Genomic DNA, 115343 nt, shown 5'->3' on the forward strand with positions numbered 1-115343 from the left:
ATGATGATGCAACAAGTATATAAGGTTCAATGGGATGATTTTTCTCAAGCAACCCCGGCATTTTTTACTATTTTAATGATGACACTATCATCATCAATATCAACAGGTATAGCTTGTGGTATATTAGTTTGGTTTATTGTTTCAGTATTTTGTAATAAAAAAGAGCTAAATCTAACAGCTAGTATAATAACAGTATTCTGCCTTATAATGTTCTTACATGCTTTAAACTCTTTTTAGGTCTCGACCTTAGTTTTAAACTTCCATTTTTTTAGGAAGAATAAAAGCTAATGGGAGACAAGAAAGTAAAATAATGATAATTATGCTTAGAGAATATTGATAATCAACAATTGTATTATACCCATCATCAAGATGGGCTGTAAATAAAGTCAAAGCATAACCAATAAGTGGCAGTAAAATTACTGCGGCAAGATTATTAACCATATTTACACCAGCAGTACTAGAACCTGATGTCCCTGCAGGAGAAAGAACTTTTGCAATTGTGAAAGTAACTGCCTGAGGGCCTGCCATTGCACCTAAAAGCAAATAAAGGACTATAAATAAGTTCTTTTCAAGCGTAACAAATAGCAATATTGCTAATAATAATGCTGATGATGATAAGCTTAAAATAAGCAGCAATCTAAACTTATTAGTAAAAGCAGATAAAACACCAAAAAAACCAAAACCTATAGCCGCTCCCATAAATAAAAAACCGTTTAAATGTGATGCTTCGGCTTGACTAAGTCCTAATTTTATTTGTATAAAACTAACACCCCAGAGCGAACCAAGTACATTGATAGGAATAAAAATACTTGCACCGATAAGACTCGCAGCCCAAAACTTAGGATTTTTAAATATTATCATTACTTTTCTTATGGTTTCTTTAAAACTTATTTGATTATAGTGATCAAATTTTTGGACATGCTTAGGATTATCTCTTATGAAAATAAATACAAGTATTAAAAGTGCTAAACCGATATATGTGAAAACTTCATTAGCATGTATCCAGCCTAATGTATCTACAAGGTTTGCTAAAACTACATCTGTAATAAGTCCTCCTAATATACCTACAATTGTTGCAATACCAATGAAAGTTGAGAAAAACCTCTGAGGTAACCACATACCAGCCATTTTAGCAGCACCTACAAAGCCAAATGCCGAACCTATACCCATTAAGATTCTTCCAAGAAATGCTACTTCATAATAACTTGTTGCTGAAAATAAGTAATTCCCTAGAACACATAGAGCAGTCGCAACACCTATAACTATTTTTCTATTATATTTATCAATGATGACACCAGCTGGAATCTGCATAACAGTATAAGCTATAAAATAGGCCGAAGATAGCCATCCAATATTAGTAGCATTTATTTTAAAGGCAATTTTTAACTCTTCTGTCATAGCTCCAGGAGCTGCGCGAATAAAGAAATCATAACTATAATTTAAAGTTGCAACAATGCAAATAAACCAGGCTGTAGCGATTAATATTTTGGTTTTAGGCAGATGTGATTCTGGCATTTTTCAGTTCTATAATATTTTGTATCAAATGATTCTAACAGACAGCTAGCTTAGCCTCAATAATTAAAAATGCTTTAATACTACTGAACTTTTTATCCTTCATAAATCATTTTAACTAAAAAACTTCACACCTGAAGCAATTAATAGATACAATATTTATAACAAGATATCTCCTTAACATCAAAATGACTAAGCAACTAACTCGTAAAGAACGCTATAAAACTATAGCTATAATAAACTTAGGAGCTGTTTTAGAATGGTTTGAATTTTGTTTATATGGTTACTTAGCCACATATCTTACTGTTTTATTTTTCCCCAAAGAAGATCAGACTGTAGCATTAATTTCGGTATTTGGGATATTTGCTGCTAGCTATATTATGAGGCCTCTAGGAGGTTTCTTTTTTGGATCAATTGGCGATAGATTGGGTAGAAGTTATGCTATCAAACTTAGTATGATGCTAATGTGCTTACCAATGCTAATTATGGCACTAATGCCAACTTATAGCTCCGCAGGTATCTGGGCGATTGTTATTCTAGTTTTTGCAAGAATGCTACAAGGATTTTCTGTTGGTGGTGAGTATACCGGGATATTAGTAGCATTAGCAGAAAGTGCTTCTCCCAAGCATAAAGGTTTTACTACGGCCATAGCTGGCTTAGCATCACAAGCTGGTGTCATATTAAGCTCACTAACCGTTGGCTTATTAGCAAGTATACTTACAAATGAACAAATGCTACATTACGGCTGGAGAATAGCTTTTGGTACTGGATTTATCTTGGCAATAGTATCTACAATCTTACAAAAAAAAGCTCATGAATCACCAGCATTTGAGGAATTAAAGGAGAATAATGTTATTTCAAAATCTCCTTTAAAAGATGCTTTAAAAGGTGCAAAACTACCGCTTATATGGACATTTACTCTAACAGGATACGTCGGTATAGCTTACTATATGATGGCTACTTATTTACCAAACATATTAATTTCAAATCGAGGCTTTGATGCTTCATATATTATGTATATTACTGCTATGGTATCTATAGCTTATGCCGTTGTATCTCCAATTTTTGGTTGGATGTCAGATATATGGGGAAGAAAACCTTTATTATATATACCTATTTTCACACTACTAGTACTATGCTACCCACTCTTTTTCATATTTATACATGGTGGGTTACAAGCTATCTTAATTGCTCAAATAGTTATGGCTATAATTATTTCAGCAATGACTGCGGCCTTTCAAATTACTGTTAGTGAATTATTTCCTACTGCTCATAGATATAGTGGAATGTCTGCAGCATATAACCTTGGCAATGCTATATTTGCTGGTACTACCCCGATGATTGCAGTATGGCTAACCCAGTCATCAGGGTCTGAATACGGTGCCTGCATATATCTTGCTGTCTCATCAATTATAACACTATTATTAATTAACAAAATGCCAGAGACCAGATCATCAAAGGATCTCTCTTAAATCTTTATTGCAATAAACACCGTATATCAATAAAATACCATATAAATATTATCAATTATACCTATACATGGCCAAACAAATATATAATATCCGTGGATACGCATGGATAATCATTCTCCTTAGTTCATTCTTACTTTTTGATAAGTATATTATGCAAGTTTTTCCTAGTTTAATTACTGATGATATGATGATCAGCTTTAAAACAAATGCTACACAAACAGGTGCTTTGGGATCTGCATTTTTTTGGTCAATTATAGTTTGCCAGCTTTTCATAGCTGGCCCGATTATAGATAAATATGGTTTTCGCTTAATAAGTCCTGTATCTATAACTATATCAACTGCTGGTGTGATTCTTTTTGTAGTCGCTGCAAACATGGGAAGTCTAACTCTAGCCTATATTGCTAGAATAATTACTGGAATGGGTGTTTCATTTGCTACGATATCATACTTAAAAGCTGTATCTGTATGGTTTGAACCAAGACAGTTTGCTTTTGCAGCAAGTTTTTTAGCTACAGCCGCAATGATTGGCGCTTTGTGTGCTCAGGCTCCGCTAGCATACATTATAAGCTTATGTGGTGATTGGAAAGCAGCTATGCTTTTAATATGCGTTCTTAGCTTATTTATGGCTGTAGTTTACTATATAGTAGTTAGAGACTTTAACCCTGAGCAACCAGAAGCTAGTAATAGTAGTGATAAACTTACAACTATGATGTCATTAAAAGAAGTTATTAAAAATAAGGATAACTGGCTATTAACACTCTATGTTGGATTAAGTTTTACTGCTGTTGACGCATTTGCAGGATTTTGGGGGAACGCATACTTTAGAGAAGCTTATGGAGTTTCAAAAGAAAGTGCTGCTAGCATTATTTCAATGATATTTATAGGTATGGCTGTTGGCTCACCTATTCTTGGTAAAATATCTGAAATATTAGATAGTCGTAAAGGTGTAATGATAGTTTTCCATATTATCGGGACCATTGCTTTAAGTATAGTTCTTTTAACGAAAACTTCTGCAACAATGTCTGCTATATTGCTATTTATATTTGGTTTATGTCTAGGTATATATATGCTTTCTTTTGCTATCGGCAATAGAATTAATCCTATAATCTTAACTGCTACAGTAGCTGCATTTATAAACACTGGTGAACCAATCTTAGGTGCAATCTTTGACCCACTAATTGGCTACTTTCTTGATTGGTCTTGGACAGGTAAATTTATAACATCTACTGGTGCTGTCGTTTCTCAGCAAATAATGCCTACAGACATAAAATACTTTGAACTTAGTTCATACCACTTTGCATTTACAACTCTCGTAATAAGCATGATTTTATCACTAATTGTTCTTTTATTTATTAACGATAAAAAAAATAATAACTAATCACTCTCTAAGTTTGATTCTACTAAGCCTTCTAAATAATAAATATCTTTAATATCATTATCAGCTTTACTCACATTACCAATATCTACACCTAGGTATACATTGCCTTCAGATTTCATTGCATAAAATGTTACTTGCTCTTTATACTTTTCGGAGAATGTCCAAACGACAGATCTTTCAGGATTAGGATCATTAGCCTTAAGCTTAAACTCTTTAGGATTATCTTTAACAGTTTTCATAATTGCTTTATGTAGTTGAGGAACAGTTACACCTTTCTCCATTTCCAAACTATGGATACCTTGATTTGATTCTATGACATAATCACTACCTAAAATAGGTACGCAACTACCAAGACCTAAACTCGCGAATACTCCTAACACTAGTTTTGTTTTTTTCACTTATATACTCCCATAACCAAATAAAAACCCAATACAACTGCTAATATAGAAACTAATACACTTGCGATAATATAGCCTAGAGCTATAAAGACTTCTCCTCTTTGAAGCAAGTTTAAAACATCTAGACTAAAACTAGAAAATGTCGTAAAACCACCTAAAAATCCTGTCACAACTAAAGAGCGGGTATATGCTGAGATTTCCTCATTAAATAAATTAGTTTTAATTAAAAAAGCTGCAATTAAGCCTATTGTTAATGAACCAATAATGTTGCATAGGAATACTCCGAAAGGTATTTCAGAAGAAAAACTGCTGGTTGCCTGCATTACTAAAAACCTGGAAATAGCCCCTAGTCCACCACCAATACCAACTAATAAAATCATTAAGCTCATTTACTGCTCCAATATTTCTCTTGCTCCTAGAGAAATCATCTCTTGAGCTAATTTTACACCAACGTTAACAGGATCATTACCTTGCTCTTGCCTCTCTAAGATAATTTGGCCATCACTACTTGCAACTCTAGCCTTTAAAGTAATCTCATCATTTTTCAGGGTAGCAAAAGCTGCTATCGCAACATGACAACCACCCTTAAGCTCTTGGTTGAAAGCCCTTTCAGCTAAACTTGTTTGATAGCTCTGCTTATCATTTAGTTTTTCTAATACGTTCAAAACTTTACTATCTTTTTCTAGGACTTCAATAGCCACAACACCTTGACCAACTGCAGGCAATGATATCTCTACAGGAATAAGCTGAGCTATCCTAGCTTGTAGTTCAAGCCTAATCAAACCAGCTCCAGCTAGTATAATAGCATCATAATCACCTCTATCTAGCTTTGCTAAACGAGTTTGAACATTTCCGCGTAAATCTTTTATAACTAAATCTTTACGATAACTTAGAAGCTGTGCTTTACGTCGTAAGCTAGAAGTACCTACTATTGCACCTTGCGGTAGCTCATTAATATTTCTGAATTTATTTGATACAAAAGCATCTCTTGGATCTTCTCTAGGCATAAAACTGGCTATAGTGAACCCTTCTGGAAGCTCGTAAGGAATATCTTTAAGAGAATGTACTGCAATATCAGCTTTACCGTTTTGCATTGCAACCTCTAACTCTTTCATAAACAACGCTTTACCACCAATTTTACTTAAAGGTTTATCAAGTATAATGTCACCTTGTGTTTTCATTGTGATAACTTCACAATCAATACCCAACTCTTGTTCAATTCGTAATTTGACAAAATTTGTCTGCCAAAGAGCAAGCTTACTATCTCTGCTTGCTATAGTTATTTTTTTCATTTAATAATTCCTTGTAAGAAACTAGAAATATCTTTTATTTCTTCAGGGCAAACACTATGCTCCATTCCTAGATAACTTTTATAATTATTTTTAAAACCATTTTCATTAAGCTTATCAGATAAATTTTTACCTAAAACCTCTGGTAAAACCTGATCATTTGTACCATGGCAAACTATTATTGGTGTATCTGTATTAGTATCTGTTATTTGATCTTCAAAGTCGCTCCAAGCTGGAAGATATGTTGATAAAGCCATTAAACCACCTAATTTCCTAGATGAAGTCAGCATTGTATATGTAGCAATAACCCCGCCTTGTGAGAAACCAGCTAGAACTACATTTTCACTTGAAATACCTTCGCTAATCTGAACATCAATAAGCTTATTTAATTGTATTATGGAGTTATTAATACCTTCAACATCTACGACTCTATTAAGACTATTAGCATCTAAAGATTTGATGTCGTACCATGCTCGCATTTGCATCCCCATATTTATGGTGACAGGCATCACATCAGCATGTGGAAAAATAAATCTCACATGATCTAAAGAGATATTTAGATGTCCAACGATATCAACAAAATCATGCCCATCAGCACCAAGTCCGTGAAGCCAAATAATGCAGTACTTAGTATCTAATTTTGACTCTACTATTTCATAATTCATATTATTTTCAAAGTTATAACTTTATACCTCAAATGATACATGAATTTGTCATAAATTTAACTATCAAATAAATATCTTTGTGTATAAAAGCTTTATATTTTAAAGCTTTGAACAAAAAGCAAGAAAAAAATTATCAAATCAATACTCGCTGTGGATAACTCTGTTTACAGTAGTGTTTATTTTTTGTTGTAAATTTTTTAACAACACTATATTAAGTTTCATTAATTTACGAAGAACCCTCAAAATAAAGGCTTTGAAGATTAGAGTTATATGCTAAAAATGTGTCAAGGATTAAATAAATAAATTGTGGATAACAATGTGTATGTATTGTGACTTTAAGGTGGATAGCTTAGCTTTATTTGAAGTAAGCCTCTTGATTTATAAGGTTTACCGAGGTGTTTAATAACTCAATAGTATCATTTAGATTATTTTTTTCACCAGTTGATAATTTCTTTGTCATTGCTAGCTCATTAATTGAAACCATAACTCTACCTCTATCTAAAAGTTCAACAACTGTAGCTGTTGTTTTCAAATCAGCATTTTGCATTAAGTAAACTAATTTCCAATGCTGATTTGAATATCTTTCTGTTTGACGATTAGCTTTGATAGGAATATCTGCTTGAGAGATTATTTCACTTACTTTTGTCTCATTGATCAACTCTTTTCCCTCTATATGATTTCTAAGCTGATAATGCACGACTAAATCAAGATACCTTCTCAATGGACTTGTAACCTGAACATAGTTTTCTAAACCCATTCCACCATGTATGCTAGGTTGAGTAGAGTGGCAACCTCTTTGAAGTTTTTTACGCACTGCAAACATCTCTGCAGGTGTGTTTAAGTTTTCTAAACTTTCAGGAGTTAGCTCATGTGCAGGCTGAGTTGAATACGGTACAGGTATTTGGTTCGCTTGACAATATTGACCCACTGCAACCCCAGCCATTAGCATTGTATCTCTTACTAAAGTTCTTGAAGCTAACTTCTCAAGATTTGAAATTTTTACTTTTTTATCAATATCTAAAGATATTTTCACCTCAGGAAACTCTAACTCTACTGCTCCATTTTGAAGACGTTTTTGGCTAAAATTCTTAGCAAACTCAGAAATAAGACCCAAGTCCAAATTTGAAAGATTTTCTTGAGCATACTCATAGCTTAATCTAGTAACTTTTATTTTACTAAAGCAAATTTCTATGTCTGTGATTTCGCCACTTTCTAAAACTTTAAAGCCTATAGATAATGCAGGTGAAACTTCATTAAGCCCAAGTCCTAGTACATCGGTAGCATTTGTAGGTAACATCGAAATTATATGCTCCGGCACATACAGGTTTGACCCTCTAGCTCTAGCCTCGACATCAACTTCATCATCAAAAATTATGCTTGAAGAAGGATCTGCAACATGCACCCACATTTTGTCATTTGACTCATCCCAACTAATAGCATCATCAGGATCGTTACTACCCTCATCATCTATTGCATAAGCTGTTAAATGTGTTAAATCTACACGATTAAGATCTGAACCATTGTTATAGGTAAACTCAGCAGGGTTACTCTCAAGCTCTGCACCATAGCGATATAAGTGAGGATTTACGAACTCATCCCAAAAACCAACCTCCAATAAAAGCTTGTGTGAACTGTTTTCAGATTCTTCTAACTTTAAGTGCTTAAATAATCTACAATTTTGGCTTTTGAGAGTGGCTAATGATTCTATTTCTTTAAGAAACTTCTCATCTTCTGGCAAGTAAGTTTTTTGATGAATACGCGACACAAAATCTTTTAGTTCTTGCTCTTTTTTGAGCCTCTCTTCTCTATCAGCAATAATTTTATCTTTTTGCTCTTCAGAGTGAATAATCACATCAAAATCATCATTAAAGCTAAAGTACTCTCCTGCATTTGCAAGCTTCCAAACTGTATATGCCTCATTAAGTCCTTCTTTTTCAAATAAAAGTTCACTAAGCTCAGCTAAGGTTGTGTTATCTTGCTCTTGAAGTAGCTCCCAAGTCATCTCAAGCTCTGGAATTTCTAGTTCTTGAATATCTTCAAGCTCAAAATCTTTTGTAGCTGTGAAAAGTAAATCGACATTTTTAGGTGGCAGTTTAATTTTTTTACCATCTATAGTTTCAATGTCAACTTTTTTATCTAATACATCGACAACTTTTGCTAATTTTGATTTAAATATTATTAGGCTATTTTTTTGCATCGGTAATAAGGAGGTTATATATGTTATAAAATTATTATTCTAAACTATAAAGAATACACTAGATTTTACAAGTGATACTACTGATAAAAGCAGATAAGTTTTTTATTTTTCTGCCAAATAGAAATCAAATTTTTTATATTGGGTGTTATATTTGTCTATTATCTTCACCTCTTCACAGCTTTTCTTTAAAAGTTTATAGCCATAAACAGTGACATCAATAGTATTATCACAACCAGGATAAGCCAACAATAAAACACCTGGCTTTTCTTTGTTTTGCCAAATCCTGTAGTAGTGAGGTTTTGATTGCATAAACACACTTAAATAGAAGCCATATTCCCAGTTTCCAGAAGCAAAATTTGGCTGTGGAAGATTATTTTCTGTTAAAAAATTTTCGGCACTTAATGCTACACTATCCCCGATATTATTATGCTCTATATTATTGTTAAAAAACGTATTTAAATTAAAGGAAACAAAGTAAACCAAATTAACGACTAAAATAAATGCTACGAGCTTATGTAGACTTATGTTCATATCTACTAACTTTAAATTCAGTAGCGCATAAATTGCTGGCAACAAAAATACTGTTGTACAAACAAGCCACTCTGTAGGTAACATTCCATTTAAAGATTCTAAAAAAACAAATATAATATAAGGAACTAATCCAAGTATGATCAATATTTTTTTATCATATAAATATTCTTTTTTACATCTAACTACTCTTTTCTTGAAAAAAAGATATATAAAAACAATTATTGCAATTGAAAGGTTTAGAAGCTGAAAAACACTATCAAAAGCTGCATACAAAAAACCATGTAGAAAACTTGAATCTGGCTCGCTAACACGAGCTGTAACATAGTCTAGTGTCTCAAAATCAATACTGTAAAGAGATATAAAACCTGGTAATAAAAATATTGTACCAACTAAAATAGCTATACAAATATTTACTAAATATTTCTTATCAAACTTCATAACAATACATATAAGCATCGCAATTGCGATTAAACCAATCTGGAATTTCGCATACACTCCAAGAGCTGTAAATATCGCTAATAAAACCCAGTCTAATCTTTTATTATCTGTGATTGCCTTAACAAAATAATATGTACTAGCACTCCAAAATGGCAATAAAATAATATTTTGGTTATATTGAATGAAAAATTCGCCCATATAGAAAAAGCTTGCTACTGATAAAAGAAACAACATTATTGCCTCTTTTATTGGGTAAAAAAGTTTAATTGTTCGATACAGATAAAACCAAGTGACAAATATACAAACACTAACTGCTAGAAGATCTGCTAAAAGAGGATTAAATAAATAAGTGAATGGGATAAGAAATAAGGGGCCTAAACCAGGATGTTTATCATAAACCAAATGAGCTTTCATTCCCCACATCATGTTTTCCACAGTATCAGGAGAAATACTTGATGGTGAGTGTATCAAAAGAGTGAAACCCACCCATATAACTAGAAAGCCAAATAAAAAGAGAACTAAAGGGTTATTTTTTTTAAACATTAAAAAGTTATTTATAAAAAATGTTTACATATTGTAACATAGCTTTTTGAGATTTTAAGAACTGATTAGAACTACAAGTAAGTAGATTTATTTAGTGTCAGGAGTGTCAGTTGACGCTTCATCTTCCGTCATAGTGTGATCTAAAGGTAGATCTTTAGCTTTAACAGTACTTCCACTAGCTGCTGAATCGTTATCTACAATGGTTGAACCACTTGGCTCCATCATAATATTATTTGTGACAATATCACTTTCAAGCTTTGCAACTTTTCGTGATAAAACTTCTTTAGGGTGGCCATTTGGCTTTTCTTCCTCATCAACAACCTTCTTAAGATAGTTATCCAATTCTTTTGTAACATCCTTTTGATTCTTCATAACATCTTTTTGCATAAATCTCGCTTCATGGACTGAATCAATAGTCATGTGTGTATACATATACTCTGGATCTACAACAAACGGTCTTAATTTTGCATTGTATTTTTTAACAATTCTAGGGAAATCTACAGTATAAGCAACTTTTATACGTTTTTTACCATTATCTCCATTTGTTACCATTGCAACAAGATTTGCATCTATCTTAAATTTCTCTCTAACCAAATGGTATTGTTGCTTTCTATCTAGCACGATCTGCCTAATAGGTGTAGCAAATACATTATCGATCTTGATTGGCTTATTAACCGTTGTAATACCCGCCTTTGAAAGCTCTTTTATTGCATAATCACCATAAGCATCTTTAGTTAATCTAAGGTCTATATCTATCATTTTAGATAATACTTTCTCTCTAAACTCACGAGCTTCTTTAAGTGTGAAAGCCATACATGTTCCAGTATCATCTTTTTGGAAACAACCATTTCGCTTATCTACAAATAAAAATAATTTACGTGTTTTATCATAATAAAGCTGATAATCAGGAGTATCTTCTCCATGACCAAGATATACAAACTTATCTCCAGTTAACATTCCACATGAAGCAACAGCCAACAGTAAAAAAGTAAGAGATACTAATTTAACAATTTTGCGCATATTCTATTATTTCCAATATTTTATAATTCAACAACAATTTTTGCCTAGCTTACAGAAAAAGTAAAGGGTTTGCAGCTAATTTAACTTAAAAGTTTAAGCCATTGCATTTTCTTTCATAAGCTTTTTATATTTTTTCTCAATCATCTGGCGTTTAATAGCTCCTAAATGGTCAAAAAAAGTAATCCCATTTAGATGGTCAATCTCATGCTGAATACAACGAGCAAGATAACCTTCTTTTTCCACCTCAATTTCTTCACCAAACTCATTGAGGCCTTTAACTTTTACAGTTTCAGCTCGTTTAACCTTAGCGTTAACACCAGGAAAAGATAGACAACCTTCTTCATCATTTATCTCTCCTTTTTCTTCAACTATTTCTGGGTTAATAATAGTTATAACATTATGTTCATCACTATTAAGACTCTCAATCATAATAAAAAATCTTTTTTTAATACCTACCTGAATAGCCGCTAACCCAACACCATTAGCTTCATTCATAAGTCCAGCCATTTCTTCAAGAGTTGCTCTAAAATCATCATTAATTTCATCTTTTGAAACTTCTTTAGCTACTTCTTTTAATACTGGATGTGGATACTGCAAAATTTGTAAAGGCATTTTATGCTCCGTTATTCTCTATTTCTTTTTTCAAATTAGCCATAGTTAAAGCAGCTTGGACACAGTATTTACCTTTATGTCCTTTTTTACCGCCAACTCTTTCTAAGGCTTGCTCTTTATTATGTGTGGTTAATATACCAAAAATTACAGGTAAATTATATTGATGCATTACTTTTTGTGTTCCTTCACTGACCTGATTACAAACAAAATCATAGTGATCTGTCTCACCACGGATTACACAACCAAGTAAAACAATAGCATCAACTTGCTTAGTTTCAGCAAATAATTTTGCAGCATAAGGTAACTCTACAGCACCAGGAACTTTTTTTATAACAATCTGCTCATCTGTTAAGCCTTGATCATAAGCTTCTTGCACAGCACCCTCAAGCATCTTATTTGTTATTAAATCATTAAATTCTGCAACAACTATAGCAATTTTTCTCATTTTTAGCCTCTTTTATATACCTTTTATTGAATGGTTCATTTTGTCTTTTTTTGTTTTCAAATAACCTTGATTATGAGAATTAACAAAAGCTTCACAGCTTATTGTTTCGACTTCTATGCCTACAGTTTCCAAAGCATTAATCTTCTTGGGATTATTTGAGATTAATTTACATTTCGATATTTGATTATATTTTAGCACCTGTATTGCAAGGTCATACTTCCTAGAATCTACTGGTAAACCTAAAGCTTCATTTGCTTCAATGGTATCCATGTTTTCATTCATCTGTAAGTTGTATGCTTTTAGTTTATTTACTAAGCCAATACCTCTACCTTCTTGATTTAGGTATATAAGATAGCCACCATCTTGGTTAACCATCTGCATTGCTTTATGTAATTGAGATTGGCAATCGCATCTCAATGAACCAAATAAATCACCTGTTATGCAAGATGAATGCATTCTCACTAATGGATTATCACCACTATAGTCTTTAGATAAGACCACAACTTCATCACCACTAAAAACATCTTTATAAACAGTCATTTCAAGCTCACCAACACCTTCAAATGGCATTTTTGAACTTGCCTGTTTCTCTACAAAAACTTCTGTTGCTAAACGGTATTGATATAAATCAGCAATTGTAAGTACGGGAAGATCATACTTTTTAGCAAATTGTTCTAGTTGGTCACCATTCATCATAGTACCATCTTTATTCATCAGCTCACATAAAACACCAGCACTATTAAAACCTGATAATTTCATCAAATCAACTGTTGCTTCAGTATGACCATTACGCCCAAGCACACCTTTATCATTAGCTATCAATGGAAATATATGCCCAGGTCTAGCTAGCTCGGAAGCTTTAGCTGTGGTTTTTGAAGCTACCTGTATAGTTTGAGCGCGATCTTTAGCAGAAACCCCTGTTGTCACACCCTCTTTTGCTTCTATTGTCACAGTAAATGGCGTTTCAAAAGTACTGTTATTTTTATCAGCGGCAACCATTGGAGCAAGACTTAGTTTATTTGCTTGAGTGCTATCCATTGCTAAGCAAACTATACCACTCGTATACTGTAACATAAACGCAATATTTTCTTGTGTTGCCATTTCACCAGGTAATATCAGATCACCTTCATTTTCACGATCATAATCATCAATTACAACCACAGCTTTACCACTTTTAAGTGCTTGTATGGCATTGTTGACATTTTGTTTTATTTGCTCAAACATTCTTAAATCCTTGCATGTATTTATAAATATATTTACCCGTAGCATCTGCTTCTAGGTTTACTTTAGTCCCTACGATATAGTTTCTTGCTATAGTTGAATCCATAGTATGTGGAATCAAAGTTACACTAAAACCACTTTCTAAAACCTCAACAACTGTAATACTCATACCGTCAATAGTTACAAAACCCTTATCAACCAAATACCTAATAAAATCCTTCGTTGCGGATATTTCAATTAACCAAGCACCTCCAACATCTTTGATACTGTTAATAGTTCCTTGCTCATCAACATGACCCTGTACACTATGTCCACCAACAAAATCACCATAACGAATTGCTAGCTCTGTATTTACAATGTTACCTTCTACAAGACTATCAAGATTAGTTTTCTGTAGTGTTTCTGGAACCACATCAAAACTTGCAATAGTCTGTTCAGCATTAATTGTTGTTACCGTCAAACATGTACCATTGATTGCTACACTATCACCAATGTTACACTTACTACAATTATCAAAAGCTATGTAAAAAGTCTTAACATTATTTAGTATTGATATTTTCTTAACTATACCTAACTGCTGTACTATACCACTAAACATTTTTATCTCCCGCAAATGACGCATTGATAAGTAAATCATTACTTAGCAATCTAGTATTATTAAATTTGAGTTTCTTTTTTGGATTGGTTTTTGCAATTGCAACAGGGCTAACTGAGACAATAAACTCATTGATTAATTCTTGTGTAATAAAACTTTCCAATATCTTTTGCCCACCTTCAACTAAAATGCTAGTAATACCTATTTCACCTAATCTATGAAGTAAACTATCTAAATTAAGATTATTATCTCTGGTAGGAACAATCCAACATTCTACCCCTAAATTATCAAGCTTTTCCTTTGCACCCTGGTCAATAGATGTGCATACAAGTATAGTTTTAGCAGCTCTTTGATCCAAAACCTTCCAAGATTCATTTATATCTTCAATTTCATTAAAAACAACTATTCTAGTTGGGTTAATTTTTCTATTTAAGTTTATACGCACATCTAGCTCAGGGTTATCATCAATCAGCGTATTTTTACCAACCAATATTGCATCGCAGATATTTCTAGTCTGATGAGTATTTATAAATACTTCTTTTGAACTGATTTTTTTACTATCGTAAGAATTAACTTTGATTTTACCATCTAAAGACATTGCCCATTTTGCAAATACAAACGGCTTTTTATATTTTTGATAATGGAAAAATATTTTATTAAGGTCTTGAGCTTTATCTTCTAAAAGTCCAACCTCAGCCTCAATACCTGAACCTAAAAGAATATCTATTCCTTTGCCTGCCATTTTAGGATTAGGATCTAAGGTGGCTACAACAACTCTTGATACTTTCGCTTCAATTAAAGCTTTTGTGCATGGAGGAGTTTTACCGAAATGACAACATGGTTCTAGAGTGACATAAACTGTTGCACCCTGTGTATTTGAACCAGCTTTTTCAAGAGCATACTTTTCCGCATGAGCTTTTCCAGCCTGGGCATGATAGCCCTCACCAACAATCAAACCATCTTTAACAATAATGCAGCCAACCATTGGGTTCGGTGACACACTAAATCGACCTCTATTTGCTAGAGTTAGTGCTTGTTGCATATAGTATTGATCTATGTGTTTCATACTGCCGCTTTTAGGTTGTCAATAACATTAAGGGCAGGAATAAAAAAATCTCAAGAATATACTTAAATATTTTTCTCATATATTAAATAAATCAAGTAATTAACATCACTGTCAATCATTTAACTTACTTGAGTTTCAATCATCTTCTTTCATCCAGACTTTAACTGTCGGCTTTGGAGTCTCACCAAATCTGCTGACCTTTTTGAAAATTCAAAAAGCGCTCGCGGGCTTCTAAAGATAGTTACCGCCGGTAGGGAATTACGCCCTGCCCTGAAGATTTTTTAAATTATAGCATATTAAAATATACTAAAAATCAATTATTTAGGATAAATGCCTATTCCACGGTGTTGATAGTCTCTTGAAGCTCGCCAGACTCTTTCATTTCCATGATTATATCACAACCACCAACAAGCTCTCCTTTTACCCATAATTGTGGAAATGTAGGCCATTCAGCAACTTTTGGTAGTATTGCTCGAATATCTGGGTTTTCAAGAATATTAACAAATGCAAAAGGCTTACCACATGCTCTAACAGCAGTAGATGCATGAGCAGAAAAACCACATTGTGGCATATTTGGAGTACCTTTCATATATAAAATTATATCGTTTTCTGTGATTTGTTTTTGTATCTTATCAACGACTTGTTGTTCTTCTGCTGTGTACATAACTATATCCTTACTGGTTAAATTAATCTAATAAGCTTACTAAGCTTAGAAATTTCTCTAAAAAAATGATAGCATATTATACTAAATACAGTTAAATATTAAACGATTAAATTAATCAAAAGGAGTTAACTATGAAATTTGAACTACCAAAATTACCTTATGCGGAAGATGCTCTAGAGCCTGTAATCTCTAAAGAGACTATCCAATACCATTATGGGAAGCATCATCAAACTTATGTAACTAACTTAAATAAGTTAGTTGAAGGCACTGAACATGATGGCCAAAACCTTGAAGAAGTTATTAAAACTACTAGTGGCGGTATGTTTAACAATGCTGCTCAAGTTTATAACCATACTTTCTACTGGAACTGCTTATCCCCAAAGAAGACTGAAGCATCTAGTGCTTTAAAGGCGGCTATAATTGAAACTTTTGGCTCTATTGATGAGTTTAAAGCACAATTCTCAAATGCTGCAGTTACTACATTTGGTTCTGGTTGGGCATGGTTAGTTAAGAACTCTCATGGCAAATTAGAAATTACTACTACAAGTAATGCTGGTTGCCCACTTACAGACAACAAAAAGCCTCTACTAACTTTTGATGTATGGGAGCATGCTTACTATGTAGACTACCGTAATGCTAGACCTAAGTATGTTGAGTCTCTATGGGATATAGTAAACTGGGAATTTGTTTCTGAGCAATTCGCTAAATAAATATTTCTAATAAATTCTATCGTTATTTCAAACTTCTACTTTATTAAGATTCATTCTCAATAAGGCCAGAGATTTTATAAACTTCTTTTGTTGGTTCAAACTTAAACTTTTTAGGTATTCCATCATAATACATAGTTACCTCACAAGTAAACTCATTGTATCTATTCTCCTGACAGGCACTAGGAGTATCTTTTTCAGAATTATATATTGTTACACTTTTATTTGATTTTATTTCTTTTTTCACCCCAGCAAACTTGATCTCAAATCTAGAATTCATTGCGCCCATATCATTTTTAATTTTTACTTTTTCAATAAGAGGAGGCTCTTCGTTTGAATTCTCGGAACCATATAGTGAAAAAAAAGCTAAAGATAATAAGAGTGTAATGGTAGTTTTTTTCATGAACTATCAGTGTAGTTTTATATGGTGAGGCTTAATTTAACTTATATTTATGGAAAAATCAAACTAATTAGAAACCTAAAAAATTATCTACTCATCAAACCTATAATCTGCTTAGCGAGTCTTCGACCTTTGATAGGGTTAAACATAATTGAACTAAGAGCTAAGTGGTCTGCTCCAATTTCTAAGTATTTTTTCGCATCTTCTAGGGTATAGATCCCCCCACCGCCTACAATAGTTATACTATCGCCAAATTCCTCTCTAGCCTTTTTGATAGCTGGAAAAGTATATTGATGCAACGGGTAACCAGATACACCACCTTTTGGTGTAGGGATAGTATTACAAAGATGAAAAGATGTTATACCCACTTTGATAAACTCTCTAATTTTAGCATTAATATCAATTGTTGGCGGTACTTTAACTATTATGTTTTTATCTGCAAATAATGGTGCTAATTCTATCGGAAAATCGACTATAGCAGCATTTGGACAACCTATATTTATTTCTATATTTTTATGAGTAGAAAATTTGGGGCTTTTTAGCGTCTCTGCAAAACTATGCCAATCAGCCACCTCTAAAGCAGCTAAAGAAATAATATCTTGAGCTCGTTTAGGTGGATTTATATTTGCTAAACCTGGGTTACGCAAACCAATTTTATTACGCCAAGCATTTTTTTCTACTTTACGAATAGTTTTAATAGCCTGTTTGATAAGCCCCCAACGCCTATTTACAGTAAAAGAACCATATACATTTGAGCTTTCTTTAAATTTGATGTACTTCCCAAAAGGTGGTGAAATAATTACATTTTTAAGATTTTGATTTTTCATATTTCTTAATACTCAAATTCTTTTAACTTTTCTGAAATATTTTCTGCACGCAATAACGGTCTACCAACAATAATGTATTCAACCCCCAACTCTTTAGCTTTTTGAGGAGTTAACGCGTTAAAATGGTCATCCGTTAAATCACTTTCAAGCCTTACACCAGGGACATATAACTTTATTTTATCGCCAAATTTAGCTTTAACATCAGCAACTAAATGAGGATGACAAATAAAATCTGTAACTCCAAGTTTCACACACCTTTCAAATTTAGCTATACTATCTGCTTTATCAAAATTAGCATCACTACTTAACGTGATAACAGCTAAAGGTATCGCCATTGTTTCTGCTGTTAATGCAGCTTTTACCATCTCATCGCTTGCTGTACCATGGAATGTGAAATACTTAAAGTTTGGAATAGCTTTTGAATAATTTTCAATAGCCGTTTTGACAGTATTTGGTATATCATGAAGTTTAAAGTCCAAGAATATATCCTTGTCACCAACAAGCTCGTTAATCTCTTTAAAAGATAATGTAGAACATAATATATGACCTATTTTGACACAATCTACGAGTTTTGAAATTGTTGTTGTTTTTTCTAAATCACTTTTAGATATACCATCTGCTGAGAACATTATTTTCATAAGGAAATTTCACTATTAAAAGAACATCAATATTGAAACTATATAATAGTTGAATCTAAGCTTAGAGTAAATAGTGTTTATAAAGCTATTAAACTATAATAATAACTTTATTCTTACAAAACCTTACAAAACTTTAATCACCTAGTGCTTTTCTAGAGACTATAATAGTAGTACAAAATAGACATTAAAGGTTGAGCATTATGTTAAAAAAAATATCTGCATTAGGATTATCTATCGCCTTATCATCATGTAGTGTAGTTGTTATAAACTCTACTCCTCAAGCAAAATATCAAGACATTAAAAAAGAAGATAATTTTTCAGTAAGAGTTTATGAGCCGGTAGTCGAAGCACAAATGACTGTTGAAGGTAAAGACTATAAATCAGCAGTAAACAAAGGTTTTAGAGAGCTATTTAAATATATTACTGGCTCAAATATTGCTAAACAAAAAATTTCAATGACAGCTCCTGTTCTTATAAAAGATAATGAACAAGATATCGAGATGACAGCTCCAGTTCTTATAAATAACAACAAACAGGATAATTCTTGGACAATAGCTTTTGTAATGCCTGCTGAAATGACACTAAAAAATGCTCCTAAACCTACAGGTGAACAGGTTAAACTAGTTGAAAAACCTAAAACAAAAGTAGCTGTTATTGAGTTTAATGGCTACATGGATAAGCAGTCGATAGAGGCAAATACAGAAAAACTAAAAAAATGGATAGCTTCAAATAATCTTGAAATTATAGGTGCGCCTCAAGCAGCTGGATATAACCCACCGTGGACAATACCTTTCCTACGCAAGAATGAAGTTATAATCCCTGTAAAATAGTTTTTCTAAGAGCTATCACAATAAAACTTCTATAAAATAAACTCTTTCACAATTACGCTAATATTAGATGTTTTCTTGATATTATCTTGTAGCTCTTCAGAAACTACATCTGATTTAGTTTTTATCACAAAATTCAAATCACGAGATCTATTATACAAACGATTTATAATACTTCTCTTACAATTATTTTCTAGTAAAGTTACTTCGAAACCTATTTTATCTTCTAAGTTATCCCAACAATTAATCACATATGATTTTATATTTTCATCATCAATACGATTTGCTACACAATTTTTATTTACTTCTTGAAGAGCATTTTTATTGTCTGATATGTAGTTAGATTTAATTACTGACAACAAAAGCCTCATTTCATTATTTGCGACTAAAATACTTTTTCTAAACATAAGACACTTCCTTTTTATTAAAAGCGGAACTAAATATTCCGATTAACTACAAATATAATATACAAATAGCCACTTTACAACTAAAAATTCCGCTTTATGAGTTTAAGAATAAAAATAATAATATATAATTACATATTATAACAATCAACTATAGTTGTAAGATGTTTGATTATACAACCGAGTTAAAGCCCAAACTTAAATCTATCGGGATGACACAAAAAGCATTAGCTGAAAGGCTAAATATAAGCACTAAAGCTATACGCAACTGGATAGCTGGTATTTCAAGCCCTACTATGAGTAGACATGAGCAAGTAATGAGTATTTTGGGTCAGATAAATCTTACGAAAAGCGTAATCCAAGAATCAACCACGCCAATTATACAAGTTCCAATTTTAGACTATGTTCAAGCAGGTGAATTTACAGAATCTTCCACAGATACAGATCCTATAGGACATATGGAGCTACCTGCAAATATAATTCCCAAAAATGGTTATTTACTCGAAATTACAGGCAAAAGTATGACTTTTGATCACTCAGATAGACAAATACTTACAGACAAATACCTTAAGTATTCACTACAAGAAGGCGAATCTATAATAGTCGATCCAAACCAAATTGACATAAATAGTCTAATCGGTAAAGTTGTAGTTGCGCAAAATTCTGAAGGAGCAACCGTCAAATTACTATACAAAAATGATGGTAAACTTTGTCTAATGCCACTCAACTCAAACTTCCAGGATAAAGAAAATATAAAACATCCTTCTAGTGCTGTAATACTTGGTAGAGCGGTAAAAGTTATAAAATTTGATGATCTATAAAATAATTATTTTTGAAAATATTCAGCTTTAAGCTATTTCAAAATCCATACAGGGAATTTTCTACCCTTAATCTTACCATTAGAAAGTTTTTTATGAACTGAATCAATTAAAGATCGATCAATAGCTACATAGCTTTGTCTATCGTAAATATCTATTTTACCAATAGCTTTTCCTGCAATTCCAACATCACCAGTCAAAGCACCTAATATATCTCCTGCTCGGAGCTTATCTTTTTTACCAGCTTCAATTACAAGAGTTTTATATATCGGCTTCATCGCAAAGTCAGGAATAGTTTCTAAAGTACTTGAGTCTTCATATCTACGTGTTTCATTTTGATAATTAAGAGCTTTAAAAGATCTATTTGAATTATAGATAGATATAGCCACACCCTCTTCACCAGCTCTAGCTGTTCTACCTATTCTGTGAGTATAAGTTTCTTCATTGTAAGGAATATCATAGTTTATAACCATTGCTAGCTCTTTGATATCTAATCCACGAGCAGCAACATCTGTAGCAATAAGCACACGACAGCTTTTATTAGCAAATTGCACAAGCACATCATTTCTTTCATACTGCTCAAGGTCACCATGTGTTGCTAAAGCGTCTATATTGTGGCTTTTTAAGCTTTGTGCTAGCTCATTTGCTTCTACTTTAGTATTTGTAAATATGATCACATTTTCTGGCTGATAAGTACTAAGTACATTAATTAAAGTTTTGAGTTTGCTAGCAGTCTTTACTTCATAAAATACTTCAGTAACTTTATTGGCAACTTCTGTATCTGTAGTTTTCACACTTATAGCATTGTTTTGAACTTTATCGCTTATAGCAATGATTTCATCAGTATAAGTTGCTGAGAAAAGTAGGGTTTGTCTATTTTTAGGAGTGTATGTTAAAACTTTCTCAATATCATCAATAAAGCCCATATCTAACATTCTATCAGCTTCATCAAAAACCAAAGTATCGACATCTTTTAAGTTTAGAGTGTTTTTATCAAGGTGTTTTAGCACTCGCCCTGGTGTACCCACTATTATGTGAGCTTCATGACGTAAAGATTCTTCTTGTGGACGAAAAGCCACACCACCACAAAGCGTTAGAATTTTGATATTATGCGTAAATCTAGCTAAGGCACGCAGTTCTTTAGCTACCTGATCAGCAAGCTCTCTTGTTGGACATAAAACTAGTGTTTGTACACGGTACTTTTTAACTTGTAGTTTAGCCAAAAGCCCAATACCAAAAGCAGCTGTTTTACCACTACCAGTTTTTGCTTGAGCAATAACATCACGACCTTTTAATATATGTGGTAGTGTGCTTGCTTGTACTGAAGTCATTTGCTTATAGCCAATTTCATTAATATTATGAAGCATTTCTTTCGATAAAGAAAGATCTGAAAAATTTGTTTTGCTCATGGGGAATAGTCCTTGTATGTGATGAAATTACATACTTATTTGAATAATTTTTGGTGGAGGCGGCGGGACTTGAACCCGCGTCCATAAACTCTTCATCCTCGGATCTACATGCTTAGACCAACTCATTTAGTATTTAGCTTGGCTTTTCCCCAGTTAGTCAGGGTAAAAGTTAGCGAGTCTGATTAGTACAGTCATTTACTTCCAGACTTAAAGCAAATGACCATCTTATGTAAAAGATGAACGGATGTATAGACAGCCTCATAAGAAAGCCCATCATATCCGTGCGTTTCTAGGTTATTAAGCTAGACTAGGCAGCTTTAGCAACAGCTGCAAAGCTGTTGTCGTTAGCCGCTACGCGGTTTGCTTTTTTGTTGCCAGTTATATAGGCATTGTACTGTTATTAGCGAGGTACTGTACTTCCTCGGCATGCACCTAAGACTTTGACATTCATGTCGAAACCATATTCGCCCCCATTTGGGTTAGTGTAATGTATATCTTATTTCACTAAAAGTCAAATCTAGTCAACACATAATTAGTTAATTAATTAAATTACTTCTTACCCTCTATGATTTAATAATATATAATTTAATTTAACAGCTTCCTTACATAATTTAATTTAACTAAGGTCTAACAGTAATGCCTAAGAAGAGTTTAGATAACATAAATTTAACTTCGTCGCATGAAAACCTTGACAATGTCCTTAGCATAGTTAATGACAGCATTATTATTTTTGATAATGAAGGCACTATAAAATATATAAATCCAGCAGCTATTGAACTTTTCCAATATACTCCTGATGAAATAATTGGTAAAAAAATTGGAAAATTAATTCCTGATAAACATATCAAAGAAAAGAAAAATAAAGTTTCAAGCAACTACAATAAAACTTTTAGAGAAATCCTAGGTACTAGTGGGTTCACAAAAGGCTTGAAAAAAAATGGAGAAACCATTTCAATCAAACTAAATTCAAACGATATTATCTTCAAAGGAAATTTGTGTTTTGTAGCCGCAGTCAAAGACTATAGTAAGCAATCAAAAAAAGAAAATACGGCAGAACTTATATCTCAAGTACAAAACATGTATATAAACAAAATCCCTTTACCTGAGATTTTTGAAGCTATTCTTAACTTTATGATTCGCATCACAGGAAGTAAATATGGGTTTATAGGCCCTACCTATAAAGATACTAAAGGCTCATTTTTAAAAAGCTATGCTATATCAAACATTAATTCTGATAAGCAATCTAAGCATTTTTTTGAAAAAAGTATTGAGCATGGTTTAATCCTTAGGAATTTAGATGTGCTTTTCGGTCATATTTTAGAAAATGAAGACTTTTCTCTAAATAATATTCAAAGTAGTTCAAATGATGATAAAACACAAAAAAAAGAGTTACATTTTGGCTCATATCTTGCTCTACCGATTAAAAATTCAAATAACTTAACTATCGGTATGTTTTACTTATCTGATAAAGATACTGACTATAACCAAACTGATGTAGATGATTTATCAAGTCTTCTTTGTGTTATAGCATCTATCTTAGAATCTTCTAGAAATGTTTCGATGGTTGAGGATATGGCAAATATTGATCCGCTATCGAAAGCATATAACAGAAACTATCTAAACAAATATCTTGCTGACAAGATCAATAATATCTACATTAATAATGCAACTTCTGACTTTGCTGTAATTATGATCGATTGTAACGATTTTAAAAAAATAAATGATTTTTATGGTCATGATTATGGCGATCATGTACTTATAGAATTGGTTAAAAGAATCAAGCGATTAATAAAAGAAACAGATATCGTTGCTAGACTTGGTGGTGATGAATTCATTATCGTAGCAAATAATATCAAAAGTATCCGTGACATAGAATCCATTGCTGAAAGAATCAATAATATCTGTAATCAAAATTATATCTTTAAAGGTAAAGCATTCCATTCTGGAGTAAGTATTGGTATAGCCCCTTACTCAAGTGGCATGAAAATAAATACTCTGCTAAAGCAAGCTGACTTAGCTCTATATAAATCAAAAAGTAGTAAAACAAATTATTCATTTTTTTCAGAGGATTTGGAAAAGATCTTCATTTCAGAACAAGAGTTAGAAAAATATATTCTAAAAGCATTTTCTAAAGATTTATTTTTCTTTCACTACCAGCCCCAAATTGATTTAACTACCAATAACATAAGTGGTTTTGAAGCACTTCTTAGATTTGATTTACCCGATAATATCGATGCAACCACTCAAGACCTTGTTAATCATGTTAGAAAGATAGGGTTGTCTGAAAAACTCAATCTTTACGCGGTAAAAAAAGTTATAGAAGAAGTTGAAAGTGCAGGTTTAAAAGATAAGCGTATTTCTATAAATATATCTCCATATGTAAAAGATTTTTTAAAGCATATAGTTGAAGTAGTAAAAATTATAGATGAAAGTGATTTACCAAACAATATGTTTGAACTCGAACTTATAGAAGATGCTTTTGGTCGCATTATGAGTCTAAAGAAAAATAATCATATTTCAGACCTATTAAAGGAAAAATGTATAAGTCTAACGATTGATGATTTTGGTGTCGAGTACTCTTCAATTAATCGTTTAATAGACCATAATGTCGATGCACTCAAAATAGACCAGACATTTATTAGAACACTTCATAAAGATGACAGAAAACAAATCATAGTTAAGGCGATAATAGGTATTGCAAAATCTTTAGGTATTAAATCAGTCGCAGAAGGGGTTGAGTATCAAATCCATGAAGATATACTAAAAGAGCTTGGCTGCGACTATGTACAAGGTTATCTTTACTCTAAACCTTTGGCTCTTAAGGAAGCTATGCAACTGATTTCCAAACCTATAACCAAACACATAAAAGAACTCCAAAATCTCAAAGAGCATGATTAAACTAATCATAAAAATATTTGCTAAACCCACAAAATAAGAGTATTATCTGCTCGTTTTATAAACCAAATAAGGCAACCAAGTTATGCTTTGGAATATAATTTTCGGTAATCCCATTTCAAAAAAAAATATGGATGAATATACTTTACCAAAAAGATTTGCTCTACCTATATTATCTTCTGATGCATTATCATCTGTTGCATATGCTACTGGAGAAATACTAGCTACACTAGCAGTAGCAGGTGTTGCAGCACTTAGTTTTTCATTCCATATATCATTATTCATTTTAGCCTTAATTGTAATTGTGGGAATCTCTTATGTTCAAACAATCAACGCCTACCCTAAGGGTGGGGGCGCATATATGGTGGCTAAAGAGAACTTAGGAGTTCCATTAGGTCTAATTGCTGCTGGAGCTTTATTGATTGATTATGTTTTAACCGTCGCTGTAAGTGTTTCTGCTGGAATCTTAGCAATTACATCTGCAATCCCCTCACTCATAGACTACAGAGTTGAAATGGCAGTAATTGCTATAATGGTAATGATGTGGATAAACCTAAGAGGAATAAAAGACACGGCAACAATTTTGGTTTGGCCAACTTATGCCTTTGTTGGGATTATTTTAACATTATTAGTGATAGGAGCATATCATCTGATTATTGGAGATATTCAACCTATTGATTATTCAAATACAACCAGTCATTTAGTGGTGGTAAACCAAGCTTTAACTCTAACATTAATTTTGAGAGCATTTTCTTCAGGATGTTCAGCCATGACTGGGATAGAAGCAATAGCAAACGGTGTGTCTTTATTCCGCCCTGATAGAAAACGTAATGCCATACTCACTCTCATGGCTCTTATTGTTGTATTAATAGTTATGTTTACTGGTATTGGATACCTTTCTTATAAAATTGATATAAGACCTCTTGTCGATCAAAGTGCTTTATCTCAGCTGGGGCATTATATTTTTGGTGGTGGCATAGCTTATTATTTTTTACAGCTAGCTACTTGTCTTATACTTATAATTGCAGCAAACACATCTTTCTCAGCATTTCCAATTTTAGCTTCTATATTGAGTAAAGATGGTTTCTTACCAGCACAATTTAAAAATAAAGATGAAAGACTTGCCTTTAGAAATGGTATTATGATTTTAGCTATCTTCGCAATGGCTTTAATTTTACTTTTTGATGCAGATACAAGCGCCCTGATACCCCTTTATTCTATTGGAGTTTTTCTAGCGTTTACTCTATGTCAAAGTGGTCTACTAGTCTTTTGGTTTAAAAAGCGTGATAAAGTTCCCAAATGGTACTTAAAAGCTGGTATTAATCTAATTGGCTGTATAGCTACTTTTGTTACTGTTTTGATTATTGCTGAATCAAAATTCAATGAAGGTGCATGGATTGTTGTTGTTGCTATTCCGCTAATAGTGCTAATGTTTTATCGCATAAATGCACATTATAACTCAGTTAAAAAGAGACTTGAACTTGAAACTATTAAACCTATAAGTGTAAATCTAGAAGCTCAAAATAGTATCAAGATTATTGTCCCAATATCAACACTTCATAAAGGAACAGTAAAAGCTATAGAATTTGCCAAATCAATTTCAAACAATGTTGATATAGTAACTATAAACATGGATCAGACTGAAACAGAAAAACTTAAAGATAATTGGCAAAAACTAAACATAAAAGAAGATCTTACGGTCATAGAACCTAAGATAGAATCTTTTGTTTATTATTTTGTTAAATACATCAAAACTTCTGATAATAATAACCATGAGCTATCAACGATAGTGCTCCCTAAAGTTCAAAATAGAAAACTTTGGCATAGTATGTTACACAATCAAAGAGTATTTCTTATAAAATGGGCTTTAAAAAACTTAAGTCAAGAAGGAGATACTAGAGTAATAATCGAAGTGCCGTATCAAATATAAAAGTCTCCTTTTCACTTAAAATAACATATAAATAGCTGATGAAAGAGCAATACCCCCTACTGCTAATATAAAGATATCTGCCAACGGTTTCTTATATTCTTGAAGGTTCTTGATTTTGTAAATACTATATATAGGCATAATAAATAATATAACTGCTAACACAAGTCCGCCAATACTTGAAATCATACTTAAAATATTTGGGTTTATATATGCAGTAAACCAACACATCAGAAAGACAACAGTAAGAGTAATTGGTCGAACCGAGCTTTCTTTTATGCTGTTCTTAGCTATCTTACATACAATGCCATCAATGCCCTCCTTCGAGCCTAAATAATGCCCAAAGAAGGATTTTCCCATAGCAACTAAAGCAACCATTGGAGCCAAGTATTCTAGTGTATGATTTTCAAAATGGTTTGCTAAATACGAGAGAATTGAAACGTTTTCTTCTTTAGCAGACATAAGGTCTTGCGGTGTTAAAACAAGCATCGAACTAACCACAAACAGCACTACTGTAATAATCATAAGAATATTGCTGAACGCTATAATTTTTGAAGCTTCTTTATCAGCATCTTGTTCATATTTGTTTTTGGCATAGACAGCTAAAGATGAAATTATAGGTGAATGATTAAAAGAAAAAATTAGTATTGGCATAATTAGCCAAATAGCTATAATCACACCTGAAACTGAACTTGTTTGCTTAAAACTTTCGTGAAAAATATCAAGACTCCAATGTGGAACCATCCATAGCGAAAGAATTATTAATGAAAATATAAATGGAAATACCAAAAAACTCATTGCCCGAATAATAAATTTCTGTCCAAAATTAATTATAAAAACTAAAAAAGCTATTGTACAAAAGCTTAATATAAATCGATTTTGTAATTCATATCCTAACTGATTATGAATAAAACTCTGTAAAGTATTTGTAATCGCTACACTATAAACCAAAAGTATTGGAAATATTGCGAGTAAATACAGAATATTAAAGAATATTCCACCCATCTTACCAAAATAATCATCGGCAACGTGTGTAATGTCATGATTCCCTTTTGGATTGGAAATTACAAATCTACATAGTGCTCGATGCGATAAAAAAACCATTGGAAATATAAACAACAGTATTATCGCAACAGGTATAATGCCTGAAATGCCTGTTTGAATAGGTAAAAATAAAACCCCAGCCCCTATAGCAGTACCATAAAGGCTAAGAGACCACATTATATTTTCTTTTTTGTTCACTTTTATGAGTCTTTTAAGAATTAAACAAACAGTATAACAAAGCCATTCTTATAGGTACACTTAGTTTTACCTGATCAAAATATTTAGCACACTTGAGATCATCAATAGATTTATCCATCTCATCAACTCTTGGGAGCGGATGCAAGATTATAAAATCACTTATAGCTGATATATGCTCCCTTTCTAAGTAACACAAATCTTTGTTTTCAAGATATATTTGCTCACTTGGGAACCTTTCTTTTTGTACTCTTGTTACATAAAGCACATCCAAATCATCAAGTATCTCTGATTCTACCTTTTGATGTTCTTCAAATGAGTTTCCATTTTGATTTATAAACTCTCTGAGAGTGTTCGGAATACGCAAATAATCAGAAGATATAAATTTAAATGAACAACCAAACTTTGCAAGTATCTTAACTAAAGAGTGCACCGTCCGCCCATACTTTAAATCGCCGATAAAACCTACCTTGAGATTTTTCAATGTACCTTTTTCAGAGTGTATCGTATATAAATCTACTAATGACTGGGTTGGGTGTTCATTATCACCATCCCCAGCATTGATAACTGGTGAGCTAACATTCGTACTAAACTTCTCAACACTATGAGCTTGTGGATGTCTCATTACGATTATATCAGCATATTGATCCATTACTTGCCCTGTATCCTCAAGTGTTTCTCCTTTTGCTACCGAGCTTGAATCTCTACCCTCTAATGAAATCACACTTCCACCAAGTCGATTCATAGCAGATTCAAAAGAAAACCTAGTTCGAGTACTTGGCTCAAAAAAAAGTGATGCCATAATTTTACTCTGCATATCAGTTATAGGCTGACTATCTTCTAATTTTTCTTTATAGCTATCAGCTTGTTTAAAAAGAGTCGTTAAGTCGCCTTGGCTGATTTGTTCAGCCTTTAGAAGCTTTTGAAATGAAAGCATTTTTTCTCCTGAAAGTTAACACTAGATAAATTATCAAAAAACTTAATCACATGGTCGACTCATTTCTCTATCACGATCTTGCTGATTTTTTCTTTCCTCTTCAAGATCATGAATATCAATTTCTACTAAAAGCCTACGCATTTTACTTCCATTAATTTTTTCAAGAACAACAAAAAATAATACAGGTAAAAAACTAGTCAGCATAATTATCAAGCCATCTTTATCAAACCCATAAGCATATTCTGGATAGCTATATTTCCCAAGATAGCTATAAACAGTTGATGCTGTTGAACCATAACTTCCTTGAAGAGCAGTTTGTCCACAAAAAATCACCACTGAATTTAGTAAAAAGACCAAAAATACTAGTAGACAAATATTGCCTAACCACTTATACAAGTGAAATCTAAACTTATATTTTTTAGCATTTTTTCTACATTTTTCAATATTTTCCACTAACACTCACCCTATAGTTTTACGCTTTATTTGTTTTAGTGACTGGATTAACCATTAATCCATTCATTTACAGTTTTTACACTATAGTTGTTATCAATCTTACCCATCTCATCAACAGCTATTGCAAATGCTTCAAATGCTCCTGAAGTTGTAAGGTATGGCACACGATTCATAATAGCGGATCTTCTTAGTGCTAAGCTTATATTTAACTCTTCACGCATCGAAGTATTTACAAGTATATCAATCTTTCCAGCTTCTATAGCTTCTACCGTACTTGTCGCTGATGAGTTTTGGATATTATCCGAAGCTTTATCAAAATGCACACAATCAATACCATTCTCTTTCAAAAATGTTTCCGTACCACTCGTTGCATATATATTAAAGCCTTTTGCAACTAAACTACGAATTGGCTCTAACACTTTTGGTTTATCTTGATTACTCACTGAGATGAGAATACTTCCACTTAATGGTAGTGTATTAAATGCCATCTCTTGAGCTTTATAAAAAGCTACACCAAACGATTTATCTATACCCATAGCCTCACCAGTAGACTTCATTTCAGGACCTAAATAGCAGTCAACCTCAGCAAACCTACCGAATGGAAATACCGCTTCTTTTACTGAGAAATGGCTTGGGATTGGGTTATTTAGCGTAAAGTCTCTCAACTTATGCCCTATCATCAATTTAGTAGCAATGTTTGCAATACTATTACCAGTTGATTTAGCCACAAATGGTACAGTTCTTGAAGCTCTTGGATTTACCTCGATTACAAAAAGCTCACCGTTTTGGTAAGCAAACTGAACATTCATTAATCCAACTACATTTAGCTCTTTTGCTAGCTTAATAGTGCTTTCCATAACTTCTATGATTTGTGCTTCTGTCAGTGAACGCGTAGGAATAGAGCAAGCGGAATCACCTGAGTGAATGCCCGCTTCTTCTATATGCTCCATTATACCTGCAACAAAAACCTCGTCCCCATCAGCAAGAGCATCAACATCAAGCTCGACAGCATCTGTCAAGAATTTATCAATTAAGATAGGTCCTTCTAAGATACATTTACCATTTACCTTTATGTAATTATCTAGCTCTTCTTTAGAGTGAATAATTTCCATGGCTCTACCACCTAAAACATTAGATGGACGCACAACGATTGGATAACCTACTTTCTCTATACTTTTTGTAAGCTCATTGATACTGTAGGCGATGTCATTTTTTGGTTGTTTTAAACCAATTTTATCAAGTAGCTCTTTAAACCTCTCTCTATCCTCAGCTAAATCAATCATATCTGGATTAGTACCAAGAATTGGAATATTATTTTCAAAAAGTGCTGAAACTAGCTTCAATGGAGTTTGTCCACCAAATTGAACTATTACACCTAGAACTTCACCTTTTCTCATCTCATTTTTAATGATATTTAATACATTTTCCGCCATTAATGGTTCAAAATAAAGCTTATCAGAAGTATCATAATCCGTTGAAACTGTCTCAGGATTACAGTTAATCATAATAGTTTCGATACTCTCTTCAGCTAAAGATTTTGAAGCATGCACACAAGCATAATCAAACTCTATACCCTGACCAATACGATTTGGGCCACCGCCAAGTATTATTACTTTTTTGTTATCAGTAATATCAGATTCACAATCTCTTATGATCTCTTCATGAGAAAAATGCTCATAAGTTGAGTACATATATGAAGATGAAGAATCAAACTCAGCTGCACAAGTATCAACCTTCTTATATGTTGGATAAATCTCTTTACCATAACGATAGTTACGTACATATTTTTCTGTTCTGCCAACTAACTTTGCAATTCTTGCATCAGAAAAACCAATATTTTTATAGATTGAGAAATCCTCTTTATCATTTGGCAAACCTGTTTCTTTGAGTTTTTGCTCAGCATGGACAATATTTGCAATCTGCTCAATAAACCATGGATCTATTCGGCAAGTATCAAATATTTCTTCCTCTGAAATCCCAAACCTTATTGCTTCTGCTACACGCAAAATCCTCATTGGAGAAAGCTCCTGTAGTGATTTTAGTATCGCAGCTTGATTATCAGCTAAAGACCCTTCACGATCAACTCCTGCTATCTCTACAGGATCTAAACCAGTAAGCCCAACCTCTAATGAAACTAATGCTTTTTGCAAACTCTCAGAGAATGATCTACCTATAGACATCACCTCACCAACTGACTTCATTTGTGAAGAAAGTCTATCGTCCGTTGTTGGGAACTTCTCAAAAGTAAACCTTGGAATTTTAGTAACGATATAGTCAATAGTCGGCTCAAACGATGCTGGTGTAACCTGTGTTATGTCATTATCAATTTCATCAAGTGTATAACCAACTGCTAATCTTGCAGCAACTTTTGCGATAGGATAACCTGTAGCTTTTGATGCTAAAGCAGATGACCTTGAAACTCTAGGGTTCATCTCAATCACAACTAACTTACCTGTATCAGGGTTTACAGCAAACTGTACATTTGAACCACCTGTCTCTACACCTATCTCACGTAATACAGCAATAGATGCATCACGCATGATTTGATATTCTTTATCTGTAAGAGTCAAAGCAGGAGCAACTGTTATACTATCTCCTGTGTGAATACCCATTGGATCAATATTTTCTATCGCACAAACGATAATAGAATTATCGGCTTTGTCACGAACAACTTCCATTTCATACTCTTTCCAACCTAGGATAGACTCATCAATAAGTACTTCATTAGTTGGTGAAAGTCTTAGGCCATTTTTTACAATTGCCACAAATTCTTCTTTTGTGTAAGCAATACCGCCACCACTACCTCCAAGGGTAAATGATGGGCGAACAATTGCAGGTAGTCCGATATCTTCAAGAGCAATCATAGCTTGCTCCATAGTTTGCACTACTACATTTCTAGGTACGGCTAAGCCTATCTTTGCCATCGCTTTATTAAATCTTTCACGATTTTCAGCTTTATCAATAGAATCTGCTTTTGCTCCAAGCATTTCTACACCATACTTTGCTAATATGCCATCAGCATCTAATGCTAACGCGCAGTTTAGAGCTGTTTGTCCACCTACTGTTGGTAAGATTGCATCAGGTCTTTCTCTTTCTATAATTTTACCTACACTTTCACTGGTAATTGGCTCAATAAAAATCTTATCAGCAGTAGTAGGATCTGTCATGATAGTTGCTGGGTTTGAGTTTACTAAATAAACTTCATAGCCATCTTCTTTAAGCACTTTACATGCCTGAGTACCAGAGTAGTCGAACTCACATGCTTGACCAATTACAATTGGACCAGCACCTAAAACTAAAATACTTTTTATATCGGTTCTTTTTGGCATTTTCTATTTGCTCCCTTTTTTAGCTTCAGCAATCATTTCAGCAAATTCATTAAATAAATATTTACAATCATGTGGTCCTGGCGAAGCCTCTGGATGGTATTGTACGGCAAACGCTGGTCTATCTTTAAACCTTATACCCTCTACAGTTCCATCAAAAAGTGAGCTTACACTTATTTCCATATTATCAGGTACTTTTTCATCACAAACCACAAAACCATGGTTTTGACTTGTTATATATACTTTTTTAGTCTGGTTATCCTGAACTGGTTGGTTTGCACCACGATGACCTTTATGCATTTTCTCAGTGTTTAACCCGCCTGCTAATGCTAAAAGCTGATTACCAAGACATATACCAAATATCGGCATTTTATCTTTCAATAACTGCTTAATCACCCCTGCTGCATAACTTGATGTAGCAAATGGATCACCAGGGCCATTTGATAAAAATACACCATCAGGATTATGCTTTAGAATATCTTCATAAGTACTATCTGCAGGCACTACTATCACTCTAAATCCAGCATCTACTAAGTTTCTCAAGATATTATACTTCACACCATAATCTATAACGACAACTGTATATCTATAATCTTCTTGTTTTTTATATACTTGCTGGCCTAGCTGATAAGTATGCTCATTCCATTCATACTCTCTATTTGTAGTAACTGAAATTGCTAAATCTCTACCACCAAGAGTTGATTTATTTTTGATTCTGATTCTAGCGTAGTTTGCATCAAGAAACTCACCAGGTTTCACAGAAAGAATTGCAACCCTTACAGCACCTTCTTTTCTTATTTTACGCGTAATAGCACGAGTATCTACACCACTTATGCCGACTATATGTCTATTTTTAAGCCATGTATCTATACTCTTATTTGCTCTAAAGTTTGAAGGACTTGTGACATCTTCTCGCACGACCAAACCTTTAGCGAATACACCTAGAGACTCGTTATCTTCATTATTAATCCCTACATTACCAATATGTGGAAATGTAAATGTAATAATTTGTCCTGCATATGATGGATCTGTAAGTGTTTCTTGGTAGCCTGTCATACCTGTATTGAAACAAATCTCACCATCTGTCCAACCACGAACACCAACCGATCTACCTAAGTAGTATGTACCGTCTGGAAATACTAATAATGCATTAGTCATATCATTTGCTAATATCATAAAATAACCTTTTTAGAGTGAAAATATACTTTGAATGAAACTTTAGAGATAATTTTTCTTATCATTTTACTTATGTAAAGTTGATGGATAAATTAAAAGTATTGTATGGAGTGAAGTTACATCTGTAAAGAGCCAATGCGATCTTTTTTTTTATTTCTTTTTTTAGACTAGTTTTAAGGCTGTTTTTATAATAAAATTATCCTTTCAGCGCTTAATTCTTTAAGTATAAATATATATTGTAATGAAAAAAACACTCCTTATTATAACTCTTTTATTATCGCTTATCCCTGTTGCATACTCTGAGGGTAAGCTAGTTTTTGTTTCACTCATAACTCGGCATGGTGATAGAGCTCCATTTGCAAATATAGTCAATGCTGACTACAAATGGGGAACATCTCTTTCTGAGCTTACACCTATAGGTATGAATCAAGAATACAACCTAGGAAAAAGACTTAGAGAGAGATATATAAACCAATTTAAACTCCTAAGCAATAACTATGAAAATCAAAGTATTTTCACACTATCAAGCCACACAAATAGAACAGTTGTAAGTGCTCAAAGCTTGCTTGTAGGACTTTACCCTCCTGGCACTGGACCATCATTAAAATATGGCAACCCAGCTATTCAAGGGAGATTTCAGCCTATACCAATCATGACCCTTTCTGAAGATTCAAAGCTTGTAAGCTATCCATATGAGAACTATCTTAAGATACTTAAAAAACATATTTATCAATCTCCTGCTTGGTTGAAAAAGACCAAGGAAGTTAAACCTAACTTTAAAAAATGGCAGCAAATACTTGGAAACAAAATAACTGGGTTAAATGACATCATTACTGTTGGTGATGTTTTGATAGTTGCTAAGGCTCATGGTAAACCACTACCAAAAGGCTTACCTCAAAAAGATGCTGATCAAATTATCGAAATAACAGATTGGGGACTTGCTCAGCAATTCAAATCTCAAAAAGTTGCATATACATTAAACGGCGAGCTAACAAATAAAATACTAATTGATCTAATAAGTGCTTCTACAGGTGACTCTAAATATAAAATGACATACTACTCTGGGCATGATCTTACTCTGCTTGGCATTATGGGGACCTTGGGTGTACCACTAGATGAATCTCCTAGTTATGCTAGCCATATTGAATTTGAATTATACCAAGATGACGGAAACTATTCTGTAAAAATCAGATATAACGATCAATATATCAAACTACCAATAATGGATGAAGATGATAGTTGTACGCTAGAGGCACTCTCGAACTATATCACAACAATCAATAATAAATTTTCAAAGTAATTCTTATATTTCTATAATTCAGTAATTTCACTATTTTGATGAAGCTAATAACTATTCAGCTAGATGACACTTTATTTTTTGCTCAAACTTATGTTTAGTATATAAATTCAGTTAACTAATCTGATATCATTAATCTGTAAATTAATCTTCTAGGAGAAAATCATGAGCTGCCCATTTAAAGAAAGTAAAGGTTGTCCAATGAAAGCTTGCAAATGTTATTTAGGAATTTTTTTAACTATCCTCGCAATCTCCATAGGCCTTAAAGTTATTACATTTATACTAAATATTATACCTGGATCTGATTATGGTAATATCTGGTTTGTATTACTTGCTAGTATATTAGTATTATGTGCTAGTAAATACCATAAAAAAGGAAATAAAGGCTGTGGTACCGAATGTGACTGCCCTTGCAATAAAAACAATTTAGATAATGAAACTCCCGAGTCTAATGTAGGGAAATAAAACTTCAGTTAACTAATATATGTTTTATAATTCTGAAAAGTCATCCTTTCAGCTTGTCTATATTCAGGAATACCTTCCCTTGGCTGATCATCTATCAGCTTAAACTTAAGATCTGGAGAAAAATTATTCTCTAACTCATTTTGAGAAACACTAAATGGGGGGGCTTGGACTTTTTTATCATGCTCCATTACTAGGAGAAGCACTTGTGTTTGCTTTGTGATTACACTCTTCATCATTTCCGCATACTTAGACCTTAACAACTTCGGCAAAGCAATATATGCACCTCTATCATACCATATAGTAATATTTGGCAACTTTTGAGCAATCTTAGGTGATTCAAAAACATCTGATACATATATGCTCACATTCCCACCTTTATAGCACTTACAACCCTCTTGATCTAAAATTTCATACTCTATATAGTTTGTCGTAAAAAAAGATTTAACAGCCTTTTCCGAAATCTCAACACCTACAACTTTAATATTTTTAGATAAGAAAAATAAAATATCTATACTACTTCCACACATTGGGATAAAACATAACGAATTATTATCCACTTTTAATTTCGAAAAATGCTTAACTAAAAACTCATTCGCTGACTCTTGACAAAAATTTTCTACATCATTATTTTCCCAACGATCTAGCCAATATTTATTATTTACCTTATCAGTTTCAATCTCACTCATATCATTTGTCTTTTAAAAATTCTAGTTTAGTAAATATCATATCATCATTTAGATACTGTAGAGTCCAACTTTCGGTTACGACCCAAGTTAACGGGTTAGATCAAACTACTTGAAAAAAAATTTAAAGCATAAAATTCTTTCCAATATTTATTTTATCTGCCAAGATATAAACATCTAAAACCTAAAGCTATAAATTTATGACTAAGAATAAAAAAACCGTTGGTTTTATCGGTTGGCGTGGGATGGTTGGCTCTGTACTGATGAACAGAATGGCACAATCTAATGATTTCGAAAAAATCACACCTTTGTTTTTCACAACTTCACAACAGGGCCAAGAAGCTGAGATAAATGGTAATAAACACCTACTTGAAGATGCTTATGATGTAAAAAAACTGGCTGAAATGGATATTGTTGTTACTTGTCAAGGTAGTGAATATAGCCAAAAGATATTGCCTGAGCTTCGTGCTAACAACTGGCAAGGTTTTTGGATAGATGCCGCATCTAATTATCGTATGGATGATAATTGCATAATAGCTTTAGATCCTATTAATCTATCAAACATCCAGCAAGCGATAAATAATGGTGTTAAGAACTTTATCGGCGGTAACTGTACAGTTAGCTTAATGATGTTAGCTATACATGGCTTGCTAAAGGCTCAACTTATTGAGTCTATATCTGTAATGAGCTACCAAGCAGTTTCTGGATCTGGTGCTCGTGCTATGAGCGAACTTCTAGAACAAAGTAAAGTTATGAGTGAAAACTTAAATACTAAAGATGCCCTAGAGCTAGAAAAAAATGTCCGTACTCAAACAGAAAATGATGATTTCCCTTGTACTCAGTTTATGGCTCCAATGGCTTTTAATCTAATTCCATTCATAGATACATTATTAGAAAATGGTCAAAGCAGAGAGGAATATAAGGCTCAAGCTGAACTCAACAAGATACTAAATTCAAAAGAAATAATTCCAATAGATGGTATTTGTGTAAGAGTCCCTGTACTTCGAGCACATAGCCAAGCCCTCACGATACATCTAAAAGAAGAGTATCCATTAGATGAACTAGAAACTATTATTTCATCAGCTAATGAATATGTGAAATTTGTACCTAACACGCCCGAAGATACTGCCAAACATTTGACTCCCCTGTCTGTTTCAGGTTCATTGGATATTGCAGTCGGTCGCTTAAAAACTACTAGCATCTCTAAAAAACATATACAACTTTTCACAGTTGGCGATCAACTTCTCTGGGGGGCTGCCGAACCTCTTAGACGAGTACTTAATATCTGTTTAAACACAGCATTCTAAAAATTTTTCCTAAATTTTCTAAAATATCTGCCATATTATATTTGACATTTTTTAAACTCAGATGCTAAAATCATATTCATAATAAGTTTTTCTAAGATCAACTTATTCTTAAGAAGAGGAGCGTAATCTATAGCCTCGACCTGAAAGTAATAACACTTAAAGATGGTTGATTTGCTAGATTTTATGCCGAAAGAATATAGAAGTTATTAGCTATATTCTTGGGTCTAATACTGAAAGGTAGTAGAACTGTCACGTTAATTATACGTGGGGAGCTTCGGTTTTAGCATTATCCTTTGCAGAATCTATTTTCCCTACACTAGCAAATATCTGGAGGGAATTTTCTTGAATAAACAACTCATTATTGCAAAATTTGGCGGTACTAGTGTAGCTAATACAAATTCAATCAAACATTGTATTGAAATTATAAAAAACTCACCACGAACAAAAATTGTCGTTGTAAGTGCTCAATCAGGTGTTACAAATCTTTTAGTACAGCTTGCAACACAATGTAATAATAAAAACTCAATCACTCAGGTTATTGAGGAAATTAAAAATATAACTAAACCTATACTACAAAATATTAATGACTTAGAAACTTCTATAAAAATTGATAATATTCTTGAAGACTTAAACTTACTAGCTGAAATGTCTTTACGACTTAAAACACCTCAATTATCTGATGAGATATTATCATTTGGTGAGTTTATATCTGCAACACTTATGACTCAAGCATTAAAAAACTCTGGCCTACCCGCTTTACATCTAAGTGCAAAAAATATCATTAAAACTGATAGTCACTTCGGTCAAGCAAAAGCTCTTACAACAGAAATTAGAACACATGCTCAGCAACATTTACTACCTCTACTTGAAGAAAATATTGTTATTCTTGAAGGTTTTATAGGTTCAGATAGTTTTGGACAAACCACAACTCTTGGACGAGGAGGTAGTGATTATTCAGCTGCATTAATTGCTGAAGCTATACAGGCATCTGCTTTACATATTTGGACAGATGTTCCAGGTATATACCAGGTTGACCCCAAAGTCATAGAGGAATCGACATCAATCGAGAAAATAACTTTTAATGAAGCAGCTGAATTAGCAACTTTTGGTGCAAAAATCATTCATCCAAGCACGCTATGGCCTGCAATACATAACAATATCGATATTTTTATAGGATCAACATTTAACCCTACTATAGCTGGGACATGGATTTCAAAAGAAAACCAACAAAACCCGCCTGTTATTCGTGCAATAGCTGAGCGTAAAAACCAAGTATTACTCACTATAAAAAGTTATGACATGGTACATGCTCAAGGGTTTCTTGCTAAGGTTTTTAACATATTAGCTCAACATAAGGTTAGTGTTGACTTAGTTACTACAAGTGAAATTAGTGTAGCACTAACTCTAGATCACATAGGTAGTCAATCTATTGGCAATACATTATTAACACCAAGTTTACTAAATGAACTTCATGAGATAGGTAATGTTGAGGTTAAGGTTGATAGAGATTTGTCTTTAATTGCAATTATTGGTAATGATATTCACCAAACAAAGAATATCAGTGCTCGCGTTTTCTCTGAATTAACTGAATACAATATTCGCTTATTTAGTCATGGAGCTAGTGGTCATAATATATGTCTGCTAGTTGATAAAGATAATTCTCCAAAAATTATAAGAAAAATATATAACCAGTTTTTTAATTTAAAAAGGAGTGCTATATGAAAATTGCAATAGTTGGAAAAGGCAAAACAGGTCAGGCTGTAGTCGACATACTAGGTACTGATAATATTTCTGAAATATTTGATTCAAAGAATATTGTTACTTCAGAAAAGTTAGATAAAGCTGATATTGCAATCATATTCGTTAATAGAGATACACTCATAAATATAGTGCCAATACTTCTAAATACTACGACTCCTATAGTCTGTGGGACAACTGGTTTTGAGTATTCAAAAGAATTTGTTGAAAAAATCAATATTAGCAAAAAGACATGGGTTGTAGCAAACAACTTTAGTTTATCTATGGTTTTTATAAAAGAGACTCTCGAGTCTTTAGGAAAAATCAAAAATTTAATCCCTAATGCTCAATATAGTATAGAAGAAACTCATCATACACAAAAACTTGATGCTCCGAGTGGTACGGCAGTATCTTGGCAACAATGGACTAATGTCGATGAATGCCCGATTTCTTCTATACGCGCTGGTGATGTAAAAGGTATACATGATCTTAGTATTGATTATGAATATGAAAGTTTACAATTTAAACATATTGCTCATGATCGCAAACTTTTTGCTCAAGGAGCTATTTGGACTGCCAAATATATTATTCAACACCCAAACACCAAAGGATTTCATCAGTTTGAAACACTTGTTAGAGGAGCTATAAATGGATATTAACAACAATCTTTATACCGCTATAATCACTCCAATGGATGAAAATGGAAAAATAGACTACTCTAGTTTTGAGAAATTATTAAGATTTCAAGCAAATTCAAAATGTGGCATCTTAATTTTAGGAAGTACTGGTGAAGCACTTGCATTAAGCTATGAAGAACAATGCCAAGTAGTCGAATTTACATGCTCACTAGGATTAGATAGTCCAATAATGGTAGGTGTAGGTGGATACCAACTTGATCAACAAATCAAATGGATAAATTTCTGCAATAATCAAAAAATAGATAGTTTTTTACTAGTCACTCCTCTTTATGCTAAACCAGGAACTTTAGGTCAAACCTCTTGGTTTCAGTCATTATTAGATACAGCTCAAAAACCTTGTATTTTATATAATGTGCCATCAAGAACTGGGGTAAACCTAAGTTATGAAACATTAGAAAACATAAAAAACCATAAAAACTTATGGGCAATGAAAGAAGCATCCGGTGATTTTGAGCGTTTTGCAAACTACATCAAAATTGCTCCTAACCTAAAAATATATAGTGGTGAAGATGCTATTCTGCCTGAGTTAGTGAATTATGGCGCTATTGGCTTAATATCTGTCATTGCTAATATTTGGCCACAGCAAACAAAAAAATATGTCCAGATGAGCATCAATAAAACTATAAATAATGATGTTGCTAAAGTATGGAAGCAAGCTACAGCTGCTTGCTTTGAGGTGGCTAACCCTATACCTGTCAAAGTATGGCTTGCCTACAAAGAGATAATCAAATCAAATACATTAAGAGCCCCTCTTATAGCTAATGAACTCAACAGCATAAAAAATGTTAACGATGCCGATACATTAATAAATACCTACTATGAAGCAATATAAAACACACAAGGAAGAAATAATGAACTGGGAAAAAAACTTAGAACAATTACAAAAAGGTGAAATAAGAGCAGCTAACCAATTAGCTAATGGTAACTGGGAAGCTAACACTGAAGTTAAGCAAGCAATATTAGATGCTTTTAAAGCTGGTGAAAATAAAAATTTTAATGGAATTTACGAAGGCTTTGTGGATAAGCACAACCTCTCTCCACGTAAATTTAACACCACAGATGCAGTTCGTATGGTACCTGGAGGTTCATCTGTTCGCGCTGGTGCATATGTAGCTCCTTCAGTTATTATTATGCCTCCATCTTACATAAATACAGGTGCATATGTCGATAAAGGGACAATGGTTGACAGTCATGTTTTAGTTGGTTCTTGTGCACAAATAGGTAAAAATGTTCATTTATCTGCTGGCGTACAAATAGGCGGTGTTTTAGAGCCTATAGGTATGAGCCCTGTGGTAATTGAAGATAATGTTTTTGTTGGTGCTGGTGCTGTTATTGTTGAGGGTATCGTAGTCGGTAAACGAGCTGTTATAGCTCCATCTGTTTCTTTATCAAAAGGAGTTTCTGTCTATGATAGTGTAAATGAAAGAGTATTAAAAAAAGGTGAAAAGATTCCAGAGGGAGCAGTTGTAATTCCAGGATCTCGACCAGTAAATACAAAATGGGGGCAAGAGCATGATCTACAAATGTATTGTCCTATAATTATCAAATATCGTGATGATAAAAGTGAAAAATCTCTTTCGCTAGAGGAGGCATTACGCTGATGTTTTGTATCGAACAACATAAAGATAATTTAAATAAACTCACAAAAGATATAAAGTCTCCTTTTTTCTTTTATGATCTTGAAGAATTAGAAAGTAATCTAAAAAACATTAAAGCCTTACCTATTAAACTATGGTATGCCGTTAAAGCAAACCCCTTATCTAGCATCATAGAAACCGTTTCTGAACAAGATATTAATTTTGATGTTGCTAGTATCGGTGAGCTTGACCAAGTACTCAAACAAAATGTAAACCCTGAGAATATCTTACATACAGGTCCTGCCAAATCTTACAATCAAATTTGCTATTTCTTGGAGAAAGGCGTGAGTATTTTTGTCTTAGAAAGTACCCAGCAATATGCAGATTTATCCAAAGCCTCTAAACTTTACAATATAGAAGTTAAGGCATTACTTAGAGTTCAATTAAAGTGGGATAACTCTTGCGAAAAGAATGTTCTTGGTGGCGATAGTATTACACCTTTTGGTCTACCTCCTCAAGCGTGGAAAGAGTACTTTAGTACCAATCCAAACAATAACCAACACATTAACATTATTGGTTTGCATTGTTTCCAATGGGGAAATATTACTAGTTCGAGTAAGTTATGTAATTTATGGCAAACTATCACACAGTCACTGATTGACTTAGCATCTGAAATCAAGATTGATTTACAAGTTATAGATCTTGGTGGTGGACTTGGAATACCTTACTATAATGAAGACGAAAAACTTAATATCGAAGATATAAAAGCCGCTTTAGATAAATTAAAAACCGAATATCCCCAAATAGATTTTTGGCTTGAGCTAGGCCGTTATGCTGTTGGTGAATGTGGAGTTTATATAACTCAGATAATTGATAAAAAAGATGTTCATGATAAAACCCTACTTGTACTTGAGGGTGGTAGCCATCATTTAATTCGTCCTTTTGTTAGTAAGCAATCTTTCCCTGTATTTAATTTAAATAGAAATGATTCATCTAAAAATACAATGGAGTTACATGGACCCCTGTGCACTAGCATAGACTATTTAGGAAGTATTGATTTACCTCAAACCACTAAACCAAACGACACTCTCGTATTCAAACAAGTTGGTGCATATGGCTTTACTGAAAGTATGCCATTTTTCTTATGCCATACTTTACCTGCCGAAGTTATATACAAAAATCAGCAAATAAAAATTATTAGAAAAGCAAAAAAAGCTAGTGAATGGCTAGTGTGATTAATCAAAAACAAATACATGAAGTAGATTTCCTAAAACCCTATAATAAGTAGCGCACTTTTTTGCTATACTTTCATCTAGGAACTGAAAAAGGAGAAATCAAAATGTCTAATGAAAATCTACTTATAAAAAATGCTACTGTTGTCAACGAAGGCAAAAGCTTTAAGTCAGATGTGCTTGTTGAAAATGGCAAGATAGCACAAGTTGCTGAGAATATCTCAAAAGAAGTTGGTAAAGTAATTGATGCTACAGGACTTCATTTATTGCCAGGTATGATAGATGATCAGGTGCATTTTAGAGAGCCTGGTCTTATGCACAAAGGCGAGATTGAGACAGAATCAAAAGCTGCTGTAATGGGTGGTATAACTTCTTATATGGAAATGCCAAATGTAAACCCTGCAACTACTGTTGTTGAACGATTAGCTGAGAAAAAAGAGCGCGCTGCGGCTAGATCTCACGCAAACTATGCTTTTTATCTTGGTGCTACAAATGACAATGTAGCAGAGCTAAAACGCCTAAAGCCAAATGATGCTTGTGCTATCAAGATATTTATGGGAGCTTCAACAGGTAATATGCTTGTAAACAACAAAGAAACACTGGAAGGATTTTTTAAAGACAGCCCTCTTCTTATAGTGACTCATTGTGAAGATACTCCGATGATTACAGAGCTAGAAAATAAAGCTCGTGAAAAATACGGTGAAGATGTACCATTTGACTTACACGCAGAAATTCGCTCAAGAGAAGCTTGTTTTAAGTCTTCTGATTTAGCGGTTTCTTTAGCTAGAAAATATAATTCAAGACTTCATGTACTTCATCTAACCACAGCTGAAGAAATGGTGCATTTTGATAATACTATTCCATTAGAAAAAAAACGCATTACAGCAGAGGTTTGTGCTCATCATTTATTTTTCTCACGCAAAGATTATGCAGAAAAAGGTTCTTTGATAAAATGTAACCCTGCAGTGAAAGAAGAAAGCGATCGTTTGAAACTTTTAGAATGTGTTGCAAACGATACTATCGATGTAATCGCGACAGACCACGCTCCGCATACTTGGGAAGAAAAGCAAGGTACTTACTTTAAAGCTCCTGCAGGACTACCACTTGTAGAAGAAGCCTTAATCTCTGTACTAGAGCATCATCATAATGGTTTCTTAACTCTTGAACAAGTAGTTCAAAAGACAGCTCACGCCCCTGCGATAGTTTACAAAGTAAAAGATCGTGGCTTTATCCGTGAAGGCTATGCCGCTGATTTAGTTTTAGTAAACTTAAATGAACCACATACTCGTTCCGATGAAATCAGTCACTACAAATGCGGTTGGACTCCATTTGCAGGTCGTACCTTTAAATCAAAGGTACAAACTACTATCATCAATGGTATTGTGAAATACCATAAAGGTAAAGTAATTAGTGACCAAAGAGGTCAATGCTTAGAGTTTAATCATGAGTTTTGATAATATTTAACCTAAGTATTTTTTATGAGCACCGAGAAAGAAATTGATAAGTTTAAACCTAACTTGCTGGATAGTTCAGTAACTGTTTCAAAAATGATGGCTAATTTATTTCCTGGGGTAGGAAGCATAGCAGAAGGTTTAAGTTTTTTAATAAAAGGTCAGAGGCTTGACAGAGTATGCGATGTTCTTGAGAGTATTATAAAAAGAGTTGATGAGCTTTCCCTTTCAGTACAATTTTTTGAAAAACTACAAGGAGATGAAAAGTTTGAGTATATCTTCTCAGAATTAATGAATGAAGCTGCTAAGCCAAGTATAAGTAATAAGAAAGAATATATTAAAAACCTTGTAGTAAAAGGGTTAGATAATGTCTCTAGGGAAGTGATATATAATAATATGTTTATTAGGTTTATTTCAGATCTTGATGAAAGAGAAATTTTATATTTAGCAACTTTTGTACATTATGATTATCCAAACCAAGCTGAAACATTTACAAAATATAAGCAGGTTTTTGAAGGTTTAGAAGATGACTTTCGTTATCACAAAAGTTTAGAAAAAATCTATATTAGTAACCTAATAAGCAAAGGATTATTGTTCAAAAAAGAGCCTCAATTTTCTGAATTTGTTCAGCAGTTAGAGTATCATAATCCAGAAATCACAGATTTAGGTGAAATATTTATAAAATATATTTATGAGGAGGGTTAAAAACTACTTAATATACTCATCAAACCAAGCAATCTGCTTAGCAAGTATTTTCTTTAAAGGTTCTCCCTCATAGCATTCATAGTGACTAACACCTTCTAAAACCATAAGCTCCTTTGGCTGATTAGCTTTTTCATAAAGTATATGCGACTCCTCAACAGGGTTTACAGAGTCAGTATCTGAAGCTGTGATTAGTACAGGAATTTTTAAATCACCGATATAATTTTCAGGCTTATGTGAGATCGTTTCATTAACTGTCAAAAATGGAATCTTAATATCAAAAGCATCATACTCTTTACTATACCTTTCATAAAAGCCTTTTGATTGCTCATCTGTAAGTACTTTATGTAAAGGTACCATCATCTCTTTACCAGTCTTTTCTTTTTTAGCTAGCATTTTATCGATCATGCCAAAGAACTTTTCTTTCTCTTCTTCAGACATATCGCCAGTGATTACTCTTTCACCATTAGCAAAAGTTAGCTGTACCGATAAGCACTTTACAAGATCATTTTGTGCTGCAGCAATTATTGCATTTGCACCACCATACGAAGTACCCCATAGTCCAATTTTAGCAGAATCCACAAAATTTAAACTAGCGACATAGCCAGTAGCAGCATGAATATCTTCTATCTGTAGCTTAGGTACTAATCGCCCTCTTTCACCTTCACTTTCGCCAAATCCTCGATAGTCGAAGTTAAGAACTATATACCCAGCTTTTGCAAAAGCTTCTGCATACGCAGGAAGTAGTACTTCTTTGAAACCAGCAAAACCGTGACATAAAACTATGGCAGGGTATTTATTGTTTTCATTAAAATTTTCAGGTGTATATAGTAAGCCCGCGATAGATGAGCCTTGAGATTTAAAAGTTATTTTTTCCATGATTGTAATTATCTTAAAATATTTTGTTCTATATAAATATTTTATCAGAATACAGGTTTGAATTATCTATTTAAAAAACTCTAGTTAGAGGTTTTATGTTTTACATCAAGCAAAGCAAATATAAACTCTCTATTAGAGTCTAATCTTACAGATCAATATTTAGTGTCTTAGCTAATGCTTTTAGCTTTTTCATAGTTTCTGGTAAGTGGCGAATAGCAGCCCATTGCTTCATTAATTCACGGCCTTCATAAGCTGGGTAGCCCATATGGCTTTCACCAGCAGGGATGTCTTTCATAACGCCAGCTTTACCACCAACTCTTGCACCATCACCAATATTTACATGATCCTTTATACCTGCATTACCAGCGATAATTACACCATCACCAATATTTACCGAGCCACTAATTCCTGCTTGTCCACAGATCATACAACCCTTACCAATAGTTACATTATGTCCTATCTGCACAAGATTATCTATCTTTGTAAAATCACCAACTGTTGTCGAGCCAAATTTAGCATTATCTATACAGCTACCAGACCCAACATCTACATAATTACCTAAAACAACATTACCAATATGCGGAACTCGAACTATAGTACGACCATCCTCTGATGGACGATAGCCAAAACCATCACTACCAACATTACAACCTGAATAAAGTCTACAAAAAGCACCTATAATAGTTCTTTCTCGTATGCTTACATTTGGCCAAATTATACATTGTGGTCCTACTTGAGCATTATCATAAATCGAAACATTTGCATATATTATAGTGCCTTCACCAATGCTAACATTTCTACCAATATATGTACCAGCACCTATAGATACATTTTCACCAATATTAGCTGACGGGTCAACTACAGCAGCTGGATGGATCCCATTTTGCTCAGGGTCAGGATCTACAAAATATTCTAAAACTTTTGCCATTGCTAAATCTGCATTTTCAACGATGAGTATTGGCTTATCATTAATATCAACAACTCTATCTTTAAGCTCTTTTGTAATCAACGCCGCACTAGCTTTTGACTTAGCTAAGAGTTTTACATGCTCCAGCTTATTAATAAGAGTAAGCTCTCCCTCTTGTGCTTTGTCAGCATAGTTTAGTCCTGTGACAACTTTTTCGCTAGGATTAATAAGCTCCGCACCCAAATGTTCTGCAATTTCTTTTATGGTATGTTGCATTACTCTTCCTTGTAATTAAGTTTTAATCATTTTGAGTCTGAAAATATTTTTTAAAAACATGAAATATTTTTCAGTATATAGAATTGATTATATCACTTTATATAATCTTGTGCCTGAATTAATGCTAATTCATCACTATTGATATTATGAGTAACTTTGAATATACCATCTAAACATACAGTAATATTTTGCAATGCTTTAGAAAAATTTTCTTCCTTTAATATATAGCTTAAAAACATCGCAGCTGTAATATCTCCAGACCCACTAACTTTAGGCTGTACTATATATTTTGCAGATTCTAAATATTCAAAGAAACCATCTTTGTAAATAGCAATTCCAGTCTTATTTTTATCAAAAGATGTGCTTGTAACTATTATAGTTTGTGATTTATTTTTAGTCTTTTTAATAAGATTTTCACAGGCCATAACAATATCATCATATGAGCTAATATCTGTATCACTTAGTATAGACAATTCAAATAAGTTTGGGGTAACGATATCAGCTATTGGTAGTAAGTTTTCTAAAAACATTTGCGGATGATCTTTCGATGCAAAAATATGCCCTTCATCATTATGATCATAAAAATCTCCAAAAACAGGATCACAACAATATATAGCTTTAGGATTTAGCTTTTTAAGATCTATAACAGTATTTGCAATAACTTTAGCAACTTCAATATTACCAATGTACCCCGACAATAACGCATCATGCTTACCTAAGAAGCTATTCTCTTTCAGTCCATCTATAATCGACTGAATATCTTTAGCACTGAAGAAAGCTCCTTTAAAAACATCATACTGTGTATGGTTTGAAAGCTGTACTGTATATATTGGAGACACTTCAACCCCTAACCTTTGCATAGCAAATACTGCAGCCTTATTTCCAGCATAGCCATAAGCAACATGAGATTGTATTGATAATACGCGAGGAGTTTTCATCAAAATAGTTATAGTCCTAAGTTGGTTCTAATATCTGAAAGTAAAATAACTGAAGACTCTTTATCTCCAAAAGTTCCAATCTTGATATATATGTTCACAATATCGTAATTATCTCTAACTATTTTAACACTAAACTGTTGCTGTGAAGACTCAACTTGGCCAGATATTTCAGCGATATTATCTTTAGCATCTTTACTAACAATTTTATAGTCACTGTTATTACCCAAAGCTAAAATAGTTGCGTCATAGACACTCTTAACATCACTATTATCTATCTGTGCAGAAAATGTACCATTTACGAATCTCACAACACTATCACTTGCAGAGTTGAGGTCTTCAGCCATACTACTGTTTTGCGAGCATGCATTTAACGCTAAAGCAGCCGCAACACCAACTATAATTATTCTTAGTTTTTTCATGTTTTCTTCCTTGAGAAAATACTCTAGAAGCTAATTCTATAATAGACAAATCATGATGTAAAATATAATCACAAAAGATTCATAGCAGTTTTGCAGCTAAATCCACATTGGCTTAAATATAAGAGGTAAAATAGTAATACAAAAAATACTGCCCAATACCAAAACAGCAGTTAGTATTACATATAAGGTTGATGAATTATCTTTTACTGCGTTTAAACTCTTCGATTTAAAGATTGATAAACAAAAACCAAAAATAAATACGGAGCCAAAAAGACCTAAAGAAGTTTTAAACATCGCATTTAACATTCCATCAACCATCCCAGCCGTAAACATCATGATAAATATACAGTGCAATGGATTAGCACAAATCTCAACTCTTTGTTTGAACAGATTTTTAATTGAAACTAATATTACGGCAGCAGCGCCTATAAATGCAGGTATACCCCATTGTGACCATATCTCTAAAAGTAAGTTATGAGGATACCCAGCAGAATATTTAGTATAAACCAAATAATTCCACTGTCCTATACCTGTTAGTGGGTGATTTAGACCTATTAGAAATGCTTCATGCCACAAAGATAATCTGCCACTTGTACCATATCTCATCAAGGTTGAAACTTGCGATGTTCCTGAAGATAAAATATAACTAGTATAAGCATAATCAATTAAATACGCTAAACTAAACGCTAGAACGAATACCGTAACAGTTACTTTAAAATACTTCTTAGAATAGATAAATAGTAACGGTAAAATGACTATATATTCAGCATATATAGTTCTAAAAGCGTGGTTTATAAGTACAAACCAAACTACTGTAATTGCTATAAATGAACCAATCTTATAGATAGGTCTCATGTCGATAAACCACGGTAATAAAAGCAATGGCAGAAACCAACTAAAATAATTATCCAAAAATCTAGGATTCAAACAGTTGTATAGATATAAAAGTACTTTCTGTATATTTCCTGCTACGACAGATCCATAAACTGAGTAGTTTGATAACCATAACTGTAATGCTAAAGTACCACCAAAGAAAATTAATGATAGCATTACAATTTTATAAAAAATCTCTACACCATATTGTTTTTCTTGAATATAGCGAGCCACAAATAGTACATTTATAAACTGTAAGAATGTCAATCCAACGCCTTTAATTGCTATAGATGGTGAGAAAGCAAAACAAGAAGAAATTATCCCAAAAGTAAAAAATAAAAGTATCCCTGATTTAACTACCCTACTAAACCCTTTAAAATAATCGATAACATCAAATAATATTTTTTTATTAAGAAGTATTGCTAAACTACTGATGCAAAGGCTATAGTAAAAAATATAATACCTATGTATAAACAATCCTATGTTAGCACTAGTTAGATCATTTAAAAATTTTTTACCACTGCCAGAAGATATATCGACTAGATTTAATGAAGTAAAATGTTCAAAAGGCATTAAAAAAACGATAAATAGCGATATACATAGAAAGGCGAATATAATGTCGCTGAAGGCTATTTTTTTTGTTAAAGTGTTCATTAACTTATAGTTATAAATAATTTTGTTATAGTTTAGCAAAATTATTTCATTAAATCTTTAGGAAAAATTATTCTATATTGATAGTCTTTTTAGCTAAGATCGAATTATCTGATTTATTTACAAGCGAAACAGACCACTTACCCTTACAAACTATATCATCAGCCATCACACTTTGACTGTCTTTAGTGTAGTCTTGGTCTTCTTTATATTTAGTTATCGGGAAAGAAGTACTATAGCAATTACTTTCTTTAGGTGCTGTCCAAGTCAAATAAATTGAACCTTGTGGCGCATCATTCCAGTTTGTTATTATATTAGCATCTATTTCATTTGTTTTCGCAACATAAACTATCTTAAGAGTGGCAGAAGGGTTAACAGTTGTAACATTTTCACCATCTTGATCTGGGTTTTCAAGAGTATCATCAGGGTTTATAGATATAGATTCATCTGAGCTGTACATCTTATCCATAAATGCATGATATGAACTACAGCTACTTAAAGCTAATGCTGATAGTGACATTAAAAGTATTTTCTTCATTTAATTACCTGTTTATTATTATGTTTTTATATTAATCTGAGGTACCAGAAACCTTAGCCTTAACCTCTTTAACTTCTCTTTGATTTTCTTCAAAAGTAGCTTTTACGATTTCTTTCTTTATCTTGCTGATTTCATTATTTGTTTCTTTTACAGAAACTTCTGTTGCTTTTACTTTTTCTTCTAACTTCTCTGATTTTTTCTCATATGTATCTATTTTTGATGAGTATCTTTTCAGCCTTCTTTGTAAGACAACGGATTTCTGAGCAGACTCCATAAGTTTACTTTTTACTGCTTGTTTGCTAGAGTCTTTTTTATTTTTTAATAAGACATACTCCTCTTCTAATTCTTTTAAATTAGTTGTCTGCTCTTTAATTAATTTTTCATATTTATCAGTTAGCTCATTATATTTTTGGACTTTTAAATTAGCCTCTTTAAGCTGCTTTTTTGCATCCAATAATTCTTGTTGTGTCTGCTGCTGAGTTTTCTCTAGTTTAGCAAGTTTTTCAACTGAATCTGTAGCACAACCAGCTATCAACATCACTGAAATACAACCTAAAGAAACAAATATTTTTTGTAGTTTAGTCATAACGCTATAAACACTTATAATCTTAGTAGAAATTCTATCATCATGTGCTAATAAGTAAAACAACTATTTACTTTTTAGAGCTAAGTTGTGCTATTTGTGATGATATTTTTGAGGCTTGATTAGCTTGAGTTTGAGATGTTGCTTTTAGCTGAGTTATCTGTGAGGCAAATGTGTTTGCTTGAGATCGATATTTATTAATTTTTTCATCAATATCGACCTTTTGTTTCACTTTAGATACAAGTTCACTATTTACAGCTATGGCACTATCATTATTTGGATCTTCAAATTGCCCATACGCAACTTTCAAATCAGATATATCTTTATCCATTTTGTCAGATTTTTTCTGTAGTTCATCAGCTTCTGCTCTATATTTAACAACCTTATCTTTAAGTACCTGGATATTAGCAAGACTTTCAGATGCTTTATTTTGCAATTGTTTTTGAGTAAGCTGTAGATCATTAATCTGATCTTGTGTACTTGTCACACAAGAACTCAGCATAATGCTTAAAGATATACAAACAACGAATAATCCTATTTTTTTCATAGAAACCCTTTTTATTTTTTATATAAATGTAGATTAGTTAACGTTCAATGTATCCGTTGCGATAATGTCTCCATCAAACTCAACATTTGCAGTCCAATCACCTTTACATTCATTTTTGCCTTGCTTAACTTGAACAGTAGCCCAAGTCATATCATTTTTCTCACCATATTTAGTGATTGGGAAGCTAGTGTCGTAGCACTTAGTGCCTTTAGGTGCTTTCCACTGAAGTTTTACACTACCGTTTGGATTGTTATTATACGTTGTATAAATAGTCGCCTTAAGTTGGTCACCATCCTGCTTTAAACTAATCTTAGATACTGGAGTTGAAGAATCTGCACTTACAGCATCTGGGTTTACTTGTACTGTTTGAGTATCATTAGCTGAATCACTAGTATTTGCTGATTTAGAATCATCCCCAAATCCAAATGTTGAGCAACTTGCTAAAGCTGCAACCGTCATCGTAATAGCTCCAAATTTAATTATATTTTTCATAGCATTCTCCATTCTTATGATTAAAAAATTTTTAGTCTTCAATTGCATTATAGCACTATTGCCATACAAATAAACCGTTCTACATCAAATTATGATACAGCCTACACTTCTCCCCTCATTTACTAAAAGGTTATAGGTTTTGCAAGCCTTCTCACTTGCCATAAAATCTACACTTTTGCCAGCATTTGCTAATTTAGCTATGATATCTATAATTGGAAGTTCTTGTTTTGAGCCTGTACCAATCAATATAACCTCAGGGCTATCTTTGAGCAATATATCAAGATGATCGCTATTTATGTCATTAAGCTTGATTATATTATTATCATATTCGACTACCTTTTGTGACGATACTATTACTGCTTGACTATAGCTCCCTACATTTAACCTTATATTACCAGGCTTATATTCTATAAAATAAAGCTCCGCATCATTTCTTTCTTCTTGTAAACTCATCATAAAATAAACCTTGATATAACTGATATTTGAACTTATATAATATTATATATCTAAACCAGTTCGGAGAAAACATGAACTCATTACTAACTTATTCTGATCTACCTAACCTCGCTAATTTTAATGCTGATGAAATAAAAGCAGCAATTGATGAAAGTCTTACAACAGCACAAACTAACCTTGATAACACATTAAAACAACGACAAATATCATGGGTAGACTTACTTAAGCTAGAAGAAGATGATGAAAAAATCACACAAATATGCTCAACAATATCTCATTTAAATGCCGTTTGTAATACTCCAGAATTACGTGATGGATATGAGTATGCTATATCTAAGCTCACAGAGTTTTATACGAAAGTTGGTCAAAATAAAGATCTCTTTAACGCCTATAAACAAGTACAAAAGCAAGATTTAAACTCTGAGCAAGCTCAGACTGTCAAGAAAGCTATAAAAGGTTTTGAAGCATCGGGAGTAGACCTTGAAGAATCAAAGAGAAAACGACTACAAGAAATATCTCAAGAATTAGCAAAGCTAACAACCAGCTTTGAAAATAATGTTTTAGATGCAACTATGAGCTGGGTTTACGAAACAGATAATGAAGCTGAACTTAAAGGATTACCTGAAAATACTATCTCTGCAGCAATTGAAAAAGCAAAACAAAAAGAGTCTAAAAGCAAATATGCTTTAGGAATAGATATACCGACATATCTAGCAGTTATGCAACAAGCCGATAACAGAAAGCTAAGAAAGACTTTTTATAAAGCATTTTGTACTAAAGCATCAGCTGAAGCTGAAAATAAAAGCTTTAATAATGATGATAATATCGAGAAAATCCTTAAATTACGCATAGAAAAAACTCAATTACTTGGTTTTGATAGCTATGCTGATTATTCACTTTACACAAAAATGGCTGAAACTCCTAAACAAGTTTTAGAGTTACTAAATAATTTATTAGAAAAATCAAAGTTACAAGCAAAAGATGAGCTTAATGAATTACGCGAATTTGCCAAAGAATCTGGCTTTGAAGATGAATTCCAACCTTGGGATACTGGGTATTATTCAGAAAAACTCAAAAAAGCTAAATATGATTTTACCGCTGAAGAGTTACGTGAATACTTCCCACTAGAAAAAGTACAACAAGGTTTATTTGATATTCTAAATAAAATATACGGTTTAGAAGTTAGAGAAAACTCTAGCTACAAAAAGTATATTGAGGAACAACGTACACTAGATTTTTATTCTAATAATAACTATGTTGGTACTATTATTTGTGACTATTTCGCACGCGACAATAAACGCGGTGGTGCTTGGATGGATGGCTCTCGTACTGCTTTCATAAAGTCTGATGGCTCACAGCAAATGCCTGTTGCCTATGTAAACTGTAACTTTATGCCACCTTCAAAAGATGGTGCAAACCTTACGCATAATGATGTAGTAACGCTATTTCATGAATTTGGCCATGCTCTACACCACATATTATCAAAAGTTAGCATCCCATCTATATCTGGTACAAATGGTGTTGAGTGGGACGCTGTCGAGCTACCAAGTCAATTTATGGAAAACTTTTGTTGGTGCAAAGAAGGTTTAGACTTAATGTCTGGCTCTCGTGACGGTAAAGCTCTTACAACTCAGCAAATAGATAAACTAATAGGTACAAGACATTTCCAATCAGCAATGGCAATGGTTCGCCAACTTGAGTTTGCAATTTTTGATATGAACATTCACTATAAAAAAGCTACTAAAACTTCACAAGTGCAAATGGAATTAGATAAAGTAAGATCTACCGTAGACCTTATGTCTGCTCCTAGCTACAATAAATTCCAAAATGGGTTTTCACACATTTTTGCTGGTGGTTATGCTGCAGGATATTATAGCTATAAGTGGGCAGAAATCTTATCATCCGATATATTCTCTAGGTTTGAAGATGAAGGTGTTTTAAGCAATTTAGTTGGAAATGATTTACTTAAAAATATCATCTCAAAAGGATCTTCACGAGATGCTATGGATAACTTTGTTGGCTTTATGGGTCGTAAGCCTAATGAAAATGCGTTATTACGACACAGTGGTATAAAATAATCATCATATCTTTTAAGAATTGTTATAAATACAATTCTTAAATATCTACATTTTCCAGACAATATCCACTACAATTAATCATTCCTCAAAATAAAAACATCCCATAATGATAAAAGTTTTTTATGATGGAAAATGTGGTCTCTGCTCAAGAGAAATTAGATACTACAAAAGAGTAGCCCCTGAAAATATATTTAAATGGATAGATATAACAACATCTACAGATACTTTAGTAAATGAAAATCTTGAATATAATGACACTCTAAAGCTTTTACATACTAGAGATAATGAAGGTAACTTATTTATTGGCTTAGATTCATTTATTTTGATATGGCAACAATTAAAATATTGGAAAATACTTGCAACAATAGTTTCATTACCAATAATTAAACAAATCTCAAACACAGCATACAAAGCTTTTGCAAGCTGGAGATTTAAAAGACTAAGTTACTGTAAAATAACACCAAACAAAGGAGAGAAATAATGACTTTAATAATTGGAGCTATACTAGGACTTATATCTGTAGCGATAGGAGCCTATGCCGAGCATGGATTAAAAACACATATTTCTAGTGAACATTTTGATATGCTAATGACCGCGATTCGCTATAATCAACTCTATGCTATTTTAATAACTGTTATAGGCCTAGTTTCACTTACAGCTCACAACATAGCAAACAGTATATTTCTAAAGCTTAGCTCTATACTATTTATCCTGGGTACTTTGATGTTTAGTTTTAGTATATATTGCTTCGTAATATTTAACCTATCTCAAGCGTTAAGATTAGCTCCAATAGGAGGAACCACTCTTATGTTAGGATGGGGCTGTTTGATTGTGATGGGAACGCTAACACTCCAAAGAAAAAAGCATTAAATTCTTAAAAAACACATCCATGCTCACTATACCTTTAAAAATCAAAATCATAATTAATTCTCTGCATTCATTTTAGGATCATATTTTATGAAAAAGCTATATACAAGTCTACTAATTAGTCTATTAGGAGTACATGTTATGCTAATAGTGACCAGGAAACTACTGATAATAAAATGTGTTCAGAATAAAATCTCGAATGAATCAAACAATACCCTATACACTGAAGAAATAGCTAATGATTGTGGGATGTAGGTGATCTTGACAGTATGTCTTCTATCGACTCTAATAGCCATAAATATTGCAACTCAAAAGATTCTACGGATGGTAAATGTATCGACCTACCTTTCAGGGAAACAGCCGTTGTTATTAGAAGAGTTAACTCACCTAAAAACCCTTATGAGTTCATGATAAATAGTGATAAGAATGATGATCAAGCAGAGATTCGCATCTATAATATTAGTGATAAAAGCAGACAAAATCTTGAACGAACACTAGAACAAGTCCTTAAACTTGATACTGATCAATATAGAAAATCAATCTCACATGGTCTAACAATAAAGTGATTGCTAAAGCCGGATAATTAAAGAATATTTTTAAAGATATCTTAGCAATTAGATAATAACATTATCATAAGTTGTTTTTTTTGAACTTGGATTACTTTGATAATCAAACCTGCCATTCATCATGACTTTATGCCAAGCTTTAGCAAAATCATTCACAAACTTTTGCTCATTACCTTTCTCAGCGTAAACTTGAGCTACAGCTTTAAGCTCTGAATTAGAACCAAAGATTAAGTCTACTGATGAAGCTGTCCATCTAGCATCACCTGTCTTTCTGTTAATACCAACATATTCGCCTGGCTTATCAGATTTCTCCCATTTTGTAGACATATCAAGTAAGTTCACAAAGAATGAGTTATCAAGTTGTCCTGCTTTTGATGTAAATACACCATCTTGACAATCTTTATAGTTAACATCTAATGCACGCATACCACCAACTAAAACAGTCATTTCTGGAACATTTAAATCTAACATACTAGCTTTTTCAACTAATGCTTGTGGAAGCTTGTCTGGACTTACACTACCATCTGTATAGTTTATAAAACCATCAGACTTAGTTTTTAAGTAGTTGATAGATTTAACATCAGTTTGTTTTTGAGTCGCATCTGTTCTACCTGGTGCAAATGGAATCTCGATATTGAAGCCTGCTTCATTAGCTGCTTCTTCTACACTCATATTACCAGCTAAAACAATTAAATCTGCCAATGAAACCTTAGTTCCATCAGTTTTGCTTTTATTAAACTTAGTTTGGATTTCTTTTAATTTAGTTAAGACTAATTCAAGATTTTTTGGCTCATTCATCGCCCAATCTTTTTCTGGAGCCAATGCAATTCTTGCACCATTAGCACCGCCTCTATAGTCAGTCTTACGATAAGTTGATGCAGAAGCCCAAGCAGCTTTAATAAGTTGTTGCTTAGATAATCCAGATTTAGCAACCATCTCTTCAAGCTGTAAAATGTCTTTTTTAGATACTTGCTTATAATCAGCCTTAGGCACAGGATCTTGCCATGCAAATGTTTGCTTAGGAACCCATGAACCCATATATCTTGAAGCTGGCCCCATATCTCTATGAGTCAGTTTGAACCATGCTTTAGCAAATTCTTTCTTAAATTCTTTAGGGTTTTTATGGAATTCTTCAGCATATTTATTAAACTTAGGATCTTCTCTAAGAGCCAAATCAGTTGTAAACATCATAGGCTTATGTTTTACACCTGGCTTATGTGCATCAGGAACCATATCGCTCTCTTTTGAGTTTGTTGGAGTCCACTGATGAGCTCCTGCTGGAGATAATGTTTTCTTCCAATCTAGATTATATAAGTTATCTAGGAAAGTTGAATTCCAATGAGTTGGCGTAGATGTCCATGAACCTTCAAGACCACTACCCATAGTATCATCAGCATTACCACTACCATAGCTATTATGCCAACCTAATCCTTGCTGCTCAATTGGAGCTTTATCTGGTGCTGGACCAATATCTTTCTCAAGATCTTTTTTTGGTACTGCTCCATGAGTTTTACCAAATGCGTGACCACCTGCTATCAAAGCAACAGTCTCTTTATCATTCATTCCCATACCACTAAAGGCTTGACGAATTGCACTACCAGCTTTTTTCTTATCAGGTATGCCATCTGGACCTTCTGGGTTTACATAGATTAAACCCATTTCTGTAGCAGAGAAAGGTTTTATAAGCTTACCATTTTTAACATTACTAGATAATACTTCAGGAGAAACACCCCAATCAGTATCATCACCCTGCCAGTCATCTTCTCTACCAAATGCAAAACCAATTGGTTCCATACCCATAGATTCTAAAGATACCGTACCTGCTAGCACAATCAAATCAGACCACGAAACAGCATCACCATATTTTTGCTTAATTGGCCATAAAAGTTGGCGAGCTTTATCAAGGTTTACATTATCTGGCCAACTGTTTAATGGCGAGAATCTTTGCTGGCCACGATTAGCTCCACCACGACCATCAGATACTCTATAAGTACCCGCATCATGCCATGACAGTCTAACAAAGAAAGGTGCGTAATTACCAAAATCTGCTGGCCACCAGTCTTGTGATTTAGTAAGAAGCTCTTTCATATCCGCTTTTAATTCATCAATATTAACTTTTTTAAACGCTTCACGATAACTATAGTCACTCCCCATAGGGCTATCAACTGTATTTAAATTACGCAGTGGTGATAAATTCAGCTGCGGCGTAGTATTTTGGCTAGCTGATGGTGCTTTAGTTTCACCTGTTGGCTTAGCTTTTTCGCCTGCCACTCCACTAGAAGCAAACAACAAACTAGAAGTTCCTAGAGCTATTACAATTTTTTTAAGCATCTGTTTTTTTCCTTTGGTTTATATTTAAATCATAAAAATCAATATTGATTATACCAATATATAATATTAAATTATAAGAATTAATACTAATACTAATTACTTATTTATCTTATAAGATAAACTTATTAATATTTTTCAGGTTTGTAAAAAAAAGATTGAAAAAATGACACATTTTGTTTATCGTGTATTTACGATAAACAAAATTAAGAAAATAAATGTCTACAATAAATCTAAATCACTCAGTACAATCTGTTGCTTCTCAACTAACTCAAACTGCTAAAGATAAAAAAAAACCTAAAATTCTATTTTTATATGGCTCTTTGAGGAAAACATCTTATAGTCTTCTTTTAACAAAAGAAGCTATGAAAATAGTGGAATCATTTGGTGCTGAAGTGAAAATTTTTCATCCTCACAATTTACCACTAGCAGATATAAGCTTAACTCAAAACCCTGATCAAAGTTTACTTCCTGAATCAGTAAAAGAAATGAGAAAATTAATGAATTGGGCAGATGCTATGGTTTGGACATCTCCAGAAGTACACGGTGCTATGTCTGCTGTATTTAAAAACATCATCGACTGGATGCCTTTATCTTTAGGTGCTGTAAGACCAACTCAAGGTAAACTGTTAGCTCTTATGCAAGTAAATGGAGGCTCGCAATCATTTAATACTCTTAATCAAATGCGAATACTTGGCAGATGGATGCGTATGATTACTATCCCCAACCAATCGTCAGTTCCTTTGGCATATACTGCATTTAATGAAGATGGCTCAATGAAAGACTCTAGTAATCGTGACAGAGTTATCGATGTAATGGAAGAGCTATTCAAATACTGCATTTTATTCCAAGGTAATGGAGAGTTTCTACACACCAGATATAGTGAAAATAAAGAAGTAAGAGCTGCCCCTAAGGCTGAGAAAAAAGCATGGAAAAGTGCAAAAGCTAGTTTAAAATAAAAAAGGTAGATAATGAGTAAAAAAAATGTGTTTCTATTATTAGGTCAGTCAAATATGGTTGGCCTTGGAAATTTAGATAAATCCCTATTTATTGAAAATAAGCAAATTAGTGTCTTTAATGATAACAAATGGTCAACCGCAAAAGAACCTTTGCATCTTGATAATCCTAATGCTGGTATAGGTTTAGCAATGAGCTTTGCAAACCAACTCATTACTAACTCTCAAAAAGTTAATAATATAAGCTTAATCCCTTTAGCTGTAGCAAGTACTAGCATAAATGACTGGATGCCTTATTCTGTACTTTACGACAGAATATTTACCACATTAAAAAGTGCTGAAGTTAAATACGACGAGATTAAAGGAATATTATGGCATCACGGTGAAAGTGAGTCAAAGAATATATTAAGAGCTTCAAGTTATGCCGATAGACTTAAATTCATAATTCGCTACTTAAGAAAAGATCTAAACTATCCTGAACTCCCTATAATTAGTGGAGAATTAGGTGGCTTCCTTGACCATCGCTTTCCATTTTCAGATATTGTAAATGATCAATTACATACATTAGAAAATCAACTAAAGAGTTTCAAAGTAGCATCATCCATAGATCTGAGCTCCAACAAAGACATGATTCATTTAAACTCAGAATCTTTAATTGAACTTGGTAAACGATATGCTTCTAAATTTCAGATGCTAACAAATGAGTGAACGACATAAAAAGCTTATAATTTACATATCCCAACTAATCATGCCTGGGTTATTATTCTATAGCATTCCTAGTGTATATGATGCAGCAATCAGTAGCATTAACATTCCAACATTATCCTATCAGTGGGTTTTAATTATAGTTATGATTTCATGGGGGTTAGGCTCATTAATTGCTGGGATTATTATCAATACTTATGGGGCGTATATAGGGATTATATTTGGATATATATTAGCGATAATTGCCTTTTCTCTTTTGTTTATTCAGATAAACTCTTTTATTTTGATTATATTCTCAATTTCAATTGGCCTAAGCCTTGCTTTCCTAATGCTCGATGGCACTATTGCTTATTTTGCACAAACAACCGAAAGTATTTTAGAATTTAGAAAAAACATTATATATCTTACTTTTTTTAGTGGTTTTGCTGGAACATTTACTTATCTATTTATTTCTCCGGTTTTATAAGCTTTACATTTAGAATATCTATCCTGCTTAGTATTTTTTTGATCGTCTTATTTATGATCCTTTCTACCATTGTTCTTTCCGGAAAGAACAATAGAGCTCAGCTATCTAAAGATCACAAGTCTATGTATAGAAATTTAATATCACCACCCGCATTCACCCTAACTCTTTTAATGTCTGCACAAGGAATAATACAAACTATTGTTTTCTTTGAACTTATAATGTTTTTTTTGGCAGACTATGAATCTCAGAATATAATCTTCATAAGTTACGCTCTCATAGGAATATCTCAGGTGTTTGGACGATTCATAATATATAAACTTAACAAACTAAATGGCTTCGATATTAATTTAATCTCGGCATCTTTTATATTTGTAAGTGTTATCTTTTGTATATTATCTATATATTACTACATATATTTGCTATTAATCTTTGCTATTTTTTTCGGCACGGGCTTAGGTATATCAACAATAGGTAAACCATTAATTATTTCGCAAATATTTGAACACGATTTTTCATTTTATAATGGGGTTTACTCTTTGATCTTAAATCTATCAAGAGCATTAGTTCCCCTGTTATTAATGTTCATACCTTTGTCGATAACAAACTTGTTGATTTTCTTAACTATTTTCAGCTTATCTAATATTATTTGTTCCTATTTGTTATTAACTAATCACCATATATAATATGTAAAAAATATAAAACTTTTGGCTAAAAGAAACATGAAAAAGAATCAGTTTGATGAAGAATATAATGATGTAGTACTTTTAAGTAAGATACTATCTCATCCAGCCCGCATATTAATTTTAAAACTACTTTCTCAAGAAGATGAATGTGTTGGAGATATTGTGAAACACCTACCCTTATCACAATCAACAATTTCTCAACACCTAAAAGAACTTAAAGATGCAAAAATCTTATTATCAGAAACTAAGGCTAATAAAAATTATTATTGTATTGATAAAAAAGAATTAAACAAAGTATATCAACAATTCATATCAAGTATGGATAAAATAATTCTATAACAATTTAGCATACTCTAAATTATCTTTGGCGGAGAGGAAGAGATTCGAACTCTCGATAGTATTTCTACTATACACGCTTTCCAGGCGTGCGCCTTCAACCACTCGGCCACCTCTCCAGTTGAATCTCAAAGTATACCTTATATATTTATATTTTCAATTGAAGATAGTTATAAACTCATACACCCTTCTATCAATTTCACAGCATACCCTGTTATGTTTACATGGTCTGCTTTCATCTCTAATCTCAACTCTCCACCTCTTTTTGAAGCTTGATAAGCCAACATATTCGTTTTATTAAGTTGTTTTGCCCAGTATGGTGCTAGAGTTGAATGAGCGGAGCCTGTTACAGGGTCTTCTAAAATACCTTCAGCTGCACAGAAAAATCTAGATATGAAATCATATTTTGGATTTGATGATTTTGCTGTAACAATTATAAACTCATCACATTCTAGTAGTTTGTTAAAATCTGGTTTCATTTCTAAGACAGAATCTTCATTATCATAAACTAACATTAAGTCTCGTGATTTTGCAGCGTAAATTGGCTTAGATGAGGATAAGCTATCTAAAATATATTTTGGTATGCTGTTTACATTTACTTCCTCACCTTCACGAAGAGGAAAGCTCATAGTATAAGCTTGATCACACTTATTCACTTCAATCGGTCCGACATATTTGGTATCAAAGACAACCTTATCTGTATATCTAGCTACATGTGAAAAATATACTTCTGAACTCGCAATAGTAGCATGTCCACATAAGTCAATCTCATACATTGGTGTAAACCATCTGAGCAAAGGGTTTTTATTTTCTCTTAAGAGAATAAATGCCGTTTCAGATAAATTCATTTCAATTGCTATTAGTTGCATTAGGTCATCATCAAGCTCTTTTTCTAATATAAAAACTGCAGCTGGATTTCCTTTGAAAGGTTCTTGAGTAAATGCATCAACCTGCCAAAATTTTAATTCCCTCATAATATTCCTGTAAACTTAAAAGTGATTTATAAAGCCATTATCACAGCAGATACAAACATCAGAACTATAAACAATCTTTTAAGAAGCACTGGTGATATCACACCTAAATATCTCACCGCAAGCAAACTTCCGATAATAGAAAAAGGTGCTGATGATAATAGCAACGGTAAGCTAATATACCCAAATGTTTGGGGAATATTTACTTTTATACCATAAACTAGCATAAAAGTTGCTATAGTTGAATTTATTACAACACAAACACTAGCAATTGATATAGCTTTCCTAATTTCCACACCTATTTTAATAAAAAACATCGTAGCAAAAGTAGTTGATGTTGCAAGTACACTTAAAACACCGCAAAGGCCACAAACTGGATAAGCTACAGTTCCAGGCAATTTAACAATCTTACTATCATTATGTAAAATCATCCAGATACCACTTAGTATAAGTATCACCGAAAATATATGCTTTAAAAGAGCTGTATCAATATGCTTAACCAACACACCTCCAACTACCGAACCTATAGCTAAAGCAATCAAATAATATTTTAACTCTCCAATTTGAATATTACCTCTTCGTAAATGCTTATATGTAGCAACCAAACTAAGACATACAGACATTCCACAACAAGTTGCTAAAGCTATCTGCATCGCAAAGTCTGCCCCATAAGTATGTAATATTATGTAAAAAAATGCTGGTGTTGCTATCAATCCAGCTCCACCACCTAATAGTGTTGACACAAAACTTGCAATGAAGCCTATCAAGGCTCCTAATATAATTAATATAGTTAACATTTTATTTCCTTTTTATAAATTTATTTTAGATAGTTATAAACCGTTGCTCTACTTACATTCAACGCTCTAGCAATATAGTGACTAGCATTCTTTCCATCAAGAGCTCCATTTTGTTTAAGCTCTAATATCAGATTTTTTTTCTGAAGCCTTGTTAGATTATCTATACTCAAATTATGATTCAAACAATATTTCTGAACAAAATTATTGATTTGCTCATATAAAGTATCTCTAAATAAGCTCTGAGATTTTTGTGACATCTCTTTATCATTATTTGTTAAAAATAATTGTAAAACTCCTTGATACTTATCAAATACAGATATGTCTAAGTTTATGCATAGAGTACCAATTGCAACACTATCATTATCTCTAATTACAGCAATAATACATTTCAGTTTTCTTCCGTCATAATTTAGCTTTTCATATGGACCAATAACATTTGAAAGCTCATCATATGTTTCTAAATTAATATGATCTAAATATGAAGAGTCTCCAACTTCTCGTTTAGATATAGAATTAAATATTGCTTCAATTTTATTAGTTGATAAATCATGTATTACAACTTCAGCGAAAGGACTTAAAAGTTTACTTACTGCTTCTGCAACACTTATATATCTTGATAATTCGAGTCTCATCTTGACCTCCATTCACTATAATTTCGTCATTATATTCTAAGTTAGACTGTTTTGTCAACACAATTAGCATAATAACATCAATATACCGCTATTTACAAATATCAAAGGGCTCAACAGGGTATGAATACAAAGAAAGTATGTTTATATTTGTATTAGAGTAGTATTTAAATATATTGATGTAGCGAATGTGATCACTGATACAAAGCGGTATTATGATAATAGTAAAAATTATGAGTTTTTTCTTAGATTATTTAAAGGAACATTGATATCTTGAATATCAGTCAGCTATCAAATCGTACTCCGTCGCTTCTGTAATCTCAACTTCAGCAAACTCTCCAACTTTTAGGTTTCGCTCTTGGGCACCACCTATAATCACTTGACCGTCAACCTCTGGAGCATCGAACTTAGTACGACCTATAGCATAGTCTTTATCTGTGTTTACAGAGTCGATTATAACTTTTTCTGTAGTTCCAACAAATCTCTCTAACTTATTTGCACTTATATCAGCTTGTAAACCCATAAATGCATCTAATCGCTGTTGTTTTATCTCCTCTGATATTAAGCTATCAAAGTTATTAGCCTTTGCACCCTCTACCTCTGAATACTTGAAGCAACCTACTCTATCAAGCTGAGCTTTATCTGCAAAATCTAGCAAATGCTCAAAGTCTGCTTCTGTCTCACCTGGGAAGCCAACTATAAACGTACTACGAATAGCAATATCTGGACATATATCACGCCATTTATTGATCCTATCAAGAGTCTTTTGTGTATGAGCTGGTCGCTTCATTCTTTTTAGCACTTCTGGGCTAGAGTGCTGTAATGGTACATCCAAATACGGTAAAATCTTACCTTGAGCCATAAGTGGTACAATTTTATCAACATGAGGGTATGGATATACATAATGCAATCTTGTCCACATATCTAGCTCACCCAATGCTGTAGATAAATCTAATATATTGCTTTGGTATTGTTTATCATGCCAAATACCAGGGTTATACTTTATGTCAACACCATACGCTGAAGTATCTTGAGAAATTACTAGTAGCTCTTTTACACCTGCATTTTTAAGCTTCTCAGCCTCTATCATAATATTATCAATATTACGGCTTTTTAATTTACCGCGAATATCTGGAATAATGCAAAAAGTACAAGTATTGTTACAACCTTCAGATATTTTCAAATAAGAATAGTGTCTCGGTGTAAGCTTTATACCCTGTGGTGGAACTAAAGATACAAAATCACTAGCAAATATCGGGGCATGAGTATGTACAGCTTCGATTAAATTTTCATAATCCTGTGGGCCTGTAATGCTTAAAACCTTAGGATGCTTCTCTTTTATCATGTCTGCTTTATTGCCAAGACATCCTGTCACAAGCACTTTACCGTTTTTAGCAATCGCTTCACCAATCACTTCAAGTGATTCATCTATTGCCGAGTTAAGAAACCCACAAGTGTTTACGATTACCATGTCAGCATTATTGTAACTATCGCATAGTTCATAGCCTTCAGCTTTTAGCTTAGTAATTATTCTTTCAGAGTCAACAAGGTTTTTAGGACAACCAAGACTCACAAAGCCAATTTTAGGTATTTTAATCATGATAATTAAAGTTATATAGAATTATGAAGTGTATTTTAGATTAATTTGAGAAAAAAGAATAGATAAAAAATCAGATTACATTTCTGCTGATGGCTGAATAGATGAGTCACTTTCATCACATTTCACACCAAAATCAAGATCAGTTCTTCTATCTAAATAATAAGCTTTCTCAGATGCTTTATACATACAAGCATCATTCATGCCATCACTACAGAACTCATCATAGTACTGCGTAGGTTCTGCTGCTGGCTTTAATTTACCATAACTTACCACACATACTTGGTCTTGATTAACACCTTTCGAAAGCAAGTACTGGTTAACTGCATCAGCTCTTTTTTGACCTAAATTGAAGTTATATTTATCACTTCCTCTTGGGTCAGTGTTACCTGAAAGTTTAATTGGCTGATTAGGATGTGCTATTAGATAGTCTGCTGTTTGATCTAGGCATGTTTTAGCATCATCAGTAACATCATTACTATCAAATCCAAAATACACAGATCTACAGTTTATACCCATTAACTCTTCTTTCATTTTAGAAACCTCATCTGAACTCATATTTTCAGAACCAAATATTTTTGATGACATTTCTAAAGCATCTGAACTATCAACACCTGCATATTTATTCTTTATTAAATCACTATTATCAGGCCTGTCACTAGAGCAACTAGCCAACGCTAATACTGAAGCTACTACAGTTAAACCAATTATTTTCTTTTTCATACTATTATCTCCATTTATTTTTTTATTTTAAGTAACATTATCAAAATCTGTAGTTTCAAAATTACCACCGCTGTCAGCAAAATTACCACCTGAATTTTCTCCAGATTTAAGCATATCAATAGTATTTGGCCCTGTTTCATTTAATGATGAACCATCAAGACTAGCATCTGAACTACCCATAAGCTCAGGACCTTTATACCATGCACAACTAGCGAGTGAACTTATAACTATTACTAAAATCAAAAACCTATTTAATATACCCATAAACCTTCCCTAAAAATTTTTCGGTGACCACGATGGTGACTGAATAAGCGTTTTATTATCATCAATATTCACTATACTAAAATGATTATCTCCATTTAAGGATACCATATCTATAGAATTATAACCTCTAGAATTCGAAGCTACATACGCAACCATATCACCAAAAGGTGAAACAGTAGGTGAAGCATCGGATTTTCCATTCGTTAATATCTTAAGATCACTATTAGATATATCAAATACAGCAATCCGCGTCCCTTTTGAACGAGCACTTTGATTCATAAATACTACGTCCTTACCATCTGGCGTATAGTTTGGCTCATATCCTTGATATATTTTGCTACTTAGTCTTGAAGATTGAGGGTATTTAGAGTTTATAGGTGCAACATATATATTAGGTCTACCTCCTCTATCTGAGGTAAATATTACACTCTTACCATTTGGTGAAAATTTTGGAGCTGTATTAATACCATTAATCGTTAATCTCTTTAAAGATTTATTTACAAGATTCATAATATAAATATTTGTCTGATCTGAATAACCTTTTGATAAGGCTAAAGCAATCATATCATCATTAGGAGAATACGCTGCGGCACTATTAATCCCTTTAAAGTTAGATATTCTAGTAACTTTTCCAGTAGCAATTTGAAGCTTATAGACTGCCATACTACCGCCACTATAACTAGAGTATACAATAAACTTACCATCACTCGACCACGATGGTGTAGCAATAGGATTATCTTTCTGCGTTAAAACAGTATGTTTATTATATCCATCATAATCGGAGATTATCAATTCATAGGTTCTACCATACCTTGAGTATGGATTAGTCACTTTTACATAAGCTAGTTTCGTTAAGAAAAAACCTTGTTCAGTAGTTATTTTTTTATAAATATAATTCGAAATTTTATGAGCTAAAGTTCTACTTAAAGCAGCACTGATATTTCTATATGTTATTGACTGAATATAGCTTGAATCATCTCTTTTTAAGACTTTAACTTCTACTGTATAGTTATTATACGAGTTTTTAGTGTATTTCGTATAAGCAACATAATCAGCTTTTATATTTTTCCAAGGTACTAAATTTTGACTTTTAACTTCATATTGTATCGGCATACTTGATTCTAGCTTAGCATTATGAGCTAAATCTTCCTCCACAACACTGTTAACAGACTTTGAAAAACCATCAATCATGTTATTAGAAATTACTGCAACTAATGGTTTTTTTATTATCCCTGAACGAACATTTACAACGAAATCCGCATAGAGATTAAAACTAATAAAAATAAATACTGCAATATATAAAATTTTCTTTTTCATTTGTTACCTTTTTATTTATATGGATCGAATAAGAAGCTGATATTTTCATCTTGCAATCTTTGTTTTGCCACATCATTTGTTATTGCTGGTGGTGTGGTATCTTTAATAGCATCTATTAATGATTGATCACACCTGAAATTTCCAGTAGTTCCTGTAAGCTTTATAAACCTACCATTTCTAGCTATTGCTTTAGGGAATTTATATATTCCCCGACAATTATCTCTAACCCAATGATCTTCAATGCGTTGCTGATACTCACCTAAGTAACTAGCAATAGCTGAATCACTTTGACTTTTTTGTACTTGTCTTCGAGCTGACTCTTGAGCTTCTGCTCTAGCTTTTGCTAAGCGTGCTTCTCGAGCTTTTCTTTGTTTTTCTGCCTCTTGTTGCTTACGCTTTTTCTCTGCTTCAAGCTTAGCTTTTTCCTGTTTTGCTTTTTTATTTTGCAACTCTTTTTTTCTTTGCTCTTCAAGCTTTTGTTGCTTCTGTTTTTCAGCAATCTTTCTCTGGTTCTCTAACTCTTGTTGCTTTTTCTGCTCTTTACGCCTTGCTTCGAGTTTAGCTTTCCTTTGCTCTTCTAACTTAGCCTTACGATCTGCCTCAGCTTTTGCTTTTGCTCGTGCTTTTGCCTGTTTTATAGCTTTTGCTCGTGCTTCTTTTATGTCTTGCTTAGCATCTTTAATATCTTGACGAGCTTTTCTCTCTTGCTCACGATTATTTTCATACGACTGTATTTGCTTATCTAAATCTTGACTAGTAATTGATGTAGCTTGTATAACTGTTGGGTGGTTAGGCTTGCCTTTAATCTGGACTTCAAAATTAGTTGGCGAACTAAATCTCAGCGTACTAACAAACGATAAGATACATAGCAAAACAACTACACTTACATGTATTAACACTGATTTTGCTAAATATGGATCTTTATCAACTTGTTTTTTACAAAAAATTTTTGCTTTATGATAGTAGGATTTAAGATTTTCCATCTTCTGTAACTAACCCCACTTTATCAACACCTGCTTTTTGAATAAGAGCCATCGCTTTAACAACCTCACCATAACTTGCTTGACTATCTCCTCGCACATATACAGGCTTACCTGCACTTTGTTTTGATAGACTTATTACCACTGAGCTAAGCTTCGAAGCAGTTAATGATGCTTTTGGATTACCAACACCTTGATTTATAAAATATTGACCATCTTTATTAACTGTAACAACTATTGGTTTACTATCATTTGACGGGATTTTTTCTGATGTTGCTTTCGGCAAATCAACTTTTACACCCTGTGTTAAAATTGGCGTGGTAATCATAAATATAACTAGTAATACAAGCATTACATCAATGTATGGTACTACATTGATTTCAACCATCGCTCTTTTTTTTCTAAAAAACTTTTTATTTCTTCTTCTCATAAAATGGCTTTAGTAATTTTCTTGATTATGTGGTTGTTGTAATTGATCCTTATGTGCTTCTTTAAGTAACAATATACATAAGTCATCTTGAAACGCTTCATATCCTGACAAAACATCATCAACTTGATTAGCAAGCCTACTATGCCCAACAACAGCAGGAATCGCGACAAACAGGCCTAAAGCTGTAGCTATAAGAGCTTCAGCAATATGTGGAGCAACCACAGATATAGTTGCTTGCTCAACACCACCAAGAGCACTAAATGAAGACATAATACCCCATACAGTACCAACTAAGCCAATATATGGTGCAACCGAACCAATCATCCCAAGTACTGAAAGGCCATTATCCAATTCTTTAGCTTCTTGTGAAATTGCTATACTAACAGTCCTTTCCATACCTTCCAGTATAGTTTCACCTTTAAGAATGCCCGTATCTTTTAAACCATTAAACTCTTTAAGAGCCATACAAAATATTACAGACTTACCAAATATATTTTCTTTATGCTGTAAATAATATTCGTAAAGCTTTTGAATATGGTGACCAGCCCAGAAAAGTTTATCAAACTTAGCTTGCTCATCTTTATATTTTTTCACTCTAGTATTCATTTCTATCATAACTTTCCATGAATATAGCGACATAACCACTAAGAGCAACATTATAAGCTGCACAACAAAATTAGCGTGCCATATCAACTGAATAAAAGAAAGAGAGCTATCTTGCATAATTTAATCCTAAAAAACCTGTTTTTATATTCTTACGATTTCTAAAGATTAATTATACTCAAAGTAATAAAAATTATAAACTCTTAATACAAATACTTGCACTATAATTTTCATACTTAAGAAAGATAGATAAATAAATGTAGGTAAATAATTTATTAGTAAATTTTTGGCTCACCATCTGGGCGAGTTTTATAACGACGATGTTGCCATAGATATTGCTCTGGATATTTACGAATTGCACTTTCAAGAAACTTATTAACAAGTAATGCATCTTCATAGTCATTACCTGAAAACTCAATTGGCTCACCAGAAATCATTTTATAGCCTGATAAATCTTTATTCCTTACATAATATGTTGGGATAACTATAGACTTTGTTTTCCTTGCTAACCATGGAGTAACCACCAAAGTAGAGCAAAGCTTACCAAAAAAAGGTACAAAAATACTATGCTCTTTAAAATCTTGGTCTGGGGCATACCAAAGTGTCATGCGTCCTCTTAAACTTTTTATTACCGTCAGCATATTTTTACGTTCAAAACATTTTTCAACATACTTTAAGCGTGAAGAGGTAATCACATATTCCATCACTGGATGCTTATGCTTTTGATAAATAAGACTCAAAGGTTTAAAAGTATCTCCACAATACCTACCAGCTATCTCTAAAGTATGAAAATGAAAACCTAAAGACATCAAAGGTCTATCTAGATTTTCATGTGTAGTTCTAAAAGTTTCAAATTCACTTTCATCAACAGGTATTTTTTTGAATTTTTTATCAGACATAAACCATGCTATCAAGCTTTCAAACCCAGCCATACAAGCAGATTTATAACTTTCTTCAACCAAATACTGAATTTCAGATTCTGACTTTTCTGGAAATGCAATTTTGAGATTAATATAAGCTATTTTATTACGCTTTTTAGTTAAAGGTTTTGCTAACTTGCCAATAAAAACGGCCAATCTCATCAATGATTTATATGAAAGAGTATTAACGAGGATTTTAGCTATAAATATAGCTAACCAAATCCCCCAGTATTTTGGTTTTAAGAGAGACTTGTCCATAACTAATTATTTTTTCTTATGAGTGTGACTAGCTTGGTAGCGTCTAGTAATTATATATTGCTGTGTAATACTAATGAGGTTATTTGTTAACCAGTATAGTACTAAACCTGCAGGGAAAGATGAGAACAAGAATGTAAACATCACCGGTAAGAACATCATAATCTTTGCCTGCATTGGATCTGCCGGAGCAGGAGATATTTTTTGTTGTAAAAACATCGATATACCCATAAGTACAGGAAGCACATAGAATGGGTCTTTAATCGATAAATCATGAATCCAGAATATAAATGGTGCGTGTCTTAATTCAACCGACTCTAGTAACACCCAATACAATGAAATAAATATAGGAATCTGCACAACCATTGGTAAACAACCACTTAGAGGATTTACCTTTTCACTCTTGTACATTTCCATCATCTTTTTACCAAGCTGCTGGCGATCATCCTTATAGCTTTCTTGTAAACGCTTCATTCTTGGCTGAAGCATTCTCATTTTAGCCATAGAACGGTAGCTCTTAGCAGATAATGGGTAAAATATAGCCTTGATTAGACAAGTAACCAAGATAATAGCTAAACCCCAGTTTCCAACTAAAGCATGAATATGAGACATTACCCAAAAAATAATTTCTGAGAAGAATGATAACATTCCATAATCTAAAGTCTTCTCAAGGTTAGGTGCTAATGGAGCAAGATTATTTTTAATAATCGGTCCCGAGTAAAGAACAGATGTTACATCTTGAGATTGACTTGGTTGTATTGTTATAGATGAATACTCACCCGCCTCAAAAATGTTTTGATCAATATTTTTAAAATAAATAATAGAATTTATTGATTGAGGGATCCATGCAGTCTCAAAATAATGCTCTACAAAAGCAACCCAACCATTACCAACATTACCAACTATAGTAGGTTTGCCACCTGACTTAGCTATATCTTTAAACGATTCTTTTCTAAACTTATCTTGCGTAGTTGAGTAAGCAACACCCGTAAATGTATAGCTATGTGCATTTAATAAACTGAAACTGTCTCCAGCTGGATCAAAATCACGTGCAAGCGAATTATCAACGATAACATTTACTGGACTACCAGTAGTATTTGTAATATTTTGAGAAATAGATATATTGTACTTACTGTCATCGAAAGTGTAAGTTCTAACTATATCTAGCCCATCAACACTAGCTGCTAAAGTTAATACTTGCTTATCGCCTTCCTTTTTAACACCTTTATTTTCAAATGTTACATCCAGAGGCTTCTTATCAACAACAATATTACTTTTAGCTATATATTGTGATTTATCTTTATTTGTAAGAAGAGGCATTGCTGACTTATCCTCTAAACTCACAGTATAATCTTTTAATGAAGCTGAAGTTATTGCACCACCATTAAGGCTTACTTTCAAACCTTTAAAAACACTAGTGTTTATAGTTACACTCTTAGAATCATCATACTCAGAAAAATTTGTCTTAGCAGCTAATGACTCTTTAACCTTACTCTTCTCTGGCGTTGTAGCCTTACCACTTGTAACAGTAGTTGAATCACTGTAATGATTAGTAGAGTCTTGCGTTTGTGTCGTAGTTTGTTGAGTATTATCACTTGATGGGAATGTCTCATCCCATTTACCCATAAGGGAAACAAACATTATTGCTATTGTAACTAATAGTAATATTCTTATATGATTGGATTTCATTATTATTTTAAACCTTTTGTTTTGCTAGGAACGGGGTCATAGTAGTCTCTTTTAGATAGCGGATGACATCTAAGAATTCTACAAACACTCAAATATAATCCCTTTAGTATACCATGAGATTTCAAAGCTTCTAGAGCATATTCGGAACAAGTCGGATAATACCTACATCTAGCTGGTATGAATGGGCTAATACAGTAACGATAGAATTTAATAAATAAAATAAATGGGAAGATTGTTATTTTTGTAAAAACTGCTGAAATTCTTGTATTGATTGCCACAACTCTTCCTTGCTAGCTTTATCTGCTGGCTTTTTACTAAGGATTACTAAGCCTTTATGATCAAGAAAACTTTTGTTTACTCGAAAAGCTTCTTTCAACAATCTCCGACAAAGATTTCTTTTTACAGCTTTCCTAATATTTTTTTTAGCTAATATTGCACAAAAACCAGCTTCTTTTCCCACTCTCTCTCCAATAAGAAAAGTAAAGTGGTTTGAGCTTATCTTATTTTCAACATTATCGAAAACTTTAGTTATTTCTTCTTTAGAGAGTATATTTTGTTTTGTTAAACAAAAATTACGCTGCAAGCTTATGTCTGCCTTTAGCTCTTCTGTTTCTGATTACTTTTTGACCTCTTAAAGTCTTCATACGAGCACGAAAACCGTGAGTTCTTTTTCTTTTTAGGTTTGAAGGTTGGAAAGTTCTTTTCATGTTATTATCCTCTTAATTAATATATTTAAAATTTAAACCAATCTTATAGATTGCAGAAATAGTTTCGGTATTTTATAGAAAAAGACTGTCATAGTCAATCATTAAACCAACCTGTTTCTTAATACAACTTCATTTTAGTATGCCTTACAATGCTGTATCACCTTGCTTGACAAGCTACAAATAACTATGTTTAAATAGCGAAACTTTACTAAAGAGCAAGTCTTTAATTTACAAACTATGAAGAACATTAGAAAAAAAATAATTATAACAACCATCTTACTGGGATGCCTCAGCTTTCAAATATCTCAAGCATGTATTTCTACTGAATACAACAGAGCATACTCTAAATTTCAACACAGTGACTATATATCTTCAGCAAAGGCATTTGCTAACCTATATGAAAATGGATGCCCTACATCTCCATATTTTTTGGGAATCCATTACGCTTATGGCTTAGGTGTTAAAAAAAATACTGATATGGCAATCAAGTATTTTGATATTTTTTTAGCTAAAAAAAATCATAAGCAACCACGAAGATACCGAGCTAACGCCTCCCTTGCTTTAGCAATTATTTATAATTCTAAAGGCGATGCAGAGAAAGCTCACAAATACCTAGAGCAATCTGCCAAAGCAGATAATACAGAGGCTATGTTTTTTCTTGGTAGATCATATATCGACAAAGACCAACCCTACTACGTTGAAACCAATCATAAAAAAGCTTTTTTATGGCTAAATAAAGCCGCCTCTTATGGTAACGTTAAGGCTATGAAACTCATTTATGCAAATAACCTATATGAAAAGAAACCCTAAACTAGCATTCAAAAGCTAATTTAAATTGCATTTATAATAACATTTTTACGGAAATACAGCTTATAATATAAGCTATTCACACAATATACCTACATAATGATGACGGCTCCCTCTACAAAAATACAATTTGCTTTAGAAAAACTAGATATCAAAGCCTCTGAAGAACAAACTGAACTATGGATACAATACCTAAAACTTCTTGAAAAATGGAATAAAGTCTACAATATGACTGCCATTAAAAACTTTGATGACATGCTTGTAAAACACCTTTTTGATAGTTTATCTGTAGCAAAACACATAAAAGGTAATACAACTGTAGATGTGGGTACAGGGGGTGGATTGCCTGGTGTTGTGTTAGCTATCTTATATCCTGAGCATAAATTTACTTTAGTTGATAGCGTTGGCAAGAAAATTATGTTTCTGAAAAATGTGAAGAAGTCTTTGAAGCTTGATAATATTGAACCCGTAAATACCCGTATAGAAAACTTAGAAGGAAGTTTTGATAACATTATATCTCGAGCATTTAGCGCATCTGATAACTTCTATGAGCTTTGCAAACACTTCCTAACTGATGAAAATCAAATGCTTGCAATGAAAGGCCCTGATTTAGAAGAGCAAAACTTAGCAAAATTACCACTAAATACTATTAAACATAAAATCAAAGTGCCTTTCTTAGATGCTGAAAGAAATTTGATAGTAATGACTAAAAGACAAGAACGCTAAACATGATAGATAAAGATTTCATAAAAAACGCATATAATCAGATTATTAAAAACACTGATAGCAAAGTGAAACTTTTAGCTGTAAGCAAATATCAATCTATAGAAAAAATAGACTACTTAAAATCACTAGGACAAACTGATTTTGGTGAAAATTATTTACAAGAACTAGAGGAGAAAGCTACCGCAAGACCTGATCTAAGCTGGCATTTCATCGGCTCTTTACAATCTCGTAAAATAAAACACATAGTTAAATATGTAGATTCTATTCAAAGCGTTGAAAAAAAAGATCACCTTGAGAAAATCGATAAAGCTGCCAAAGCTGAAAACAAACAAATAAATGTTTTTTTACAAATAAATATTGATAATGATCCCAACAAATCAGGATTTAACTCTTTGCAGCAAGATGAAGTTTTGAAGTGTATAAAAATATCAAAAGAGCTGAAAAACACAACTGTTGTAGGACTAATGTGTATCCCAGCAAAATCAATCACACCTGACAAAAGCTTTAAGAAAATGAAGAGCTTTTTTGATGAAGTTAATTCTCAGTTATCTAACGAGCAAAAACTCACAAGACTATCTATGGGAATGAGCGCTGATTATAATCTTGCGATAGAAAATGGTAGTAGTATAGTTCGAATTGGTAGTAACTTATTTGGTGAGAGAGTTAAGAAAACCTAAATAATAAAATTTCTACAACAATATTTCTGCATTAACAACAAGCTCAACAAACTCTTTCACTTTTGGCTGAACAAACTTATTTTTTTGATAATATATAAATATATCTTGATGATCTATAAATTCATTTTCCAATAATGGTACGAGTTTTCCTTTTTTAATCTCATCAACAACCATATACCCATGAAGCTGAGCAATTCCCATATTTAAAAGCACACATTGTTTGATAAAGTCAGAATCGTTTGCTGAAAGCGATGAGTTTACTTCAATATGGCGACTTTTCCCTTTAAGAGCGACTAAAGCTGTTGGTCTAGATTTATGCTTAATATAGTTATATTTCTGTAAATCATCTAAATCATTTAGACAGCCTCCATTCTTCAAATATTCCGGTGTTGCGCAGAGGATGTACTTCGTTTGTGCTATTTTACGAGCAACAATATCTTCTGGTGGTTGCCAATTAACCCCCAAAATCAAATCTGCTTCCTGTATTTTAAAATTAGAAATTTTTTCTTCGATTAATATCTCAATCTCTACTTTTGGAAATTTTAACAAGTATTCTTTTATGAATGACTGTAGCACCTCTTTTGCAAAATACGGTGTTGTACTTATTTTTAAAACTCCAGATGGCTCTTTATGAAACGACTTTGATAGATCTCTAACACTATCTATTTCTGACTGAAGTGACTCACAATAGGTAAGTAAAAGCTGTCCTTCATGAGTTAATGACAATGTTCTTGTTGTCCTATTAAGTAAATCAACTCTTAACTCTTTCTCTAATTGCTTAATAGAGTGGCTTACAGATGCCTTTGTAACACCTAAAGCTTTTGCTGTGCTTGTAAAGCTACCATGTAAGCTTAACTCATAAAAAACCTCAAACAGTGAAACAGATATCTTTTTAGCAACCTTCATTGTCAAATAAAACTAAACCTATGTTCATTATATAAGCCATTGTAAAAACAAAACAGGAAATATACAATATTTTTCAAGTTAATATATAACAAAAAAAGTAATATGAAAAACTATAAAATAGCAATCCTACTAAGCTACATAAGTATAGCAAGCGCATCGGCTGTTATATTAAACCCTGCTCTACCACATATCTCTACAGAAATGAACCTTCACAATGGTACAGTTGAGTGGTTAGTAAGTATTTTTCTAATTGGTTATGTGATTGGGCAGCTTGCTTATGGCCCCATTGCAAAAAGATTTGGCGATGCTGTAACACTAAGAATTGGACTCTCCATAAATCTTATAGGTATTATCATATGCCTATTTGGTGGTCAGTTACTTTCTATGCCCATACTACTTATAGGCAGGTTCATAACAGCTATAGGCTCATCTGCTGGACTAGTATGTACATTTATAATACTCAATAATTCAGTAGAAGAAAGTCGTGCAAAAACAGCCTTATCCTTTGCAACAATCTCTTTTGCTCTGTCGATCACTTTAGCTGTCCTAATTGGTGGAATGATTAGTACATACTCACACTGGTATTACTGTTTCTATGCTTTATTAATACACGGTATTATTATGCTAATTCTTAGCTTTATATATCACAACAACAAAGATAACAACTTCGACCTAAACATAACAAATATTTTAAATGGCTATAAAGAAGCTCTGAGTAACCCAAAGCTAGTAGTATTTTCACTCAGCATCGGTGCTATGACTGTTTTTAGCTACTGTTACTCCACTTCTAGCCCATTTATTACTCATCAAATGTTTGGTTTTACTAGTGCCCAATACGGTGTGTGGAATAGCTTAACCACAATAGGTATTATTAGCGGATCTTTTTTAGTAGCAAAACTTATAAACAAGTACCGCTCAGAGAGTCTATTAACAATAGCATTAGCTTCTTTAATAGTGTTAATAGTTATATTAGCTCTGCTGCAAGTTTACAGCCTAGTTTCTCCAGTTATATTTTTCATACTCGTTACACTAATGTATTTTGTATGTAATTTTATATACCCCACAGCATCACACCTAGCTTCAAATGCCATAGAATGCCGTGCTAATGCATCTGGTGCAATGAATTTTGTAAACATGTCTACAGGCGTTTTGGGTGTTTCTATAATGGGCTACATACCCATACAATATATTTGGAGCTTTATGTTAATCTGCTTAATACTTCCTATAGTCTGCTTAATTCTAATTCCTTTAGTAAAAGCAAATAACTAAGTAAATTAAGCTGTATCGCTAGCTATCAAAAATCGAATATAGTAAAATTTTTTCTAGTTATAAAACATTCTTGATAAAGCATGACTTCGATAGATCGAGTAAATAAATATTTTGAAAATAGCATTCAAGCAAAAATTGAAACAGCCAATGTTTTACCTCCAGCTATAGCAGAGGTGGGTAAATCAATGGTTTCTTGTTTAGAAAATGGTGGCAAAATACTTGTTTGTGGCAATGGTGGTAGTGCAACATTATCACAACATTTTTCATCAAAACTTCTAAGTTATTTTAATCTTGAAAGACCTCCCCTTCCAGCTATAGCATTAACTGGAGATGTTTCTAGCATCACAAGTATTGCTGAACATTATGGCTATGATGAAATCTTCTCAAAGCAAGTTGCAGCAATTGGCAATGAAAACGATATATTATTAGCAATCTCACCTACAGGTAACTCAGCAAATATCATCAAAGCTATAGAGGAAGCGCATGATTTAGAGATGCAAGTTATTACTATGACAGGTTTTGACGGCGGTAATATGCAACAAATGCATCAGGATGGTGATATAGAATTAAGAGTCCCTTCTAACCATGAAATTACTATTCAAGAGAATCATTTCCTTATAATACACTGCTTATGTGATATTATTGACCAAAAATTATTTGCAGGCCTAGAAGACTAACAGATGTATAGAAAGTTTTTAATACCGTTAACTATTGCTTCTGCTGTTTTACTAAATAGCTGTGGCATCATCGAGCCATATACAGCTCCAGTACCTCAAGGTAAGACTATCACGAACAAAAAAGTCTTTGATATAAGACCCAACATGACAAAAAGTGAAGTTAAATACATCTTAGGATCTCCAGATATTATTGATACCTTTAATCCAAATCAATATATTTATATACACTCATATAAAGAACACATGCAAGACACTAATTATGAGGAGTCTAAACTTATATTAACTTTCAACAACCAAGATAAGTTAATTGGCATATCAGGAAACTATGTACCACCAACTAAAGAGCCAGTGTTTTAAATAACCAAAGTTACTTTCGACTATAAACCAAAATAAAACTCAGTATCAGTTTCACTAACATTTACTCTAAAATCAATTGCCTGTTGGCTATCTTCGCAAAGTTTTCTCAAATCATCTAATAATATCTGACCAAGCTTTTTACGAAGTTCTACGCTTCTACCTGGTAAAATTGCTATATCAAGCTGTATAAAAGCATTATATTTACTGTTTAAACCACCTACACGATATTGCAAACATGGATAAATAAGCGTCCTACAAGTATCTATATCTGTAGCTATTACATCTACAAGCATTTGATGTGTATTTTCTGTAAATAACTCAAGCTTGTCATCTATGTTTATATTATTTGTATAATGAATTTTTATAGTCGGCATAACAGTTATAATTAATGAAACATTTCATTAATCATATCATTATAATAAGGATATCCCCAGCCAAGCTGAGAATTTCTTTTATTTTATTTTATTTACTAGGAAATTATTTTGAAATTAAGCAGCAGAAAGTGCTTTGATTTTAGCAGCTAAGCGAGACTTATGTCTTGCAGCTTTATTTTTATGGATAAGACCTTTAGTTGCATATCTATCCAATAATGGTACTGCTTTAGCGAAATTTTCTTGTGCAGACTTAACATCACCAGCTTCAATAGCTGTAGCTGTTTTCTTTAAGAAAGTTCTCATTACTGAACGACGAGCTACATTATGCTGACGGTTTTGTTCAGCTTGAATGATTCTTTTTTTTGCTTGTTTTGAATTAGCCAATTTATTTCTCCAATTGTCTTATTTTTTAATTTTTATAAATTCGGTTCTCTTTTGAGGATGCGAGACACGCTATTATAATATAAATAACTTTGGTATTTTGCATATTTTATTCATTTTTGTCAACCCGATTATTACTATAGAGACACATTTATGCTAAACATTGGACTAAATGGCTACATTTTAAAGTGGTTTTATAGCATAATATATAGCTAACTAATTTTATGAAATATAAAAACTCTATTAAGAAAATCATTTATGAAACATATTAGAAACTTTTCTGTAATTGCACATATTGACCACGGTAAATCGACTCTTTCTGATCGATTCATCCAGGTTTGTAATGGCTTAACTGAACGAGAAATGAAAGAGCAAGTACTTGACTCGATGGATATTGAAAGAGAAAGAGGTATCACTATCAAGGCTCAGTCTGTAACATTAGATTACACAGCTCGTAATGGTAAAACTTATCAACTTAACTTTATTGATACTCCAGGGCATGTAGATTTCTCTTATGAGGTTTCTCGTTCGTTAGCGGCTTGTGAAGGAGCTTTATTGGTTGTGGATGCAGCTCAAGGCGTAGAAGCTCAAACTGTTGCAAATTGCTATACAGCTATTGACCAAGAGTTAGAAGTTATACCTATTTTAAATAAAATCGACCTACCATCTGCAGATCCTGAGAAAGTAGCCGAAGAAATCGAAGAAATCATCGGCATTGATGCTACAGGTGCTACTACTTGTAGTGCTAAAACTGGCTTAGGTGTCGAAGATGTATTAGAAACTATCGTAGAAAAAGTACCTGCTCCAACTGGTGATGTAGATGCTAAGCTTCAAGCTTTAATTATAGACTCTTGGTTTGATAACTACCTAGGTGTAGTTTCACTTGTACGTATCAAAAATGGTACGCTGAAAAAAGGTGATAAATTTAAAGTGATGTCTACAGGTGTATCTCATCAAGTTGATAGACTTGGAGTATTTACACCTAAAATGAAAGATCTTGATCATCTCAAAGCTGGTGAAGTTGGTTTTGTGATTTCTGGTATCAAGGACATTCACGGAGCTCCTGTAGGTGATACTCTTACTCATACACATAATCCAACGGATACAGTTGTGCCAGGGTTTAAGAAGGTACAACCCCAAGTTTATGCTGGTATGTTTACTATTAGCTCAGATGATTATCCTGATTTTAGAGAAGCGTTAGAAAAACTAAGTTTGAATGATGCATCTCTTTTCTTTGAGCCAGAAGTTTCGCAAGCATTAGGTTTTGGTTTTAGATGTGGCTTCTTAGGAATGCTTCACATGGAGATAATCCAAGAGCGACTAGAAAGAGAGTATAACCTTGACCTTATTACATCTGCACCTACTGTAGTTTATGAAGCTATCAAAAAAGATGGCGAAAAAGTAATTGTAGATAACCCTGCTAAGCTACCAGATCCAGGTTCTATTGATAAGATCCTCGAACCAATTGTGCGTGCAAATATTCTTGTGCCAAAAGATCATGTCGGTAGTGTTATTACTCTTTGTATTGAAAAGCGTGGTTCTCAAGTAGACATGAACTACATGGGTAGCCAAGTATCTATTACTTACGATATGCCAATGATTGAAGTAGTATCAGATTTCTTTGATACGCTTAAATCTGTAACTAAAGGCTACGGTTCTCTTGATTATGAGTTAAATCGTTATCAAGAAGGTGATATGGTGCGTCTTGATGTGCTTATTAATGGTGATAAAGTTGATGCTTTAGCTAGTATAGTTCATAAAGACCAAGCAAAGTACAAAGGTCGTGATTTGGTTGAGAGACTAAAAGAGCTTATTCCTAGACAGATGTTTGAAGTTGCAATCCAAGCTACTATTGGTGGTACGATTGTTGCAAGAAGTACTGTAAAAGCTTTGCGTAAGAATGTAATTGCAAAATGCTACGGTGGCGATGTTTCACGTAAGAAAAAACTTCTTGAGAAGCAAAAAGAAGGTAAAAAGCGTATGAAGAATATTGGTTCTGTAGAGATACCTCAAGAGGCTTTCTTGTCTGTGTTGAAAAAATAAGTACTGGATACCTATTTAATAACTATGAGGGAGCTCTATGATTAATATGACAGATGAACAGATATTAACCGAACTTAAAAAGCGTGAACCTATTTTTCATAGAGAAGAATTTGGTAGAAAACGGCATCATTTTGAAGCGATGATGGATGAAGGATTCTGGGAAGTTGGAGCATCAGGCAATATTTATACTAAAGACCATGTGCTAGATGGTCTTGAGAAAAGATACAGTAAGTCATATGAAGAAACCTGGCAAAACCCTAGAGATTTTAAATGTAGACAATTATCTGAGGATACCTTCCTGCTTACATATACACTAACGCAAGATAAGGCTCGTATTACTAGAAGATCTACTATTTGGAAATTTTACGATGGTAATTGGAAAATCATGTATCATCAAGGAACTGTAGTCTGTTAATAACCATACAAAAACCCTAAAGAATAAGAGTATTTATATAGTTAAGATTTTTTAAAATGTCTTCAAATAATATATAATCTCTATCAAACATATTCTGATCAATATTGAAATGCAAAAAAAAGTAGTAGTAGGAATATCCGGCGGTGTAGATTCTTCAGTTTCGGCTTTGCTCTTAAAACAGCAAGGTTACGATGTGACTGGTGTATTTATGAAAAATTGGGAGGAAGATGACAATGACGATTTTTGTTCAGCAGAGCAAGATATCGCCGATGCTCAAGCAGTATGTGATTCTATCGGTATTCCATTTAAAAAGATAAACTTTGCAGCAGAGTATTGGGATAACGTTTTTGAGCATTTTCTTACAGAATACAAAGCAGGTCGTACTCCAAACCCGGATATTTTATGTAATAAAGAAATCAAGTTTAAAGCATTTCTAAACTATGTTCATTTGCTTGGTGGTGAATATATAGCTACAGGGCATTATGCAAGGTGCAGAAAAGCCGATGATGGTAGTTTCCAGCTAGTAAAAGGGGTTGATAACTCAAAAGATCAAACTTACTTCCTATATACGCTAGGACAAGAGCAATTATCTCAAACATTATTCCCCGTTGGTGAAATCATCAAAGATAAAGTCCGTGATATCGCTAAAGAAAACAATCTTGTAACCTTTGATAAAAAAGACAGCACAGGTATTTGCTTTATTGGCGAGCGTAAGTTTAAAGAGTTTCTATCTAAATTTTTACCTGCTCAAAAAGGCGAGATCCACGATGAGAATGGCATAAAGATAGGTATGCACGACGGACTTATGTACTATACAATTGGTCAAAGACAAGGCTTAGGTATCGGTGGTGTGAAAAACCGCCCAGAAGTACCATGGTTTGCTGCTCAAAAAGATTTAGAAAACAATGTGCTTATCGCAGTGCAAGGTCATAATCATCCGTTGCTGTTTAAGCAATCATTAAAAGCTATAGAGCTTAGCTGGTGTGCTGGCTTTGCTCCTACAGAGAATTTTAAATGTGCTGCAAAAGTTCGCTATAGACAGCAAGATCAAGTTTGTGAAGTTACAGTAAATGCTGATGGCTCTGTAGATGTAGTCTTTGATGAGCCTCAAAGAGCGATAACTCCAGGACAGTCTGTAGTTTTTTATGATAAAGATGTGTGTCTTGGCGGTGGGATTATTGTATAATTACTAGTATGATTATACTAGTAATTAGTAATGACTGAAACATACCAACAAAAGTATTATAAGCACATCGATGGATTAAGAGCTATAGCTGTACTATCTGTAGTCCTTTTTCATCTTGATGTTAGCTGGGTTAAGTCTGGATTTTTAGGTGTTGACATCTTTTTCGTTATATCTGGGTTCTTAATAACAAGTATAATTATCAGAGACTTAAATAATGACTGCTTCTCTATCAAAAACTTCTATCTGCGTAGAATGCGTAGGATATTACCTGCTCTAATAACAGTTCTTGTTTTCACTACTTTTTTTGCATGGTTGATTCTACTACCTCAAGATTTAAAAAATTATACAAAATCTTTGGTTAGTGCAATAGCATCTGTTTCTAACTTATATTTCTATAAATATTTAAGTTTTGGGTATTTTAGTACTGACTCAACAGTTATTCCTCTTTTACACACTTGGTCACTAGGAATTGAAGAACAATTCTATATCTTTTGGCCTCTATTTTTAATGTTTATTTTTGCAGTTAACATTTCATGGAAGCAAAAAGCTAATTATAGTTTGTACAGAAAACTTGCTATATCTTCGATAATATTGCTTTTACTATCCTTGCTTTGTTTTAAATACTTAAGTTATTTTGAAGTAACTAACTTCTTTTCAGATGAGAAGTTTTATTACAATCCAATTACAAGAGCATTTGAACTATTGTTTGGCTGTTTATTAGCAATCCACCTTAGTAGTAACAAAACATCAAATAATAAAATTCTTTTGAATTTACTCTCAGTAATCTCTATACTACTTATATTATATCCAATATTCTTCAAAATCGTTCCATACCCAAGCAACTGGACAATTATTGCCTGTTTAGGTGCAGCAATATACATTTATGCAGGAACAAATAATAATTATACTCCGTTAATATATAGAGTATTCTCATTAAAGCCTATTGTTGGCATAGGTCTAATCTCTTATTCTCTATACTTATGGCATTGGCCTATAATTGCCTATACTACTTATCTAAGTATAGAAAAAACACATTTAATAAAAATTATTATCATAATTATTAGTATAATATTAGCGACTTTAACTTATTTCTTAGTAGAAAAACCCTTTAGGCATAAATTTAAAACAACAATTACTAAGACTATACTTATACTTTGGGCCATTCCAATAATTATAGCTTGTAGTTTTGCTCTATGTAGCAAATATATTAATAACTTTGGGTATAATAAAAGTGTAGGGGATTATATTGTTGTTAACAAGGGTAGCGCAGGTATAGATGTATATCAATACCCTGATTGGCAAGAAAAGTTAAATAGCCTATATAATTTTGACAATACTTGGTCTGGAGACCTTACCGAGAAAACTGTAGCTAAATTCCTTGGTAAGGGTAAAAAATACGACACTGTTATATTTGGTGACTCACATTCGAGTGCTGCAGTACCTATGATAAATAATTGGACTAAAGAGTTAGGTTATAGCTCTATTAGAATTGGTGGCACTCAGGACGCTGTTTATAAAATTATTAAAGATGATTCTTATAAGAAAATCATCAGAACTATTATAGAAAAAACAAATCCTAAAATATTTATTCTAGCTGGATGGTGGGATGCCTACAGTAAAAATGGAGGAATCAAATATGGAAATACACTTTACTTCTTAAATGATACTATCAAAATCCTTGAAAAATATAATATTAAACCAATTATTTTGCTTGATTGGCCATCACTGCCTGGAATAAAACCAACTTGTGGAATGACAACACTTCAACAATCAATGGATATAAAATGTCATAGATTACTTACAAACATTATTAATTCTCAAAAACCTGAACTTCAATATATAGAAAGCTTAAAACAAAAATATAAAAATTTAGAGATCATCGACACTAAGAAAGTGATATGCTCAAAAAATAAATGCCCAAATGTATTAAATGATCATATAATCTATATGGATAGTACTATGATGAGAGACGTAAACAACCTAAATAATGCGCATTTAAATGAATATGGTTCTGATTTAGTCGGTAAAACATACTTAAAAAAATATGGCAACCCTTTAACATTTACTACTAAGTAAATAAGTAAAATCTAAGCTCCTATTTTAACCCACCTACATCTCTTGATATTACCCTTATTATTTATTTGCGTTTTATGTTACTATCTTTAAAAATATATTTAAACACGAACTTAAGATGCGTAAAACCACTTACCTAATATTTTTAATCATATTAGCTCAATTTGCTAATGCTTCATGTATCCCTCAAGTCAATAAAAGCAAGCCTAAAGGCGGAGTTGCTGGCGGACAATTTAATCACTGTGATGTTGATAATAGTTTAAATACTTTTTGCGACCCTACAAGTGGTACTGAAAACTATATGACAAGACACCATATTTTTGACAAATATCTATGGATAGATACACTTGATAAGGGTTTAAACCAAGCAACTAAAAATCAAGGGAGTGCTGAGAAGAATGTTATAAAACTTTTGCAAGAAGCTGGAGCATCAACAACTGTAGTTGAAGATTTTAAGCAAGATGGTAAAACCTGTAATTCTGAGACAAATAAGTGGCTTACATGGTTACCTGTAAACTTATCTTTAGGTCCTGCTCCTCAAGATCGATCTTTTGATCCAGGCAACGACTTTGATAATTGGGCTTTACTAATAGTATCAGATAAAACAGCACAAACTACTTTTGAGAATATTCATACCGCTGTTATTAATTATGATAACAATGCTATTGCAGAAGGTCTAGCTCAGCTACCAGCAGTTAAAATTCCATGGCAAATGACTTTAGGTGCTGACTCAAACTGGATTCGAGCTTATGATTCAAAGAATCAACAAAAATATTGCCCTAAAGAAATATTTGATAGTTACGCGATGAATATTTGTCCAAATGAAGATGTAAAAGTTTTTGACATGTCTGAATTTTATCAATTAATTGCCTAAAAAATCGCCAAAGTTAAATCATTAAATAAAATTTCCTTGAAAAAAATCCATCTAGCTCTCATATAACCTTTGAAAAGATTTAATTTATAACAATCAATAAAGAGGTTTAATAAAATGTCTAAGAAAAATTATACATTTGAAACAGAAGTAGATAAATTATTACACTTAGTGATACATTCACTATACTCAAACCGAGATATATTCTTACGTGAGCTAGTATCTAACGGGTCAGATGCTATCGAAAAGCTAAGATACGAGTCTATAGCAAATGCTGACTTAAACGAAGGCGATGCAGACTATGCAATCAAAGTTGATTTTGACAAAGATGCAAAAACTATAACTGTTAGCGATAACGGTATCGGTATGACTGAAGAAGAAGTTATCGAAAACCTTGGTACTATTGCAAAATCAGGTACTAAAAAATTCTTAGAAAATCTAACTGGTGATAAAAACAAAGACAGTGATCTAATTGGTCAATTTGGTGTTGGTTTTTACTCTTCATTTATCGTAGCTGATAAAGTTACAGTAAGAACCAGAAAAGCAGGACAAGCTAAAGATCAAGCTACAAAATGGGTTTCTTCTGCAGAAAAAGATTTTACAATCGAAACTATTTCAAAAGAGCAACGTGGTACTGAAATAACTCTACATCTTAAAAAAGAAAGTGAAGATCTTTTAGATCATAATGCGTTGAAAGGTTTAGTAAACAAATATTCTGATTGCATAAACACACCAGTTGAAATGAAAAAAGTTGAAACTGATGATAAAGGTGAACAAACAATCACAGATGAATATGAAGTTATAAATAATACTAAAGCTATTTGGTTAAGATCAAAAGAAGACATTAGTGATGATGAGTACAATGAGTTTTATAAATATATCTCTCATGACTTCAACAATGCTTTAACTTGGTCACATAACAAGGTTGAAGGTAACCTTGAGTATAACAGCTTATTATTCATCCCAGAAAACAAGCCTTTTGACTTCTGGAATAGAGATAAAGATTACGGATTATCTTTATATGTTCGTAGAGTGTTCATTATGGAAAATAAAGAACTTCTTCCTCCATACCTAAGATTTGTAAAAGGTGTTGTTGATTCTGCTGATTTACCATTGAATGTATCTCGTGAAATATTACAACACAACAAAGTAATCGACAAAATTAGAAAAGCTACAACATCAAAAGTTTTAAGTGAACTTACTAAGTTAGCTAAAAAAGATAACGATAAATACCAAAAATTCTGGGATAACTTTGGTCAAGTGCTTAAAGAAGGTGTATCTGAAGATTCTGGTAATAAAGAAAAAATCGCTGGATTATTAAGGTTTACAACTACAGAGAGTACTGATGCTAAACAAACAGTTTCTTTAGCAGACTATATCTCTCGTATGAAAGAAGAGCAAAATACTATCTACTACATCACAGCAGATAGCTATAAAGCAGCTTTAAACAACCCTCAGCTTGAAGTCTTTAAGAAAAAAGGTATCGAGGTAATCTTGATGACAGATAGAGTGGATGAGTGGATGATGTCTTCATTATCAGAATTTGATGGCAAACACATGAAATCTATCATCAAAGGCGATATTGATCTTGATAAATTTGAAACTGAAGAAACTAAAGAGAAATTTGAAAAAGAAACTAAAGATTTTGAAAAAATCTTAGCAGATATTAAAGAATCTCTAAAAGACAAAGTTGAAGATGTAAGACTTTCTAAGCGTCTTACTGACTCACCAAGTTGCGTAGTTGTAAATGACTATGGTATGAGCTTAAACATGCAAAAAATGATGGAAGAAGCTGGTCAAAACTTTATGCCTGGCATGGGTATGAAGCCAATTCTTGAACTAAATGCTGAACATCATTTAGTACAGAAATTAAAAGATGAAGCAGATACTGAAGTATTTGGTGATTTATCTGAATTACTACTTATGCAAGCAATGTTTGTAGAAGGTGCTAAGATTGAAGATCCTATGTCTTTTGTTAAGCTTGTAAATAAATATATCAAATAGAATCAATCAAGGCTTTAGTCCTTTTCTATATAAAAATATATCTTTCTATCTAATTAATCCATAGTCTAACTCCCGAAGATGACACTCTATCTTAGTTTGGAAATATTACTATTGTAGATAACTAAAAAGACTAGCTTTGATCTAATAAAATTGAAACAAGATAGCTACAAATAGCACTAAACCTACCCAGTGATTATCAGAAAAAGCTTTTATACAATTTGCAATTCCTAGCTTTTTATATACACGATAATTTCTTACAAAGAATATTCCTGAAATAACAATCCCTAGATAATAGATGAGATTAAAATCACAATACACTCCAAGAATTACTAAAAATAATAAAGCTAAAAAATTAAAAGCAAAAATATACTTAAAAACATTCTCACCAAAAGTTACTGCTGAAGATTTCACTCCTATCTCTAAATCAAATTCCCTATCAGCTAAAGCATATACAGTATCATACGCAATAGTCCAGCATATAGTCCCGGAGTAAAAGATCCAAGCTTCTAAAGGCACCGTATTTTGTATAGCTGAAAAAGCCATGAATATCCCAAAATTAAATGCTAATCCAAGTACTAGTTGAGGTAACGCAAAAAATCTTTTACAGAATGGGTAAAGTATCGCTAAGAACAAAGCTATAAATGACAGTAACACCGTGAAGAAATTTAAAAACAATACACAGATAAAAGCTATAATAGTTAATACTAAACAGAGCATAATTGCATTTTTAACTGTAAGTTTCCCACTTGTTAATGGGCGTGTATTTGTGCGAGCAACATGCTTATCAAAATCTCTATCTGCAATATCGTTGACAATACAACCAACTGTACGCATCAGAACCACTCCTACGGTAAATATAATCAGCAACTTAAAACTTGGGAAGCCATGACTTGCTAGTACTAAAGCTGTCAAAGTTGGCCATAAGATTAGTAGAATCGGTACCGGACGATGAAGTCGCATTAGCATTATATATGCTTGTAGTTTTTCTTTATTCATTGCCATACTGCTGTGGTAATATTAAAAAATATTCTGTGATTAAAAGTTTAAGCTTTGGGTTATTTTTATACTCAAATACAGAGCTACGAGAGAATATATCTGATGAAATCTGCTGATTTGTTTCGTTTTTAAATTCTATAGCCGAAAGCTTACGAATAATGAACTCATCCCTATCAAACTTTGCTTTATCAAATAATAAGTTATCACCTATTGGTTTAGTACCTAATGATTCTAACTCGCTCATAAAATGATCATAAGTATTTTCAGGAACTATAGTTCGAGCACAAACATACATGTCTTTATCACTAGAAAGCGATATCCGTCGTACAAGCGCATTTGTTATTTTCAACAACTCAGTTTCAAAAGATGTTAATTCGTCAAATTTTTGAGACATTTTATCTAAAGTTATAGCACCATAAAATTTAGTCAAACTTGTAACTAAATTCTTAGCGTCATTGAGCCAAAATCTTTGAGGCTTATCTAATACAGTTTTATCTATTATTTTCATTTATTATCAAATACCTCTAGGTTTAAGGTATCTTATTTCATTTTCGATTTGTATAATTATATTCTATACAAAGCTATAAAACTAATCAAAAAGGATTTAAAAAATGCGTCCAAGTGGCAGAAAAAATGATCAATTAAGAAATGTAAAAGTTACACACCAATTTACAAAGCATGCTGAAGGCTCTGTACTTGTAGAGTTTGGTGATACTAAAGTACTATGTACTGCTTCTGTAACTTCTGGTGTTCCAAGATTTAAAAAAGATTCTGGTGAAGGTTGGTTAACAGCTGAGTACGGTATGCTACCTCGTTCAACTCATACTCGTATGGATCGCGAAGCTGCTCGTGGTAAACAGTCTGGTCGTACACAAGAAATTCAGCGCTTAATTGGTAGAGCTTTGCGTGCAAGCTTAGACCTAACACAAGTAGGTGAAAACACTATCCGCGTTGATTGTGATGTCCTTCAAGCTGATGGTGGTACTCGTACAGCATCTATCACTGGTGCATCACTTGCTATCAAAGATGCTATAGAATATATGAAAGCAAACGGTAAAATAGCCGAAGACGCTAAGCCACTAGCTGCTCAAGTTGCTGCTATATCTGTTGGTGTTTATAACGGTGAGCCCGTACTTGATCTTGACTATGATGAGGACTCAAATGCAGAAACAGATATGAATGTAGTAATGAATTCTGAAGGTGGTATGATTGAAGTCCAAGGTACCGCTGAAGGAAAAGACTTTTCAGAAGAAGAGTTTACTAAAATGCTAGGTCTTGCTAAAAAAGGTATCAAAGAAATTTTTCAAACTGTATTTTAAATAGTTATAAAACCAAATCTATATACGGTTATGCTGCTTGAATTAAAGCGTTAATCTGAGAAAGTAATTCAAAATCTTTAGTCTTTAACTCAAACAAAAATTCTTGAAGTGGTTCACTTTTAGCAAAAAGTAAACGTTGCTCTATCTGTGTGATTTGCTCACAAACTTTTTGTCTTTCATCATATAATCCTGATATCTCTTTATTAGCTTTTTTAAAAAAGTTAGAAACGTTGTTCTCTTTCTTTTCCTGTAACTTAGTCTTCAGATTATTGCTTATAGTTGTTGTTCTATTAGTAGAAAGAGTTTTTCTACCTAAAGAAAGCTTTTTACGTGGTTGTTGTTCTGCCATTTAATAATTCACTTTTGTTAATTTACTTAAATCTTTTGAGGAGTTTCAAAAGTATTGAAAAATATTTATTACTATAATTATAATACATCTATTAACTTTTTACACCTGAAAAAAGCCACCATATTATATCAACATAGTAGCATGTATGCATTTGAACAATAGAAAAGTTGTAAGAATAGACTAGTGTGATCTCTTATTTAGCTTCACTATTTTTATCATATGAAGCTTGCTCAGCATCTAAAGCAGAGTTAATCTTATTTAGAATTATTGTAGCAGTAGCTTTACTATCATCCTTGATAAAAATCTCAGACTGATCAGCATTATCTTTTTTAACAACGATTGTTATTGCTGATCCACTAGGAGATGTGGCTTTAACTTCTGATTTTTTCTCATCAGTAGACTGACTAGTAATAGTGTATTTACTTTCTTTTAAAACATCTTGTGCTGCTGTATAAACAGTATCAGCACTTTTTTCATATGCATTGTAAGCGTCAGGGTTCTGCATCCATTTATAAGCACCAATAGCTAACGCTGTACCAGCTAAAACTAAACCTGTAGTTGCAACTGCTGCTGTTGTACATGAGTTAAGTGCTAAAGTCGCACTCAACAAACCTGCTGTCGTTAATAGTAATTTCTTTTTCATTTTATCAATACTCCTAAGTGACTGTAAAATAATCATAGCACATAAAAAATAACTATAATAGTTTAGATGATTATTAGACCACTAAGTCTCTTAATCACTATAACGTAAATTTTAAACAATTTGTCCAGGAGTAACTTTTAATGAGTCTAAATCAATCAATGCTCCCAAACTTTCATCCATGCCGGCCTCTTTTATCCTTAATTTACTTGAACTAGCATTACCCACATTACTCAAATCAATATTTATTGACTGCCAAGATTGTGTGAAATTATCATGAGTATAAACAAGCTGATCACCAAGATAGACCTCAAAATTACTAGAATCATCACCTGTGCGAGCAAAGTAATCAAACGATAATTGCATATCTTTAAAATTTTGTGATGCTAAATCATGTGTGAGCTCAACAAGCTCATTACTATCTCCATCAAGCTCGGCAACATTGTCGCGACGATCTGAAATTAGGTCAAAATCATTCCAAAGCTCAAGTTCTTCGTCACCACCAACTATTTCCCAATCACCTAAAAATTCACTATCATTACCGATTCTATCCCAATCATTGTCTGAGACAGGATTATTATCTAATTCAAAATTCGATGTCGAAGCTATCATATTATTATCTTTAAGTATTGTGAAAAACGATTCTGCACCATACAAACAATGACTAGGAACATCTGATTCTGATATATCTGTACCAGAAACTATACATCTCCACCTTACAGAATCTACAGGCACAGGTTCTGGGCGTAGCATGATTTCAGCATTACCATCTATTATATTACTACCTGTATTTCCTATATCTTTTACTATAGCGCCATACTCATTTATCGTGAGGTATTCACCTCCTATATAAAAATCTCGACCATCTTTTTTTAAATCATAAATCTCTCGTGCTTTAGCATGTAATACAGGGAGTTCATTAGCGATTTTAGTTCTAGTGACATAGTTTGAATACATTGGAATTGCAACAGAAGCAAGTATACTAAATATAGCAACAGCAATCATAAGCTCCATTATGGTTAGCCCCTTGATTTTTGATCTCTCTATAACTACTGCATTATGCATGAATCATACCTCCGTACACTATAAAGTATAATCTATCCTCTTAAAAAGTTGAAGAAATTGATGATTTTCATAATTTTAAACCTTTGCAATATTGACTAATTCACTTGAAAGGCATTCTTTACCCAGTTTATATCATTATTATTAATTGCAACCACATCAAATCTACACTCTATATCTTGATATAAATCATTCTGTTGCAGAAAGATATTTGCTGTATTAATGATTTTTGATTGTTTGGCCAATGTAACCATTTCTTGAGCAAAACCAAAGACATTTGATTTACGAAACTTAACTTCAACGAAGATTAAAACATTTTGATCTAATGCAATAATATCTATTTCACCATATGGTAACGCTTTAAAATTTTGCTCGAGTATTTCTATCCCATGATATTTTAAAAAATCGCAAGCTTGAGATTCGGCCTTACTACCAATTTGAGTTTTATTCATAATGATTTAGCTACTTAGATCTTAGCTCTAGGTTTTACATTTATCTCAAGACTATTATCATTAAAGCCTTTTGCATATCTATACGCTCCAGCTAGTGCAATCATTGCGCCATTATCAGTACAATATTTTAAAGGTGGAAACTGTATTTTATATAATTTATTTATTGCTAACTTATCTAGCTTTTCGCGCAATTTTTTATTGGCACTTACACCACCTGAAACTACAAGTTGCTTAATAGATGTTTGTTGTAATGCTTTATCACATTTTGTCACTAACACATCTACTACAGCCTCTTGAAAACCATAACAAAGATTAGCTTTATTTTCTGCAGTTTGCTGATTTTCACCATACCAAGCATTTAATACAGCTGTTTTCAAACCACTAAAGCTAAAATCTAAATTAGGTTTATTTTTCATTGGTCTAGGAAGAATATACTTACTCTTATTCGTTGCTTTCTCAGCTAAATTAGCTACCTCAACACCACCAGGATAAGACATTCCAAGCATTTTGGCCGTTTTATCAAAAGCTTCTCCAACAGCATCATCTATTGATTCACCAAGCAAAGAGTACTCTCCAAAATTTCTAACTTCAAAAAGTTGAGTATGGCCACCTGATACTAAAAGTGCGACAAATGGGTATTCAATTTGATTTTCGCTATCAAGCAGAGGAGATAATAAGTGTCCTTCAAGATGATGTATAGCAAGAGTAGGTATGTTATTAATCATACCCAAAGTTTTTGCAAAAGTAGCACCTACCATTAGAGCTCCAACTAGACCAGGCATTGCTGTATATGCTATACAATCAATTTGGTCAAAGCTAACATTAGCATCTTGAAGAACTTTTTTTGTAAGAACATTTAATTTAGCAATATGCTCTCGTGAAGCAAGTTCAGGAACAACTCCACCATAGTTTTGATGTAGTTCTATTTGGCTATATAATGCATCAGCAACCAGCTGTTTACTATCATAATCATATAGTGCAATACCTGTTTCATCACAAGAACTTTCAATGCCTAAAACCAGCATTACTTTTTAGCGCCACCAGACGTTTTAGTAATTTGTATGAATTTTGTAAGAAATGAACCTAAAACTAAACCAACTACAAAAGCCACAGACATAAGGACTATAATTGGTAGAGTTGTTGTACCAAATATATAATCGAAACTAACTTTGTCAGTATTCAAAATAGAAAGAATTACAATCAAGATGATCGCCACACCAAAGAAAATCTGCCAAAATAATTTTGCTACCATTTCAAACATCAACCACAAATTATTAGTTTAATACTTATAAAGTATATTATAGTTCAAAAATCAAAGAATGGAAATTCTTTATTTCTTGATAAAATAAAGAATCTATGAGAATTCTAAGAACTAGTCTTTAGAATAGTAAATACCCTTAGATGAATTAAGAGCTTTAAGTCGAGCGTCTGCTTCTTTAAGTCTAGTATGAGCAGCATCTATATCTAATTGCGAAGCATCTTTCTTAGCTAATGCTTCTTGTGCTCTTATTTTAGCTTTTTCAGCTTCCGCTTGATTTAGGTTTTCAGCTTTCTCCATATCATCAACCATTATAGTTACACGCTTTGGAGTTACTTCAATAATTCCACCAGATACATAAAGTACCTCTGTAGACTCATCTTTTCTTATATTTACAACACCAGCGGGCATTGTAGAAAGTAATTCTGTATGCCCATAAGCTATACCCATCTCACCAGCAGATCCACGCAGGCTAACCATGTCAGCCTCGCCTGTAAATACTGAACCAAGTGGGCTAACTACATCGACTTTTAGATAGTTTTTAGACATACGCTAATACCTATAGATTTTTTGCTTTTTCAATAGCTTCTTGGATAGAACCTACCATATAGAAAGCTTGCTCTGGTAAATGATCATATTCACCACTTGCGATAGCTTTAAAGCTTGCGATAGTATCTTTCAATGGTACAAACTTACCAGGATTGCCAGTAAATACTTCTGCAACATGGAAAGGCTGAGATAAGAATCTTTGAATCTTACGAGCTCTATCTACAGTCTTTTTATCTTCATCAGAAAGCTCATCCATACCTAAAATTGCGATAATATCTTTAAGCTCTTTATATCTTTGAAGAGTTTTTTGTACAGCACGAGCAGTTTCATAATGCTCTTGACCTACTACCAATGGATCTAACTGTCTTGAAGTAGAATCAAGTGGATCAACTGCAGGATAAATACCAAGTTCAGCAATCTGTCTTGAAAGCACAATTGTAGCATCAAGATGCGAGAATGTAGTCGCTGGAGATGGATCTGTTAAATCATCGGCAGGTACATATACTGCTTGAACTGATGTAATAGAACCAGTCTTAGTAGATGTAATACGCTCTTGTAAAGCACCCATCTCAGCAGCTAGTGTCGGTTGATAACCCACAGCTGAAGGCATACGACCTAAAAGTGCTGATACTTCAGTACCTGCTAAAGTATAACGATAAATATTATCTACAAACATTAGTACATCACGCTTCTCATCACGGAATCCTTCTGCAATAGTAAGACCCGTAAGGGCTACTCTTAATCTGTTACCTGGTGGCTCATTCATCTGACCATAAACAAGTGATACTTTATCTAATACATTAGAATCTTTCATCTCGTAATAGAAATCATTACCTTCACGAGTTCTTTCGCCTACACCCGCAAATACGGAGTATCCACTATGCTCTTTAGCAATGTTGTTGATAAGCTCCATCATTGTAACTGTCTTACCAACACCAGCACCACCGAATAGACCTACTTTACCACCTTTAGCAAATGGACAAATCAGATCAACTACTTTGATACCTGTTTCTAGAATCTCTGTACTTAAAGCTAGTTCATCATACGCAGGAGGAGCCTGATGTATAGATCTAGTTTCAGAATGCTCTACTGGACCAGCTTCATCAATCGGCTCACCCAATACATTCATAATTCTACCAAGTGTTCCTTTACCAATTGGTACTGATATAGGAGCGTTAGTATTAGTAACTTCCATACCACGGCGTAAGCCATCACTTGAACCCATAGCGATAGTTCTAACTACACCATCACCGATTTGTTGTTGCACTTCTAGTACAAGAGACGCCTCTTCTACTTTTAATGCTTCATATACTTTTGGTGTATTATCGCGTGAAAACTCCACATCGATAACAGGACCAATTACTTGAATAATTTTACCAGTACTCATTTATCTCTCCTAAACTGCTGCTGCACCTGAACAAATTTCAGCAAGCTCTTGAGTAATCATAGCTTGTCTTACTTTGTTATAATCTAAATTAAGCTGATCAATAATATCACCAGCGTTGTCTGTAGCATTTTTCATAGCTAACATACGAGCTGCTTGCTCACATGCTGCATTTTCAAGTATAGCTCCACGAACTTGCGCTTCGATATATCTTACACATAAAGCATTAAGAACTTCTTCAATATCTCTTTCATAGATATAATCCCAATGACCTTTAGAAGCTTCTGCTTTATTAGCCTCTTTCTCTTCATCAGTAAATACATCTTGTATTGGAAGTAGTGTTTGCTGTATTGGCTTTTGCTTAATAGTACTTTCGAAATGATTGCTATTTAAATATATACGGTCAATTTTACCACTTATATATTCTTCAAGCATTACACTAACAGCACCACTAATTGCTTTGATACTACCCTCTTTATCTTTATCAGAATAATGAGCTGTAGCTACAACATTAACACCTTTAAGTTTTCTAAAGAATGCCTCAGCTTTCGCTCCCACCACACAAATATCAACACCAACCTTATTATCAAGATTTTTCTTGATGTCTTTAAGCATATGTTTAAATAAGTTGATATTTAAACCACCACAAAGACCTCTATCTGTTGAAGTGACTATATAGCCAACTCTTTTGATCTCACGATCTAAAAGATAAGGGTTTGGATAATCAATACTAGCTGCTACGACATTTTTAATAATTGTATTAGCACAGTTAACATAAGGGCGCACATTGTTCATTTTAACAATAGCTCCTCTCATCTTACTTGCTGCTACAAGCTCCATTGCACCAGTGATTTTCTGTGTATTTTTTACACTGGCAACTTTTGAGCGTATTTCTCTAGCATTAGACATAGTCTACTCCTACCAAGCTTGATTTGCTTTGCAGTCTTCTACAATTGCTTTTAATTTATCAGCAATTTCTGCATCGTATTTACCCGTAGCATTGATTTGCGATACTAATTCAGCATATTTATCTTCTGCTAAAGCATGTAATGCAGATTCAAAAGGTATAATCTCAGATACTGCTAAACTATCTAAATAACCATTATCAGCAGCATATAATGATAAGCCCATTAGCGCTACTGAAAGAGTTGAAAATTGCTTCTGTTTAAGAAGCTCTGTTACTCTTTCACCTCTGTTTAGCTGTGCTCTTGTAGCTTCATCTAAGTCAGATGCAAACTGTGAGAATGCTTCTAGCTCTCTAAATTGCGCAAGTGCTAAACGGATACCACCACCAAGCTTTTTAATAATCTTAGTTTGAGCTGCACCACCAACACGAGAAACAGAGTTTCCTGGATTAATAGCTGGTCTTAAACCTGAGTTAAACAAATCAGTTTCCAAGAAAATCTGTCCATCTGTAATTGAAATTACATTTGTAGGTACAAATGCCGAAATATCACCAGCTTGTGTTTCAATTATAGGTAATGCAGTAAGTGAACCAGTTTTACCTTTCACTTCACCATTAGTATGTTTTTCAACCCACTCTTCATTTACTCTAGCTGCTCTTTCAAGAAGTCTTGAGTGAAGATAAAATACATCACCAGGGTATGCTTCACGACCAGGTGGTCTTCTTAGTAGCAATGAAATTTGTCTATAAGCCCAAGCCTGTTTAGTCAAATCATCATATATTATAAGAGCATCTTCACCACGATCACGGAAGTATTCACCCATAGAACAACCCGCATAAGGAGCTATATATTGTAGTGCTGCTGAATCTGAAGCTGTTGCCGCCACAATAATTGTATGCTTAAGAGCATCATGCTCTTCTAACTGTCTTACAATGTTTGCAATTGTTGAAGCTTTTTGACCTATAGCAACATAAACACATTTCACACCAGAATCTTTTTGGTTAATGATTGTGTCTACAGCGATTGCTGTTTTACCAATCTGTCTATCACCAATAATAAGTTCACGCTGTCCACGACCAATTGGAACCATTGAATCGATTGACTTAATACCTGTTTGTAAGGCTTGATCAACTGATTTTCTCCAAATCACACCAGGTGCAATTTTTTCAATAGGAGATGTAAGATCTGTTGCAACTTCACCTTTACCATCAATTGGGTTACCAAGAGCGTCAACAACTCTTCCTAAAAGCTCGTTACCTACTGGCACTTCAAGGATTCTACCTGTGCAGTAAGCTTTATCGCCTTCACTGATGTTGTCATACTCACCTAAAACAACAGCTCCAACAGAGTCAGTATTTAAGTTTAATGCTAGACCATAGATATCACCTGGAAGCTTTATCATCTCACCAGCTGTAACATCATTTAAACCATAAATTGTAACAATACCATCAGATACACTTACTATTGTACCCTCTGATTTTAGTTCGATAGTATCATCGAACTTTTCGATTCTTTGTTTGATTAGACCACTAATCTCTGAAGGACTTAGTTGCATACTTATTTCCTATAAATTTTATGATAATAAAATACTTTTCATTTTTTCTAAACGACCAGATACAGAATCATCTATAACCGTATCACCAACTCTTACTATTGCTCCACCTATCAATGACTCATCAATTTTGACATCTAGCTCTACTGAACAGTTAAATCTCTTCTCTAAACTAGCTTTAAGATTTTTCAGCATAGTTTTATCAGCCTTATAAGCCAAAGTTACCGACGCCGCTTTATTATTAGATTGAGCATTTTTTAGAGCCTGGAATTCTATTGCTATACTAGGCAAAACTTCAAGCCTATTGTTTTCTGCCAATAATGCAAGAAAATTAGCAAAGTTTGAATCAAGATCTTTTTTTGTAGCCTTAACAATCTCAGATTGAGATATCATTGGACTCATAACAATTTGAGCAATTGCTTTACTTTCAACAACTTGAGAAAAACTAGTTAACTCTTTAGCCCACTGATCTACAGCATTCTGCTCACTAGCGAATTCATATGCTGCTTTTGCATAAGGTTTCGCAATTATAGTCATACTAGCCATATACTATCACCTACTAATTAAACATTTGCCACAAAATCTTTTAAGATTTTATTGCTTGATTCTTCATCAACTTGCGCTGATATAATTTTACTTGCTCCAGCCATTGCTAATGTAACAAGCTCATCTTTAAGCTCTTCTCTAGCTTTAACTTTTTCTTGTTCAATTTCTGACATTGCCATACTCTTGATTTTGTCTGCAGCTACGATAGCTTCTTCTTTAGCTTGCTCATCAACTTTATGAGCTCTTGAGTAAGCACTTTCAACTATTTCTGTCGCTTTTGCTTTTGCTTCGTTTAGAACTTCAGCTGACTGACGCTTTGCAACTTCAAGCTCTCGTGAAGCTCTGTCTGCAGAAGCTAATCCATCCGCTATCTTTTCTCTACGCTCGTCTAAAGCTTTACGCAGTGGCGGCCATACAAACTTCATTGTAAACACAACGAAGATTGCAAATGTTATCATTTGACCGACTAGGGTAATATTGATATCCATCTACTTATCCTTTAGATAATGAAACTTATAATTTTAACTACGCGCCAACAACTTTAGTAGCTGCTTCAGCTAAACCTGGTATAGCTAGTGGGTTTGCATAAAGAACTAAGAAACCAATAGCAATTGAAATCGCTGCGAACGCATCAACGAATGCTGCAACAATAAACATACGGCCAAGTAGCATACCACCTAGCTCAGGCTGCCTTGCAACACCTTCAAGATATTTACCACCTAGCACACCAAAACCAATCGCTGTACCTAATGCTGGTAAAGATATCAATAACGCTACTGCTATCGCTGTTAAACCATTTAAGTTTCCTAAAACTTGTAAAGACATATCCATTTTTATTTCTCCTGTTTTTAATTTATAGATTTTACGGTTAATTTAACTTCTTTAATGCGCTTCTTGTGCCATATTCAAGTACACCACAGTCAACATCATAAATACAAATGCTTGGATTAATACTATTAGTATATGGAATATTGCCCATATTCCACCAAGCGACCATTGAAACCACCATGGCAACAATGCTATCAAAATAAATATTAATTCACCAGCAAATATATTACCGAATAAACGTAGTGAAAGTGAAACTGGCTTAACCACTTCATCAATAAGTCTAAAGAAAATATTTAGTGGGAATAACCATATACCAAATGGTGCACTTAAGATCTCTTTAAATAAACCAAAACCTTTTGCTCTGATATTGTAAAATATGACCAAGAAGAATACAGCAAATGACATAGCAAACGTGACATTTGGATCTGCTGTTGGAACAACTCTAAAGTAAACTTCATGACTATTTGTAAAGAAGCTAATAATCCATCCAAACAAATCCACTGGTAATAAATCCATAAGATTCATAAGCACAACCCAAACAAATATTGTAAGAGCAAGAGGTGTAACGAAATTACGATTAAACTGATAGTTTTCTGCAACTAATCCATCCATCCACTCCCAAACAGCTTCAATCATATTTTGAAACTTTCCAGGAACTCCTGAATTTGCTTTTCTTGCCGCCATAAACATAACAAGCACAAATAATGCACCTAAAATAGAGCTTACAAGAAGAGAATCAACGTTTAGCTGCCAAAAAGCACCTTCACCTAAAGAAACTTGCCAATGATGCAAGTGATGTTGAACATAATTAGTTGCAACTTGAGCCCCAGCTTCTGTATTTGCCATTAGTATTCCACCAATTATTAAAAACTTTTAAACTATAACATAAAAGCGCCTATCTAACTTTTTTAGTTAAGATAGGCACAAAACACACTACTAATTGTAGCAAAACTAATCCAAAAATGTAAGCAAATAATTTTGGTTTTATATAAATAGCTAACATAATTGTAACAATAGCGACTATACAGAGCTTTAAAAACTCACTCATATAAAATATCAGTATTTCCACTCCCGGGGAAAATTGCTTACTTATAAAAAGACGAAAAAAGAATAAAAAATTTGCCAAAAACATTAGCAGAGAGCCCATTAAAAAAGATTTTGCATAGACTAAACCATACATAGATGAAACTATCAAAAACCCAATAATTATTAGTATAAGCTGAAGAGATACGAACCTCTTATAATCTAACTTAATATTTGCTAACATCTGATTTATGTTTTATAAACTTCTGATTGCCTAAATGGTAACAGATAATAAAAATATGACAACACAAAGTATAGGCTCAAAAGCATTATAGCTCTTGTGATTTGTTTTTTCCAAAAACAGCCTTAAATGCCACGTACAGATAATTACACATAGAATATACTGTTAAAATAACAGCTATATATAGCATCAAAAAGCCCAGAAAAATAAACCAAGTATTGAAGCTTGAGTAATCAACCCCCTTCTCAAAATTAATTGCTGGCTTAATAAGAAATATAAATAACGCTGCCATTTGAGCACTGGTTTTTACTTTACCCCAAATCCCAACCTTAACAACACTACGCTGACCAAGCTCTGCCATCCACTCTCTTAAAGCTGAGACCAATATCTCACGACAAATCATTGCGATTGCAGGTATAGTAGCCCACCAATAAGGGTACATTTCTATAAATAAACATAAAGCAGTTGCAACTATAAGCTTGTCAGCAACTGGATCTAAAAATGCACCAAGCTTGCTTGTTTGCTCCCACTTACGAGCCAAATAACCATCCAACCAATCTGTAGCTGCACCAAGCAAAAACAAAGTTGCTGTTACACCATGATGATGCGGAAACGGGTAATAGAAACAAATCAGAATAAATGGTATAAGCAACAACCTACCAAAAGTTAGAATATTAGGTAAATTCAAAAACATCTTTAGGCTCCTGTATGGCCAAATCCACCAGCTCCACGACTTGAGTCTGATGTAAAATCATCAACAAGCTCAAAATCAGCTTGAACAACTGGAACAATAACCAGTTGAGCAAATCTCATTAGAGGCTCTATCACTATATCTTGCTGAGACCTATTAAAACACGAAACTTTTAGCTCTCCTTGATAATCAGAATCTATCAACCCTGTACCATTCCCAAGCACTAAACCTTTTTTATGCCCCAGTCCAGAGCGAGGAAGAATTAAAGCTGCATAGTTTGGATCAGCCACATGAATCGCCACACCTGTTCCAACAAGCTTACACTCACCTGACTTTAAGACTACATCACCTTCAACACAAGCATTTAAATCAATAGCTGCTGAACCAGTTGTACCATATTGAGGTATGCCCTTGATTTTTTCATCAAGTATCTTCATTTGAATTTTCATAATCAAATCCTACAAAATAACTATGTACACTATATCACAAACACGCCACATAAATAACCAAGCAATACAAAAATTGGTAATGCCGGCATATAACCATCAAGCCTATCAAGTACACCACCATGCCCAGGCAATAAATTACCACTATCTTTGACACCAGCAATTCTCTTCATCATACTCTCAAAGACATCACCAATAACAGACAGTACTGCCACTAAAGCACTTATTATCATCATCGCTATATATTGTGTAACTGTTAACTCCATATAAAACAAGAAAACTACTGACACAAGCACAGAGCAAATCAATCCACCCAACAAACCTTCAATAGTTTTATTTGGACTTAAGCGTGGCAACATCTTTCTCTTGCCAATAGCCTTGCCTGTAAAATAAGCACCGCTATCTGCTGCTGCAACAACAAGGATAAACATAAATATCCAAGCAACTCCATTACTATGCAAAATATACAATGATGCACAAAAGGGTGCTATAGCAAAAAGACCCATAACAAGAATTTGTGAACGATCTAATGTACTTATTTTATTCCTTTCATATTGAGATAGCTTAAAGATTGCATATAACCAAAAAACTGGAAACACATACATAACATACTCAAAAAATCCTGAAACAACAAATGTCGCAACCCCAAAAATAACCAGATTTCTTGTTATTTTATCCTCAGAAGTATTTGCAAACTTTAACCATTCTATTGCTGCCAATATAGCCAGCAAAAAAACACCAACCCCAAATAAATAATCTGTAGCATACAATAAAAAAGCAAAGATAATAGCCGCAAGAACTACCCCAGTTAATATTCTTTGTCCCATAAAATCCTCTTATTTTTTAAATTTGTTCACCACTACGACCAAAACGGCGTTGTCTACCATAAAAACAATCTGTAGCTTTTTTCATTTCTTCTTTATCAAAATCAGGCCACATCACATCTGTAAAATACATTTCAGCATAAGCAACTTGCCAAAGCATAAAGTCACTCAACCTAACTTCTCCACTTGTCCTAATAAGCAAATCAACCGGTACTTCTCCAGCTAGCAAATAGCTTTCAAGCTTTGAATTTGTCAATAAACCAGTATTTTCCTTACACACAACTCCATCTTCGACCATTTTTTGTATAGCTTGCAAAATATCCCATCTACCAGCATAGTCAACAGCTAGTCGCAGATTTAAACCACTATTATTTCTTGTAAGCTCTTCTGACTCATCAATTTCTTTCAACAGCTCTTGCGATAAGCGACTCTTATCTCCAATCACATTTAACTTTATATTATTTTGATGAAGTTTAGAGCTCTTTTCTTCAAGAGTTTTACAAAAAAGCTTCATTAGATCATCAACCTCATCCTGAGGTCGTGACCAATTATCTCTCCCAAAAGCAAAAAGTGTAAGTACCTCTATGGCGTTTTCCGCACAATATTCAATAACAGCATCAACACTTTTGACAGCCTTTCTATGACCAAATATTCGAGGTTTAAACCGTGATTTTGCCCAACGACCATTACCATCCATAATGATAGCAATATGCTTGAGTGAGTTTTCCTCAGCTTTGGACATTTATAACTACAGTAAAATTAGACTATATAAATGATAAAAAAAGATAATAAGAAATACAAGAGTTATTATAGATAAAGACTAAACAGCCATTAAATCCTGCTCTTTTTTAGCAGCCAGAGAATCTGCTTGAGCAATCATTTTATCTGTAATTTTTTGAATACCAGCTTCTGCTCTTTTTGCTTCATCTTCATTGATTTCTTTTTCTTTAAGAAGATCTTTGATATCCCCGTTAGCATCACGACGAATATTACGGATAGAAATTCTACCATTTTCAGTCTCAGACTTAACAAGTTTCACAAGCTCTTTTCTACGCTCTTCATTTAACGCAGGCATAGGTACTCGCAAACTATCTCCTAAGTTTGTAGGGTTTAAACCCAAATCAGAAGTAATAATAGCCTTCTCTATTTGACCAGACAACCCTTTTTCCCACGGGGTAATACCTAAAGTTCTAGCATCTAAAACATTAACATTAGCAACCTGAGTAATCGAAGTTGGAGTGCCATAATAGTCTATAGTCACATGAGCTAAAATATCCGGATGTGCTCGACCTGTTCTAATTTTAGCCAAATCATCAGCCAAAACATCCAAAGACTTATTCATACGAACTTCAGCATCTTGAAGAATTTCGTTAATCATATTAAAAATTTCCTTTTAAATTTAACCTAAACCAACCCAGGTACCATACTTAGAGGTAGTTACCGCATCAAGTAAAGCGTCAGGTTGAGACATATCAAACACATATATTGGTAGATTAAAATCTCTACATTGTGTAAATGCTCCCAGATCCATCACGCTTAACTCTTTTGCAACAACTTCATCAAAACTTATTGACTCATAGCGCTTAGCATCAGAGTGCTTATTAGGATCCCTATCATACACACCATCAACTGTAGTTGCTTTTAGCAATGCATCTGCACCAATCTCTATAGCACGCAAGCTTGCTGTAGTATCTGTAGTTACGTAGGGGTTACCTGTGCCACCAGCAAAAACTACAACCTTACCACAAGCCATAACTTGATTAAACTCATGAGCTGAGGCTGATTTTATCAAACCATCAACTCCTTTTGCTGAAAAAATCTCGGTATCAACACCCTCGCTTATCAACATATCGCGTAAAGCAAGAGCATTTATCATAGTAGCAATCATACCCATTGAGTCAGCTGTAGCTCGGCGTATTTTGTCACCAAAATCAGCCCTACCTCCTCGCAGAATATTTCCACCACCAATAACTATAGCAACCTCAATTCCTGAATCCACAAGAGTTTTGATTTGTTTAAGAATAGGTTTTGCAGAATCAACGCTTATTCCAAAGCTTTGATCTGCAGAAAGTGATTCTCCACTAAGCTTAATAAGAATTCTTTTAAGCTTGGGAGCATTTTTAGATAGATCTTGCGTATCGCTAGACATATATTAACCTTTGATTTGGTTCATTACCTCAGCAGCAAAGTCTTCTTCTTTTTTCTCAATACCTTCACCAACATCCAGACGGATAAAACTTACAACTTTAGCATTATTTTGCTTAACAAGTTGTTCAACCTTTACATTTGGATCTTTAACGAAAGCTTGACCTAAAAGTGCAACTTCATCCAAGAACTTACGGATTCTACCACCAATCATTTTTTCGATGATTTCAGCAGGCTTACCACTTTCTTTTGCTTGAGCCGTGAAAATTTCTTTTTCTTTAGCCACCACATCTGCAGGAACATCTTCACCAGATACAACCATAGGATTTACTGCAGCAACATGCATAGCGATATCTTTAGCAAGATCTTCACTACCGCCTTCTAATGCAGCAACAACACCGATTTTACCACCATGAACATAAGCTCCTAAAGTTTCAGCTTCTACAGCTTTCATTCTACGAACCTGAATGTTTTCACCTATTTTAGCAACTAGATTTTTTCTAGCTTGCTCAACAGTTTCGCCACCCATATCAGCTTCTAGGACTGCTTCTATAGTTTTAGCATTAGCAGCATGTGCAGCTTTTACTGCAGCAGTAGCAAATGCTTTAAAGCTATCATCACGAGCTACAAAGTCAGTCTCTGAGTTGATCTCAATCAAAACAGCTCTGCCATCAGCTGCATAAGCTTCAATTACACCTTCAGCAGCAACACGAGACGCTTTCTTATCAGCTTTTGCTTGTCCAGAAATTCTCATTTCTTCAGCAGCTTTTTCAATATCACCTTCAGTGGCAACTAGAGCTTTTTTACACTCCATCATGCCAGCACCAGTTCTTTCTCTAAGTTCTTTTACTAATTTAGCAGAAATATTAGACATTGTTTTATAAATCCTATTTAGTTAGCTTGTTGTTCTTGTACTTCTTCACCTTTAGCTACTACTGCTCTATCTAAACCTTGAGCATCAATAATAGCGTCAGCAAACTTATTCATATAGAATGTGATTGCTTTAACAGCATCATCATTACCAGGAATAATATAGTCAATACCTTCAGGGTTTGAGTTAGTATCTACAACAGACACTACTTTAATACCTAATTTTTGAGCTTCTTGAATAGCGATGTGCTCTTTATTACTATCAATAACAACGATTGCATCAGGAATACCACCCATTTCTTTAATACCACCAAGAACTTTTTCAAGCTTCTCGATAGTTCTCATGTTTTGTAGCATTTCTTTTTTAGTTAAAGATTCAAAAGTACCATCGTCTCTCATTTTCTCTAACTGCGCTAATCTTTTGATAGATTGCTTAACTGTTTTGTAGTTAGTAAGCATTCCACCTAACCATCTATGGCTTACAAACGGCATACCACATCTAGTAGCTTGCTCTTCGATAATGTTTTGAGCTTGACGCTTTGTGCCAACAAACATAACTTTACCGCCATTAGCTACAGTTTTACCAACAAAGTTTACTGCATCTTGGAACAATGGAACTGATTTCTCAAGGTTAATAATATGAACACCATGGTTAATACCAAAGATGAATTCATTCATTTGAGGGTTCCAGAAAGCTTTTTTGTGACCAAAGTGAACACCAGCTTCTAACATTTCTTTCATTAAAGACATTTTATTTTCCTTATTATGGGTTATATCTAGTACCTTTATGACTTCAAATATCCACTATAGACACCCTTTGAAATCATATTTTAATTTTAAGATACATGATTTTTTTAATTAAACAATTACTCAGTTTTAAAACTTAAGCCCGCATATTCTATCACACTTAAACTCGTACAAAAAACAAATATTAACAATATCTCTTAATTATTGGGCGAAATTAATATATAAAATGTTACAATAATAAAAAAATCTTTACCCATAAAATCATGATCTCTTTAATAGTCGCTTACGATAAAAATTTTGGCATAGGCAGAGAAAACACTCTTGCTTGGAAGCTATCAGAAGATTTAAAAAATTTCAAAAAAATAACAGAACATAATTATATAGTAATGGGCAGAAAAACTTTTGAATCAATCGGCCGCCCTTTACCTAATCGCAAAAACATAATCCTAACTAGGGACAAAGAATATACGCAGGAAAAATGCTTAATTATAAATAGTGTGCAAGAAATACTAAACTTTGCAAAATCAAAACCTCACTACGAAATATTTATAATTGGTGGCGCTCAAATTTATAATGAGTTTTTACCGCATGCCGATAGGCTATATATCACAAAAGTAAACGCCGAACTAACAAACTTAGATGCTTTTTTCCCTAAATGGAACGAACAAAAATACAAACGAATAGCTCATAAAAACTTTGCTCAAGACAGCAAAAATGAATTTGAATTTGATTTCAGTGTTTTTGAAAAAGCTTGATTTTTCTTACAACTTAAAAGCTATTTAATAGATTTTTCAATTTATATATCGTATAGTTAATATTCATTACCGTAAGGTTTTCTGTAATATGCACGAACAAGTATCAGATACAGTACTAATGGTCGAACCAAATAATTTTGGTTTTAATCAAGAATGTTATGAAGATAACTCTTTTCAGCAAGAATCAAGTCTAAACTCACAAACTCTACAAGCCATGGCAAAAGATGAGTTTTATGAAATGATAAACTACCTTAGGTCAAGGAACATAAATATCATTATAATGAAGTCAGATTCAGACTCACCAGATGCTGTGTTTGTAAATGACTGGTTGTCAACTCATAAGATAGACGGCAAACATTACCTATTTGTTTACCCTCTTTTATCTGCAATACGACGAGCAGAAGTTGAACCTCAAAAACTCAAAAATCTTCTCAAGGAAAAGTTAGGACTAGATTATAAAATCAAAGATTTTCGTGGTGATTTCTCAAGACATTTAGAAGGTAATGCTGCAATGGTTTTTGATAAGACTCATAAGAAGATATTTTTATCATTATCTAGACGTGGCGATAAAGAATTAGCTCAAAAGGTTGCTGATGAATTAGGCTTTGATTTAATAACATTTACAGCATTAGACCATAAAAACAAACCCATATACCAAACAACACAAATATTAAGTATCGGCGAAAAACTAATTTTTGTATGCCTTGAGTCTATTAAATGCGAAAAAGAAAGAGATATTGTGGCTAAAGCGCTACAAGATTCTGGAAAAACTATCATAGACCTTTCAAAGAAACAAATATCCCTAAGATGTTGCAACAACCTAGAAGTAAAAAATGCTCAAGGCAGAAGTTTTTTAATACTCTCAGCGACAGCAAATATGGGTTTAACGGAAAACCAAACACAAATGATAGATCAATATTGTGAAAGACTAGCATGTAGTGTTAAAACTATCGAAGATGTTGGGGGCGGCACTGCAAGATGTATGGTTTCTGAAATTATTAAATAACACCCTTCCTCAGTAAAAATATACTAAATACTACAAACCCTCACTCGCAGCAAAAACATACTCCTCAACCACCTCACCACCAATCAAATGCTTTTGTATGATTTCTTCTAAGACATCAGGAGTACATGAGTGATACCAAACATTATCAGGATGAACAACTGCCACAGGCCCTTTTTGACAAATTCTTAGACAGTAAGTTTTCGACCTATATATATGGCCATTCTGAGCTAAATTTAATTCATTAAGTCTAGCCTTGAGATACTCCCAAGATCTTAAAGACTCTTCGCCATTACAGCACTTTTGTCTCTCCTGATCACAACATAAAAATATATGCTTACTAATATTTTCCAGACCTAGTTTTTTTGCTTTTTCATCTAATGAAAGAGGCATTTTATTTTCTCCAATCAAAACAGTACTATTATCAGTTACTATAGCTTACAATTATGATTGAGAATATTAACAAATATAGGCTGGAAATGGAAAGAAATATATCAAATGAAACATTAGAAGAACTTGCAAAAGTACATATAAACGATATGAGGAGTCGTAGACGGTGGCGATTCATCATAAGAGCACTTATTTTGCTAGTGATTATTGTTGCATTTATTCCTAGCTTATTTAGTTCTTCTAAAGATCTAAAACAACATATTGCCTTAGTAAAAATAGATGGGGTAATCGCAAGTGACTCAGCAGCTAATGCTGAACGCATCAACGAAAGCCTTGATAATGCTTATAGTAATAAAAAAACTAAGGCTGTCTTCATTGAAATAAATAGCCCAGGAGGATCGCCTGTCCAATCTGACGATATCTACGAACATATGAAATACTTACAACAAAAGCACCCTAAAATACCTATGTATGCAATCTGTACAGATATATGTGCAAGTGGTGGTTACTATATCGCAGCTGGAGCAAAAGAAATCTATGCAAATAAAATGTCTCTCACTGGATCTATAGGTGTAATTGGTAATAGTTTTGGTTTCACAGAACTGATGAAGAAGCTAGGTGTAGAAAGAAGAACATATGCTGCAGGTAAAAACAAAAACTTCCTAGATCCCTTTGCTCCTAAAAACGATGAACAAACCAAAGACTTTGAAAAACTACTAAATGAAACTCACCAAGTATTCATTGAAGCTGTTGAAAAATCTCGAGGTGATAGACTAAAAAACAAATCAATGAACACCACCTTCTCAGGAGAACCTTTCAGCGGTATAGAGGCAAAAAAAATTGGGTTAATAGACGGCTTTTCTTCTGTCAATAAGCTTAAACGAGATAAATATAATGACCTTGATATTATTGACTACACCGAACCCCAAGACTTCTTCACAGATTTATCTCAAAAACTAGGTTCATCTATTTATTATAAAGCTCTTTCAGAAACTGGCTTTAGTATGAAATAATTAACAATTAGTATTGAAACATCTAAAAACCATGACTATAATCGATAATTAACAAGTGTTTAAAAACAAAAACAACAAGGAAATAAATATGAAAAAAACTATCTTAGGTGCAGCTATCGCCGGCGGTTTACTTATATCTGCAACTTCAGCTTTTGCTGGCGGTGTCGGTTTTGCAAATGTTCAAGACGTATTTGAAACTTCTCCTCTTGGTAAAGCTAAAGTAACAGCTGATGAGAAAAAACTAAAACCTCAAATGGATGAGCTTAAAAAGAACATCACTACATTACAGCAAAAAGTAAACTCTTATACTGAAGAGAAAGATGATGTTGCTAATGACGATGCAAAAGGTGATCAAAAAGATGCTGCTACTGCAGATAAAGCTGAAAACACTGATAAAGCTCAAGCTCAGGCTGATCTTGAAAAAGCTATGAAGCAATACCAAGACCTTATGAACCAAGTTCAAAAAATGGCTTCTGATGATGCTGATGCATTTAAAGCTTCTTTAACTAAAGCTTCTGCTGATGTTGCAAAAGAAAAACAACTTGATGCTATATTGCCAGCTGAAATGAGCCTATATAATGTAGATAGCATTGATGTAACTAAAGAAATAGTTGCTAAAATGAAGTAGTTTCTACTCAAATCTTCCTTCTTTAAAAAATCCTTTTATCCTAATATCAAAAAGCTTCTTTTTTTTATATCGAAAGCTATGTATAATCTATATTTAGATATCATAACTAAAATCATAGAAATAAGAAAATAATCATGGAAAATATAGGAACTTTCGTATCACAAAACTTATTGTTTTGCCTTTCATTTATATTAATATTAGCTATTTATATAATCTTTGAATTGACTCAAACAAAAAAATCTCAATACAATCTTTCTGTTGCTGATGCTGTATTAGTTGTAAACAGAAATAAAGGTATATATCTAGATACTAGAGATCAAGAGTCTTTTATAAATGCTCATATTATTGGTGCGCATAATATTACTGCGAATGAACTAAGTGAAAAACATAAAAAACTAGCAAAATACAAGGCTAAACCTATAGTAATATATGGAAACCAACCTGAAAAATCAATGCTTGTATTACGTAAAGAAGGTTTTGAGCAGGTATATACATTAAAAGGTGGCTTAAGCGCATGGCTACAAGCAAGCTACCCAGTGAAATCACTCTCTAAATAATTCAATAAACAAACAAGGATTGTAATAATGGATCAACAACAACCACAATTCCAGATACAAAAAGTTTATGTAAAAGATTTATCTTTTTCAGTGCCAAATTCAGATAAAATTTGGACTACAGAATGGAAACCACAACTTCATACTGACTTAAAAGTAAATGCTCAAAACTTGCCAGAAGAAAATACTTATGAAAGTGAGCTAACAGTAGAGGTTAAAGTTGAAAATGATGGGGTTGTAGCTTTTGAAATAGAGGTTAAGCAAGCTGGTATATTTACTGTAGCAAATATGGAAGAAGGCCAGATTGAACATGCTAAGCAAGCTTTTTGTCCAAATATCCTTTACCACTATGCTCGTGAGGCTATTTCAGACTTAGTAAACTCTGGTGGCTTCCCACAATTATGCTTATCCGCAGTAAACTTTGATGCAATGTATCAAGACTCTTTAGCTAATGCTGAAGATGGTAAAAAACACTAACTTCATAGAGGTCAACATGAGTAAAGAAAAAGCTTTAGAGTCAGCACTATCACAAATTGAAAAGCAGTTCGGTAAAGGTGCTGTAATGAAATTAGGTGAGCAACAAGCAAACCATGATATTGAAGTGATTCCTGCAGGTGTGATTGCACTTGATGTCGCTCTTGGTATTGGCGGTTATCCTAAAGGTCGTATCATAGAAATATACGGTCACGAATCTTCTGGTAAAACCACATTAACCTTGCTTGCTATAGCTCAATGCCAAAAGCAAGGCGGTACAGCTGCTTTTATTGATGCTGAACATGCATTAGACCCTAAATATGCAAAACTTTTAGGCGTAGATGTAGATAATCTAATTATTTCACAACCTGATACAGGTGAGCAAGCTTTAGAGATAGCAGATATGTTGGTGCGTTCTGGTGGTGTAGATATAGTTGTAGTAGATTCAGTGGCAGCACTTACTCCTAAAGCAGAGATTGAAGGTGATATGGGTGACTCTCACATGGGGTTACAAGCTAGGCTTATGTCTCAAGCTTTACGTAAACTTACTGCAAATATCAAACGCTCAAATACTCTTGTAATGTTTATTAACCAAATTCGTATGAAGATTGGTGTAATGTTTGGCAATCCTGAAACTACTACAGGCGGTAATGCTCTTAAGTTTTACTCTTCTGTAAGATTAGAAGTTCGTAAAGGTGCTGCCATTAAGGATGGTGATGTTGTAAATGGTAACGCTATCAAAGTTAAGATAGTTAAAAACAAAGTAGCTCCTCCTTTTAGACAATGTGAGTTTGAACTTATATATGGTGAGGGAATATCTCTTGAAGCAGAACTTGTTGATCTAGGTGCTAAGCATGGTATCGTTGAAAAATCAGGTGCTTGGTATAGCTATAATGGTAGTAAAATTGGTCAAGGTAAAGAAAAATCAAAAGATTATCTTAAAGAAAATACTGAGATTCGTGACGAGATTGAGCGTAAACTTTTAGAGTTACTTATGCCTCATAAATACGCTAAAGAAACTCAAGAGCCAAAAGCACCAGTCAAATCAGAAACAAAAAAATCAAAAGTAAAAGCTAATACTCAAGATGAGCTTATCTAAAGAAAGAAATTATCTTTTATACCTTCTAGCTAAACAAGAATATTCTCGCAAGCAACTTTCTGACAAATTACACCTAAGAGAGAATATTTCTCCAAATGAAATAGACTCTTTATTAGATGAGTTTGAAAAAAACAAATGGCTTTGTGATAAAAGATTCGCTGAGACTTTTATTCGTAATGAAGTAAATAAGTTTCGTGGCAAAAAACGTATTACAAATAGTGCAATTTACCAAAAAGGTCTAAGTGGCGAACTAGTTAATAATACTTTTGATGAGTTAGAGATTGACTGGTTTGAACAATGCTCAAAATGTCTTAACAAAAAATACAAAAACACTTCATTATTTCAAACAGATTTAAAGCTAAAACAAAAAGCAATGAACTATTTAGCGTACAATGGTTTTTGTTATGAAGAAATAAGTTTTGCAATCAAGGGTGAATTTTAGAAACTTTTGCTGTAATATTCAGTATGTAGTTATCAAATAACAGCACTATATTTGTGCTTATGAAAAGGAGAAAATAAATGGCTAAAGGAACTGTAAACAAAGTAACAATATTAGGTAGATTAGGAAATGATCCTGAAGTAAGGACTACTCAAAATGGTACTACTGTAGCAACACTAAGTATTGCTACTAATGATGGTTATGGTGATAACCTAACAACAGAATGGCATAGAATTGTAGTATTTGGCAAAGGTGCTGAAGCTATCCAAAAATATACTAGAAAAGGTTCTCAGCTTTTTATAGAAGGTAGACTTCGCACAAGTAAATATCAAGATAAAAATGGTAATACTCAGTACTCTACAGATATTATTGCTAGTAGCTTTGAGTTTATTGGCGGTGGAAGTCAAAGTGGTGATTCAAACTACCAAAACAACAACTCTAATTATTCAAATAATAATCAGCAAGCAAATAACAACAATTTTAATAAGCAGCCTCAACAACAAAATAAAATGCCTGATTTTGCAGAAATCAATTCTAACAACTTCGATGATGATATCCCGTTTTAAGAAAATCAAATCACTAAATCAAGCTAAACTCTTCTTGTAAGGCTTTGAGAATATTTCATTAATCTCAAAATACAACATTCTTATATTTCATAAAGATATATTACTTAAATAGATTAAGTATTTAGGAAGTTTTGATATATTTTTGATATACCTTACATCAGATATATAATAGATTTTTAGATATATGTCCATGCACTTTCATCTGCAAAGATTGCGTGAAGGAGTTTGTTATTAAGCGTATGGCCAGACTTATAGCAGTTAAAATGCCCTTCTATATAGCCACCAACATAAAAGTCACCTATAGCATCCAAAAGTTTATGTCGAACAAACTCATCATCATAACGAAGTCCACCATCATTTAAAACTCCTTCATTCGATATGCCAACAGCATTATCTAGTGAAGCACCTTTTGCAAGATTATTTTGATGTAAGTACTCTAATTGCTCATAGAAGCCAAATGTTCGTGCTTTGGATACCATCTTAATATATTCATCAAGATCGTATTTAAAAACTATATGGTCGTTTGTAGCAGCTATAACAGGATGATCCCACTCTATCTTAAACTCATAAGTTAAAGTATCACTAGGCAAAACTTCTGCAAACTTATCTTCATGCTCAACACGCACAAGCTTTAATATCTTGATACCTTGTCTTGGAGCTGGTTGCTCCTGTATACCCGTTTCAGTCAAAATTTGTGTAAACTCATATGAGCTACCATCCATTACAGGAAGTTCAGGAGCATTAACTTCTATAAGTACATTATCAACCTCAAACATTGCAAAAGCAGACATCAGATGCTCAATTGTTGACACTGATAAGCTTTGATCTCCATCTTTCGTTAAAAGAGTACACATTACCGCCTCTTTAATACTCGATGGTGTAACCTTGATATCAACTACAGGATTTAGATCTGCTCTTCTAAACACTATACCTGAATTAATATCTGCTGGCTTAACAATCATAGAAACATCAACCCCCGAATGTAAACCAATACCTGTTACGGAGAATTCTTTAGAAATAGTTTTTTGATTCATTGTCTACCCTTTTGTTAGTTTAGTATACAAGAGAATTTATTTGCTAAACCCTATAACTTTTCGTCACAGAGTTAAGAGCTTAAAAAAATTATTTTCTTCTCAAGAAGCTAGGAATGTCAGACTTATGAGTATCTTGAGGGTTAGAATTTTGACTTGGATTATTACCAGCAACTTCTGTCTCTTTTCTTAAG

The 115343-nt window shown here is 33.2% G+C and carries 130 protein-coding genes, 1 tRNA gene, 1 other RNA gene and 2 riboswitches (2 of these 134 only partly in view); of the genes, 48 read left to right on the top strand and 84 right to left on the bottom strand.

Going from position 1 to position 115343, the window contains the following annotated elements; genetic code table 11:
• Window positions 1-237, top strand: the end of a protein-coding gene (locus FLM55_RS04395; RefSeq protein WP_178948219.1) for an NCS2 family permease. 1080 nt of this gene lie to the left of the window's left edge; 237 of the gene's 1317 nt are visible here — the last part of the coding sequence; the start codon falls outside the window, past its left edge; its stop codon occupies window positions 235-237.
• Between the two features lie 15 nt (window positions 238-252).
• Here FLM55_RS04395 and FLM55_RS04400 read toward each other — a convergent pair whose 3' ends face one another.
• Window positions 253-1515 (bottom strand): MFS transporter, encoded by a 1263-nt coding sequence (locus FLM55_RS04400; protein ID WP_178948220.1) that lies wholly within the window; start codon window positions 1513-1515, stop codon window positions 253-255.
• A gap of 185 nt (window positions 1516-1700) precedes the next feature.
• Here FLM55_RS04400 and FLM55_RS04405 point away from each other — a divergent pair, with 185 nt between their 5' ends.
• Together FLM55_RS04405 and FLM55_RS04410 are read left to right on the top strand one after the other, a co-directional pair.
• Complete coding sequence (locus FLM55_RS04405) at window positions 1701-2984, top strand: MFS transporter (RefSeq protein ID WP_178948221.1); 1284 nt, start codon at window positions 1701-1703, stop codon at window positions 2982-2984.
• A gap of 67 nt (window positions 2985-3051) precedes the next feature.
• Window positions 3052-4362, top strand: coding sequence for an MFS transporter (locus FLM55_RS04410; protein ID WP_178948222.1), 1311 nt, complete (start codon window positions 3052-3054; stop codon window positions 4360-4362).
• Here FLM55_RS04410 and FLM55_RS04415 read toward each other — a convergent pair.
• The 13 genes from FLM55_RS04415 to grxD form a co-directional block, all read right to left on the bottom strand.
• A complete protein-coding gene (locus FLM55_RS04415) occupies window positions 4359-4760 on the bottom strand; it encodes a hypothetical protein (RefSeq protein ID WP_178948223.1) in 402 nt (133 codons plus the stop codon). The two genes, FLM55_RS04410 and FLM55_RS04415, sit on opposite strands and share 4 nt — an antisense overlap.
• Window positions 4757-5149: a fluoride efflux transporter CrcB gene (crcB, locus tag FLM55_RS04420; protein WP_178948224.1), complete on the bottom strand. Its 393-nt coding sequence runs from the start codon at window positions 5147-5149 to the stop codon at window positions 4757-4759. Before crcB ends, FLM55_RS04415 begins: the two co-directional genes overlap by 4 nt.
• Complete coding sequence (gene hemC / locus FLM55_RS04425; RefSeq protein ID WP_178948225.1) at window positions 5150-6052, bottom strand: hydroxymethylbilane synthase; 903 nt, start codon at window positions 6050-6052, stop codon at window positions 5150-5152. It abuts the gene before it with no gap.
• Entirely contained in the window at window positions 6049-6714 is a 666-nt protein-coding gene (locus FLM55_RS04430; protein ID WP_178948226.1) for a dienelactone hydrolase family protein, read from the bottom strand. Before FLM55_RS04430 ends, hemC begins: the two co-directional genes overlap by 4 nt.
• A gap of 355 nt (window positions 6715-7069) precedes the next feature.
• Window positions 7070-8911, bottom strand: a complete 1842-nt coding sequence (locus tag FLM55_RS04435) for a ribonuclease catalytic domain-containing protein (protein ID WP_178948227.1) — start codon at window positions 8909-8911, stop codon at window positions 7070-7072.
• 102 nt (window positions 8912-9013) lie between these two features.
• Window positions 9014-10423 (bottom strand): glycosyltransferase family 39 protein, encoded by a 1410-nt coding sequence (locus FLM55_RS04440; RefSeq protein ID WP_178948228.1) that lies wholly within the window; start codon window positions 10421-10423, stop codon window positions 9014-9016.
• A gap of 87 nt (window positions 10424-10510) precedes the next feature.
• On the bottom strand, window positions 10511-11443 hold the full coding sequence (locus FLM55_RS04445) for a hypothetical protein (protein WP_178948229.1): 933 nt from the start codon (window positions 11441-11443) through the stop codon (window positions 10511-10513).
• A 93-nt stretch (window positions 11444-11536) separates the two neighbouring features.
• Window positions 11537-12055, bottom strand: a complete 519-nt coding sequence (gene def, locus FLM55_RS04450) for a peptide deformylase (protein WP_178948230.1) — start codon at window positions 12053-12055, stop codon at window positions 11537-11539.
• 1 nt (window position 12056) lies between these two features.
• On the bottom strand, window positions 12057-12500 hold the full coding sequence (gene ribH / locus FLM55_RS04455; protein ID WP_112869364.1) for a 6,7-dimethyl-8-ribityllumazine synthase: 444 nt from the start codon (window positions 12498-12500) through the stop codon (window positions 12057-12059).
• 12 nt (window positions 12501-12512) lie between these two features.
• Window positions 12513-13724, bottom strand: a complete 1212-nt coding sequence (gene ribB / locus FLM55_RS04460; protein WP_178948231.1) for a 3,4-dihydroxy-2-butanone-4-phosphate synthase — start codon at window positions 13722-13724, stop codon at window positions 12513-12515.
• Entirely contained in the window at window positions 13717-14319 is a 603-nt protein-coding gene (locus FLM55_RS04465; RefSeq protein ID WP_178948232.1) for a riboflavin synthase, read from the bottom strand. The genes ribB and FLM55_RS04465 overlap by 8 nt, the downstream gene beginning before the upstream one ends.
• Window positions 14312-15382, bottom strand: coding sequence for a bifunctional diaminohydroxyphosphoribosylaminopyrimidine deaminase/5-amino-6-(5-phosphoribosylamino)uracil reductase RibD (gene ribD, locus FLM55_RS04470; protein WP_178948233.1), 1071 nt, complete (start codon window positions 15380-15382; stop codon window positions 14312-14314). The genes FLM55_RS04465 and ribD overlap by 8 nt, the downstream gene beginning before the upstream one ends.
• A 137-nt stretch (window positions 15383-15519) precedes the next feature.
• Window positions 15520-15664, bottom strand: a riboswitch (FMN riboswitch).
• A 52-nt stretch (window positions 15665-15716) separates the two neighbouring features.
• Window positions 15717-16046: a Grx4 family monothiol glutaredoxin gene (gene grxD, locus FLM55_RS04475; protein WP_178948234.1), complete on the bottom strand. Its 330-nt coding sequence runs from the start codon at window positions 16044-16046 to the stop codon at window positions 15717-15719.
• Window positions 16047-16177: 131 nt separating this feature from the next.
• Here grxD and FLM55_RS04480 point away from each other — a divergent pair, with 131 nt between their 5' ends.
• Entirely contained in the window at window positions 16178-16756 is a 579-nt protein-coding gene (locus tag FLM55_RS04480) for a superoxide dismutase (protein WP_112869359.1), read from the top strand.
• A gap of 43 nt (window positions 16757-16799) precedes the next feature.
• Here the strand turns inward: FLM55_RS04480 and FLM55_RS04485 are convergent, their stop codons facing one another.
• The 3 genes from FLM55_RS04485 to pyrF all read right to left on the bottom strand — a co-directional run bounded on the left by FLM55_RS04485 (window position 16800) and on the right by pyrF (window position 18618).
• A complete protein-coding gene (locus FLM55_RS04485) occupies window positions 16800-17156 on the bottom strand; it encodes a hypothetical protein (protein WP_178948235.1) in 357 nt (118 codons plus the stop codon).
• Between the two features lie 83 nt (window positions 17157-17239).
• Window positions 17240-17980, bottom strand: coding sequence for a diguanylate cyclase (locus FLM55_RS04490; protein ID WP_178948236.1), 741 nt, complete (start codon window positions 17978-17980; stop codon window positions 17240-17242).
• Window positions 17981-17985: 5 nt separating this feature from the next.
• Complete coding sequence (gene pyrF, locus FLM55_RS04495) at window positions 17986-18618, bottom strand: orotidine-5'-phosphate decarboxylase (protein WP_178948237.1); 633 nt, start codon at window positions 18616-18618, stop codon at window positions 17986-17988.
• A 200-nt stretch (window positions 18619-18818) separates the two neighbouring features.
• Between pyrF and FLM55_RS04500 the strand changes: the two genes are divergently transcribed.
• Complete coding sequence (locus FLM55_RS04500) at window positions 18819-19448, top strand: heme-binding protein (RefSeq protein WP_178948238.1); 630 nt, start codon at window positions 18819-18821, stop codon at window positions 19446-19448.
• Window positions 19449-19477: 29 nt separating this feature from the next.
• On the opposite strand, the gene FLM55_RS04505 is transcribed toward FLM55_RS04500, so the two are convergent.
• A complete protein-coding gene (locus FLM55_RS04505) occupies window positions 19478-19852 on the bottom strand; it encodes a normocyte binding protein 2b (protein ID WP_178948239.1) in 375 nt (124 codons plus the stop codon).
• Window positions 19853-20013: 161 nt separating this feature from the next.
• Between FLM55_RS04505 and FLM55_RS04510 the strand changes: the two genes are divergently transcribed.
• Window positions 20014-20670, top strand: a complete 657-nt coding sequence (locus tag FLM55_RS04510) for a LexA family transcriptional regulator (protein ID WP_178948240.1) — start codon at window positions 20014-20016, stop codon at window positions 20668-20670.
• A gap of 32 nt (window positions 20671-20702) precedes the next feature.
• Here the strand turns inward: FLM55_RS04510 and dbpA are convergent, their stop codons facing one another.
• Together dbpA and ssrA are read right to left on the bottom strand one after the other, a co-directional pair.
• Window positions 20703-22076, bottom strand: a complete 1374-nt coding sequence (dbpA, locus tag FLM55_RS04515; protein WP_178948241.1) for an ATP-dependent RNA helicase DbpA — start codon at window positions 22074-22076, stop codon at window positions 20703-20705.
• A 51-nt stretch (window positions 22077-22127) separates the two neighbouring features.
• Window positions 22128-22548: a transfer-messenger RNA gene (gene ssrA, locus FLM55_RS04520) on the bottom strand.
• Window positions 22549-22712: 164 nt separating this feature from the next.
• Between ssrA and FLM55_RS04525 the strand changes: the two genes are divergently transcribed.
• Together FLM55_RS04525 and FLM55_RS04530 are read left to right on the top strand one after the other, a co-directional pair.
• Window positions 22713-24974 (top strand): EAL domain-containing protein, encoded by a 2262-nt coding sequence (locus FLM55_RS04525; protein WP_178948242.1) that lies wholly within the window; start codon window positions 22713-22715, stop codon window positions 24972-24974.
• 82 nt (window positions 24975-25056) lie between these two features.
• Window positions 25057-26901 (top strand): APC family permease, encoded by a 1845-nt coding sequence (locus FLM55_RS04530; RefSeq protein WP_178948243.1) that lies wholly within the window; start codon window positions 25057-25059, stop codon window positions 26899-26901.
• Window positions 26902-26916: 15 nt separating this feature from the next.
• Here the strand turns inward: FLM55_RS04530 and FLM55_RS04535 are convergent, their stop codons facing one another.
• The 5 genes from FLM55_RS04535 to carA are packed head-to-tail and all read right to left on the bottom strand — an operon-like array spanning window position 26917 to window position 34029.
• Entirely contained in the window at window positions 26917-28119 is a 1203-nt protein-coding gene (locus FLM55_RS04535) for an aromatic amino acid transport family protein (RefSeq protein ID WP_373193966.1), read from the bottom strand.
• 34 nt (window positions 28120-28153) lie between these two features.
• A complete protein-coding gene (pyrB, locus tag FLM55_RS04540) occupies window positions 28154-29074 on the bottom strand; it encodes an aspartate carbamoyltransferase (protein ID WP_178948245.1) in 921 nt (306 codons plus the stop codon).
• A gap of 42 nt (window positions 29075-29116) precedes the next feature.
• Window positions 29117-29527 carry a hypothetical protein gene (locus tag FLM55_RS04545; protein WP_178948246.1) on the bottom strand — a complete coding sequence of 137 codons (411 nt, stop codon included), beginning with the start codon at window positions 29525-29527 and terminating at the stop codon, window positions 29117-29119.
• A 47-nt stretch (window positions 29528-29574) separates the two neighbouring features.
• Window positions 29575-32856 carry a carbamoyl-phosphate synthase large subunit gene (gene carB, locus FLM55_RS04550; RefSeq protein ID WP_178948247.1) on the bottom strand — a complete coding sequence of 1094 codons (3282 nt, stop codon included), beginning with the start codon at window positions 32854-32856 and terminating at the stop codon, window positions 29575-29577.
• Between the two features lie 3 nt (window positions 32857-32859).
• Complete coding sequence (gene carA / locus FLM55_RS04555; protein ID WP_178948248.1) at window positions 32860-34029, bottom strand: glutamine-hydrolyzing carbamoyl-phosphate synthase small subunit; 1170 nt, start codon at window positions 34027-34029, stop codon at window positions 32860-32862.
• 241 nt (window positions 34030-34270) lie between these two features.
• Between carA and FLM55_RS04560 the strand changes: the two genes are divergently transcribed.
• A complete protein-coding gene (locus tag FLM55_RS04560) occupies window positions 34271-35329 on the top strand; it encodes a histidine phosphatase family protein (RefSeq protein ID WP_178948249.1) in 1059 nt (352 codons plus the stop codon).
• A gap of 162 nt (window positions 35330-35491) precedes the next feature.
• The gene (locus tag FLM55_RS04565) at window positions 35492-35791 is read left to right on the top strand and encodes a hypothetical protein (RefSeq protein ID WP_178948250.1); all 300 of its coding nucleotides are present in this window, start codon (window positions 35492-35494) and stop codon (window positions 35789-35791) included.
• An 8-nt stretch (window positions 35792-35799) separates the two neighbouring features.
• On the opposite strand, the gene FLM55_RS04570 is transcribed toward FLM55_RS04565, so the two are convergent.
• On the bottom strand, window positions 35800-36477 hold the full coding sequence (locus FLM55_RS04570) for a thiopurine S-methyltransferase (protein WP_178948251.1): 678 nt from the start codon (window positions 36475-36477) through the stop codon (window positions 35800-35802).
• Between the two features lie 197 nt (window positions 36478-36674).
• Here FLM55_RS04570 and asd point away from each other — a divergent pair, with 197 nt between their 5' ends.
• The 8 genes from asd to FLM55_RS04610 all read left to right on the top strand — a co-directional run bounded on the left by asd (window position 36675) and on the right by FLM55_RS04610 (window position 45181).
• The gene (asd, locus tag FLM55_RS04575; protein ID WP_178948252.1) at window positions 36675-37781 is read left to right on the top strand and encodes an aspartate-semialdehyde dehydrogenase; all 1107 of its coding nucleotides are present in this window, start codon (window positions 36675-36677) and stop codon (window positions 37779-37781) included.
• Between the two features lie 105 nt (window positions 37782-37886).
• Window positions 37887-38064, top strand: a riboswitch (Lysine riboswitch).
• Window positions 38065-38123: 59 nt separating this feature from the next.
• Entirely contained in the window at window positions 38124-39503 is a 1380-nt protein-coding gene (gene lysC / locus FLM55_RS04580; protein ID WP_178948253.1) for a lysine-sensitive aspartokinase 3, read from the top strand.
• On the top strand, window positions 39500-40177 hold the full coding sequence (locus FLM55_RS04585) for a dihydrodipicolinate reductase C-terminal domain-containing protein (protein WP_178948254.1): 678 nt from the start codon (window positions 39500-39502) through the stop codon (window positions 40175-40177). The genes lysC and FLM55_RS04585 overlap by 4 nt, the downstream gene beginning before the upstream one ends.
• Window positions 40167-41048, top strand: a complete 882-nt coding sequence (dapA, locus tag FLM55_RS04590) for a 4-hydroxy-tetrahydrodipicolinate synthase (RefSeq protein WP_178948255.1) — start codon at window positions 40167-40169, stop codon at window positions 41046-41048. The genes FLM55_RS04585 and dapA overlap by 11 nt, the downstream gene beginning before the upstream one ends.
• A gap of 19 nt (window positions 41049-41067) precedes the next feature.
• Window positions 41068-41817, top strand: coding sequence for a 2,3,4,5-tetrahydropyridine-2,6-dicarboxylate N-succinyltransferase (locus FLM55_RS04595; protein WP_178948256.1), 750 nt, complete (start codon window positions 41068-41070; stop codon window positions 41815-41817).
• The gene (locus FLM55_RS04600) at window positions 41817-43028 is read left to right on the top strand and encodes a PLP-dependent decarboxylase (RefSeq protein ID WP_178948257.1); all 1212 of its coding nucleotides are present in this window, start codon (window positions 41817-41819) and stop codon (window positions 43026-43028) included. Before FLM55_RS04595 ends, FLM55_RS04600 begins: the two co-directional genes overlap by 1 nt.
• Window positions 43029-43132: 104 nt before the next feature.
• Window positions 43133-44479 carry a dihydroorotase gene (locus FLM55_RS04605; protein ID WP_178948258.1) on the top strand — a complete coding sequence of 449 codons (1347 nt, stop codon included), beginning with the start codon at window positions 43133-43135 and terminating at the stop codon, window positions 44477-44479.
• A gap of 24 nt (window positions 44480-44503) precedes the next feature.
• Window positions 44504-45181, top strand: a complete 678-nt coding sequence (locus tag FLM55_RS04610; RefSeq protein ID WP_178948259.1) for a hypothetical protein — start codon at window positions 44504-44506, stop codon at window positions 45179-45181.
• 3 nt (window positions 45182-45184) lie between these two features.
• Here the strand turns inward: FLM55_RS04610 and FLM55_RS04615 are convergent, their stop codons facing one another.
• The 10 genes from FLM55_RS04615 to FLM55_RS04660 all read right to left on the bottom strand — a co-directional run bounded on the left by FLM55_RS04615 (window position 45185) and on the right by FLM55_RS04660 (window position 52737).
• The gene (locus FLM55_RS04615; RefSeq protein WP_306293445.1) at window positions 45185-46123 is read right to left on the bottom strand and encodes an alpha/beta hydrolase; all 939 of its coding nucleotides are present in this window, start codon (window positions 46121-46123) and stop codon (window positions 45185-45187) included.
• 79 nt (window positions 46124-46202) lie between these two features.
• Window positions 46203-47240 carry a UDP-3-O-(3-hydroxymyristoyl)glucosamine N-acyltransferase gene (lpxD, locus tag FLM55_RS04620; protein WP_178948260.1) on the bottom strand — a complete coding sequence of 346 codons (1038 nt, stop codon included), beginning with the start codon at window positions 47238-47240 and terminating at the stop codon, window positions 46203-46205.
• A 92-nt stretch (window positions 47241-47332) separates the two neighbouring features.
• Window positions 47333-48178 (bottom strand): pyridoxal kinase, encoded by an 846-nt coding sequence (gene pdxY / locus FLM55_RS04625; RefSeq protein WP_373193967.1) that lies wholly within the window; start codon window positions 48176-48178, stop codon window positions 47333-47335.
• A gap of 8 nt (window positions 48179-48186) precedes the next feature.
• Entirely contained in the window at window positions 48187-48597 is a 411-nt protein-coding gene (locus tag FLM55_RS04630; RefSeq protein WP_178948261.1) for a DUF3568 family protein, read from the bottom strand.
• Between the two features lie 96 nt (window positions 48598-48693).
• Window positions 48694-50124 carry an O-antigen ligase gene (locus FLM55_RS04635; protein WP_256868925.1) on the bottom strand — a complete coding sequence of 477 codons (1431 nt, stop codon included), beginning with the start codon at window positions 50122-50124 and terminating at the stop codon, window positions 48694-48696.
• 67 nt (window positions 50125-50191) lie between these two features.
• On the bottom strand, window positions 50192-50659 hold the full coding sequence (locus FLM55_RS04640) for a TUL4 family lipoprotein (RefSeq protein WP_178948263.1): 468 nt from the start codon (window positions 50657-50659) through the stop codon (window positions 50192-50194).
• Between the two features lie 31 nt (window positions 50660-50690).
• Window positions 50691-51245 carry a hypothetical protein gene (locus tag FLM55_RS04645; protein WP_178948264.1) on the bottom strand — a complete coding sequence of 185 codons (555 nt, stop codon included), beginning with the start codon at window positions 51243-51245 and terminating at the stop codon, window positions 50691-50693.
• Window positions 51246-51312: 67 nt separating this feature from the next.
• On the bottom strand, window positions 51313-51789 hold the full coding sequence (locus tag FLM55_RS04650; protein ID WP_178948265.1) for a hypothetical protein: 477 nt from the start codon (window positions 51787-51789) through the stop codon (window positions 51313-51315).
• A gap of 33 nt (window positions 51790-51822) precedes the next feature.
• The gene (locus tag FLM55_RS04655; RefSeq protein WP_178948266.1) at window positions 51823-52281 is read right to left on the bottom strand and encodes a TUL4 family lipoprotein; all 459 of its coding nucleotides are present in this window, start codon (window positions 52279-52281) and stop codon (window positions 51823-51825) included.
• Between the two features lie 84 nt (window positions 52282-52365).
• Entirely contained in the window at window positions 52366-52737 is a 372-nt protein-coding gene (locus FLM55_RS04660; protein ID WP_178948267.1) for an Mth938-like domain-containing protein, read from the bottom strand.
• Window positions 52738-52808: 71 nt separating this feature from the next.
• On the opposite strand from FLM55_RS04660, the gene FLM55_RS04665 reads away from it, so the two are divergent.
• The 4 genes from FLM55_RS04665 (at window position 52809) to FLM55_RS04680 (ending at window position 56248) form a co-directional block, all read left to right on the top strand.
• A complete protein-coding gene (locus tag FLM55_RS04665) occupies window positions 52809-54815 on the top strand; it encodes a M3 family metallopeptidase (protein ID WP_178948268.1) in 2007 nt (668 codons plus the stop codon).
• A gap of 106 nt (window positions 54816-54921) precedes the next feature.
• Window positions 54922-55296, top strand: a complete 375-nt coding sequence (locus tag FLM55_RS04670) for a thiol-disulfide oxidoreductase DCC family protein (RefSeq protein WP_178948269.1) — start codon at window positions 54922-54924, stop codon at window positions 55294-55296.
• Window positions 55296-55685 carry a DUF423 domain-containing protein gene (locus tag FLM55_RS04675; RefSeq protein ID WP_178948270.1) on the top strand — a complete coding sequence of 130 codons (390 nt, stop codon included), beginning with the start codon at window positions 55296-55298 and terminating at the stop codon, window positions 55683-55685. The genes FLM55_RS04670 and FLM55_RS04675 overlap by 1 nt, the downstream gene beginning before the upstream one ends.
• A 266-nt stretch (window positions 55686-55951) precedes the next feature.
• The gene (locus FLM55_RS04680) at window positions 55952-56248 is read left to right on the top strand and encodes a hypothetical protein (RefSeq protein ID WP_178948271.1); all 297 of its coding nucleotides are present in this window, start codon (window positions 55952-55954) and stop codon (window positions 56246-56248) included.
• A gap of 48 nt (window positions 56249-56296) precedes the next feature.
• On the opposite strand, the gene katG is transcribed toward FLM55_RS04680, so the two are convergent.
• Window positions 56297-58579 (bottom strand): catalase/peroxidase HPI, encoded by a 2283-nt coding sequence (katG, locus tag FLM55_RS04685; protein WP_178948272.1) that lies wholly within the window; start codon window positions 58577-58579, stop codon window positions 56297-56299.
• A 215-nt stretch (window positions 58580-58794) separates the two neighbouring features.
• Between katG and arsH the strand changes: the two genes are divergently transcribed.
• From arsH to FLM55_RS04705, 4 genes are all read left to right on the top strand, one after another.
• Window positions 58795-59535, top strand: coding sequence for an arsenical resistance protein ArsH (gene arsH / locus FLM55_RS04690; protein WP_178948273.1), 741 nt, complete (start codon window positions 58795-58797; stop codon window positions 59533-59535).
• Between the two features lie 12 nt (window positions 59536-59547).
• Window positions 59548-60240, top strand: coding sequence for a sialate O-acetylesterase (locus FLM55_RS04695; RefSeq protein WP_178948274.1), 693 nt, complete (start codon window positions 59548-59550; stop codon window positions 60238-60240).
• On the top strand, window positions 60233-60703 hold the full coding sequence (locus tag FLM55_RS04700) for a hypothetical protein (protein ID WP_178948275.1): 471 nt from the start codon (window positions 60233-60235) through the stop codon (window positions 60701-60703). Before FLM55_RS04695 ends, FLM55_RS04700 begins: the two co-directional genes overlap by 8 nt.
• A 719-nt stretch (window positions 60704-61422) precedes the next feature.
• Window positions 61423-61725, top strand: a complete 303-nt coding sequence (locus FLM55_RS04705; protein ID WP_178948276.1) for a helix-turn-helix transcriptional regulator — start codon at window positions 61423-61425, stop codon at window positions 61723-61725.
• Window positions 61726-61751: 26 nt separating this feature from the next.
• Here the strand turns inward: FLM55_RS04705 and FLM55_RS04710 are convergent.
• From FLM55_RS04710 to rpmH, 16 genes are all read right to left on the bottom strand, one after another.
• Window positions 61752-61841, bottom strand: a tRNA-Ser gene (locus FLM55_RS04710).
• Window positions 61842-61892: 51 nt separating this feature from the next.
• On the bottom strand, window positions 61893-62696 hold the full coding sequence (locus tag FLM55_RS04715) for a PhzF family phenazine biosynthesis protein (RefSeq protein ID WP_178948277.1): 804 nt from the start codon (window positions 62694-62696) through the stop codon (window positions 61893-61895).
• A 26-nt stretch (window positions 62697-62722) separates the two neighbouring features.
• Window positions 62723-63481, bottom strand: a complete 759-nt coding sequence (locus FLM55_RS04720; protein WP_178949068.1) for a sulfite exporter TauE/SafE family protein — start codon at window positions 63479-63481, stop codon at window positions 62723-62725.
• Between the two features lie 29 nt (window positions 63482-63510).
• Window positions 63511-64122 (bottom strand): transcriptional regulator, encoded by a 612-nt coding sequence (locus FLM55_RS04725; protein ID WP_178948278.1) that lies wholly within the window; start codon window positions 64120-64122, stop codon window positions 63511-63513.
• Window positions 64123-64399: 277 nt separating this feature from the next.
• Complete coding sequence (rimO, locus tag FLM55_RS04730) at window positions 64400-65719, bottom strand: 30S ribosomal protein S12 methylthiotransferase RimO (RefSeq protein WP_178948279.1); 1320 nt, start codon at window positions 65717-65719, stop codon at window positions 64400-64402.
• A 75-nt stretch (window positions 65720-65794) separates the two neighbouring features.
• Entirely contained in the window at window positions 65795-66439 is a 645-nt protein-coding gene (locus FLM55_RS04735) for an OmpA family protein (RefSeq protein WP_178948280.1), read from the bottom strand.
• Window positions 66440-66466: 27 nt separating this feature from the next.
• Window positions 66467-66703, bottom strand: a complete 237-nt coding sequence (locus FLM55_RS04740; RefSeq protein WP_178948281.1) for a hypothetical protein — start codon at window positions 66701-66703, stop codon at window positions 66467-66469.
• 9 nt (window positions 66704-66712) lie between these two features.
• Window positions 66713-68020, bottom strand: a complete 1308-nt coding sequence (locus tag FLM55_RS04745) for a PD40 domain-containing protein (RefSeq protein ID WP_178948282.1) — start codon at window positions 68018-68020, stop codon at window positions 66713-66715.
• Window positions 68021-68031: 11 nt separating this feature from the next.
• Window positions 68032-69003, bottom strand: a complete 972-nt coding sequence (gene tolA, locus FLM55_RS04750) for a cell envelope integrity protein TolA (RefSeq protein ID WP_178948283.1) — start codon at window positions 69001-69003, stop codon at window positions 68032-68034.
• Window positions 68990-69430: a protein TolR gene (gene tolR, locus FLM55_RS04755; RefSeq protein WP_112869298.1), complete on the bottom strand. Its 441-nt coding sequence runs from the start codon at window positions 69428-69430 to the stop codon at window positions 68990-68992. The genes tolA and tolR overlap by 14 nt, the downstream gene beginning before the upstream one ends.
• Before the next feature lie 9 nt (window positions 69431-69439).
• A complete protein-coding gene (gene tolQ / locus FLM55_RS04760) occupies window positions 69440-70153 on the bottom strand; it encodes a protein TolQ (protein ID WP_178948284.1) in 714 nt (237 codons plus the stop codon).
• Between the two features lie 155 nt (window positions 70154-70308).
• On the bottom strand, window positions 70309-71211 hold the full coding sequence (locus tag FLM55_RS04765; RefSeq protein ID WP_178948285.1) for an LPS biosynthesis protein: 903 nt from the start codon (window positions 71209-71211) through the stop codon (window positions 70309-70311).
• Between the two features lie 6 nt (window positions 71212-71217).
• Entirely contained in the window at window positions 71218-72897 is a 1680-nt protein-coding gene (gene yidC / locus FLM55_RS04770) for a membrane protein insertase YidC (RefSeq protein WP_178948286.1), read from the bottom strand.
• 2 nt (window positions 72898-72899) lie between these two features.
• Window positions 72900-73175 (bottom strand): membrane protein insertion efficiency factor YidD, encoded by a 276-nt coding sequence (gene yidD / locus FLM55_RS04775; protein ID WP_178948287.1) that lies wholly within the window; start codon window positions 73173-73175, stop codon window positions 72900-72902.
• Window positions 73133-73480 (bottom strand): ribonuclease P protein component, encoded by a 348-nt coding sequence (gene rnpA / locus FLM55_RS04780; protein WP_178948288.1) that lies wholly within the window; start codon window positions 73478-73480, stop codon window positions 73133-73135. The genes yidD and rnpA overlap by 43 nt, the downstream gene beginning before the upstream one ends.
• Window positions 73470-73604 carry a 50S ribosomal protein L34 gene (gene rpmH / locus FLM55_RS04785; RefSeq protein ID WP_112869292.1) on the bottom strand — a complete coding sequence of 45 codons (135 nt, stop codon included), beginning with the start codon at window positions 73602-73604 and terminating at the stop codon, window positions 73470-73472. Before rpmH ends, rnpA begins: the two co-directional genes overlap by 11 nt.
• A 237-nt stretch (window positions 73605-73841) precedes the next feature.
• Here rpmH and FLM55_RS04790 point away from each other — a divergent pair, with 237 nt between their 5' ends.
• The 3 genes from FLM55_RS04790 to FLM55_RS04800 all read left to right on the top strand — a co-directional run bounded on the left by FLM55_RS04790 (window position 73842) and on the right by FLM55_RS04800 (window position 75814).
• The gene (locus FLM55_RS04790) at window positions 73842-74414 is read left to right on the top strand and encodes a tetratricopeptide repeat protein (protein WP_178948289.1); all 573 of its coding nucleotides are present in this window, start codon (window positions 73842-73844) and stop codon (window positions 74412-74414) included.
• Window positions 74415-74513: 99 nt separating this feature from the next.
• Window positions 74514-75137: a 16S rRNA (guanine(527)-N(7))-methyltransferase RsmG gene (gene rsmG / locus FLM55_RS04795; RefSeq protein ID WP_178949069.1), complete on the top strand. Its 624-nt coding sequence runs from the start codon at window positions 74514-74516 to the stop codon at window positions 75135-75137.
• A gap of 2 nt (window positions 75138-75139) precedes the next feature.
• Window positions 75140-75814 carry a YggS family pyridoxal phosphate-dependent enzyme gene (locus FLM55_RS04800; RefSeq protein ID WP_178948290.1) on the top strand — a complete coding sequence of 225 codons (675 nt, stop codon included), beginning with the start codon at window positions 75140-75142 and terminating at the stop codon, window positions 75812-75814.
• 12 nt (window positions 75815-75826) lie between these two features.
• Here FLM55_RS04800 and FLM55_RS04805 read toward each other — a convergent pair whose 3' ends face one another.
• On the bottom strand, window positions 75827-76720 hold the full coding sequence (locus tag FLM55_RS04805) for a LysR family transcriptional regulator (RefSeq protein WP_178948291.1): 894 nt from the start codon (window positions 76718-76720) through the stop codon (window positions 75827-75829).
• A gap of 102 nt (window positions 76721-76822) precedes the next feature.
• Between FLM55_RS04805 and FLM55_RS04810 the strand changes: the two genes are divergently transcribed.
• The 3 genes from FLM55_RS04810 (at window position 76823) to FLM55_RS04820 (ending at window position 79023) form a co-directional block, all read left to right on the top strand.
• Window positions 76823-77989, top strand: coding sequence for an MFS transporter (locus FLM55_RS04810; protein ID WP_178948292.1), 1167 nt, complete (start codon window positions 76823-76825; stop codon window positions 77987-77989).
• An 80-nt stretch (window positions 77990-78069) separates the two neighbouring features.
• Window positions 78070-78666, top strand: a complete 597-nt coding sequence (locus FLM55_RS04815) for an SIS domain-containing protein (protein ID WP_178948293.1) — start codon at window positions 78070-78072, stop codon at window positions 78664-78666.
• 3 nt (window positions 78667-78669) lie between these two features.
• A complete protein-coding gene (locus tag FLM55_RS04820; protein WP_112869285.1) occupies window positions 78670-79023 on the top strand; it encodes an outer membrane protein assembly factor BamE in 354 nt (117 codons plus the stop codon).
• Between the two features lie 20 nt (window positions 79024-79043).
• Here the strand turns inward: FLM55_RS04820 and FLM55_RS04825 are convergent, their stop codons facing one another.
• Window positions 79044-79397 carry a 5-carboxymethyl-2-hydroxymuconate Delta-isomerase gene (locus FLM55_RS04825; RefSeq protein ID WP_178948294.1) on the bottom strand — a complete coding sequence of 118 codons (354 nt, stop codon included), beginning with the start codon at window positions 79395-79397 and terminating at the stop codon, window positions 79044-79046.
• Between the two features lie 114 nt (window positions 79398-79511).
• Complete coding sequence (gene rpsT, locus FLM55_RS04830) at window positions 79512-79781, bottom strand: 30S ribosomal protein S20 (protein ID WP_112869283.1); 270 nt, start codon at window positions 79779-79781, stop codon at window positions 79512-79514.
• A gap of 255 nt (window positions 79782-80036) precedes the next feature.
• Between rpsT and lepA the strand changes: the two genes are divergently transcribed.
• The 6 genes from lepA (at window position 80037) to htpG (ending at window position 88370) form a co-directional block, all read left to right on the top strand.
• The gene (gene lepA, locus FLM55_RS04835) at window positions 80037-81821 is read left to right on the top strand and encodes a translation elongation factor 4 (protein ID WP_178948295.1); all 1785 of its coding nucleotides are present in this window, start codon (window positions 80037-80039) and stop codon (window positions 81819-81821) included.
• Between the two features lie 46 nt (window positions 81822-81867).
• Window positions 81868-82236 carry a DUF4440 domain-containing protein gene (locus tag FLM55_RS04840; RefSeq protein ID WP_256868932.1) on the top strand — a complete coding sequence of 123 codons (369 nt, stop codon included), beginning with the start codon at window positions 81868-81870 and terminating at the stop codon, window positions 82234-82236.
• A 109-nt stretch (window positions 82237-82345) separates the two neighbouring features.
• Window positions 82346-83422: a tRNA 2-thiouridine(34) synthase MnmA gene (gene mnmA, locus FLM55_RS04845; protein WP_178948297.1), complete on the top strand. Its 1077-nt coding sequence runs from the start codon at window positions 82346-82348 to the stop codon at window positions 83420-83422.
• Between the two features lie 30 nt (window positions 83423-83452).
• The gene (locus FLM55_RS04850) at window positions 83453-85498 is read left to right on the top strand and encodes an acyltransferase family protein (protein ID WP_178948298.1); all 2046 of its coding nucleotides are present in this window, start codon (window positions 83453-83455) and stop codon (window positions 85496-85498) included.
• Between the two features lie 115 nt (window positions 85499-85613).
• Window positions 85614-86369: a hypothetical protein gene (locus tag FLM55_RS04855; RefSeq protein ID WP_178948299.1), complete on the top strand. Its 756-nt coding sequence runs from the start codon at window positions 85614-85616 to the stop codon at window positions 86367-86369.
• 114 nt (window positions 86370-86483) lie between these two features.
• Window positions 86484-88370, top strand: coding sequence for a molecular chaperone HtpG (gene htpG, locus FLM55_RS04860; RefSeq protein WP_178948300.1), 1887 nt, complete (start codon window positions 86484-86486; stop codon window positions 88368-88370).
• 141 nt (window positions 88371-88511) lie between these two features.
• On the opposite strand, the gene ubiA is transcribed toward htpG, so the two are convergent.
• Together ubiA and FLM55_RS04870 are read right to left on the bottom strand one after the other, a co-directional pair.
• Window positions 88512-89366, bottom strand: a complete 855-nt coding sequence (ubiA, locus tag FLM55_RS04865; protein WP_178948301.1) for a 4-hydroxybenzoate octaprenyltransferase — start codon at window positions 89364-89366, stop codon at window positions 88512-88514.
• A complete protein-coding gene (locus FLM55_RS04870) occupies window positions 89359-89874 on the bottom strand; it encodes a chorismate lyase (RefSeq protein ID WP_178948302.1) in 516 nt (171 codons plus the stop codon). The genes ubiA and FLM55_RS04870 overlap by 8 nt, the downstream gene beginning before the upstream one ends.
• 103 nt (window positions 89875-89977) lie before the next feature.
• Between FLM55_RS04870 and rph the strand changes: the two genes are divergently transcribed.
• Window positions 89978-90685 carry a ribonuclease PH gene (gene rph, locus FLM55_RS04875; RefSeq protein ID WP_178948303.1) on the top strand — a complete coding sequence of 236 codons (708 nt, stop codon included), beginning with the start codon at window positions 89978-89980 and terminating at the stop codon, window positions 90683-90685.
• Between the two features lie 28 nt (window positions 90686-90713).
• Here the strand turns inward: rph and FLM55_RS04880 are convergent, their stop codons facing one another.
• The 23 genes from FLM55_RS04880 to rpsB form a co-directional block, all read right to left on the bottom strand.
• A complete protein-coding gene (locus tag FLM55_RS04880; RefSeq protein WP_178948304.1) occupies window positions 90714-91034 on the bottom strand; it encodes a hypothetical protein in 321 nt (106 codons plus the stop codon).
• Window positions 91035-91227: 193 nt separating this feature from the next.
• Window positions 91228-91677 carry a DUF3568 family protein gene (locus FLM55_RS04885; protein ID WP_162699171.1) on the bottom strand — a complete coding sequence of 150 codons (450 nt, stop codon included), beginning with the start codon at window positions 91675-91677 and terminating at the stop codon, window positions 91228-91230.
• 111 nt (window positions 91678-91788) lie between these two features.
• The gene (locus tag FLM55_RS04890; protein WP_178948305.1) at window positions 91789-92739 is read right to left on the bottom strand and encodes a prepilin-type N-terminal cleavage/methylation domain-containing protein; all 951 of its coding nucleotides are present in this window, start codon (window positions 92737-92739) and stop codon (window positions 91789-91791) included.
• Between the two features lie 95 nt (window positions 92740-92834).
• Window positions 92835-93188 (bottom strand): YraN family protein, encoded by a 354-nt coding sequence (locus FLM55_RS04895; protein ID WP_178948306.1) that lies wholly within the window; start codon window positions 93186-93188, stop codon window positions 92835-92837.
• Between the two features lie 14 nt (window positions 93189-93202).
• A complete protein-coding gene (tsaD, locus tag FLM55_RS04900) occupies window positions 93203-94213 on the bottom strand; it encodes a tRNA (adenosine(37)-N6)-threonylcarbamoyltransferase complex transferase subunit TsaD (protein ID WP_178948307.1) in 1011 nt (336 codons plus the stop codon).
• The gene (locus tag FLM55_RS04905) at window positions 94213-94449 is read right to left on the bottom strand and encodes a lipopolysaccharide assembly protein LapA domain-containing protein (RefSeq protein WP_112869267.1); all 237 of its coding nucleotides are present in this window, start codon (window positions 94447-94449) and stop codon (window positions 94213-94215) included. Before FLM55_RS04905 ends, tsaD begins: the two co-directional genes overlap by 1 nt.
• Before the next feature lie 111 nt (window positions 94450-94560).
• On the bottom strand, window positions 94561-94995 hold the full coding sequence (locus FLM55_RS04910; RefSeq protein WP_112869266.1) for a F0F1 ATP synthase subunit epsilon: 435 nt from the start codon (window positions 94993-94995) through the stop codon (window positions 94561-94563).
• A 10-nt stretch (window positions 94996-95005) separates the two neighbouring features.
• Window positions 95006-96382, bottom strand: coding sequence for a F0F1 ATP synthase subunit beta (atpD, locus tag FLM55_RS04915; protein WP_112869265.1), 1377 nt, complete (start codon window positions 96380-96382; stop codon window positions 95006-95008).
• Window positions 96383-96391: 9 nt separating this feature from the next.
• The gene (locus FLM55_RS04920) at window positions 96392-97288 is read right to left on the bottom strand and encodes a F0F1 ATP synthase subunit gamma (protein WP_112869264.1); all 897 of its coding nucleotides are present in this window, start codon (window positions 97286-97288) and stop codon (window positions 96392-96394) included.
• Between the two features lie 9 nt (window positions 97289-97297).
• Window positions 97298-98839 (bottom strand): F0F1 ATP synthase subunit alpha, encoded by a 1542-nt coding sequence (gene atpA / locus FLM55_RS04925; protein WP_112869263.1) that lies wholly within the window; start codon window positions 98837-98839, stop codon window positions 97298-97300.
• Between the two features lie 18 nt (window positions 98840-98857).
• Entirely contained in the window at window positions 98858-99382 is a 525-nt protein-coding gene (locus tag FLM55_RS04930) for a F0F1 ATP synthase subunit delta (protein ID WP_178948308.1), read from the bottom strand.
• 17 nt (window positions 99383-99399) lie between these two features.
• Window positions 99400-99870, bottom strand: a complete 471-nt coding sequence (locus tag FLM55_RS04935; RefSeq protein ID WP_178948309.1) for a F0F1 ATP synthase subunit B — start codon at window positions 99868-99870, stop codon at window positions 99400-99402.
• Between the two features lie 37 nt (window positions 99871-99907).
• Entirely contained in the window at window positions 99908-100213 is a 306-nt protein-coding gene (locus tag FLM55_RS04940) for a F0F1 ATP synthase subunit B (RefSeq protein ID WP_071663574.1), read from the bottom strand.
• Between the two features lie 51 nt (window positions 100214-100264).
• On the bottom strand, window positions 100265-101056 hold the full coding sequence (atpB, locus tag FLM55_RS04945) for a F0F1 ATP synthase subunit A (RefSeq protein WP_178948310.1): 792 nt from the start codon (window positions 101054-101056) through the stop codon (window positions 100265-100267).
• 49 nt (window positions 101057-101105) lie between these two features.
• Window positions 101106-101477 carry an ATP synthase subunit I gene (locus FLM55_RS04950; protein WP_112869259.1) on the bottom strand — a complete coding sequence of 124 codons (372 nt, stop codon included), beginning with the start codon at window positions 101475-101477 and terminating at the stop codon, window positions 101106-101108.
• A gap of 85 nt (window positions 101478-101562) precedes the next feature.
• Window positions 101563-102168 (bottom strand): CDP-diacylglycerol--glycerol-3-phosphate 3-phosphatidyltransferase, encoded by a 606-nt coding sequence (pgsA, locus tag FLM55_RS04955; protein ID WP_112869258.1) that lies wholly within the window; start codon window positions 102166-102168, stop codon window positions 101563-101565.
• 2 nt (window positions 102169-102170) lie between these two features.
• A complete protein-coding gene (dut, locus tag FLM55_RS04960; RefSeq protein WP_178948311.1) occupies window positions 102171-102614 on the bottom strand; it encodes a dUTP diphosphatase in 444 nt (147 codons plus the stop codon).
• Window positions 102615-102643: 29 nt separating this feature from the next.
• A complete protein-coding gene (locus FLM55_RS04965; protein WP_178948312.1) occupies window positions 102644-103438 on the bottom strand; it encodes a phosphatidate cytidylyltransferase in 795 nt (264 codons plus the stop codon).
• Window positions 103439-103454: 16 nt separating this feature from the next.
• Window positions 103455-104177, bottom strand: a complete 723-nt coding sequence (uppS, locus tag FLM55_RS04970; RefSeq protein ID WP_178948313.1) for a polyprenyl diphosphate synthase — start codon at window positions 104175-104177, stop codon at window positions 103455-103457.
• 78 nt (window positions 104178-104255) lie between these two features.
• Entirely contained in the window at window positions 104256-104813 is a 558-nt protein-coding gene (gene frr, locus FLM55_RS04975; RefSeq protein WP_178948314.1) for a ribosome recycling factor, read from the bottom strand.
• Window positions 104814-104834: 21 nt separating this feature from the next.
• Window positions 104835-105584, bottom strand: a complete 750-nt coding sequence (pyrH, locus tag FLM55_RS04980) for a UMP kinase (RefSeq protein WP_178948315.1) — start codon at window positions 105582-105584, stop codon at window positions 104835-104837.
• 3 nt (window positions 105585-105587) lie between these two features.
• Entirely contained in the window at window positions 105588-106454 is an 867-nt protein-coding gene (gene tsf, locus FLM55_RS04985) for a translation elongation factor Ts (protein WP_178948316.1), read from the bottom strand.
• Window positions 106455-106471: 17 nt separating this feature from the next.
• Complete coding sequence (rpsB, locus tag FLM55_RS04990; RefSeq protein ID WP_112869251.1) at window positions 106472-107200, bottom strand: 30S ribosomal protein S2; 729 nt, start codon at window positions 107198-107200, stop codon at window positions 106472-106474.
• Window positions 107201-107460: 260 nt separating this feature from the next.
• On the opposite strand from rpsB, the gene FLM55_RS04995 reads away from it, so the two are divergent.
• Both FLM55_RS04995 and FLM55_RS05000 read left to right on the top strand, forming a co-directional pair.
• Window positions 107461-107952, top strand: a complete 492-nt coding sequence (locus FLM55_RS04995; RefSeq protein ID WP_178948317.1) for a dihydrofolate reductase — start codon at window positions 107461-107463, stop codon at window positions 107950-107952.
• An 88-nt stretch (window positions 107953-108040) separates the two neighbouring features.
• Window positions 108041-108958 carry an arginine deiminase-related protein gene (locus tag FLM55_RS05000; protein ID WP_178948318.1) on the top strand — a complete coding sequence of 306 codons (918 nt, stop codon included), beginning with the start codon at window positions 108041-108043 and terminating at the stop codon, window positions 108956-108958.
• Window positions 108959-108988: 30 nt separating this feature from the next.
• On the opposite strand, the gene FLM55_RS05005 is transcribed toward FLM55_RS05000, so the two are convergent.
• Window positions 108989-109348: a ferredoxin gene (locus FLM55_RS05005; RefSeq protein ID WP_178948319.1), complete on the bottom strand. Its 360-nt coding sequence runs from the start codon at window positions 109346-109348 to the stop codon at window positions 108989-108991.
• 86 nt (window positions 109349-109434) lie between these two features.
• Between FLM55_RS05005 and FLM55_RS05010 the strand changes: the two genes are divergently transcribed.
• From FLM55_RS05010 to FLM55_RS05040, 7 genes are all read left to right on the top strand, one after another.
• Window positions 109435-110358, top strand: a complete 924-nt coding sequence (locus FLM55_RS05010) for a S49 family peptidase (RefSeq protein WP_178949070.1) — start codon at window positions 109435-109437, stop codon at window positions 110356-110358.
• A gap of 88 nt (window positions 110359-110446) precedes the next feature.
• Complete coding sequence (locus FLM55_RS05015) at window positions 110447-110986, top strand: OmpH family outer membrane protein (protein ID WP_112869247.1); 540 nt, start codon at window positions 110447-110449, stop codon at window positions 110984-110986.
• Between the two features lie 134 nt (window positions 110987-111120).
• Entirely contained in the window at window positions 111121-111543 is a 423-nt protein-coding gene (locus FLM55_RS05020; RefSeq protein ID WP_112869246.1) for a rhodanese-like domain-containing protein, read from the top strand.
• Window positions 111544-111570: 27 nt separating this feature from the next.
• On the top strand, window positions 111571-112017 hold the full coding sequence (gene secB / locus FLM55_RS05025) for a protein-export chaperone SecB (RefSeq protein WP_112869245.1): 447 nt from the start codon (window positions 111571-111573) through the stop codon (window positions 112015-112017).
• Between the two features lie 16 nt (window positions 112018-112033).
• Window positions 112034-113113: a recombinase RecA gene (recA, locus tag FLM55_RS05030; RefSeq protein ID WP_178948320.1), complete on the top strand. Its 1080-nt coding sequence runs from the start codon at window positions 112034-112036 to the stop codon at window positions 113111-113113.
• Window positions 113100-113555, top strand: a complete 456-nt coding sequence (locus FLM55_RS05035; protein ID WP_178948321.1) for a regulatory protein RecX — start codon at window positions 113100-113102, stop codon at window positions 113553-113555. Before recA ends, FLM55_RS05035 begins: the two co-directional genes overlap by 14 nt.
• A 77-nt stretch (window positions 113556-113632) precedes the next feature.
• Window positions 113633-114118 (top strand): single-stranded DNA-binding protein, encoded by a 486-nt coding sequence (locus FLM55_RS05040; RefSeq protein WP_178948322.1) that lies wholly within the window; start codon window positions 113633-113635, stop codon window positions 114116-114118.
• A 176-nt stretch (window positions 114119-114294) separates the two neighbouring features.
• Here FLM55_RS05040 and lpxC read toward each other — a convergent pair whose 3' ends face one another.
• Together lpxC and ftsZ are read right to left on the bottom strand one after the other, a co-directional pair.
• A complete protein-coding gene (gene lpxC, locus FLM55_RS05045; protein ID WP_178948323.1) occupies window positions 114295-115152 on the bottom strand; it encodes a UDP-3-O-acyl-N-acetylglucosamine deacetylase in 858 nt (285 codons plus the stop codon).
• A gap of 88 nt (window positions 115153-115240) precedes the next feature.
• Window positions 115241-115343, bottom strand: partial view of a cell division protein FtsZ gene (gene ftsZ, locus FLM55_RS05050; protein ID WP_112869241.1) — the 3' end only. Its footprint extends 1037 nt past the window's final position; 103 of the gene's 1140 nt are visible here — the last part of the coding sequence; its start codon lies beyond the right edge, outside the window; its stop codon occupies window positions 115241-115243.

The organism is Francisella sp. Scap27, from assembly GCF_013394105.1.
GTDB lineage: Bacteria > Pseudomonadota > Gammaproteobacteria > Francisellales > Francisellaceae > Francisella > Francisella adeliensis.

Excerpts from the sequence above, each read along its gene's own strand:
- FLM55_RS04400 (WP_178948220.1), bottom strand. The coding sequence starts at position 1,515 with ATGCCAGAATCACATCTGCCTAAAACCAAAATATTAATCGCTACAGCC.
- FLM55_RS04405 (WP_178948221.1), top strand. The coding sequence starts at position 1,701 with ATGACTAAGCAACTAACTCGTAAAGAACGCTATAAAACTATAGCTATA.
- FLM55_RS04410 (WP_178948222.1), top strand. The coding sequence starts at position 3,052 with ATGGCCAAACAAATATATAATATCCGTGGATACGCATGGATAATCATT.
- crcB (WP_178948224.1), bottom strand. The coding sequence starts at position 5,149 with ATGAGCTTAATGATTTTATTAGTTGGTATTGGTGGTGGACTAGGGGCT.
- hemC (WP_178948225.1), bottom strand. The coding sequence starts at position 6,052 with ATGAAAAAAATAACTATAGCAAGCAGAGATAGTAAGCTTGCTCTTTGG.
- FLM55_RS04430 (WP_178948226.1), bottom strand. The coding sequence starts at position 6,714 with ATGAATTATGAAATAGTAGAGTCAAAATTAGATACTAAGTACTGCATT.
- FLM55_RS04435 (WP_178948227.1), bottom strand. The coding sequence starts at position 8,911 with ATGCAAAAAAATAGCCTAATAATATTTAAATCAAAATTAGCAAAAGTT.
- FLM55_RS04440 (WP_178948228.1), bottom strand. The coding sequence starts at position 10,423 with ATGTTTAAAAAAAATAACCCTTTAGTTCTCTTTTTATTTGGCTTTCTA.
- FLM55_RS04445 (WP_178948229.1), bottom strand. The coding sequence starts at position 11,443 with ATGCGCAAAATTGTTAAATTAGTATCTCTTACTTTTTTACTGTTGGCT.
- def (WP_178948230.1), bottom strand. The coding sequence starts at position 12,055 with ATGCCTTTACAAATTTTGCAGTATCCACATCCAGTATTAAAAGAAGTA.
- ribH (WP_112869364.1), bottom strand. The coding sequence starts at position 12,500 with ATGAGAAAAATTGCTATAGTTGTTGCAGAATTTAATGATTTAATAACA.
- ribB (WP_178948231.1), bottom strand. The coding sequence starts at position 13,724 with ATGTTTGAGCAAATAAAACAAAATGTCAACAATGCCATACAAGCACTT.
- FLM55_RS04465 (WP_178948232.1), bottom strand. The coding sequence starts at position 14,319 with ATGTTTAGTGGTATAGTACAGCAGTTAGGTATAGTTAAGAAAATATCA.
- ribD (WP_178948233.1), bottom strand. The coding sequence starts at position 15,382 with ATGAAACACATAGATCAATACTATATGCAACAAGCACTAACTCTAGCA.
- grxD (WP_178948234.1), bottom strand. The coding sequence starts at position 16,046 with ATGTACACAGCAGAAGAACAACAAGTCGTTGATAAGATACAAAAACAA.
- FLM55_RS04480 (WP_112869359.1), top strand. The coding sequence starts at position 16,178 with ATGAAATTTGAACTACCAAAATTACCTTATGCGGAAGATGCTCTAGAG.
- FLM55_RS04485 (WP_178948235.1), bottom strand. The coding sequence starts at position 17,156 with ATGAAAAAAACTACCATTACACTCTTATTATCTTTAGCTTTTTTTTCA.
- FLM55_RS04490 (WP_178948236.1), bottom strand. The coding sequence starts at position 17,980 with ATGAAAAATCAAAATCTTAAAAATGTAATTATTTCACCACCTTTTGGG.
- pyrF (WP_178948237.1), bottom strand. The coding sequence starts at position 18,618 with ATGAAAATAATGTTCTCAGCAGATGGTATATCTAAAAGTGATTTAGAA.
- FLM55_RS04500 (WP_178948238.1), top strand. The coding sequence starts at position 18,819 with ATGTTAAAAAAAATATCTGCATTAGGATTATCTATCGCCTTATCATCA.
- FLM55_RS04505 (WP_178948239.1), bottom strand. The coding sequence starts at position 19,852 with ATGTTTAGAAAAAGTATTTTAGTCGCAAATAATGAAATGAGGCTTTTG.
- FLM55_RS04510 (WP_178948240.1), top strand. The coding sequence starts at position 20,014 with ATGTTTGATTATACAACCGAGTTAAAGCCCAAACTTAAATCTATCGGG.
- dbpA (WP_178948241.1), bottom strand. The coding sequence starts at position 22,076 with ATGAGCAAAACAAATTTTTCAGATCTTTCTTTATCGAAAGAAATGCTT.
- FLM55_RS04525 (WP_178948242.1), top strand. The coding sequence starts at position 22,713 with ATGCCTAAGAAGAGTTTAGATAACATAAATTTAACTTCGTCGCATGAA.
- FLM55_RS04530 (WP_178948243.1), top strand. The coding sequence starts at position 25,057 with ATGCTTTGGAATATAATTTTCGGTAATCCCATTTCAAAAAAAAATATG.
- FLM55_RS04535 (WP_373193966.1), bottom strand. The coding sequence starts at position 28,119 with ATGTGGTCTCTTAGCCTTTATGGTACTGCTATAGGGGCTGGGGTTTTA.
- pyrB (WP_178948245.1), bottom strand. The coding sequence starts at position 29,074 with ATGCTTTCATTTCAAAAGCTTCTAAAGGCTGAACAAATCAGCCAAGGC.
- carB (WP_178948247.1), bottom strand. The coding sequence starts at position 32,856 with ATGCCAAAAAGAACCGATATAAAAAGTATTTTAGTTTTAGGTGCTGGT.
- carA (WP_178948248.1), bottom strand. The coding sequence starts at position 34,029 with ATGATATTAGCAAATGATATGACTAATGCATTATTAGTATTTCCAGAC.
- FLM55_RS04560 (WP_178948249.1), top strand. The coding sequence starts at position 34,271 with ATGAAAAAAACACTCCTTATTATAACTCTTTTATTATCGCTTATCCCT.
- FLM55_RS04565 (WP_178948250.1), top strand. The coding sequence starts at position 35,492 with ATGAGCTGCCCATTTAAAGAAAGTAAAGGTTGTCCAATGAAAGCTTGC.
- FLM55_RS04570 (WP_178948251.1), bottom strand. The coding sequence starts at position 36,477 with ATGAGTGAGATTGAAACTGATAAGGTAAATAATAAATATTGGCTAGAT.
- asd (WP_178948252.1), top strand. The coding sequence starts at position 36,675 with ATGACTAAGAATAAAAAAACCGTTGGTTTTATCGGTTGGCGTGGGATG.
- FLM55_RS04585 (WP_178948254.1), top strand. The coding sequence starts at position 39,500 with ATGAAAATTGCAATAGTTGGAAAAGGCAAAACAGGTCAGGCTGTAGTC.
- dapA (WP_178948255.1), top strand. The coding sequence starts at position 40,167 with ATGGATATTAACAACAATCTTTATACCGCTATAATCACTCCAATGGAT.
- FLM55_RS04595 (WP_178948256.1), top strand. The coding sequence starts at position 41,068 with ATGAACTGGGAAAAAAACTTAGAACAATTACAAAAAGGTGAAATAAGA.
- FLM55_RS04600 (WP_178948257.1), top strand. The coding sequence starts at position 41,817 with ATGTTTTGTATCGAACAACATAAAGATAATTTAAATAAACTCACAAAA.
- FLM55_RS04605 (WP_178948258.1), top strand. The coding sequence starts at position 43,133 with ATGTCTAATGAAAATCTACTTATAAAAAATGCTACTGTTGTCAACGAA.
- FLM55_RS04610 (WP_178948259.1), top strand. The coding sequence starts at position 44,504 with ATGAGCACCGAGAAAGAAATTGATAAGTTTAAACCTAACTTGCTGGAT.
- lpxD (WP_178948260.1), bottom strand. The coding sequence starts at position 47,240 with ATGCAACATACCATAAAAGAAATTGCAGAACATTTGGGTGCGGAGCTT.
- pdxY (WP_373193967.1), bottom strand. The coding sequence starts at position 48,178 with ATGAAAACTCCTCGCGTATTATCAATACAATCTCATGTTGCTTATGGC.
- FLM55_RS04630 (WP_178948261.1), bottom strand. The coding sequence starts at position 48,597 with ATGAAAAAACTAAGAATAATTATAGTTGGTGTTGCGGCTGCTTTAGCG.
- FLM55_RS04635 (WP_256868925.1), bottom strand. The coding sequence starts at position 50,124 with ATGAACACTTTAACAAAAAAAATAGCCTTCAGCGACATTATATTCGCC.
- FLM55_RS04640 (WP_178948263.1), bottom strand. The coding sequence starts at position 50,659 with ATGAAGAAAATACTTTTAATGTCACTATCAGCATTAGCTTTAAGTAGC.
- FLM55_RS04645 (WP_178948264.1), bottom strand. The coding sequence starts at position 51,245 with ATGACTAAACTACAAAAAATATTTGTTTCTTTAGGTTGTATTTCAGTG.
- FLM55_RS04650 (WP_178948265.1), bottom strand. The coding sequence starts at position 51,789 with ATGAAAAAAATAGGATTATTCGTTGTTTGTATATCTTTAAGCATTATG.
- FLM55_RS04655 (WP_178948266.1), bottom strand. The coding sequence starts at position 52,281 with ATGAAAAATATAATTAAATTTGGAGCTATTACGATGACGGTTGCAGCT.
- FLM55_RS04660 (WP_178948267.1), bottom strand. The coding sequence starts at position 52,737 with ATGATGAGTTTACAAGAAGAAAGAAATGATGCGGAGCTTTATTTTATA.
- FLM55_RS04665 (WP_178948268.1), top strand. The coding sequence starts at position 52,809 with ATGAACTCATTACTAACTTATTCTGATCTACCTAACCTCGCTAATTTT.
- FLM55_RS04670 (WP_178948269.1), top strand. The coding sequence starts at position 54,922 with ATGATAAAAGTTTTTTATGATGGAAAATGTGGTCTCTGCTCAAGAGAA.
- FLM55_RS04675 (WP_178948270.1), top strand. The coding sequence starts at position 55,296 with ATGACTTTAATAATTGGAGCTATACTAGGACTTATATCTGTAGCGATA.
- FLM55_RS04680 (WP_178948271.1), top strand. The coding sequence starts at position 55,952 with ATGTCTTCTATCGACTCTAATAGCCATAAATATTGCAACTCAAAAGAT.
- katG (WP_178948272.1), bottom strand. The coding sequence starts at position 58,579 with ATGCTTAAAAAAATTGTAATAGCTCTAGGAACTTCTAGTTTGTTGTTT.
- arsH (WP_178948273.1), top strand. The coding sequence starts at position 58,795 with ATGTCTACAATAAATCTAAATCACTCAGTACAATCTGTTGCTTCTCAA.
- FLM55_RS04695 (WP_178948274.1), top strand. The coding sequence starts at position 59,548 with ATGAGTAAAAAAAATGTGTTTCTATTATTAGGTCAGTCAAATATGGTT.
- FLM55_RS04700 (WP_178948275.1), top strand. The coding sequence starts at position 60,233 with ATGAGTGAACGACATAAAAAGCTTATAATTTACATATCCCAACTAATC.
- FLM55_RS04705 (WP_178948276.1), top strand. The coding sequence starts at position 61,423 with ATGAAAAAGAATCAGTTTGATGAAGAATATAATGATGTAGTACTTTTA.
- FLM55_RS04715 (WP_178948277.1), bottom strand. The coding sequence starts at position 62,696 with ATGAGGGAATTAAAATTTTGGCAGGTTGATGCATTTACTCAAGAACCT.
- FLM55_RS04725 (WP_178948278.1), bottom strand. The coding sequence starts at position 64,122 with ATGAGACTCGAATTATCAAGATATATAAGTGTTGCAGAAGCAGTAAGT.
- rimO (WP_178948279.1), bottom strand. The coding sequence starts at position 65,719 with ATGATTAAAATACCTAAAATTGGCTTTGTGAGTCTTGGTTGTCCTAAA.
- FLM55_RS04735 (WP_178948280.1), bottom strand. The coding sequence starts at position 66,439 with ATGAAAAAGAAAATAATTGGTTTAACTGTAGTAGCTTCAGTATTAGCG.
- FLM55_RS04740 (WP_178948281.1), bottom strand. The coding sequence starts at position 66,703 with ATGGGTATATTAAATAGGTTTTTGATTTTAGTAATAGTTATAAGTTCA.
- FLM55_RS04745 (WP_178948282.1), bottom strand. The coding sequence starts at position 68,020 with ATGAAAAAGAAAATTTTATATATTGCAGTATTTATTTTTATTAGTTTT.
- tolA (WP_178948283.1), bottom strand. The coding sequence starts at position 69,003 with ATGGAAAATCTTAAATCCTACTATCATAAAGCAAAAATTTTTTGTAAA.
- tolR (WP_112869298.1), bottom strand. The coding sequence starts at position 69,430 with ATGAGAAGAAGAAATAAAAAGTTTTTTAGAAAAAAAAGAGCGATGGTT.
- tolQ (WP_178948284.1), bottom strand. The coding sequence starts at position 70,153 with ATGCAAGATAGCTCTCTTTCTTTTATTCAGTTGATATGGCACGCTAAT.
- FLM55_RS04765 (WP_178948285.1), bottom strand. The coding sequence starts at position 71,211 with ATGGACAAGTCTCTCTTAAAACCAAAATACTGGGGGATTTGGTTAGCT.
- yidC (WP_178948286.1), bottom strand. The coding sequence starts at position 72,897 with ATGAAATCCAATCATATAAGAATATTACTATTAGTTACAATAGCAATA.
- rpmH (WP_112869292.1), bottom strand. The coding sequence starts at position 73,604 with ATGAAAAGAACTTTCCAACCTTCAAACCTAAAAAGAAAAAGAACTCAC.
- FLM55_RS04790 (WP_178948289.1), top strand. The coding sequence starts at position 73,842 with ATGAAGAACATTAGAAAAAAAATAATTATAACAACCATCTTACTGGGA.
- rsmG (WP_178949069.1), top strand. The coding sequence starts at position 74,514 with ATGACGGCTCCCTCTACAAAAATACAATTTGCTTTAGAAAAACTAGAT.
- FLM55_RS04800 (WP_178948290.1), top strand. The coding sequence starts at position 75,140 with ATGATAGATAAAGATTTCATAAAAAACGCATATAATCAGATTATTAAA.
- FLM55_RS04805 (WP_178948291.1), bottom strand. The coding sequence starts at position 76,720 with ATGAAGGTTGCTAAAAAGATATCTGTTTCACTGTTTGAGGTTTTTTAT.
- FLM55_RS04810 (WP_178948292.1), top strand. The coding sequence starts at position 76,823 with ATGAAAAACTATAAAATAGCAATCCTACTAAGCTACATAAGTATAGCA.
- FLM55_RS04815 (WP_178948293.1), top strand. The coding sequence starts at position 78,070 with ATGACTTCGATAGATCGAGTAAATAAATATTTTGAAAATAGCATTCAA.
- FLM55_RS04820 (WP_112869285.1), top strand. The coding sequence starts at position 78,670 with ATGTATAGAAAGTTTTTAATACCGTTAACTATTGCTTCTGCTGTTTTA.
- FLM55_RS04825 (WP_178948294.1), bottom strand. The coding sequence starts at position 79,397 with ATGCCGACTATAAAAATTCATTATACAAATAATATAAACATAGATGAC.
- lepA (WP_178948295.1), top strand. The coding sequence starts at position 80,037 with ATGAAACATATTAGAAACTTTTCTGTAATTGCACATATTGACCACGGT.
- FLM55_RS04840 (WP_256868932.1), top strand. The coding sequence starts at position 81,868 with ATGACAGATGAACAGATATTAACCGAACTTAAAAAGCGTGAACCTATT.
- mnmA (WP_178948297.1), top strand. The coding sequence starts at position 82,346 with ATGCAAAAAAAAGTAGTAGTAGGAATATCCGGCGGTGTAGATTCTTCA.
- FLM55_RS04850 (WP_178948298.1), top strand. The coding sequence starts at position 83,453 with ATGACTGAAACATACCAACAAAAGTATTATAAGCACATCGATGGATTA.
- FLM55_RS04855 (WP_178948299.1), top strand. The coding sequence starts at position 85,614 with ATGCGTAAAACCACTTACCTAATATTTTTAATCATATTAGCTCAATTT.
- htpG (WP_178948300.1), top strand. The coding sequence starts at position 86,484 with ATGTCTAAGAAAAATTATACATTTGAAACAGAAGTAGATAAATTATTA.
- ubiA (WP_178948301.1), bottom strand. The coding sequence starts at position 89,366 with ATGAATAAAGAAAAACTACAAGCATATATAATGCTAATGCGACTTCAT.
- FLM55_RS04870 (WP_178948302.1), bottom strand. The coding sequence starts at position 89,874 with ATGAAAATAATAGATAAAACTGTATTAGATAAGCCTCAAAGATTTTGG.
- rph (WP_178948303.1), top strand. The coding sequence starts at position 89,978 with ATGCGTCCAAGTGGCAGAAAAAATGATCAATTAAGAAATGTAAAAGTT.
- FLM55_RS04880 (WP_178948304.1), bottom strand. The coding sequence starts at position 91,034 with ATGGCAGAACAACAACCACGTAAAAAGCTTTCTTTAGGTAGAAAAACT.
- FLM55_RS04885 (WP_162699171.1), bottom strand. The coding sequence starts at position 91,677 with ATGAAAAAGAAATTACTATTAACGACAGCAGGTTTGTTGAGTGCGACT.
- FLM55_RS04890 (WP_178948305.1), bottom strand. The coding sequence starts at position 92,739 with ATGCATAATGCAGTAGTTATAGAGAGATCAAAAATCAAGGGGCTAACC.
- FLM55_RS04895 (WP_178948306.1), bottom strand. The coding sequence starts at position 93,188 with ATGAATAAAACTCAAATTGGTAGTAAGGCCGAATCTCAAGCTTGCGAT.
- tsaD (WP_178948307.1), bottom strand. The coding sequence starts at position 94,213 with ATGCTGGTTTTAGGCATTGAAAGTTCTTGTGATGAAACAGGTATTGCA.
- FLM55_RS04905 (WP_112869267.1), bottom strand. The coding sequence starts at position 94,449 with ATGTTTGAAATGGTAGCAAAATTATTTTGGCAGATTTTCTTTGGTGTG.
- FLM55_RS04910 (WP_112869266.1), bottom strand. The coding sequence starts at position 94,995 with ATGTCTAAAAACTATCTAAAAGTCGATGTAGTTAGCCCACTTGGTTCA.
- atpD (WP_112869265.1), bottom strand. The coding sequence starts at position 96,382 with ATGAGTACTGGTAAAATTATTCAAGTAATTGGTCCTGTTATCGATGTG.
- FLM55_RS04920 (WP_112869264.1), bottom strand. The coding sequence starts at position 97,288 with ATGTCTAATGCTAGAGAAATACGCTCAAAAGTTGCCAGTGTAAAAAAT.
- atpA (WP_112869263.1), bottom strand. The coding sequence starts at position 98,839 with ATGCAACTAAGTCCTTCAGAGATTAGTGGTCTAATCAAACAAAGAATC.
- FLM55_RS04930 (WP_178948308.1), bottom strand. The coding sequence starts at position 99,382 with ATGGCTAGTATGACTATAATTGCGAAACCTTATGCAAAAGCAGCATAT.
- FLM55_RS04935 (WP_178948309.1), bottom strand. The coding sequence starts at position 99,870 with ATGGATATCAATATTACCCTAGTCGGTCAAATGATAACATTTGCAATC.
- FLM55_RS04940 (WP_071663574.1), bottom strand. The coding sequence starts at position 100,213 with ATGGATATGTCTTTACAAGTTTTAGGAAACTTAAATGGTTTAACAGCG.
- atpB (WP_178948310.1), bottom strand. The coding sequence starts at position 101,056 with ATGGCAAATACAGAAGCTGGGGCTCAAGTTGCAACTAATTATGTTCAA.
- FLM55_RS04950 (WP_112869259.1), bottom strand. The coding sequence starts at position 101,477 with ATGTTAGCAAATATTAAGTTAGATTATAAGAGGTTCGTATCTCTTCAG.
- pgsA (WP_112869258.1), bottom strand. The coding sequence starts at position 102,168 with ATGTTTTTGAATTTACCTAATATTCTAACTTTTGGTAGGTTGTTGCTT.
- dut (WP_178948311.1), bottom strand. The coding sequence starts at position 102,614 with ATGAAAATTCAAATGAAGATACTTGATGAAAAAATCAAGGGCATACCT.
- FLM55_RS04965 (WP_178948312.1), bottom strand. The coding sequence starts at position 103,438 with ATGGGACAAAGAATATTAACTGGGGTAGTTCTTGCGGCTATTATCTTT.
- uppS (WP_178948313.1), bottom strand. The coding sequence starts at position 104,177 with ATGTCCAAAGCTGAGGAAAACTCACTCAAGCATATTGCTATCATTATG.
- frr (WP_178948314.1), bottom strand. The coding sequence starts at position 104,813 with ATGATTAACGAAATTCTTCAAGATGCTGAAGTTCGTATGAATAAGTCT.
- pyrH (WP_178948315.1), bottom strand. The coding sequence starts at position 105,584 with ATGTCTAGCGATACGCAAGATCTATCTAAAAATGCTCCCAAGCTTAAA.
- tsf (WP_178948316.1), bottom strand. The coding sequence starts at position 106,454 with ATGTCTAATATTTCTGCTAAATTAGTAAAAGAACTTAGAGAAAGAACT.
- rpsB (WP_112869251.1), bottom strand. The coding sequence starts at position 107,200 with ATGTCTTTAATGAAAGAAATGTTAGAAGCTGGTGTTCACTTTGGTCAC.
- FLM55_RS04995 (WP_178948317.1), top strand. The coding sequence starts at position 107,461 with ATGATCTCTTTAATAGTCGCTTACGATAAAAATTTTGGCATAGGCAGA.
- FLM55_RS05000 (WP_178948318.1), top strand. The coding sequence starts at position 108,041 with ATGCACGAACAAGTATCAGATACAGTACTAATGGTCGAACCAAATAAT.
- FLM55_RS05005 (WP_178948319.1), bottom strand. The coding sequence starts at position 109,348 with ATGCCTCTTTCATTAGATGAAAAAGCAAAAAAACTAGGTCTGGAAAAT.
- FLM55_RS05010 (WP_178949070.1), top strand. The coding sequence starts at position 109,435 with ATGGAAAGAAATATATCAAATGAAACATTAGAAGAACTTGCAAAAGTA.
- FLM55_RS05015 (WP_112869247.1), top strand. The coding sequence starts at position 110,447 with ATGAAAAAAACTATCTTAGGTGCAGCTATCGCCGGCGGTTTACTTATA.
- FLM55_RS05020 (WP_112869246.1), top strand. The coding sequence starts at position 111,121 with ATGGAAAATATAGGAACTTTCGTATCACAAAACTTATTGTTTTGCCTT.
- secB (WP_112869245.1), top strand. The coding sequence starts at position 111,571 with ATGGATCAACAACAACCACAATTCCAGATACAAAAAGTTTATGTAAAA.
- recA (WP_178948320.1), top strand. The coding sequence starts at position 112,034 with ATGAGTAAAGAAAAAGCTTTAGAGTCAGCACTATCACAAATTGAAAAG.
- FLM55_RS05035 (WP_178948321.1), top strand. The coding sequence starts at position 113,100 with ATGAGCTTATCTAAAGAAAGAAATTATCTTTTATACCTTCTAGCTAAA.
- FLM55_RS05040 (WP_178948322.1), top strand. The coding sequence starts at position 113,633 with ATGGCTAAAGGAACTGTAAACAAAGTAACAATATTAGGTAGATTAGGA.
- lpxC (WP_178948323.1), bottom strand. The coding sequence starts at position 115,152 with ATGAATCAAAAAACTATTTCTAAAGAATTCTCCGTAACAGGTATTGGT.